The sequence below is a fragment of the Pseudomonas bananamidigenes genome (assembly GCF_001679645.1).
Classification (GTDB): domain Bacteria; phylum Pseudomonadota; class Gammaproteobacteria; order Pseudomonadales; family Pseudomonadaceae; genus Aquipseudomonas; species Aquipseudomonas bananamidigenes.
The window spans coordinates 57,672-153,933 of the sequence record NZ_LRUN01000002.1 but is presented as its reverse complement, the minus strand read 5'-3'; the positions used below and the strand labels follow the sequence as shown (position 1 = coordinate 153,933).

Genomic DNA, 96,262 nt, shown 5'->3' with positions numbered 1-96,262 from the left:
CTGCTCGCGAATGAACGATAACGCGGTTTTGAAAGTGACCCGCAAGCCACGACCTGACTCAAACCCCTGCATCAACAGGAAACGCGGACTAAAGCCTTCGCATGCGCACTCGTCATGCAAGGGCAAGCCGCCATTGAGTACAGGAGATTCAAACGTGAAAGGTTTCAAGGGGTATATCGGTATCGTCGGGTTGGCGCTGCTGTCGGCCAACACCTGGGCCGATCTGCCTCACAGCTCGATTCTGAGCCGCTACGGTGTCGACTCCGATGAGTTGCCCAAACCGGCACCTGCCGAGCACACCGAGCCGGTCGAAGAGAAAAGCCGCTTTCAACTCCAGCCGGAGCAGCCCTTCGTGACGATCCGTCTGGGTGACGGCAAACAGCCGGAAACCACCGGCAACCTCAGCATCGATCGCATGACCCAACAGGAGCGGGAGCGTTGCCAGCGACTGCAAGCCGAACTTGCCCGTCGAGGTGAGCATTACTTCAGTTGCGACAACAGCATCCCAGGCATGACTCTGCCGCAATAATCGCGCTGTTCAGGGAGCTGCCGCAGGGGCAGCTCCGCTGTCGCAGTCAATCTTCCTTGCGCACCGTCGCCACGTCATCGGCCTTGACCCGGATCTTCGTGCCGGAAATGTCCCGGAACTCATAGAAGCCGTCTTCGGATTTGGTTTTCGGCATGTCCTTGGTCAAGTACTGCGTGCCGTTCTGCAGGGTCACCACGGTGGGGGTGGAGCAACCGGCCAGCGCCAACAGCGCCACTGTCGTCACTGACAAACCCAATGTCCTGAAATTCATATCCGGTATTCCTCCGTTCAAATTCGACCGCTGTCGGTCTTCTAACGCGGTTGGTGCCGCATCGTCCGTAAAAGTTCGATGGACCTTCGAAAAAAACGGATCGACGATGCCACTGATCCTTTTCCGTTTGCACCCGTCGGGGCAGAACTGGTATCTGTACGCATAACCAGTATTCGCTTGCCATGGCCCTCGATCACCGTGACTTCCAGCCCCCTCGACGATCCGTTCTATTACCTCAACAACTTCCGGCAAGTGCTTGACTGGCTTGAGCTTCGCTATGTCGACGTGATGAGCGATACGGAGCATGCCTTCATTCGTGACTTCAAGTCACTGCCTCGCGGATCCCAGGGGTTGCTGGTGCGGATGGTGATGCGCAAGGGCGTGCATTTTCGTGCGGGCAAGCTCAACTATCCGGAAATCGGCGACATTGCGTCAGCCGCGCAACCGTTGCTGGATCATGGCTGGCTGGATGAACGGGCGCTGTTGTCGATGCCGGAGCTGTTCGATCTGCTGCTCAAGGCTGAAGTCGTGCAAGCCTTCGGCCCGGTGATTGAAGACCCGAAGGGCCGCAAGGTCGACTGGCTGCCGATGCTGCATGCGCAGTTTCCCGAGCCACGCAGCTGGCATGACTGGTGCCCGGCAATGGCTGATCGGCTGTTCAGCCTGACGCTGATGGACCTGTGCGACCGGTTTCGCCTGATGTTCTTCGGCAACCTGTATCAGGACTGGTCGGAATTCGTCCTCGCCGACCTCGGGATTTTCACCTACGAGAAAGTCGAATTCAGCGCCGACTCCAGAGGCCTGCGCAGCCGTGCCGACGTCGAGGCCTGCCTGTTCCTGCACGATTGCCAGCAGCGTTTCGAGGCGGGTGAGGCCATCGAGCCGATTGCCGGGCAGTTGATTGCCCTGCAGTTCGACAATCCATGGCTGCAGCGCAGGCTCGGCAAGTTGCTGTTCCAGATCGGCCAGCATTGCGAGCGCATCGCAGCGTTTGCGCTGGCCCTGAATCTCTATCGTGACTGCGCCTATCCCGGTGCGCGGTTGCGGATGATTCGTGTACTGGAGCGTTGCGGCGAATATGCCCTGGCGCTGGAACTGGGTACGCAGGCCGAACAGGCACCGCAAAGCGCCGCCGAACAGCAGGGCCTGCAACGGGTGCTGCCACGCCTGCGACGAAAACTGGGTGGCCCGCCGCTCAAGCGTTTGGCGCCAGGACCTGTCGAACGCCTTGACCTGCATCTGCCTCGGCTCGACCCGGCGTTGTCCGTCGAGTATCACGTACAGGCCCATCTGCATGAAGACGCCGGCCCCGTGCATTACGTGGAAAACAGCCTGATCAATTCGCTGTTCGGCCTGTTGTGCTGGCCGGCGATTTTCGCGCCGCTGCCGGGGGCGTTTTTCAACCCGTTCCAGCGCGGACCGGCTGATTTGCTTCATGAAGACTTTCACGGGCGGCGGGCCGAACTGTTCGCAGCCTGCCTGGCGGAGCTGGACGACGGGCGCTACGCCGACACCATTCGCAGCCGGTTTGCCGGCAAGTGGGGCATTCAGTCGCCGTTCGTGTTCTGGGGTGCACTGAATGAGGCACTGCTGGAGCAGGCACTGACCTGCCTGCCGGCCGAACACCTCAAACACTGGTTCAATCGCCTGTTGCTCGACATCAAGGCCAACCGCGCCGGCATGCCCGATCTGATCCAGTTCTGGCCGCAGCACAAGACCTACCGGATGATCGAAGTCAAAGGTCCCGGTGACCGCCTGCAGGACAACCAGTTGCGCTGGCTGGAGTTCTGCCACACGCACCGGATGCCGGTGGCGGTGTGTTACGTGCAATGGGCGGAGCAGGGCGCTTGAGCTACAGCATCGCAGTACGGGCACTGTGCGAATTCACCGCCAAGAGCGGCGACCTCGACTTGCGCTTCACCCCGTCACCCACCGCGCTGGAGGGTATCGCCGGTCATCGTACCGTCGCCTCGCGGCGCAATGACGCCTATCAGAGCGAAGTGGCGCTGGAGGGCGAGTTTCGCACCTTGAAGGTCAAGGGCAGGGCGGACGGCTACGACCCGGCGCAGAACTGCCTGGAGGAAGTCAAGACCTACCGCGGCGACCTGAGCAAGCAACCGGCCAATCACCGCGCTCTGCACTGGGCGCAGGCGAAGATCTACGGTTGGCTGATGTGTCGCAGGCTTGAACTGGAACAGATCAATCTGGCGCTGGTGTACTTCGACATCGTCAGCGAAAAGGAAACCTGTCTGGTCGAAGCCCACAGCGCCGACGCGCTGCGCGAGTTCTTCGAACAACAGTGCGGCTTGTTCCTGGCGTGGGCCGAACAGGAAATGGCCCACCGCGAGGCCCGCAATCACGCGGCTCGACAACTGCGCTTTCCCCATGATGATTTTCGCCCCGGCCAGCGTCATCTCGCCGAGTCGGTGTTCAAGGCTGTCAGCACCGGACGCTGCCTGATGGCCCAGGCACCCACCGGCATCGGCAAGACCCTTGGCACGCTGTTTCCGATGCTCAAGGCCCTGGCGCCGCAGCAACTGGACAAGGTGTATTTCCTGACCGCCAAGACACCGGGGCGCAAACTGGCGCTGGATTCGGCGCAAGTGTTGTTCGATCACAGCGCAACCCTGCCGCTGCGGGTGCTGGAAATGGTCGCCCGGGACAAGGCCTGCGAGCATCCCGACAAGGCCTGTCACGGCGAGTCCTGCCCGTTGGCACAGGGCTTCTATGATCGCCTGCCGGCGGCACGCGAGGCGGCCAGTCGATTACGACTGATGGATCAGGCGGCGCTGCGAGAAGTCGCCGCGCAACACTCGGTCTGCCCGTATTACCTGAGCCAGGAAATGGCCCGCTGGGCCGATGTGGTGGTCGCTGACTACAACTACTACTTCGATTTCAGCGCATTGCTGTTCGGCCTGGCCCAGCTCAATCAATGGAAGGTCGCCGTGCTGGTGGACGAGGCGCACAACCTGGTCGAACGCGGTCGGCAGATGTACAGCGCCACCCTCGATCAGGGGATCTTCAACAGCGTGCGCAAAACCGCGCCCGACGTCCTGAAAAAGCCCTTGCAACGGGTCAACCGCGAGTGGAAAGCCCTCAATGACGCGCAACTGGCGCCGTATCAGGCCTACGACAGGGCACCGGAAAAACTGCTGCAGGCCATTACATCGTGCAGTGCAAGCATCGGTGACTACCTCAATGATCACCCGCAAGGGCTCGACAGTGGCTTGCAGAACGCCTGGTTCGAGATGCTGCAATTCGGCCGGGTCGCGGAGTTGTTCGATGCGCATTACCTCTTCGATCTCGATAAGCGCGACCTCGACCGCAAGCGCCCGCTGTCGCAACTGTGCCTGCGCAACGTAGTGCCTGCCGCGCTGCTCGGCCCGCGCCTGACGGCGGCCCGCAGTTGCGTGCTGTTTTCTGCGACGCTCAGCCCGCGCCACTATTACGCCGACCTGCTCGGCACGCCGCCGGACACGGTGTGCATCGACGTCGAATCGCCCTTCAGTGCCGAACAGTTGCAGGTACGGATCGTCAGCCGGATCTCCACCCGCTTCACCCACCGCCAGGCGTCGCTGGAGCCGATCGTCGAACTGATCGCCCGTCAGTTCGGCGAGCGCCCGGGCAATTATCTGGCGTTCTTCAGCAGCTTCGATTACCTGCAACAGGTGGCGCAATTGCTGGCCGAACGGCATCCGCACATCACCCTTTGGCAGCAGTCGCGGGGCATGGCCGAGGGGCAGCGGCAGGCGTTTCTCGACCAGTTCACGGCGCACAGCCAGGGCGTCGGGTTCGCGGTGCTCGGCGGTGCGTTCGGTGAAGGCATCGATTTGCCCGGTGCCCGGCTGATCGGGGCCTTCATCGCCACGTTGGGCCTGGCGCAGTTGAACCCGGTCAACGAGCAGATGAAGCGGCGCATGGCGGCGATCTTCGGTGCCGGCTACGACTACACCTATCTGTTCCCCGGTGTGCAGAAAGTCGTACAGGCCGCCGGTCGGGTGATCCGTACGCAACAGGATCGTGGTGTGGTCATGCTGATCGACGACCGTTTTGCCGAAAGCCGCATCCAACAGCTGCTGCCGCGCTGGTGGGCGCTCGATCATGCAGATGCTGCTGTCCTATCCGACGGTTTGACGCATACTCCAGCTATTGAATAGCTGCTTTGAGCCAAGCCTGATGAGCGAGAACAAGAAGTCCGCTGCGATCGAAGACATGCGTTTTCGCCTGCTGCTCGATGCCGTCGTCGATTATGCGATCTACATGATCGACCCCGATGGCATCATCACCAGCTGGAACTCCGGGGCCAGACGCTTCAAGGGTTATGAAGAAACCGAAATTCTCGGCGAGCACTTTTCGCGGTTCTACACCGATGAAGACCGCGCCGCCGGCATGCCGCAACGCGCGCTGGACACGGCAATCCGCGAAGGCCGGTTCGAAGGTGAGGGCTGGCGGGTGCGCAAGGACGGCACGCACTTCTGGTGCCATGTGGTGATCGATCCGATTTTCAGACCGGACGGTCAATTGCTCGGGTTCGCCAAGATCACCCGTGACCTGACCGACCGCAAGATGGCCGAAGAAACGCTCAAACAAAGCGAACAGCAGTTTCGTTTGCTGGTTCAGGGCGTCAGCGACTATGCGATCTACATGCTCAGCCCTGAAGGGTGCGTGACCAACTGGAATCCCGGTGCGCAACGGATCAAGGGTTACGCACCGGAGGAAGTCATCGGCAAGCATTTTTCGATGTTCTACACCCCGGAGGACCGGGAGGCAGGCGAGCCGCAGCGCTCCCTGGAAACCGCGGTGCGCGAAGGCCGCTTCGAGAGCAAGAGCTGGCGTTTGCGCAAGGACGGAACGCGGTTTCTGGCCCATGTGGTGGTCGATGCGATCCGCGGCGAAACCGGCGCACTGCTCGGTTTTGCCAAGATCACCCGTGACGTGACCGAAGCCCACCAGGCGCAACAGGCGCTGGAGCAGACCCGTGAGGCATTGTTCCAGGCGCAGAAGCTGCAGGCCATCGGACAACTCAGCGGCGGTATCGCCCACGACTTCAATAATCTGCTGACGGTGATCCTCGGTAACCTGGAGATCGTGCGCAAACGGGTGGGCGACGATCCGAAAGTCAGCCGTCTGCTGGAAAACGCCACGCAGGGCGCCTTGCGCGGCGTGTCGCTGACGCAACGCATGCTGGCCTTTGCCCGGCGCCAAGAGCTCAAGACCGAAGCCGTGGACATTCCCACACTGTTGCAAGGCATCACCGGTCTGCTGCGCAGTTCACTGGGGCCGGGCATTCGTATCGAAACACGGTTCCCGGACGATCTTGAAGCAGTGCTGGCCGACACCAACCAACTGGAACTGGCGGTGCTCAACCTGGCCACCAATGCCCGAGATGCGATGCCCGAGGGGGGCGCCGTAATCATCGGCGCCGAGCCGCGCGTGGTGCTGGAGCAAAGTCAGTCGAGCCTGGCGGCGGGACGCTATGTGTGCCTGAGCGTGACCGATACCGGCGAAGGCATGGACAACGCGACCCTGGCTTCGGCAACCGATCCGTTTTTCACCACCAAGGGGCTGGGCAAGGGCACGGGGCTGGGGTTGTCGATGGTGCATGGCTTCATCGAGCAGTTGGGCGGCCGTTTCATCCTCAACAGCGTGAAGGGGCAGGGAACCTGTGCCGAGCTCTGGTTGCCGGTCGCTGCCGATGGCGTTGTTGCCAGACCTCTGAAGCCGGGCGCAGCCATGGCGTCGGTGCCAAGGCTCAGTGTGCTTGTGGTGGACGATGATGCGCTGGTGCTGACCAGTACCAGCCTGTTACTCGAAGACCTGGGGCATCGGGTCATCAGTGCAAGCTCCGGCGCCCAGGCACTGGAGCTGTTCGATCAGGGGGAAGTCATCGATCTGATGATCACAGACATGGCCATGCCCCTCATGAGCGGCGCACAGCTGGCGCATGCCGTAAGGCTGCTCAAACCGGACCTGCCGATCATCCTCGCCACCGGTTACGCCGAGCGCATCGAAGGTTTCGCAGCCGAGTTGCCACGGCTGCCCAAACCCTTCAACCAGCAGGGGCTGATGGAGATCATCGCTACGTCAATGAAGTGAATTCAATCCGCGCCAGCCAAAGAAAAGCCCGGCGTTCAAGCCAGGCTTTCGGGAAAGGTTCAGCACGTGGCTTGAAGCTCCCGGCGCGGGCCACCGCTGTTTTGCATCGATCCCTGGAGCGGCGGGAAGTCTTCGTTGAGTACGTTCAGATGGTCGATGGCGTCTTCGAAGCGCCGATCGGCTTTGCGGCGCACGACCCGATAGCGTTCGAATTGCTCGATATCCAGATTTTCGTTTTCCAGTAATTCATTGGCTGTGCGGTTGAGCGCCCGGGCTTCCTCGAACAGTTGCCTGTTGCGTTCCAGTGCCAGATTTCTGCATGCCTTGATCTGCGCGGGGGTTGAGTCGTCTTTCATGACCGTTGGCCTTGTTTTTCGGGATTCTCCGTGCCGGGCGCTATTGCCGCTGAGGAGTATCGAGCCTGTTGAACCTCGCTGATGTACGAGGAGTTAAGGTTGTGACTGCGGACAAAGGGCATGGGATCCATTTATTTACAGAAGGAATTTTGATATTTCCGTGCGGGCAAGTGCCCGCACTCATCATGTTTCCTGTTTCTTCAACTGCTCGTAGCGGGTGAGGACGGGCTGTGTGCTGATACCGTGCAGCAAAATGCTCAGGGCCACGACTGACAGCGTCAGGTCTGTGCACTGGCTTGCCAGACTGTCGCCCAGTCCGTGATTGAGGGCGTAAAACAGGTAGAACAGGCTACCGATGCCGCGAATGCCGAACCAGCCGATCAACATCCGCTGACGCCTCTTCAGCAGCGCTCCCCATGGCATCGATGCAACGCAGACCGGGCGGATGACAAAGAACAAAATGCCGCCCACCCACAATGCCCGCCCGTCCCAGTGTGCGGCCAGCACCACGCCGAGCAACGTGACCAGAAACACTTCCATCGCTCGCTCCACCAGACTGCCGAAAGCGAGCATGTCGCCCATCATGATCCCGGCGGCCACCTGACTGTCCTCGAGCTGTTCGGTATCGCCATGCACGGCGTGTTGCGGTTCGACATGCTGATGACCCACCACCGGCTGAACCAGGTGCTCGGCCGGCGGCTCACTGGCGCCGGTGGATTTCACTTCCTCCTGACGCAAGCCCAACCCCGCGGCAAACACCGACAGAAAACCATAGCCGCCCAAGGCGTCGGCCCCCACATAGGCCAGTGCAATCAGGGCCAGCGTCAAGTAGTCGTTGGGGCTCACGGTGCTGTCTTCATTGCGGATCTGCAGGGCGAGGGTGATTCGTCCGATTCCACGCCCCAGCCAGTACCCGGTGAGCAATCCGGCGGGAACGGCCCAGAGTACGTCACGCGTTATCCAGTGACTCCACTCGGCTGCCAGGCCATCGCCCTTGAGCCACAACAGCCCGAGGATCACAAAAGGAAAGGCAATGCCGTCATTGAGCCCGGCCTCACCCGACAGCCCGAAGCGCACACTGTCGATATCTCGTGCGTCATTGACCTGTACCAGCGAAGCCAGCACCGGGTCGGTGGGCGCCAGGATCGCCCCGATCAATAACGAGGGCCCCCAGCCCAGGTGCAATCCGTAATGCAGCAAGAGACTGACGCCGATGATCGTCAGCACCATCACCGGGCCTGCCAGACCGAAGGCGATCCGCCAGCGCTTGTCGCGCAGCGGCAGGCGCAGCTTCAACCCGCAGACGAACAGCGAAAACAGCACGGCGACTTCGGTCAGATGCTCCATCCAGGAGGACGCCTGCTCCAGCGGCAGCTTCAACAGATCGAGACCGCCCGGCCCGATACCGATGCCCAGCAACAGGCACACGGCCGATGTCGTGACCGGCAGCCAGCGCAGGTAGGACGAGGTCAGCGCAAGGACCAGCAGGACCGCGCCGAGCACGGTGACCCAGATAATGAAACTCATGGCACGCGGCTCGTGCTGACAAACATTGCAGTGACCGGACGCCAACGCATTACCAAGGACTTAGCCAACGGTCGTGCGTAGGTACTCGGGTGTGAGCACGTTGAACCACAACAGAATCATCGAGACCAGCAGGGTCACCAGCACCAGCAGCGCGACTCCCCACACACTGGCTGAATAGAGCAAGCCTTGCTCCTTGCGTTCGTGCATGAAGGTCGGCAGCCCGACGAACAGCAGAAACGTCGAGTACATCGCCGCCGCACCCAGTACCAGTACCGCCAGCCAGCGGCTGGGCCAGAGCCCGGCGATGCCCGCCAGAAAAAACGGGGTGACGGTGTACGCCGCAAAACCGATGCACTGGTTGAGCGTGGGGCGTGCATCGAAGGTCCGTGACATCCAGCGGATGAAGCTTCCGATGATCGCGACGCCCAGGACCGTGGTGACATAAAGCAGAATGCTCAATTGCAAGGCGCTGGCGGTGCTCAGCCTGACCGTCTCGCCTGCCGCCAGGCTCCAGCCGACCGACGTCGTGCCAATGAACAGACACACGGGGGGAATGAGGGCCAGCAAAAGCAAATGAGCCATGTAATGACGCGGGTGTACCTCTTCTTCGCGGCGGATGTCGGTCCACGCAAAGTTCGGCTGGGTGAAAAGCTTGACGATAGGTGCGGACATGACGACCTCCTGATCTTTCGTGGCACGAGAGCGGGCCTTAAAGGTATTGAGAGGCCGTCCTGTTCGACGGTTCACTTTTTCCGCCCACCGTTCAGAGCATCGGCTTGCCGCCGGTCACCCCGTAGCGCTGGCCGGTGATGTAGCTGGCTTCATCCGATGCCAACAGCACGTAGATCGGCGCGACTTCCACCGGTTGCCCGGGGCGACCGAGCGGGGTCTGTTCGCCAAAGTGTTGTACTTCTTCGTCCGGCATGGTCGAGACGATCAGCGGTGTCCAGATCGGCCCGGGCGCCACGCAATTCACGCGAATGCCACGGGGACCGAGCATTTGCGCCAGGCCACCGGTGAAATTGGCAATCGCACCTTTGGTCGTGGCATAGGCGAGCAGGGTGGGTTTTGGCATGTCCGAGTTGACTGAACTGGTGTTGATGATCGAGGCGCCACGCCCCATGTGTTTGAGCGCCGCCTGACACAGACGGAAAATCGCCGTGATGTTGACGTCGAAGGTCATCAGCCACTCGTCATCGGGAATCTCTTCGAAGGTTTCGTGGGTCATCTGGAACGCGGCGTTATTGACCAGCACATCGATACGGCCGAAGCGTTCGACGGTCTGATCCACCAGGGCCTGGCAATGGGCTTTTTGTGCAATATCGCCGGGTAGCAGCAGACACTGGCGACCGGCCTCTTCGACCCAGCGTGCGGTTTCCTTGGCATCTTCGTGTTCGTTGAGGTAGGCGACCGCCACGTCGGCGCCTTCGCGGGCGAAGGCAATGGCCACGGCACGACCGATGCCACTGTCGGCGCCGGTGATCAGGGCGATCTTGCCGGCGAGCCGGCCGGAGCCGGTGTAGTGTTGCTCACCGCAGTCGGGGTACGGTTCCATCTTGCGCTGGGAACCGGGTACGGCTTGCGCCTGTTGCGGGAAGGGTGGAACGGGATAGTCGGTCATCGTCAATCTCCGGGCTTATGGCAGGTGTGGCCGGTTGACTCGGCGTCTTTGCCATGAGTTCGATCGGATTGACGATGACCTCTACGAGATTCAGGCCCGGCGTTCGGCCAGACTGCGTTCCATCCGCGCAATGCCTTCTTCCAGCAATGAACGCGGGCAACCGAAATTCAGGCGCACGAACTGCTGGCTGTGGTCACCGAAGTCGATGCCCGGGCTGAGCCCGACCCGAGCCTGTTCGAGGAAGAACTGCTGCGGATTGTCCAGCCCCAGCGCCGAGCAATCGAGCCACGCCAGATAGGTGCCCTGCGGCACATTGATCGTCACACCCGGCAGACGGCTGCGAACGGCCTCGACCAGATAATCCCGGTTGGCCTGCAGGTACTGTTTCAACTCCTTCAGCCATGGCCCCGCTTCGCTGTAGGCCACGCGCGTAGCCTCCATACCCAGCGGGTTGACGCTGTCGACCATGCCGCAGCGGGCGTGGTTGACCCGTTCACGCAGTGCGCTGTCCTGAATGATCATGAACGAGGTCTTGAGGCCGGCAATGTTGTAGGCCTTGCTCGCCGACATCAGGGTGATGGTGCGGCGGGCGATATCCGGGCTCAGGGAGGCGGTCGGAATGTGCACGCGACCGTCGTGGCACAGCTCGGCGTGGATTTCGTCGGAGATGATCCAGGCGTCCTGCGCCATGCAGATGTCCGCCACCGCTTGCAGTTCTTCGCGGTCGAAGACCTTGCCGATCGGGTTGTGCGGGTTGCTCAGCAGCAGGGCGCCGCCACCGGTCAGGGATTCACGCAGTGCCTCCAGCGGCGTGGCGTAGGTGCCATCGGCTTGCGGTTGGAACTCCAGCTCGACCTTGTTCAGGCCCCAATGGCCCGGTGCATGGCGCAGCGGCGGGTAGTTCGGGGTCTGCACCACGACGTTCTGCTGCGGCTGCACCAGCGCCTTGAGCGCCATGTTGAAACCCGATTCGACGCCCGGCAGAAAGATCAGCTCCTGGGGTTTGACCCGCCAGGCGAACTTGTTCCAGAGGTCGGCGACGATGGCTTCGCGCAGATTGTCCCGGGCCACGCTATAGCCTACCAGCGGGTGCAGCAGACGCTGTTGCAGCGCCTCGATGACCACCGGCGGTGCCGCGAAATCCATGTCAGCGACCCACATCGGCAACACGTCGGCCGGATAACGGCTCCATTTGGTGCTGCCGGTGTCGTGGCGGTCGAATACCTGATCAAAATCGAAAGTCATGCGAGGTCTCTGAAGGCGGAGAGGAGTCGTGCCGGCGATGATAAACCCATGCCCTTGAAGGAGCACACAAAACCTGTGGGAGCGAGCTTGCTCGCGAATGCGTCTGGTCAGGCAGCATCAATGTTGAATGACGCACCGCTTTTCGCGAGCAAGCTCGCTCCCACAGGGAGGTGGTAATCCGACAAACGGCCGACGGTCGGTTTTCACACCGCCAGCCAGAGCGACGTCTACAGTGAAAAGGTCGGCACTTGTCTGCCGCCACCGTGATTGTCCAGAAAAAACCCGGCTCGAGTACCGGGTTCCACCTGATCAGGAGTGCACGATGGATCTCAGCCGTCGTCAGTTCTTCAAGGTCGCCGGTATCGGCCTTGCAGGCTCTAGCCTGGGCGCGTTGGGCATGGCCCCGACGCTGGCCTTCGCCGAGCAGGTGCGCCACTTCAAGCTTGCCCACACCCATGAAACCCGCAACACCTGCCCGTATTGCTCGGTCGGTTGCGGCTTGATCATGTACAGCCAGGGCGATGCCGCGAAGAACGTTGCGCAAAACATCATCCATATCGAAGGTGACGCCGACCACCCGGTCAACCGCGGCACCCTGTGCCCGAAAGGCGCCGGCCTGCTGGATTTCATTCACAGCCCGGGCCGCCTGCAATACCCGCAGGTGCGCAAGCCCGGCAGCAGCGAATGGACCCGGATCACCTGGGACGAAGCCCTCGACCGCGTCGCCGACCTGATGAAGGCCGACCGCGACGCCAATTTCGTCGAGAAGAACGCCCAGGGGCAAACGGTGAATCGCTGGCTGACCACGGGGTTTCTCGCGGCGTCCGCGGCGTCCAACGAAGCGGGTTACATCACCCACAAGGTGGTGCGCAGTCTCGGCATGCTGGGGTTCGATAACCAGGCGCGTGTCTGACACGGCCCGACGGTGGCAAGTCTTGCCCCGACGTACGGCCGTGGAGCCATGACCAACACCTGGACCGATATCGCCAACGCGAACCTGATCCTGGTGATGGGCGGCAACTCCGCTGAAGCGCATCCGTGCGGCTTCAAATGGGTGACCGAAGCCAAGGCGCACAATGCGGCCCGGCTGATTGTGGTCGACCCGAGATTCACCCGTACCGCGTCCGTGGCCGATTACTACGCGCCGATTCGCACCGGCAGCGACATCGCGTTCATGGGCGGTCTGATCAATTACCTGCTGACCGAGGACAAGATCCAGCACGAGTACGTGCGCAACTACACCGACGTGTCGTTCATCGTCAAAGCCGGGTTCGGCTTCGAGGACGGGCTGTTCACCGGTTATGACGCGGCCAAACGCAGCTACACCGACAAATCCAGCTGGGGTTACGAACTGGGCGATGACGGCTTTGCCAGGGTCGACCCGACCCTGCAGGACTCGCGCTGCGTCTACCAGCTGATGAAGCAGCATTACAGTCGCTACACCATCGACCTGGCGAGCCAGATCTGCGGCATGCCGGTCGAGGCGATGAAAAAAATCTGGGAGGAAATCGCCACTTGCTCGCAACCGGGCAAGACCATGACCATCCTTTACGCATTGGGCTGGACCCAGCACTCGATCGGCTCGCAGATCATCCGCAGCGCCGCGATGGTGCAACTGTTGCTGGGTAACGTCGGCATGCCCGGCGGCGGGGTCAACGCCTTGCGCGGGCACTCGAACATTCAGGGCCTGACCGACCTCGGGCTGCTGTCGAACTCGCTGCCGGGTTACCTGACCCTGCCGACCGACGCCGAACAGGACTACAACGCCTACATCAAGAAGCGCACACAGTTGCCGTTGCGCCCGGGCCAGTTGTCCTACTGGCAGAACTACAGCAAGTTCCACGTCAGCCTGATGAAAGCCTGGTACGGCGCCAATGCGACCGCCGACAACCAGTGGGCCTACGATTACCTGCCCAAACTCGACATCCCCAACTACGACATCCTCAAGGTGTTCGACCTGATGGGGCAGGGCAAGGTCAACGGTTACATGTGCCAGGGCTTCAACCCGATTGCCGCGCTGCCGGACAAGAACCGGGTGATGGCTGCTCTCGCCAAACTGAAATGGCTGGTGGTGATGGATCCGCTGGCCACCGAAACCTCGCAGTTCTGGGAAAACGTCGGGCCGTACAACGATGTGAAAAGCGCCGACATCCAGACCGAAGTCATTCGTCTGCCGACCACCTGCTTTGCCGAAGAGGACGGTTCGCTGGTCAACAGCAGCCGCTGGCTGCAATGGCACTGGAAGGGCGCCGACGGCCCGGGTGAGTCACGCACTGACGTGCGGATCATGACCGAGCTGTTCATGCGTCTGCGCCAGCGTTATCAGACCGAGGGCGGGGCCTATCCCGATCCGATCCTCAAACTTTCCTGGCCGTACAAGGTGCCGGAAGAACCGTCGCCGGAAGAAATCGCCAAGGAGGTCAACGGTTACGCCACCACCGACTTCACCGACGCCACGGGGGCTGCGATCAAGGGCAATTCGCAACTGGCGGGGTTCGCCCAGCTCAAGGACGACGGCAGTACCGCCTCCGGCTGCTGGATCTTCTGCGGCAGCTGGACCGAGGCCGGCAATCAGATGGCCCGCCGTGACAACGCCGACCCTTACAACATGCATCAGCATCAGGGCTGGGCGTGGGCCTGGCCGGCCAACCGGCGGATTCTCTACAACCGCGCCTCGGCGGACATGCAGGGCAATCCGTGGGATCCGAAAAAACGTCTGGTGTGGTGGAACGGCAAGGCCTGGGGCGGCACCGACGTGCCGGACTACAAGGCCGATGTACCGCCGGAAGCCGGGATGAACCCGTTCATCATGAACCCCGAAGGCGTGGCGCGGTTCTTTGCCGTCGACAAGATGAACGAAGGGCCATTCCCCGAGCACTACGAGCCGTTCGAAACGCCAATCGGCATCAACCCGCTGCACCCCGAAAACAAGAAAGCCACCAGCAACCCGGCGGCGCGGATTTTTGATTCGGTGTGGGACAGCCTCGGCGTGGCCAAGGACTATCCGTACGCCGCCACCAGCTATCGGCTGACCGAACACTTCCACTTCTGGAGCAAGCATTGCCGGTTGAACGCGATTGCCCAGCCGGAGCAGTTCGTGGAAATCGGCGAGGTGCTGGCGAAGGAGAAAGGCATCGTGGCCGGCGACCGGGTACGGGTCAGCTGTAAACGCGGGTTCATCGAAGCGGTGGCGGTGGTGACCAAAAGGATCCGGCCGTTGCAGGTCAACGGTCAGGTCGTGCATCAGATCGGCATCCCGCTGCACTGGGGTTTCACCGGCCTGACGCGTCACGGTTACCTGACCAACACCCTGGTGCCGTTCCTCGGCGATGGCAATACACAGACCCCGGAATCCAAGTCATTCCTGGTCAACGTGGAGAAGCTCTGATATGGCCAGCCAAGACATCATTGCCCGCTCGGCCACCACAACGCCGGCACCCTCGGTGCGCAATCAGGAGGCCGTCGCCAAGCTGATCGACACCACCAAATGCATCGGCTGCAAGGCCTGTCAGGTCGCGTGCTCGGAATGGAACGAACTGCGCGACGAGGTCGGCCACAACCACGGCACCTACGACAACCCGCAGGATCTGAGCGCCGAGACATGGACGCTGATGCGCTTTACCGAGCACGAAACCGACGCCGGCAACCTCGAATGGCTGATCCGCAAGGACGGCTGCATGCACTGCGCCGAGCCCGGTTGTCTGGCGGCGTGCCCGAGCCCGGGAGCGATCATCAAGCACGCCAACGGCATCGTCGACTTCGACCAGGATCACTGCATCGGTTGCGGCTATTGCATCACCGGGTGTCCGTTCAACATTCCGCGCATCTCGCAGAAAGACCACAAGGCCTACAAATGCACCCTGTGCTCGGACCGCGTGGCGGTAGGCCTGGAACCGGCTTGCGTGAAAACCTGCCCGACCGGGGCGATTGTCTTCGGCTCCAAGGAAGACATGAAGACCCACGCCGCCGAACGCATCGTTGATCTCAAGAGCCGTGGCTTCGACAACGCCGGTCTTTACGATCCCGAAGGCGTCGGCGGCACCCACGTCATGTACGTGCTGCATCACGCCGACACGCCGAAGATCTACGCCGGGCTGCCGGAGCATCCGGCCATCAGTCCGCTGGTGGGGCTGTGGAAAGGCATCAGCAAACCGCTGGGCCTGCTGGCCATGGGCGCGGCGGTGCTGGCCGGGTTCTTCCATTACGTGCGGATCGGCCCGAACCGCACCGAAGAGGATGACCATCCGGAACCACCCGACACCTCGGTGCATGTGGTCGATCCGGCGGTGCACACCTTCGATCCACGCAGGGAGGACCGGCCATGAGCAACAAGACGATCCTGCGCTACACCGCCAACCAGCGCACCAACCACTGGCTGGTGGCGATTCTGTTCTTCATGGCCGCGCTTTCGGGACTGGCGTTGTTCCATCCTTCGATGTTCTGGCTGACCCATCTGTTCGGCGGCGGGCCGTGGACGCGGATTCTGCACCCGTTCATGGGTGTGCTGATGTTCGTGCTGTTTCTTGGCCTGGTGTTTCGCTTCTGGCGTTCCAACTTCTTCATCGACAACGACTGGAAGTGGCTGCGGCGCATCGACCGGGTGCTGGTCAACGACGAAGAGACCGTGCCGCCGGTGGGCAAGTACAACGCCGGGCAAAAACTGCTGTTCTGGACTTTACTGCTGTGCATGCTCGGGCTGCTGTTCACGGGGCTGGTGATCTGGCGCGCGTACTTCAGTCATTACTTCGGCATCACCACCATCCGCTGGGCGATGTTGCTGCATGCCCTGGCCGGGTTTGTGCTGATCCTGAGCATCATCGTGCACATCTATGCCGGCCTCTGGATCAAGGGCTCGGTGGACGCGATGCTGCACGGCTGGGTCAGCCGCGCCTGGGCGAAAAAACACCATGCACTCTGGTATCGCGAGGTGGAATCCAGGGATCCGCCAGAGCGACCGGTCACCAAAAAGGGCTGACAGTTGCCGACCATTCTTGAACCCGGGGAAATCGAAGCAGCGGCCAGTTCGCCGCCGTTTCTGCACTTGCCGCCGCACAACCTTTTCGCGTTGCGCGCCGAACGTCTGGAACACCTGGCGATCGGTCACCCGCTGGCCGACTACCTGCGTCTGATCGCCGGACTGTGCCGCGTGCAGCAACAAGTCTTCGACGATCCCCCTTCAAACGCTCCGATTGATGAACAACGCCTCGAAGTCTGCCGGCAACACGGCATGCCGCCGTTCGCTGCCGATACCCTGATCCGCGAGGACGGCTGGCAGGCGTATCTGGACGCCTTGCTGCAACGCTACGGTGTACCGGAACAACCCGCCGTTGCCGATGCGGTGATGTCGTTGCGGGCTGCAAGTGCCGGCCAGTTAAGGGCCTGGGCGGTGGCGTTGGTGAGCGGCCAGTACTCGCTGGTGCCGGCGGCGCTGGTGCCGTTTCTGGGCGCGGCGCTGCAAACGGCCTGGAGTCATTGGCTGTTGAGCGCACCCAGCCTGCAACTGGTCCCCGGCAACAGCCTCGGCCAATGCCCGGCCTGTGGCTCGCCGGCCATGGCCGGGGTGATCCGTCATCGCGGCAGGCACAACGGCCTGCGTTATCTGGTGTGCTCGCTGTGCGCCTGCGAATGGCATGTGGTGCGAGTCAAGTGCGTGTATTGCGAACAAAGCAAAGGCCTTGAATACCTGAGTCTGGAGGATGACCGTCACGCCGCCAATCAGGCGCCGCTACGGGCCGAGGTCTGTCCGAGTTGCAACAGCTACCTGAAATTGCTGTACCTGGAAAACGATGCCGAGGCCGAAGCGTTGTCGGCGGACCTGAGCAGTCTGCTGCTGGACATGCGTCTGGCCCAGGACGGTTATCAGCGACTGGCACCGAATCTGATGCTGGCGCCCGGAGACGAATGACGCGAGCGTCTACACTCTGGCGCAACGGCTTTTTATCCGGAGCGCCTGATGCCTGCCAGTGTTGCCCAGCGGTTGCCTTCCATCGACAGTCTGTTGCGTCATGATGCCTTTCAACCCGTGGCCGAGCGGCACGGTCGCCAAGCGTTGCTCGCGATGCTGCGTCAGTTGCTCGACGATTTGCGCGAATCGGTCGTGGCGGGGCAACTTTCCGCTGTCGAGATCAGCCCTGAAGCGTTGGCCGGCAGGACTGCCGAGCGTCTGGCCCTGCAGCAGCGCAGCCAGGTGCGGCGGGTGTTCAACCTGACCGGCACCGTGCTGCACACCAATCTGGGGCGTGCCTTGTTGCCGGAAGAAGCCATCGACGCCGTGCAATTGGCGGCCCGTTATCCCTTGAACCTCGAATTCGACTTGGCCAGCGGCAGGCGCGGTGATCGCGATGACCTGATCGAAGGCCTGATCCGCGAGCTGACCGGCGCTGAAGCCGTCACCGTGGTCAACAACAATGCCGCGGCGGTGCTGCTGACCCTCAACAGCCTCGGCGCACGCAAGGAAGGCATCATTTCCCGGGGCGAACTGATCGAAATCGGCGGTGCGTTCCGCATTCCCGACATCATGGCCCGTGCCGGCGTGCGTCTGCATGAAGTCGGCACCACCAATCGCACCCATGCCCGGGATTACGAAGCGGCCATCGGCCCGCGCAGCGGTTTGATCATGCGTGTGCATGCGAGCAATTACAGCATCGAAGGTTTTACCGCACGGGTTCCGACGGGCGAATTGGCGGAGCTGGCCCATCGTCATGGCTTGCCGCTGCTCGAAGATCTCGGCAGCGGCAGCCTGCTGGACCTGACCCGCTGGGGATTGCCGGCGGAACCGACCGTGCGCCAGGCGCTGCTCGATGGCGCGGACATCGTCACCTTCAGTGGCGACAAACTGCTCGGCGGGCCGCAGGCCGGTCTGATTGTCGGGCGCAAGGCGTTGATCGCGAAGATCAAGAAAAACCCGCTCAAACGCGCCTTGCGGGTCGACAAGATGACCCTGGCGGCGCTGGAAGCGGTGCTGGGGCTGTATCGCGATCCGGATCGGTTGGCCGAGCGGCTGCCGACCCTGCATTTGCTGACACGCCCGCAGACCGAGATTCTGGCCCAGGCCGAACGCCTGCAACCGGTTCTGTCCGGTGTGCTCGGTGCAGGCTGGACAGTCTCTGCCGTGACGGCGCTGGGCATGATCGGCAGTGGCAGCCAACCGGTGGCGCGGTTGCCGAGCGCCGCATTGTGCGTGCGTCCACAGATTTCAAAACGCCTGCGCGGGCGCTCGCTGCTGAATCTGCAAACGGCCTTGCGCGAATTGCCGATCCCGGTGCTCGGGCGTCTGGACGATGACGCGCTGTGGCTGGATCTGCGGCAACTCGATGATGAGCCGGCGTGGCTCGCCCAACTCGGGCAGTTGCAGACATGATCGTCGGCACCGCCGGGCACATCGACCACGGCAAGACCTCGCTGCTGCAAGCCTTGACCGGGCAATCCGGTGACCGTCGCCCGCAGGAGCGCGAGCGGGGCATGACCATCGACCTCGGTTATCTCTACGCCGAACTGGCACCCGGCACAGGGCTGACCGGCTTCATCGATGTGCCGGGCCACGAAAAACTCACCCACAACATGCTGGCCGGCGCCCAAGGCATCGATCTGGTGCTGCTTGTGGTCGCGGCGGATGACGGCGTGATGCCGCAGACTCGCGAGCATCTGGCAATCGTCGAATTGCTGGGGATTCCTCGGGCGCTGGTGGCGATCACCAAGTGTGATCGTGTCGAGACGGGCAGGGTGGTGGATGTTCGCCGGCAAATCGAACAGCTGTTGGCACCCGGTCCGTTTGCCGCAGCGCCGATGCTGGCGGTTTCAAGTGTGACAGGCGAGGGCGTCGATGAACTGCGCCAGGCATTGTTGCAGGCGCAAAGTGAAGTGTTGAAACGGGGGCGCGAGGGGGGATTTCGTCTGGCCATCGACCGGGCATTCAGCGTTGCCGGCGCCGGGATCGTGGTGACGGGCACGGCGTTGTCGGGAGTGGTCGCCGTGGGCGACAGACTGATTCTCGGGCCTTCGGGCAAAGCCGTAAGGGTGAGAGGGCTGCACGCCCAGAATCAACCTGCGGAAATGGCATTTGCCGGTCAGCGTGTCGCCCTGAACATCAGCGGTGATCGCCTGGCACTCGGGCAAATCCACCGCGGGCAATGGCTGCTCGCCGAAACGCTGTTCGCACCGACTCAACGTCTGGACATCGATTTCCAGTTGCTGCCGGACGAGACGCGCACCTTCGAACACTTCCAGCCGGTGCATCTGCACCTCGGCACACAGGACGTGATCGCCCGTGTGGCGTTGCTCGAAGGACCTCGGCTGCTTCCGGGCGAGCGTATGTTCGCGCAACTGCTGACGGATGTTCCGGTACATGGCGTGAAGGGTGACCGGCTGATCCTGCGTGACCCGAGTGCCCAGCGCACGCTCGGTGGCGGTCAACTGCTCGATCCGTTCGCCCCGGCCCGGCAGCGGCGCAGCCCCGGGCGTCTGGCGCAGTTGCGAGCCTTGGCCATCAGCCCGGATCTGGAACAGGCGCTGCCAACGCTGCTGGAATACAGCGAAAGCGGCCTCGATCCGCTGCGGCTGGAGCGTCAGTTCAACCGACCGCGTGAAGGCTGGTCATTGCCCGATAACGTCCGCCTGATCGACACCCGCCAGGGGCAGCGGCTGTTCAATGCCCAGCGCTGGGGCATCCTGAAATTCACATTGCTGGAGCACCTGGCGCGCTTCCATGAGCTGGAGCCCGACCAGATGGGCCCGGACCGTGACAGATTGCGCCGCTTCAGCGGCCTGAACATCGAGCATTCGACCTTCATCAGTCTGCTGGAAGAACTGCGCAGCGCCGGCTCGCTCACTGCCAGCGGCCCGTGGCTGCACCTGCCGGATCATCAGGTGCGCCTGAATGCGGACGACGAAACCTTGTGGCAGGCGCTGCAGCCGCTGTTCGAACAGACCGGCTTCGACCCGCCCTGGGTGCGTGACCTGGCCAGAACCGTGGGGCAGGAGGATGCGACAGTGCGGTTGCTGTTACGCAAACTGGCGCGCCTGGGGCTGATGCATCAAGTGGTGCGTGATCTTTTTTACACCGACATCACCCTGCGGCAAATGGCAGCCCTGCTGCTGCGCCTCGGAGAAGAAAATCCACAGATTCAAGTCACGGCGTTCCGTGATGCGCTAGGCTTGGGACGCAAACGCAGTATCCAGATCCTCGAATACTTCGACCGCCTCGGCCTGACCCGGCGGGTTGGCGAAGGGCGACAGATCCGTTTCGACAACGCGCTGGCCAGTCCCGGCGCCGATTGAGTTCAAGGAAGGCAATCGCGCCCGGTGGCGCGGCCGGGCTTCAAACCCGGTTGGGGACGGCATCCGTTCCCGGGCAGGTTCGACTCCGGCTGCCTTCCGCCATTTCTTCCAGGCTGTTCAGTTGCATTTGCGAATAAAGCGGCACAAAGCCTCAATGCGCTCTGCCAGGTCAAGAACCGTGTAATCAGGGGCGTACTGGCTGGTGATCTTCGCCGCTACCTTGACCTTGTTGGCCACCAGTCGCTTGGGAGGGGTTACTTTGCTTGTTTTGCCCGGCACTTTTTTCGCGACTCTTCTGAGCGTTTTGTATTCCAGGGGATTGGCCCAGATGGATGGGGAAACGATCGAGTCGACGTGACGGTGGTGATTTCTGATCACAGCCTCAATATGAGCCGGCGCAATGTAGTTTTCGATTTCCCGGCCTTTGGTGACCCAGGCAACCCCGCCACTGGCCTCGATTTCTTTCATGACTCGCACTTTGCTTTGACGTAACACCCCTTGTGCACTGGATCTGTCGCTGTCGATCAGGATTGCCGAGTTTCTGTTGAGTGATTGCAGGTCAATAAAGTCATCTGCTCCATCCTCCTGCTCGTCCGCTGCAAGGTGGCTCAACAAGCGGCCACCATAGAACATGATCGAGTAATGCAGACCTTCAACCAGATCCGGCGTATGGCCTTTGATCCAGTGGTTCAGGTAAATGCGATCGGAAGGGCCTTCGACCCACAGGATGCAGTTGGCCTGCAAAATATCGGAAGCGAGATACCCGAGGCGATCGAGAATGTCACGCAAGTCAGGCTTGCTTTTGATATGACTGCCGCACGTCTGGAACAGTGTCAGTCTGTCCTTGGCTGCAACGTTGATCACGGTTGCCGAATGGGTGCTGAGCAGCAGTTGTTGATTGCGCTCCTCGGCAATGGCGATCAAGGAGTCGATGACAAACCTGAGCATTTTCGGGTGCAGATGGGTTTCCGGCTCCTCCAGCAGGCAGATGGAGTGCTCGGGGCACTCTCGCAGCCAGGCGGCCATCAAGGCGTAGGCTTTCCAGCCAGAAGGGAGCCAACTGGCCGGAAGTTGATTGGGCATGAGCGGATCGTCTTTGATCCAGACCGACAATCTGCCGTCCTCACCCAACTGGAATGTCCCGTCATCCAGTGGTTTATGCCCGAAGGGGCCTTGGCGTTCGATGTCGAGATTGCACAGGAATGGCTTGCTCCTGTTCAGCTCGGCGACTGCGGCCTCGGTAAAGGACTCTTCCAGCGTCATTCCGTTGCGGTAATGAATATTTTCATGCGTGATAAATCGCGGAAGGGGGGAGCACAGCGCGTGTTTGTGCAAGTCGCCGGAACGTTGCCGGAGAGGTTGAAAGGGTGACTCTACAACCTGCCTGCAGGCGACGTCCTCGATACCGTCAAGCGTGTCGTCGAACGTCGATGCGGAAAAGATGTAGGACCAGCGCTCACCGTTATCAAACTCGACACTGGCGCTGGGCAGGATCTGCCGGGGAGGGTTTTCACGAGGCAGCGAGGCCAGCACCTCCGGGTACCTCAGAGCCCTGACCATGTCGATGACAGTCGATTTTCCGGAACCGTTTTCGCCAATGAAGATATTGATCTGGCCCAGACTGACCGGTTCATTGCGCCACAGCACCCGCATGTAGTCCCAGAAGTCGCCGGAGCTCACCGCGTCATCGGGTGTGTTCAGCGTCCGGATGGCGGATAGCCAGATATTTTTGATTTTCATCGGGTTAGCGCGCGTCCATGACTCACTATGAAGGGGGCGCAGACTAAAAGAAGTAATGGCACATTGCTAGTCAACTTGCGGAGCCTGGAGCTCCCTAGAACCCCAACGGGTACTGAATCACCACATAGATGCGGTCAATGTCATCTCCTGCCTGGGCGCTGTTGGCCCGGTGCGAGACGTGGGACAGTTGCACGGAAAGATCCTTGGCCGCGCCGGACTGGACGATGTAGCGCAGGTCGATGTCGCGCTCCCAGTGCTTGCCGCCATCTCCTTGTTGGGGCTGGTACCGGCCGCTGTCCGGGTCGAACGGGTTGTAGGCGCCGCCCTTGGGCGCGTGGGTACCGTCGATGTGGCTGCCGGAGACGTAGCGGGTCATGAAGTTGAGCCCGGGAATGCCGAACGCACCGAGATCCAGATCATAGCGGGCCTGCCACGAGCGCTCATGGGCGCCGTTGAAGTCGGCGTATTTGATCGAGTTGGCCAGGTAGATCGAGTCGCCGCCGACGAAATCGAACGGCGTATCGCCGTTGATCCGTTGCCAGCCAAGCATCACTGCATGCGGGCCAAAGGCGTATTTGCCCGAAAGACTGAACGCGGTGTTATCGATTTCCCCGGCCAACGCCTGCCCGCTGTCGCGGGTATGGTAGACGTTGGCGTCGAGCAGCAGACCGGACTGTTTGAAATGCAGGTTGGCGTAGTACTGGTGCCAGGTGTCGCTCAAGTCGGACGCGTACAACGCACCGCCAACCGGGCGGTCACTGAACAGGTCAGCGCCGATGAAGCTGATTGCGCCGGCCTTGGTATTGGCGCCGTAGCCCTGAAAATCGCCTTGGCCGGAGGAGCTGTCCTGGTTCTTGAACGCGGTGAAGCGCCCGGCCACCAGATTCACGTTGTCGATTTCCCGGCTGTCGAGCAGAAAACCGGTGGCGTATTCCGGTTGCAGACGTTTGTCGGAGGTATCGAACACCGGTGTTTCGACGGTCATTTCGCCGAAGGCGAGGGTGGTGCGCGAGGCTTTCAGTTTCAAGGCGCCGCCGGCGCTGGAGTAATCGCTTTCGCTGCGACCGTCACTGTCCACCGGTAACAGGCCGGTGCCCGAATGTCCCCGGCCGCCGTCCAGTTTCAGCCCATAAAAGGCATGCACATCAAGGCCGAAACCGACCGTCCCTTCGGTGAAACCGGATGAGAAAGTGCCGATAAACCCCTGAGCCCACTCCTGTTTGTAATTCTTGCCGCTGGGCGAGGGCGAGCGGTAGTCGTTGCTCAGAAAGAAGTTGCGGCTGAGCACTTCGCCTTTGGCGTCATCCAGAAAACCACTGGCCAGTGCCGGGTTGGCGATTGCGCCCAGCAGCAAGGCCAGCGTGATACTCGATGGCGATAAATCTTTCATGTGTCAGTCCGGCTTCGATGGGATGTCGCCGGATTGTCGTGGGGATGATCTTCGATTGATTGAGCGGATGTGCTGCGTCAGTCAGTCACCGGCAATTGCACTTTCGCCACCAGCCCCGAACCCGCACGGTTGCTCAAGGTCAGTTCACCACCCTGTTCGCGCACGATCGCCCGGGCCGCCGAAAGGCCGAGCCCGACGCCACCGGTTTCACGGTTGCGCGAGGTTTCGAGGCGGAAGAACGGGTCGAACACCTGTTGCAGCGCCTCTTCAGGAATGCCCGGGCCTTCGTCGCAGATTTCGATGCAGATCGAATGGCTGTTGCGACTCAGCGAGATGTGCGGACGCTCGGCGTATTTCACGGCGTTTTCCAGCAGGTTGACGATCACCCGCTTGAGGCTCAGCGGACGCCCGTCATAGACCAGGTGGGCCGGGCCATCGAAGTCGATGATGACGTGCTGGTCGCGGTAGTCGTCGAGGATGGTCTGCAGCAACTCCGACAGATCGAACGCCGTGGTCTGCTCCAGGCGTGTGCCCTCGCGGAAGAACGCCAGAGCGGCGTTGATCATCGAGTGCATTTCTTCGATGTCGCGAATCAGTTTCTGCTGATGGTCCAGGTCTTCCATGAACTCGCTGCGCAGGCGCATGCGGGTCAACGGTGCGCGCAGGTCGTGGGAGATGGAAGCGAGCATATGGGTGCGTTCGCCGATGAAATGCTGGATCTGCGCCTGCATGGTGTTGAAGGCAATGATGGCCTGGCGGATTTCGTGGGGGCCTTCGATGTCGATGGGCGGCGCGTGCAGGTCGCCGCCAAACCGCCGGGCGGCGCTGGCAAAACGTTGCAACGGCTTGGCCAGTTGCCGGGTAGCGACCCAGGCCACCAGCAGGGTGGCGATCAGGCCCAGGGCGACGATCACTGCAATCCGGGCGTTCAGGGTCAGCCCCCAGCTGCGTTCCGGCGGCGTGAACGACAGCCAGCTGCCATCGGTCAGCGGGATGAGGGCGACATAGTGAGCCTGCGCACTGCCGGCCGGCCAGTCGTCCGGGTTGAACACTTCGAATGCCCGATGACTGCCCAGCAATTGTTCCAGCGCCGGAACCTCCGAGGTTTCGACCGCTGCACCGTCGCCGGGAAGGTTGAACAGGGCGCGTCGGGCATTCCACTCCACCTCGAGCGTCGGGCTGCTGGCCGCGCTGGCCAGTTGCGGACGCAACGAGGCGGGGGCTGCTTCGATCAGGCGGGTGGTTGCGGCAATCCGCTCCAGCAGGCCGGTACGCTCGATGGGCGGTTGGGCCCAGATGCCGGCCACCTGCACGAACAGGGCGTTGAGCAACAGCGAGGCGAGCATGGCCGCGACGATCGTCAGGGCGATCCGCCGGCTGAGGGTGTCGCGAGGCAGGATTCGACCGATCATGAGCGGCTGACCTTGGCCGTGAACATATAGCCGCCGTTGCGCACGGTGCGGATCAGGTCCGGGCGTTTGCTGTCCGGTTCGATCTTGCGTCGCAGGCGGCTGACCTGCACGTCGATGCTGCGATCGAAGGCTTCGTGGCCCTGGCCGTGGGTCAGGTCGATCAACTGTTCGCGGGTCAGGATGCGCTGGGGATGTTCGAGAAACACCAGCAGCAGGTCGAACTCGCCGCCGGACATCGGAATCATCACGCCCTCTGGCGAACGCAGCTCGCGGCAAGTGATGTCCAGGTGCCAACCGGCGAAGGACATGACCGGGCGTGCCGGTTCACGGTTGCGGCTGACGTTCTCGCCGGTACGGCGTTGCAGTGCGCGCACCCGGGCCAGCAATTCCTGGGGCGCGAAGGGCTTGGTCAGGTAGTCGTCGGCGCCCAGTTCCAGGCCGACGATCCGGTCACTCAGCTCGGCCATGGCCGTGAGCATGATGATCGGGATCCCCATCTGCGCACGGATTTTCTGGCACAGGCTCAAACCGCCTTCACCCGGCAGCATCAGGTCGAGAATGATCGTGTCCGGACGCGTCTGTTCGATGGCGGCCCACATGGCCTGGCCATCCGCTGCCACATCCACCTCGTAGGCGTGCTGCACGAAGAACTTCTTCAGCAGGGAGAGAATTTCCACGTCGTCGTCGACGATCAGCAATCTGCTCACGGTTGCAGGATCCCTGTACCCAAAAAAAGCGCATCTAAAACCATTTCGCGGCCGGGGTCATTTATTTCAATCCGGCAACATTCCTTCAGTACGGACATCAGCCGGACATCGTCGGGCAAAAAACCTCGGGCACTCTGCGCGCATTCCATCCAAGGGGGTTCATATGAAGGATATGAAAAGCGCTTACACCAACCCGGGACATGGCGCCGTGCGCCCGTTGATCCTGACGCAGCGCACCACGACCGGCATGCTCAACGCGCCGATTCTTTTCCAGGAAACCTGCCTGGGCATCGCTCAGGACCAAAGCCAACTCGTCATGCGCCGCTACTTCGAGCGTTTCAGCCCGGCCGACAGTCATTGGGTGGAATACATCCATTCGATTCCCACCAGCGAATTCATCCAATGGATCATGACTCACGGCCAGTTGCGCATCGAGTGTTCTGACAATACGCCCTTTGGTCAGATGCAGGCCGCGGGGGAAACGCATTGATGAGAAGCCGTCACGCGCTGCTGCTGGCTGCCCTGTTGAGCGTGTCGGCCTGCAGCAGCCAGAAAGTCGTGCCCGAGATGTATTCCGGGTTTCTCGACGATTACAGCCTGTTGAAAGAACAGCGCACGTCGTCGGGGCAAACGATTTTGAGTTGGGTAAGCCCGGCGCTGGCGAACGGTCGCTACACCCGGGTTTATCTGGCGCCGAGCCAGTTTTATCCGAAGATCGAGCCCACCGGACGCATTCCGCAGAGCACGTTGTCCGGCATGACTCGCTATTACGATGCGGCCCTCAGGCAGGAACTGGGCAAGACCCTGGCACTGGCCGCCGGGCCCGGCCCGAATACACTGGTCGTGCGGCCGGCCATCACCCGGGTGACCGCCAGTACCCAGGGCCTGCGGTATTACGAATGGCTGCCGGTCACCTTGGTCGCTGCCGGCGTGAGTACTGCTGCCGGCATTCGTGACCAGGACACTGAGATCGCCACGGAGGTATCGATCGAGGATGGCTCGACCGGCGAGGTGGTGGCGAAGGTCGTTCGCAAGGGCACGGGCGCGGCGCTGGACAACGACAGACAAGTGATGACCGTTGATCATCTCAAAGGCGTGCTCGACGGCTGGGCCAGCGATCTGAGTCAGACCTGTATCGCTTCGCGAAAGCTCAAGTGACACGGTTCTTGCGTGACGGCTGCCGTTCGGCGCGGACGTCTCTGGACGTCTGCAACAGACGGGCGAAGGCTTCCTTGTCGATGGGGCGGCTCATGTAATAACCCTGCACCTCGTTGCATTGGTCCTTGCCGAGAATGTCCAGTTGCTCCTCGGTTTCGACGCCCTCGGCCGTGACGGTCAGACCCATGGCCTTGCCCAGCCCGATGATTGCTTGCACCACCGCCCGGTCATTGGCGCCACTGCTGATGGAGGCGATAAAGCGTTTGTCGATCTTGATGCCGTCGAAGGGGTAGGCGCGCAAATAGCCGAGCGAGGAATAGCCGGTGCCGAAGTCATCCATGTTCAGCCTCACGCCCAGCTCCTTGAGGGCGTTCATGGTGGTCAGGGCACCGTCGGTATCGTTGAGCATGACGTTCTCGGTGATTTCCAGCTCCAGGCGACTGGCCGGAAATCGCGTACCGACCAGCACTTCGCGAACATCCTCGACCACATCGCTGATCGCGAACTGCGCCGGGGACAGATTGACCGACAACAGGATGTCGCCCGGCCAGGTCAGCGCCGTTTCGCAGGCCTCGCGCAGGACCCAACGGCCAAGCGGCACAATCAGATCGGTCTGTTCGGCCAACGGAATGAACACGTCCGGCCCGAGCAATCCCCGGGTCGGATGCTGCCAGCGCACCAGCGCTTCGACCGAAACGATCTCCTTGCCGTCGACCGTATAGCGCGGCTGGTAATGCAGCACCAGTTCCTGGTTGCTCAGCGCGCGACGCAGATCATCCTCCATCTGCCGCCGTGTCTGGATCTGATCGCTCATGTGCGCTTCGAAATAGCACCAGGTGTTCTTGCCATCGGACTTGGCCCGATACAGGGCGATGTCCGCGCAACGGATCAACTCGCTGGCCACGAAGCCATGGCGCCGGCTCAGGGCGATCCCGATGCTGGCACCGATGTGCAAGGGATGCTGCTCGAACATGATCGGTTGATGCAGGCTGCCGATCAGGCGTGTACAGAACTTGTCGATTTCCTGGCGGGTGTCCATGCCGTTGAGGACCACCACGAATTCGTCCCCGCCGAGCCGCGCGACGATGTCCTGATCGCGGGTGCATTCACGCAGGCGACTGGCGACCTCCTGCAACACGGCATCCCCGGCGGGGTGACCCAGCGAGTCGTTGATCGGCTTGAAGTTGTCCAGGTCGATCATCAACAGCGACAACGGGGCCGCGTGTTCCTTGAGCAACAAGGCGTCGTCCAGGTAGCGCGCCAGTTTGTTGCGGTTGGGCAGACCGGTCAGCGCGTCGTGCAGGGACAGATGCTGGATCTGCGCATGGGCCGCCACCTCATCGGTGATGTCGCTGGCGGTGCCTCGATAGCCGATGACACTGCCGTTTTCCAGGTACGGTCTGGCCGAAAGGCGACAATGGCGCAATTGCCCGGCGTGATCGCGATAGGTACAGCGCAAATCGCTGGCGTTGCCGCCCTCGTCGAGTTTTCTCAGCCACAGTGCCAGTGGCGTGGTATCACAGACCAGCAAATGACCGATGTCCTGGCCGATCCAGCGCGTCTGAGCGTGACCGGTCACTTCGCTGAAACGGTTCGAAAGGTACGTGATGGACAAATCCCGGTCGACTTCCCAGATCCAGTCGGAAGCCGCTTCGGCCACCGCCCGGAACCGTTCTTCACTGGCCTCCAGTGCCCGCTTCGAAGCGAGCATCGCGGCGACACTCTTGTCAACGTGCTGGGAAGAGCGCATGGCGTGGCGAAAGAACCAGGCCGTCAGCACCATCAGAACCAACAGGGCAGAACCCAGTGTCGGCAGCAACGACCACAGTAGATGCTGGCCCGGTCGGTCCAGATCGGCGATCAGGCTGTAGCCGGTGCTGTCCAGCGGGACGCGGGGCTGGGCCGGGTCAATGGTGTCGTCGGGGGCCAGGGTCAGGTTGTTGAGGCCGTAACCGCTGCCGATCTTGCGCAGTTTGGTGGGTGTGAGCTTGTCGACGAACACCAGCACCGAGGTCTTTCGCGGGTCACCGATGGGACGTTCGTCGTTGGGAATGATTGCGGCAGCGGTGATCAGCGCCGGCCAGTCCTCGAACAGTGAATAGGTGTTGACGGGTTTGGTCAGATCCGGCTGATTCTGCACCAGATCGATCAGTGTCTGCGCCGGCACCTGCAGAAACCCGGGCATCTGCGCGTCGAGCAACTGTCCGCGAACCACCGCGTATTTGGTTCGCTCGCGGTCCAGCACAAATACACCGTCGTAGCCATCGCTGGTGAACAGGGTCTTGCCCATGTTCTGCTCGGTGTACGCCCAGTTCGTGTCGACCTGGCCGCTTAAATGCTCGTAGGCCGTCGTCCAGTAGGCGTAGCTGGTGATGTAGTTTTTCGATGCCGTGATGCGGTTTTCCAGCGCACGGGCTGAATAGAAGTGGACGTCATTGAAATCATCTTCATCCAGGTGCGTGGCGATACTGAACAGTGCCGCCGTGGCGGCGGCGACACCGGCAATGAACAGGGCGCCGACCGCCAGGGCCAGACGTCGGGTGATTGCGCCTTGAAGGGTGGCGAGAGGCGTCGCATCGCTGGAAATGTCCATTTGCTCGTCCCTGATCCGGTGTCTACTCAATCTAGAACATCGGCGGGCACAAGACGTTCAGATCTTCTGCGCAACGCTTCGTCGCCACCCGTAAAAGGCGGTTTACAGCGCGGCTTTCACCTGCAGACCCACCACCAGCGCATTGTCGATGTCCTGCCCGGAAAACGCGCCAGGCTCGACGATGTACTGCAGGTTCGGACGCAAGGTCAGCCAAGGAGTGGCCTGGTAGCCGTAACCCAGTTCGATCAGTTGCTCGGCGCCATCGAGGCTGGAAAGCGGCGTGCCGTTGGCCAGCGCCGCGTCTTGCTGCACGTCGCGGCTGCGCGGGTTCTGCACGGCGCGACCGTAACCCAGGGCGACGGTGTCACGCGGGCGGCCTTCGAACGGTTTGTACAGGACCACCCCGGCGCCATACCACTTGGTGAACGGCGATGCCGCTTCGCTGGCTGCCGAATACTGACCGAAGGCGTGCAGGCTGCGGCCCTCGGACGTTGGCGAGCTCCACACGGCCTGATCGATCAGCAGGTAATGGCCGCCGCGACCGGAAACGTCCTCGTTGCTGCCGATGCGTTTCACATCCGAGCTGTCGTAGTAGTAACCGAGCTTGTATTCGCCGGGCAGGGTGCCTGCGTGTTTGTAGACCAGTTCGACCGGCACCACGGTGCCGGTGGTGTGTTTCGGACCCAGGTGCCAGGCACGGCTGGAGTTGCCGTTGCTTTCAGGATCGACGTTGAACGCGGCCACGCGCAATTGCCATTGCGGCGTCAGGTCGTATTTCACCCGTACACCCAAATGGGCGTTGGGGTAGTTGGTCCAGCCGCTGCCACCGGACATGTTCAGCGGGTGTCCGCAGAAACCGGCGTTCATGAAGTTGCACAGAATGCCGCTGTCGAGACCGCCGAGGTCGTTGCCCATGGCCATGTAGCCGAGTTTGACGTTCAGTGCCGGGGTGAAGAGCGTGCGCTCGTAACTCAGTTCGGTCAGGCGCGTGTAGAGGCCGCCGTAGTTTTCCTGGATCGGCAGACGGTTGCCGACCAGATCTTGCGAGGCGCTGTTGCCGCGCCGGTCGTTGATGGTCAGCTGGACCTTGCCGGCGTTGTCCGCGCCATAGATTTTGCTCAGGTCGAATTGCGCGCCGAGCTTGATGTTCTGCGAGTAACGGGCCGAACGGTGCAGGCCGCCGTCGGCGTTGTAGGCGGTTTCACCGGTGTAGTCGCCGGTGAATTTGACGCCGTCTTCGTCGAGCTGGTGGCGCAGGCCGCCCCAGTCGCCGGTCAGGGTGTTACGGGTGAACAGGTTTGAATCGGCGTCGGCGTAAGCGGGCAGGGCGGTGCTGCCGGCAAGGGCGAGCAGTACTCCGGTGCAGGAAAAGCGAACCACGAATGACATTGCTGAAATCCAGAACGATAGACATGAAACGGCGCGACACCCGAAGGTGCCGCGCGCAGTGAAATGAAAGAGGGCGCAGCGGTTTACGGCAGGGCGTAAGCCAAGACGTAGTCGCCCCGATCGGTCGACTGACGGGCACCACCGGCGGTGATGACCACGTACTGCTTGCCGGTTTTCGGCGACACATAGGTCATCGGGCCGCCCTGGCTGCCGACGGGCAGACGAGCTTTCCAGATTTCTTCACCGTTGCCGCTGTTGTAGGCGCGCAGGTAGAAGTCCTGGGTACCGGCGATGAAGATCAAGCCACCTTGAGTCGACAGCGTGCCGCCCAGGGTCGGCAGACCGATCTTGATCGGCAAGTGCATGCGGATGCCCAAAGGACCTGTGTCTTCAACGGTGCCGACCGGCACCTGCCAGGCGACTTTGCGGGTGTTCATGTCGATGGCGGTGAGGGTGCCGAACGGCGGCGCCTGGCACGGAATGCCGGCCACCGACAGGAAGCGGTTCTTGTTGACTGCGTACGGCGTGCCTTTCAGCGGAACGGCACCCATGCCGGTGTTCAGCGCTTCGCCACCGGAGGTTGCTTCACCTTTGTTCTGCGACGGAATCATCTGAATCCACAGGCCCAGACGCATGTCGTTGACGAAGATGAAACCGTGTACCGGATCAGTGGAAATGCTGCCCCAGTTCATGCCGCCCAGCGAACCCGGGAAGCTCAGGGACTTGTCGGTGCCCGGCGCGGTGTACAGACCGTCGTAGCGCATCGACTTGAAATCGATCCGGCACAGCAACTGGTCGTACGGCGTGGCGCCCCACATGTCCGATTCGGTCAGGTGCTGCGCACCGATCTGCGGCATGCCCACGGATTTCGGCTGGGTTGGCGAGTAGGGTTCGTTCGGAATGTTCGACGCCTTGACCGGTACTTCTTTGACTTCGGTCAGTGGCTTGCCGGTGGCGCGATCGAGCACGTAAATCTGCCCGGCCTTGGTGCCGATCACCAGTGCCGGAATGGTTTTACCGTCCTTGGTGAAGTCGATCAGGCTCGGCTGCATCGGCAGGTCGAAGTCCCAGAGATCGTTATGCACGGTCTGGTAGACCCACTTTTCTTCGCCGCTGTCGGCGTCCAGCGCAAGGATCGATGCGCCATAGGTGTGATCGAGCTTGCTGCGTTCTACGCCATAGATGTCGGTGGACGAACTGCCCATCGGCAGGAAGACCGTGTGGGTGGCCGGGTCGTAGGACATTGGCGCCCAACTGTTCGGCGTGCTGCGCACATAGGTTTTGCCGTCGGCCGGCGCCTTTTTATCCTGCGGGTTGCCCGGGTCGAAGGCCCAGCGCATTGCACCGGTCATCACGTCGAAACCACGGATCACGCCGCCCGGCATGTCGGTCTGCACGTTGTCGGCCACGCGACCGCCCACCACCACGGTGGTGCCGGCCATCAGCGGCGCGGAAGACAGTTGATAGTAGCTGTCCGGAACGTCACCCAGACCGGCCTTCAGATCGACCTGGCCGTTGTTGCCGAAGCCCTGGCAGAACTCGCCGGTGTCGGCATCGACCGCGATCAGGCGGGCGTCGATGGTGTTGGTCAGCAGACGGCGCGTGCAGTTGGCGGCCGGCGCGACTGGCGTCTCGGTTACCGGCGAGCCGGCCGGTCTGGCGACTGCAGCGCTGGCGTCGAAATAGGCCATGCCACGGCAACGCTGCCAGACTTTGGATTTGGCGTTGATCGCGTTTTTCCAGAGTTCCTTGCCGGTGTCGGCATCCAGCGCAATCAGGTTGTTGTGCGGGGTGCAGATGAACACCTTGTTGCCGATCTGCAGCGGGGTCAGCTGGTCTTCGGCGCCGTTGCCGTCACTTTCGGCGATGTCGCCGGTGTGGTAGGTCCAGGCGACTTTCAACTTGTCGACGTTACTGCGGTTGATCTGGTCCAGCGCGGCGAAGCGGCTGCCGCCTTCGGTATTGCCGTAATGCGCCCAGTCTTTCTGCGCCTTTTCCGGCTCGACCGGGGTGAGGCCCGGGCCGGTGCCGGTAGGGGGGACCGTCGGGTGCGCAACGAACATGTTGCCGGCTGCCACAGCCAGCCCGACTGCCAGCACAGCGGCAACCCCATAAGCGCCGCGCCCGGCAACGCCGCCGTTGGCGCGTTTGAGCATCGGATAGACCAGCGCAACGACCAGGCCCACCGCGCTGAACATGAACAGGCGCGAGAACACCGGCCAGAACTCAAAACCGGCATCGCACACGGCCCAGATCGCGGTGCCCAGCAGAAACGCCGCGAACAACCAGGCACCGGCAGGCTTGCGCCGAGCGATGAACAGACCGGAAACGGCCATGACCAGTCCACCGACCAGGAAGTACCAGGAGCCTCCCAGGCTGACCAATTTCACACCGCCAGCGGCCAGTGCCAGGCCGAGCAGGGCGATGATCACCCCGAGCCCGACCAGAATGAATGTTGATATGCCCGAGAGGCGTTGACTCTGCTTCACGTTGAATGTCCCGTTGAAATGAGGCGGGCATTATATCGTTAGGTAACTATCTGGTTAAATCACTAATTTTGATTGAAGAGGTGTTTACTGCCCGGTGGCAGAGTTAACAAGCACTTACTGACGATCAAGCGCCTTCATAAAGGTGGTGGTGTAGATGAAATTGTCTTTTTTGTCAGGTGAAGTGTTGTTTATGACAGGTAGTAATTTAGCAGTCAGCTGAAGGTCACAGCGCCTGTCTGTCGCGCAGGGATGACGCTCCCGTCTCGACCGTTGACCGCAATTGTTTTGAACACCCGGGATTGGCGGGCGCCTAATCCTTACCGACTCCGGAGGATTGCCCAATGGCACAAGCAACCAGCTACTTCATGATCGCCATGGCGGTGATCATTCTGTTGATCGACCTGTGGGCCATCATCAGTGTGTTTCGCAGCGACAAAACGGTGGGGATCAAAGCCGCTTGGGCCATCGGCCTGATCGTCTTTCCCGTGCTGGGACTGATCGTCTGGGGGATCGCCGGTCCGCGAGGGATCAAAGAGGGACCGACATCCCCTGAACACAGCAAAGGCTAATCACCGGGACGACTGTTTTGCCTAGAATTCTGACTTCCCAGGTGAGCGACACCGAACTGTCTGCAAGGGACGCAACGATGTTTGGTTCACCCAAACAGCGGCTGGACTTTTACCGGCGTGAAATCCAGTACGAAACCAGCATTCTCTCCAACCGGACCAATGCGTATTTGACTGCGCAATCCTTTCTGGTCATTGCGTTCGGCTCGTGCATGGCCAACGTCAACCCTGAATGGGGAAAACTGTTCACGCTGGTGGTGCCACCGTTGCTGGCGCTGCTGGGCATACTCACTTCGCTGAATGCCTGGCCGGGTATCCGCGCGGCGTACGACATCATCGACCATTGGTATTACAAGCAGAGCGAGCTGCTGCGCAGCGAGCCTGTGATGGGACTGGCCTATGACGAGTCGCCACTGTTCAGCGAGCGCGAGTCCAGCCACAAGGGTTATCGCAAGGCGCTGCTGTTTTCGGTGCGCACGCCCTGGATCTTCGCAGCATTCTGGGTGTTGCTGACAGGATGGTCCGTTTACATACAACTGGCCAATCCGGGGGGATGAGAACGTGAAACCCGTCATTCACACTTGCGCCCGCACCCCCGGCCCGCACCATGGAAACCCTTGATTGCGCTCTGATGGCCGCGCGGGCGCAGTTTGCGCTCACCATCAGTTTCCATATCGTCCTCGCAGCGCTGACCATTGGTCTGGCGAATTTCCTGATGGTGCTCGAGGCCCTGTGGTTACGCAGCGGCAAGGCGGTCTATCTGGATGTCTACCGCTACTGGCTGAAAATCTTCGCGCTCAATATGGCGGTGGGCACGGCGTCGGGGCTGATTCTGGAGTACCAGTTCGGGCTCAACTGGTCGCGCTTGTCGACGCAGGCGGGCGATATCCTTGGCCCCTTGATGTTCTACGAGGTGCTGGCGGCTTTTTTCCTCGAGGCCGGTTTTCTGGGAATCATGCTGTTCGGTTTGAAAAAAGTTGGCCCGCGTCTTCATTTCTTCGCCACCTGCGCCGTTGCGGCGGGCTCGCTGATCAGTGCGTTCTGGATTCTGTCAGCCAATTCGTGGATGCAGACCCCCGCCGGTTATTCGATAGCCGCCGATGGTCGGTTCATCGCCCGGGACTGGTGGGCGATCATCTTCAATCCGTCCTTTCCATACCGGTTCGCGCACATGACCCTGGCCACGCTGCTGGGTACGGCCACGCTGCTGGCCGGTGTCAGCGCCTGGCAGTTGCTGCATGCGCCCCAGAATCCAAGGGCCCGGCTGACCTATTCCATGGCGCTCTGGGCACTTGCAGTGCTGATCCCGGTGCAGATCGTGGTCGGTGATCTGCATGGCGAACACAGCCTCGAGTATCAGCCGCAAAAGGTCGCTGCCATCGAGGGCACATGGACGCGTCCACCCGAGGGCGCGGGCGAGCCCTTGCGTCTGTTCGCGATCCCTGACATGGACCAGCGGCGCAATCATTGGGAGGTGGCGATCCCACGCATCGCCTCCTTGTATTTGCGCCACGACTTGAGCAGCACGATCCCGGCGCTCGACGAATTTCCGGCGCAGGACATCCCGCCAGTGCCGGCCGTGTTTTTTGCCTTTCGGGCGATGGTCGGTCTGGGCCTGTTGATGCTGGGGCAGGGCGTCATCAGCCTGGTACTGCGTTGGCGCGGTCGCTTGTACGTGGCGCGCTGGATGCTTCGAGTCAGTGTGTGGATGGCGCCGGCGGGAATGCTGGCGATGCTCTGCGGCTGGGTGGTTACCGAAGTGGGGCGTCAGCCGTTCACCGTCTATGGTCTGTTGCGCACGGCCGACAGTCTTTCGTTCGTGTCTCGGGCGCAGGTCGTCAGCGCCACGTGGACCATTTTGCTGTTCTACCTGGCGATATTCGGGATCGGCCTGTGGGTGCTGCTGCGTCTGTTGCGTGAGCCGCCCCGCGAGCACGAAGAAGGGCCGCAACCTGCTCTCGCACGGGAAACCGGCAAATGATGAGGCTTGAAGCGCATGTTGGGTACTGACTGGCTGACACTTCTCTGCGCGGCAGCAGTCGGGTTCTCCGTGCTGAACTATGTGCTGCTGGACGGCACGGATCTGGGCACGGGCACCTTGATGGGCGTGACTCGCAGCCGTCAACACCGCCGGGCCATGGTCGTGAGCATCCTGCCGATCTGGGACGCCAACGAAACCTGGCTGGTGCTCGGCGGCGGTGGCTTGCTCGCCATGTTCCCCAAGGCTTACGCCATTCTGCTGCCGGCGCTGTACCTGCCGTTCATGCTGATGTTTCTGGCGTTGATTGTCCGGGCGATGGCGCTGGAGTTTCGCGATCATGCGCCCGATCACCGCATCAAGCGCGGGGTGGATGGTTTATTGATGCTCGGCTCGGTTGTGGCTGGCGGTTGTCAGGGGATCGTGCTGGGCACGCTGGTACAAGGTGTGCCCGAACAGAACGGCCAATACAGCGGTGGCGGTTGGGAATGGCTGGCCCCGTTCCCGTTGTTTTGCGGCGCGGTGCTGGTGATCGGCTACACATGGCTGGGCGCAGGGTGGCTGTATTGGAGATGCGAAGGTGAACTTCAGATCCGCGCGCGACGGCAGGCAAAGTGCTTGGCCATGCTGACCGTGGCCTTGCTGATCGTTCTGGTTGTCTGGACATCGACCCTTCACGCGCAGTATGCGCAACGCCTGGGAAATCCTCGGGTATGGCTACCGACAATGGCGACCCTGACGCTGTTGCTCGCCGGATTCCGGGCGGCCTTCGCAACCCGACGCGACTATCTGCCGCTGTTCGCTGCCCTGGGCATTTTCGTCCTGGCATTCGCCTTGATGCTCGTCGCCCTGTTTCCGCTGATCATCCCGCCGCAATTGACCTTGCAGGCTGCTGCGTCGAGCCCGGTCAGTCAGGTGTTCATGCTGACGGGGTTCGCGGTGCTGATCCCGCTGACGCTGTTTTACAACACCTATGGTTTTCGCGTGTTCAGCGGCAAGATTCACCCCGCCGAAGATTGACTCGTCCAATGCTCGGTCAACGCTCCAGAGCGGCCCTGAACAGGGTCGGTGGCAGGGAATGGCAGTGTTTCGATTTGCTGCAACTGAGCTTCGCTGGGCGACTCGCGGCGAATGTCCGCATGCTGGCCAGGCGGGTAGGCGCCAACCACCAGAAAATCGTCGCTGGCATTCAGGCTGCAATGTCCGGTGCCCGCCGGCAACAACAGGACATCGCCCGCGCTGACCATGAGTATCTGCCCGTCGGGGCCGCCGATCATCAAGCGTGCCTCGCCGCAGGCAATGCCAAGCACCTCATGGCCCTGGGTATGGTAATGGTGATAGTCAAAAACAGTGGAGCGCCACTGTGGCGGCCAGCCGTTGTCGGCAAAGGTTTTCTCGAATGCCGACGCTGGATCTTCACCCTGGATGGCAATGGCACCGGAATACACCAACACGGGCAGACGCGGATTGTTCGGCACCCAGCCATTGCGCGGTAGCAACAAGGCGTGCACCGAATCGGAATCATCTCGGGTCATGACTGCTCTCCCGAAAAAGGGCCTGATCGTCAATCAGGCCCTGTGGCTGGTCATGCCGCCATATGGCTGGCGACCCATTCCTTTTTACAGGCGCTTTTCATGGCTTCCATCTGTTCGCCAAGTTCATCGAGTCGGGCTTTGCCGAGCAGTTTCCTGGCTTGAGGAAACATCTCTTTCTCCTCTTCCTCGATGTGGTGTTCCAGCAGCTCCTTGACGACTTTCACCCGGCCTGCGAATTCCGGGGTGCCGGGATCGGTTTCCTTGAGGTCGGGCAGTACGAGTGAATCCACGGTGCGATGTTCTTCCTTGGCCTCGTAATACATCACATCCTGTTCCTTGCTGCCCGCTGCCTTGAAGGCCGGGTAGAGGATTTCCTCTTCCAGGCGGGTATGGATGGTGATTTCCATCTCGAGCTTTTCCAGAAGCTCTACCCGTTTTTTGGTGGCCCGTTCGGTGGAATCGCTCAATTGGCCCAGAATGCCTTTCACTTTTTCATGGTCAGCTTTCAGAAGATCGATGGCGTTCATTTTGGCTGTCTCCGATTAAAGGATTGCGGCTGAATCATTGTTATGTGCTCAGGCGTACTCGCATTTCGCATGCCATTTCCGTCCCGGATAAAAATGTCTTTCAAATCAGCGACATGAAGCTCGACCTGCCTGTAGGCCGGATTGCACTCTGCAAGATTCACCCTTCGCCAGCCTTGCAATCAGCCCATGCGTCACATGGGCTCGACATCCACACGAACTTCGCCGTCCGCCGGACTGTCCAGTCCTTTACATGCACTGGATGAAGGCGGAAACGACATGACGATGACCGTAGGAGATTTTCTGGTCGAGCGACTGAGCGAGTGGGGCGTGACGCGGATTTTTGGTTATCCGGGCGACGGCATCAACGGCGTTTTCGGTGCACTGAGCCGGGCCCAGGGCAAGATCGAATTCATTCAGGCGCGACACGAAGAGATGGCTGCGTTCATGGCCTCGGCGCATGCCAAGTTCACCGGTGAGTTGGGGGTGTGCATCGCCACTTCGGGCCCCGGTGCTTCGCACCTGATCACGGGGCTCTACGACGCGCGCATGGATCACGTACCCGTGCTGGCCATCGTGGGTCAACAGGCGCGCGCGGCACTCGGCGGACACTATCAGCAGGAGCTTGACCTGCTGTCGATGTTCAAGGATGTGGCCGGTGCCTTTGTGCAACAGGCGTCAGCTCCGGCACAGGTTCGCCACTTGATCGACAGGGCGGTACGCACGGCTGTCGGTGAGCGGCGCGTGACGGCGATCATCCTGCCCAACGACTTGCAGGACATCGAATATGAAGCTCCGGGACGGACCCATGGCACCGTGCATTCCGGGGTGGGTTATACCAAACCGAAAGTCGTGCCATATGACGCGGATCTGCAACGCGCCGCCGAGGTTCTTAACGCAGGCGAGAAAGTGGCGATTCTGGTGGGAGCCGGTGCGTTGCAGGCCACCGACCAGGTCATCGCTGTGGCGGAAAAACTCGGCGCCGGTGTCGCCAAGGCGCTTCTCGGCAAAGCGGTACTGCCGGACGAACTGCCCTGGGTCACGGGCAGCATCGGTTTGCTGGGCACCGAGCCGAGCTACAAGCTGATGACCGAATGCGACACCTTGCTGATGATCGGCTCGGGGTTTCCGTACTCTGAATTTCTGCCAAAGGAAGGTCAGGCACGCGGGGTGCAGATCGATCTGCAACCCGACATGCTGAGCCTGCGCTATCCCATGGAAGTCAATCTGGTGGGTGACGCCGGGGAAACCCTCGCCGAATTGTTGCCGTTGCTCGAGCACAAAACTTCACGCAAATGGCGCAAAAAGGTCGAAGGCTGGCGCGCTTCCTGGGAAAAGACCCTGGAAAAACGCGCCATGGTCAAGGCCGATCCCGTCAATCCTCAGCGGGTGGTGTTCGAACTGTCGCCACGCCTGCCGGAGCTTTCGATCATCACCAGCGATTCCGGCTCTTGCGCCAACTGGTACGCCCGCGATCTGAAAGTGCGACGCGGCATGAAGTGTTCTTTGTCCGGCGGCCTGGCTTCGATGGGCGCTGCCGTGCCTTATGCGATTGCGGCCAAATTCGCGTTCCCGGAACGTCCGGTGATCGCGCTGGTGGGCGATGGTGCGATGCAGATGAGCAATCTGGCGGAGTTGATCACGGTGGCCAAATATTGGCGGCAATGGGCGAGCCCCAAGTGGATCTGCGCGGTCTTCAACAATGAAGACCTCAATCAGGTGACCTGGGAACAACGGGTCATGGAGGGGGATCCGAAGTTCGAAGCGTCACAGAGCATTCCCGATGTTCCTTATCACCTGTTCGCCATTTCCATTGGCTTGAAAGGCATCTTCGTCGATCGCGAAGAGGACGTGGCCGCCGCGTGGGAGCAGGCGCTGGCTTCGGAGGTTCCCGTGCTGATCGAGTTCAAGACCGACCCCAACGTGCCGCCGCTGCCGCCGCACATCAAGCTCGAACAGGCGAAGAAGTTCGCCACGACCTTGCTCAAGGGCGATCCGGACGAGGCGGGTGTTCTGGTGCAGACCGCCAGGCAGGTGCTGGGCTCGGTCATGTCGCGCAAGAAGTGACTCATGGGCGCGCCGCATCTGTATATCGGTTGCGCGGGATGGGGCATCGGGCGTGATCTTGCCGCCGAATTTCCCGGGGATGGAACGCATCTGCAGCGTTACGCCCTCAGGCTCTCGGGTGTCGAGATCAACAGTTCGTTTTACCGACCGCATCGCCGAACGACCTACGAACGGTGGGCGCAAGCCGTGCCTCCGGATTTCCGGTTCAGCGTGAAAGTACCGAAAGTCATCACTCACGAACGGCGGCTGGCCGGATGCGAGACCGAGCTGGATACGTTCCTTGAACAGTGTTCAGGGCTCGGCCAGCGTCTGGGCTGTCTGCTGGTGCAACTGCCACCGTCGCTCGCTTATGACGAGGCCGTCGCCCGGGTTTTCTTCAACCACTTACGGGACCGGTTTTCCGGTTCCGTCGTACTGGAGCCACGTCACTCCAGCTGGGTGAATGCCCAGCCGCGTCTGACGACCTGGCAGATTGCCCAGGCGGCGGTCGATCCCTCGCGAATAGAGACCGATGGCGCACCTCGCGGGGCGCCGGGTACACAGTACTGGCGCTTGCACGGCTCGCCGAGGATTTACCACAGTCCTTACGGCTCTGATTACCTGAAAAAACTGGCCATGCAGCTGCGAACGGTCGAGGCCGAGCATGTCTGGTGCATCTTCGATAACACGGCCAGCGGCGCGGCTCTGGTCAATGCGCTGACGCTGTCTGATTGGCTTGAGACGTGAGTCGTTCAATCGTTCTGACCAAAGACGTCGCACGCCACCACTCGTCGCAGCGGTCTGGCAATTGTTTGAACATCCCTTTGGCCGTCTCTGACAGATAAGTCTGAGCAGGCGAAATTTCACTTTGTCTGCCAACGGGAGAAGACCATGAAAGCAATCGTCTATAACGGCCCGCGTGACGTCAGTGTGCAAAACGTCGCCGATCCGAAAATTGAAAAGCCGACCGATGTCCTGGTCAGAATCACGACGACCAACATCTGCGGTTCCGATCTGCACATGTACGAGGGGCGCACTTCGATGGAAACCGGCCGGGTTTTCGGACACGAGAATCTGGGGGAAGTCATCGAAGCGGGCGCAGCGGTGGAGCGGGTAAAGGTGGGAGATCGAGTTTGCCTTCCCTTCAACATCGGCTGCGGTTTCTGTGAAAACTGCGAGAGGGGCCTGACCGGTTTCTGCCTTACGGCCAATCCGGGCACGGCGGGTGCCGCTTATGGGTTTGCCGACATGGGGCCGTATCAAGGCGGCCAGGCAGAATTGCTGCGGGTGCCCTATGCGGACTTCAACTGTCTGGTTCTACCCGAGGACGCCCAGGAGCGGGAAGATGATTACGTGATGCTGTCCGACATCTTCCCCACCGGCTGGCACGCCACCGAGCTGGCCGGCCTGCTGCCGGGCGAAAGCATCGCCATTTATGGCGCCGGCCCGGTCGGCTTGATGGCCGCTCACTCCGCCATGATCAAAGGGGCATCGCAGGTCTTTGTCGTCGACGATCACCCTGACCGGCTGAAGCTCGCCGCCAGCATCGGTGCAACGCCGATCAATTCGGTCGAGAAGGAGGCCGTGGACCAGATTCTCAACCTGACCCATGGCAAAGGTACGGATCGTGGCTGCGAATGCGTGGGCTACCAATGTTGTGATCGACATGGCCATGAAGCCAATCACCTGACCATGAACAATCTGGTCGCCTCCACCAAGGCCACCGGCGGAATCGGCGTCGTCGGGGTCTTCGTACCGCAAGACCCGGGGGCCGAAAACGAACTCGCCAGGCAAGGCAAGATGGCCTTCGATTTCGGTGCTTTCTGGTTCAAGGGCCAGCAGATCAAGACCGGTCAGGCCAACGTCAAAGCCTACAATCGCCGATTGGCCGAGCTCATTCACCACGGTCGCGCCAATCCTGCGCAGATCATCTCTCATCGTCTGAAGCTCGAGGAGGGGCCGGACGCCTACAAACATTTTGATGAGCGTGACAACGGCTGGACCAAGGTCGTCCTGAAACCGGGCGCGTGAGTCTGCTTTGACAGAAAGGCAATTGCTGAAGGCTTGCTTCGTGCAGATGGACGTCAGCGAACGCCTTCAGCCGAGGAAGCTCCTTGCAGGAACATGTGCTCGATCATTCTGGCCGAGTTGGCGTTGGCAGCCCGCCCGCGCTGCTCGGCATCCACCAGACCGTAGACCAGAGCGATGAACAGTTCGGTCAGGATCGCGGCGGTGATGTCGATGCGAAACAACCCGCTCTGCTGGCCTTTCAGGAAGAAGCCGTCCAGCGCCTCCAGATAAAACAGCCAGCGTGTGCCGCCGCATTCCAGATCGAGGAAATCGGGGCGGTACTGCGCCATCAGAAACGCAAGCATTTCACGATGGGCCAAGTGTTCGCGGATCAACCGGCGCAGCGCGTCCAGTGGTTCTGTCCCCTCTAAAGCGGCGTTATCGATGATCAGTCTGAGCGTGCCCTCGGCATGCGCCTCCAGTTGCACGATCAGGTTTTCCCGCGTGCCGCAATGGCGGTGCAGGGTCGCCTTGCTCACGCCTGCCAGTTGCGCCAGCTCCTTCATCGTCGCTCGCGGTCGGTTGACCACCGCCAGCGTCAGCGATTTGAGCAGCTGTTCATCATGGGAAATCGAGTTCATCACGGGGCCTTGGCGACAGTCATACAAGATTCACAAAATACTCACATGAGACAATATTGACTCATTAGGATTTGAAACGTAGCATTCGCGCCAAATTCGATCAAGCCTTGGGTGAGTTATGGGCAATTTGCGTGCGGTAGGGATGGCGAGTTCGTTGGCACTCGCCATTGCGTTGGCCGGGTGTGGGCCGACTGAGGATCAGGCAGCGAGCAGCGCTGAAGTGGCGCGTCCGGTAGAAGTGCTGGCGGTGAAGACTGAAGCGTTGGCGCTCTCTTCGGAGCTGCCGGGCCGGGTCGAGCCGATGCGCGTCGCGGAAGTGCGTGCCCGGGTACCGGGCATCGTGATGCAAAAGCGTTTTGAAGAGGGCGCGGATGTGAAAGCCGGGGATCTGTTGTTCCAGATCGACCCGGCACCGCTCAAGGCAGCGTTGTCCCGGGCCGAGGGTGAACTGGCTCGCGCCCAGTCCGTTGCGCTTGAGGCGCAGGCCCGGGTCAAGCGCTATGAGCCGCTGGTGAAAATCGAGGCGGTCAGCCAGCAGGATTTCGACAGCGCCATGGCTGATCTGCGCAGCGCGCAGGCAGCCACCCGTTCGGCCCAGGCCGATCTGCAGACGGCACGGTTGAACCTCGGTTATGCCTCGGTGACGGCGCCGATTTCCGGTCGTGTCGGCCGTGCACTGGTCACCGAAGGTGCGCTGGTCGGGCAGGGGGATGCAACCTTGATGGCGCGCATTCAGCAGCTGGATCCGGTGTACGTCGACTTCACGCAGTCGGCTGCCGAGGCACTGCGTCTGCGTGAATCGCTCAAGGACGGAAAACTCTCCGCTGACGACAACACGGCGTTGTCGGTCCGGGTCGAGGGCACCGCGTACGAGCGTCAGGGGGCGCTGATGTTTACCGACGTGGCGGTGGATCGCGGCACCGGGCAGGTGTCGTTGCGCGGCAAATTCGCCAATACCGACGGCGTGCTGTTGCCGGGCATGTTTGTCCGTGTGCGCACGCCGCAAGGCACAGACAGCCAGGCGATTCTCGTGCCGCAGCGCTCGGTGCAGCGCGGCAGCGATGGCAGCGCCCAGGTGCTGGTGGTCGGCGCCGATGACCGGGTCGAGGCACGCACTGTCGTGACCGGTGCCATGCAGGATTCGCGCTGGCAGATCAGTGAGGGCCTGAAGGCCGGCGATCAGGTGATCGTCGGCGGTCTGGCCGGTTTGCAACCGGGGACCAAGGTCGTTGCGGGTCAATCCCCGGCCCTGGCTCAGTCGCCTGAGTCGAAACAGTAAGGGCGCCGTTGTCGCGAGGATTTTCCGATGTCCAAGTTTTTCATCAAGCGCCCGAACTTTGCCTGGGTGGTGGCGTTGTTCATCTCTCTGGCCGGTCTGCTGGCCATTCCGATGCTGCCGGTGGCGCAGTATCCCGACGTTGCGCCGCCCCAGATCAAGGTGACGGCGACCTATCCCGGTGCCTCGGCCAAGGTGCTGGTGGATTCGGTCACCAGCGTGATCGAAGAGTCGCTCAACGGTGCGAAGAACCTGCTGTATTTCGAGTCGACCAACAACTCCAACGGCATTGCCGAGATCGTGGTGACGTTCCAGCCCGGCACCGATCCGCAACTTGCCCAGGTCGATGTGCAAAACCGCCTGAAAAAGGCCGAGGCGCGCATGCCGCAAGCGGTGCTCACTCAGGGCCTTGAGGTGGAACAGACCAGCGCCGGTTTCCTGCTGATCTATGCGCTCAGCTACAAGGAAGGCAGTCAGCACAGTGATACGACCGCATTGGGCGACTACGCCGCGCGCAACATCAACAACGAACTGCGCCGGGTGCCGGGTGTCGGCAAACTGCAGTTCTTCTCGTCCGAAGCCGCCATGCGGGTCTGGATCGATCCGCAGAAACTGGTGGGCTACGGCCTGTCCATCGAGGACGTCAACAATGCTATCCGGGGGCAGAACGTGCAGGTGCCGGCGGGCAGCTTCGGCAGCACGCCGAGCAGCAGCCAGCAGGAACTGACCGCCACGCTGGCGGTAAAGGGCACGCTGGATAATCCGCAAGAATTCGGTCGCATCGTCCTGCGCGCGAACGAAGATGGCTCGACGGTCAAACTGGGCGACGTCGCCCGTGTGGAAGTTGGCCAGGAAAGCTACAACTTCAACTCGCGTCTGAATGGCAAACCGGCGGTGGCAGCAGCGATTCAGCTGTCCCCGGGTGCCAACGCGATCCAGACGGCCAGTGCGGTCAAGGCGCGCCTGGCGGAACTGTCGGCGTATTTCCCTGCGGACGTTGAATATTCCGTGCCTTACGACACGTCGCGTTTTGTCGATGTGGCCATCGAGAAGGTGATTCACACCCTGATCGAGGCAATGGTACTGGTGTTCCTGGTGATGTTCCTGTTCCTGCAGAACATCCGTTACACGCTGATTCCGTCGATTGTGGTGCCGGTGTGCCTGCTCGGCACGCTGGTGATGATGTACCTGCTGGGCTTCTCGGTGAACATGATGACCATGTTCGGCATGGTGCTCGCGATCGGCATTCTGGTGGACGATGCCATCGTGGTGGTGGAGAACGTCGAGCGGATCATGGCCGAAGAAGGGTTGTCGCCGGTCGACGCCACGGTCAAGGCCATGAGTCAGGTCTCGGGCGCGATCATCGGCATCACCCTGGTGCTGTCGGCAGTGTTCATGCCGCTGGCGTTCATGTCCGGTTCGGTGGGGGTGATTTACCAGCAGTTTTCGGTGTCGCTGGCGGTGTCGATCCTGTTCTCGGGCTTCCTCGCACTGACCTTCACGCCGGCCCTGTGCGCCACGCTGCTCAAGCCGATCCCTCAGGGTCATCATGAAAAACGTGGTTTCTTCGGTGCCTTCAACCGTGGGTTCGCCCGGCTCACCGAGCGTTATTCGATCCTGAACAACGGGCTGGTCGCCCGTGCCGGACGGATGATGCTGGTGTACGCGGGCATTATTGCGGTGCTCGGTTACTTCTACCTGCGCTTGCCGGAGTCCTTCGTGCCGGTGGAAGACCAGGGTTACATGATTGTCGACGTGCAATTGCCGCCGGGCGCGACCCGCACCCGTACCGAGGCCACTGGCGAACAGCTGGAGCGCTTCCTCGCTTCCCGTGACGCGGTGCAATCGACTTTCCTGGTTTCGGGCTTCAGTTTCTCGGGCATGGGCGACAACGCGGCGCTGGCCTTCCCGGTGTTCAAGGACTGGTCGCTGCGGGGTGAAGATCAATCGGCCATGGCGGAAGTCATGGCACTCAACGAGCAGTTTGCCGTGACCAACGACGGCGCCGTGATGGCCGTGCCGCCGCCTCCGATCGATGGCCTGGGCAACTCCGGCGGTTTTGCGCTGCGTCTGCAGGATCGTGCCGGCCTGGGCCGCGAAGCCTTGATCGCCGCCCGTGACCAATTGCTCGGACAGGCCAACGGCAACCCGAAAATCCTTTACGCGATGATGGAAGGTCTGGCCGAGTCGCCGCAATTGCGGGTGGTGATCGACCGTGACAAGGCGCGCACCCTGGGCGTGAGTTTCGAATCGATCAGCGGGGCATTGTCCGCCGCGTTCGGCTCGGAGGTGATCAACGACTTCACCAACGCCGGACGCCAGCAGCGCGTCGTGGTGCAGGCCGAGCAGGGCGACCGGATGACCCCGGAAAGTGTACTCAAACTGTACGTCCACAACAGCGCCGGCAATCTGGTTCCGTTGAGCGCCTTCGTCACCACCCATTGGGAAGAAGGGCCGGTGCAACTGGTGCGCTACAACGGTTATCCGTCGATTCGCATCGTCGGTGACGCCGGACCGGGTTACAGCACCGGTGAAGCCATGGCGGAAATGGAGCGTCTGGCCGCGCAACTGCCGGCCGGTTTCAGCTACGAATGGACGGGGCTTTCGTATCAGGAAAAGGTCTCCAGCGGTCAGGCAACGCAACTCTTCGCGTTGGCGATCCTGGTGGTGTTCCTGTTGCTGGTGGCGTTGTACGAAAGCTGGGCCATTCCGCTGACGGTGATGCTGATCGTGCCGATCGGCGCCATCGGTGCGGTGCTGGCGGTGATGGTCGTCGGCATGCCCAACGACGTGTACTTCAAGGTGGGGCTGATCACCATCATCGGCCTGGCGGCGAAGAACGCGATCCTCATCGTCGAGTTCGCCAAGGAACTGTGGGAGAAGGGCTACAGCCTGCGCGACGCCGCCATCGAGGCCGCACGCCTTCGCTTCCGGCCAATCGTGATGACCTCCATGGCGTTCATTCTCGGTGTCGTGCCGCTGGCCATTGCCACCGGTGCCGGCGCGGCGAGTCAGCGCGCCATCGGTACCGGCGTGATTGGCGGCATGCTCAGTGCGACACTGCTGGGTGTGCTGTTCGTACCGATCTGTTTTGTCTGGGTGCTGTCGCGGTTGCGCAGCAAACCGGCCCCCATTGAACAACCCGCTTTGGCTCAGGAGTGATTCATGCGTATTTCAGCTTTCTCTACGCTGGTGATCGCCCTGATGCTGGGCGGCTGTTCGCTGGCACCGACTTATGAGCGTCCCGTTGCACCGGTGGCGGATCACTGGGCGGGAGAGTCGACCAAGAAGGGCAGCCCGATCAATCAACTGGCGTGGCAGACGTTTATTGTCGATCCCGACCTGCGCCGACTGGTGACCATCGCGCTGGACAACAACCGCTCGTTGCGACAGACGCTGCTGGACATCGAACAGGCCCGGGCGCAATACCGCATTCAGCGGGCCGACCGGGTTCCGGGCTTGAATGCCAATGCCTCCGGCAATCGTCAGCGTTTGCCGGCGGACCTGGCCAGCGATGGCCGGGCAGGGGTTGCCAGCAACTATCAGGTGGGCGTTGCGTTGCCGGAATATGAGCTGGATCTGTTCGGTCGGGTGAAGAGCCTCACTGATTCTGCGTTGCAGGAATACCTGGCCACTGAAGAAGCCGCCCGTGCGGCGCAGATCGCCTTGATCGCCGAGGTCAGTCAGGCTTATCTGGTTCACGACGGCGCCCAGCGTCGTCTGGAACTGACCCGGCAAACGCTGAGCAGCCGCGAGTATTCGTTCGCTCTGATCAGCCAGCGCCGTTCGAACGGTACCGCCACTGCGCTGGACTATCAGGAAGCGTTGGGGCTGGTGGAGCAATCGCGGGCCGAGCAGGAGAGCAATCTGCGACAGAAACAGCAGGCCTTCAACGCGCTGGTGCTGTTGCTCGGCACCAGGGATGCGGCGAAGTCGATTCCCGAGAAATTATCGAGTGAGCCAATGCTGGTGCAGGACATCGCCCCGGACACCCCGTCCGCCCTGATCGAGCGCCGGCCCGACATTCTCGCCGCCGAGCATCGCTTGCAGGCGCGCAATGCCGACATCGGCGCGGCGCGAGCGGCGTTCTTCCCGCGCATCAGCCTGACTGGCAGTTTCGGTACGTCCAGTGCGCAAATGTCCGGTTTGTTCGACGGAGGCTCGCGTTCCTGGAGTTTTGTGCCGAACCTGTCGCTGCCGTTGTTCGATGCCGGGCGCAACCGTGCCGGCTTGAGTCTGGCCGAAGCCCGCAAGGACTCGGCGGTGGCGGCTTATGAAGGGGCGGTTCAGACGGCGTTTCGCGAAGTCGCCGATTCACTGGCCGCCACCGACACTTTGCGTCGGGAAGAGGCAGCCCGGCGCGCCCTGGCAAACACCAGCAGCGAGACCCTGAAACTGGCCAAGGCGCGCTATGAAGGTGGCATCGACAGTCATCTGCGCTACCTCGATGCCCAGCGCACCAGCTTCGTCAACGAGACGGCGTTTATCGAAGTCAGCACTCAGCGGCAGATTGCACTGATCGATCTGTTCCGCTCGCTGGGTGGCGGCTGGTCCTCCGACAAGTCCTGAAGCAGCTCCTTTGGGTTGGCGCGTCCAGCCATTGAGCCCCGTGTGCCGAGAGGTCACGGGGCCTTTTTTTGCCAAGTGCAGCGTTATTGAGGTCGGGCGGGATTGGCAGCGCCGTGCAGAAACATCTGTTCCACGACGTTGGCCGAGTTGGCACTGGCGGCACGCCCACGGCGTTCGGCATCGACCATGGCGAAGATCATGGTCAGGAACAGCTCGGTAAAGACCGCGGCGGTGATATCGATACGGAACGCACCCAGTTGCTGGCCGCGCAGGAAGAAGGCATCGAGGGCATCGAGGTAGAACTGCCAGCGTTTGCCTTCGTCGGTGTCGGTAAAGGTGTCCGGGCGGTACTGAAAGAGCAGGAACACCAGCATTTCACGGTGCGCCAGATGCTCGTTGACCAGACTGCGCAAGGCCTGCACGGGATCACCCTGCGACAGATCGGTGGACGTGGTGATCTGATTCAGCACGGTTTCACCGTGGCCTTCCATGATCTGCACCAGATTGTCACGAGTACCGCAAAAACGGTGGAGCGTCGCTTTGCTCACACCTGCGGCTTCCGCCAATTCCTTGAGCGTGGCCCGCGGGCGATCAACGATGGCCAGTGCCAGCGCCTTGATGAGTCGTTCGTCTTGGGGTGTCAGGGACATCAGTGAGTCTCGAAGCGAATTTCAATGCGGGGGATTGTGCAGGAAAAGCCCTGTTCGAGACCAGTTGAAATTCCCCCGGCACCCCGGCCAGCCGCCGTCGTCACCGTATAGAGTCAGAACCACCGCTGATTGGATACAGCCAACACGCGAGAGGTCTGTAATAATGGCGACCATTGCGGCGCGTAGGCATGTCGAGTGCTCGTGTCGGTATCCGGCATCTGGTATTGGAGGATTCCATGCGTGACATTATTGATGGCTTTCTGCGCTTTCAGCGCGAGGTGTATCCGCAGCGGGTCGAGCTGTTCAAGCAGCTCGCGACAGAACAAAACCCCAAGGCATTGTTCGTCACCTGCTCGGACAGCCGTGTAGTACCTGAACTTCTCACACAGCGCGAACCGGGCGAGCTGTTCGTGATTCGCAACGCCGGCAACATCGTGCCGTCGTACGGACCTGAACCGGGTGGCGTCTCGGCCACCGTGGAATATGCAGTCGCCGTGCTTGGCGTGAAGGACATCGTGATCTGCGGTCACTCGGATTGCGGAGCGATGGGCGCGATTTCACGCTGCACCTGTCTGGATCACCTTCCGGCGGTCGCCAACTGGCTGCGTCACGCAGACGCCGCGAAAGCGATCAACGCGGCCCATGAGTTCGAAACCCCTGGCGCCAAGCTCGACGGTCTCGTGCGGGAAAACGTGATTGCACAACTGGCGAACCTGCGGACACACCCGTCGGTGGCCCTCGCGCTCGAACAAGGTCGTCTGAATCTGCATGGCTGGGTGTATGACATCGAGGCGGGTTGCATCGACGCGCTGGATGGCGCAACCCGGCGCTTCGTCAAGCTTTCCGATTCACCGGCTACCGTTGCCGTCGCTGCACGCAACACGGATCAGATGTAACGACGCCTTTATTGGCCCGACCCGGCCCGGTGCTCAGCGCAGCCCGGGGCCGGGTCAGGCTTTCAATTTCCTTTCTTCCCAGCAGTCCCAAGCCCGAAGGGCCTTACGGGCAAGCCTGCCGCCCAGAAACGTCAGCGTGTCGCTGCTCAACGAAATCGACCGGCGATTGACGATCCAGAAGTCGGTCAGTTCGGATTTATTGCCGTTGAGCAGGTCAGCAATGGTGCGGCCATTGAGATGGGTCAAGGCCACGCCATGACCAAAGCATCCGCCGGAATAGATAACGCGTTCGTCATTGATGAAGCTGATCTCGGGCACCATGTCGACATTCACGGAAACGGGGCCGCCCCAGCGATAGTCGATACGGGTGTTCCTCAGTTGTGGGTAAATCCACTTCAAATGCGCTTCGCAATGGTCCCAGCTTGCCGGCGAGGGTACTTCACGCATGGCCTCCGTACGATAAACGATCGCATCACCGCCACCCATGATGATGCGGCCATCGGCGGTCGGCCTGAAGTAATGAAGCATCTGACGGTTGTCGCCAAACGACTGCCTGTTTTTCCAGCCAATGCTGTCCCATTGCGCCTCAGTCAATGGCTCGGTAACGACCTGATAGGTCCAGAGCGGATACTGACGGGTCTGCAAGCGTCGGGTGTCGGGTATCTGCCGTGAGTAGGCATTCGTGGCCACGACGATCTTGTCAGCCGCGATTTTATGGCTCGGTGTTTCGATGAGGATGACCGAAGCGGTTCGTTCGATATGGGTCACCGGCGTGGTTTCGTAGATTTCAACCCCGGCGGATTCCGCCAGTTTCTTCAGCGCTCGCACCTGTTTGCAAGGGTCGAGTTGCCCGGTATCCGTTTCGTAGATTCCACCGGCGAACTGATCGGAGTGGAAGTCCTGCTGGACCTGGGACCTGTCACGCCAGGTCATGTCGTCATCAATACCCAGTTCCTGGAACAATTGATAGGTTTTCTTCATGCGATCCAGTTGCTTGTCAGAGTAACTGATGCGGACCAGGCCGTTGTGTTGGTAGTCTGACTGGAACTGATGCTCTTCTATGAGATTTCGGGTGTAGGCCACGGCCTTCTTCAGGTACTGATGGGCCTCGAACATTTTCTGCCGCCCCCAGCGCAGAAGCACCATCTCCGGCTCCAGGCCGAACATTTTCGTACTGAAACCGGCATTGCGACCGCTGGCACCAAAACCGACGATAGCGGCTTCCAGCACCACCACCCGGGCGTTGGGGTTGTCCTGCTTGAACTGCCAGGCAGTATTCAGACCGGTGAACCCGGCCCCGATGATCACCACATCCGCCTTGAAGCTTTCAGTCAAAGGCGGGTTGGGGGAATAGGCGCCATAGTTGCGTTGCCAGAACGATTTGTTTTCCAGTTGCGTGCGTGGGTCGACTGTCATGTTCTTGTTCTCGTCGTCGGGAGAGGGGGTGAAGGCCATACAGCTATCGGGTGACCGCTTGAGTCAGCGTCCCAGCATCAGGCGCATCAACCGATCGAAAAGTTTTCCATAGGGCGGATAGAGTAACGGGAAGGCCGGGCGGATGAATTGCTTGAAGATCGGGCGCAGTTTGGAGAACTCCACGAAGCCTTCATAGCCGTGGTAATGCCCCATACCGCTGGCGCCTACGCCGCCGAACGGCAGGTCGTGCTGGGCGACATGCAGACCGCAATCGTTGATGGCCACGCCCCCCGACTGAGTCAAGGCAATGACCTTTTCCTGAACCGCTCGCTGATGAGTGAACAAGTAAAGTGCCAGCGGATGGTCACGATCCTGGATGTAGTTCAGCACTTCATCGAGGGTTCGATAGGTTTTTACCGGCAAGATCGGACCGAAGATCTCCTCTTGCATCAGGTGCATATCCTCGTGGGTGTTCACCACCAGCACCGGGCAGATTTTTCGCGTCTGCGCGTCATGGGTGCGCCCGGGAAGCACCGGGATGATTCTTGCCCCTTTGTTCCGCGCGTCTTCCAGATAGTTTTGCAAACGTTCGTAGGAGGCGCAGTCAATGATCGATGTGTAGTCGCTTGCTTCGATGGCGCTGTAGCGCTTGGCTCCGACTGCACGACATTCGCTGACAAAGGCTTCGAGCTGCGACTCGTGAACGAAGGCATAGTCGGGTGCTACGCAGGTCTGGCCGGCGTTGACCGTTTTCATTTGCAGGATTCGCGCAGCCGCTGTCTTAAGGTCGAAGTCTTCGGCCACGATGACGGGGGATTTGCCACCCAGCTCGAGCGTGACCGGTGTCAGATTGGCCGAGGCCGCCTTCATGACCTGCCGCCCGGTGTCCGCCGAGCCGGTGAAAATCAAGTGGTCGAACGGAAGGCTCGAGAACACCGACCCGCTGACATCAGGCACGATGGCCAGCGTCTCTTCGACAAAGTTCTCCGCGACAAGCCGATGCAGCAATTTGCATAAATGCCGAGAATTCGCGGCCATTTTCACCATGCAACGATTGCCAGCTGCCAGTGCGCTGGTCACCGGTCCCATCACCAGAAACAACGGGTAATTCCACGGCGCGACCACTCCGACCACGCCTTTGGGCTGTGGAATCACGGTGTTGCGCGCCCCCAGAAACCAGATCGAACCGTGCCGGGACTGCGGTTTCATCCAGCTCCCCAAGCGCTTGTGGCAGTCACGAATGCCGTCAACCGACAGGAACAACTCAAGGAGTTTGGTTTCCTGGTGGGCCCGATTGCCGAAATCCTGGCTGATCGCTTCGCAAATGGCGTGCTGGTTATCCAGCAACAGTCGTTCCAGTCGTTTAAGGTTGGCTTTTCGTGTCTGCAGGCTCGGAACAGGGTTGGTCCGGTGCGCGGCCGTTTGTAGGGTAAATATACGTGTGGCCTCTGCTTCGCTGCGGTCGATGGAGAGCGCCGGGGCTGCCAGGTTCATACTGAAATCTCCGGTGGACAGTCGGATTGGCGTCTGACGGATGCCGCCGGGTACGCAGCGGCCCGATCGTCAGGCCCAAAGGAAGGATTTCAGGTTAGCGAGCGGGTCGGTCGACGAATTGTCCGTGGGCGCCAGTCTTGTCGGCACAACGCGCCAAGCGTCAGCCCGGGCAGCGGTGCCGAGCCGGTCGATCAACGAAGAGGCGGATGGGCAACACGGTATCGTTGGGGGGATTGGCCGGTCCAGCGGCGAAAGGCGCGAGTGAACGAGCTGGATTCGGAATAGCCGACCAGCAACGAAATCTCCGTCACCGAATAATCCGAGCCCTGCATGTAGGCCAGGGCCAGTTCCCGTCGTACATCTTCGATCAGCGACGAAAATTCGATGCCTTGATCCTTGAGCCGGCGCTGTAAGGTGCGCCGGCTAACGCCCATTTGCTCGCTGATCTCCACCAGCGACAGGTTGCCGCTGCTCATGCCCGAGGCAATCATGCGGGTGATCTGCGGCAGGATATCGTCGGAAATCACCCGTTCCTTTCGTTGCCGCTCAAGATATGGCTCGAGGGCCTCATGCAAGCGTTCGTTGGCATGGGAAACCGGCAGGCGCAGGGTATCGAGCGACAAGTGAAGCCGGTTGCTGGGCTGATTGAAATGGATCGGGCACCGGAAGATTCGCTTGTGTGCAGAAATATCTGCTGGTTTTGCGTGTTCGAAGTCGACACGAAGCGGCTTGATCATGCAGTCCGTCAGCAGATTGATCTGGTGGAAAATCGACGCAATCGTGAATTCCGAATCCTGACGTCGATAGAGGATGGTCGGGGCGATGATCTGATATTCGACATAGGCCGATCTGGATTCGCACTCGAAGTTAATGACTGACTCCTGAGCGAAAACAATGATGAACTGTTCCAGCATGCGCAGCGCTTTTTCGACGCTCGGCGCGCAGTGCAGGGCATGGCCGAGTGCACCGAAATCATTGGCTTCGGTCTGATTGCCCAGATCAAGGCCGATATCAGGGTTCACCGTGCCGGCTGCCTCCCAGAGGGCGACGTACTGCTCGCCGGGTATTTCGATGTCGGCCCGTTCAAGGACCCGGGTGTCCATGCCTACGGCGCTCAGGTGTGGTGCAAAGACATCGCGGAATCGACGAAAGAAGTTTTCAGACATGACGGTACGGACGGATTTCATTGTGCGCTGCGGCCTTTGATTGCTTGGCTAGCCTGTTCTTGTTGCCCGACGGGCCTTTTCATCATCAGCCTTTCGCGGGCACGAGGGCAAGCTGCACCCGCCTGAGCGTTTCACTCGATTGGCGTCAGATGTCAAAGGCCCTGTCATCTGCTGGCAAGCCGTCTCCCGGTGCCTTGGTTAGTTTTTGCATCGAGGTGTACCAGAACCTTGTTTGGGCTGGATGTTTGTCAGCCCCTTTTTCAACCGTTCCGGTCATCCCTGCAACAAAAACACATAACAAGATCCCTCCAGGAGACGTACATGAGAAACCTCCCGCGTTCGTTGTTGGGTGGCGCGCTGTTGGCGCTCTGCGGTTTCAGTCAGGTGCACGCCGTTGCGGCGGCTGACTTCAGCAAACCGGGTGGGGAACTGACACCCATCGGCGCAGAAAAGGCCGGCAACGCCGATGGCAGCATTCCCGCGTGGAACGGCGGCCTTGCGAAGGCGCCAGCCGGCTGGACACCGGGCCATGGTGATCCCTACGCCGGCGACAAGCCCCTTTACTCTATCGATGCAAACAACCTGGCCCAGTACCTGAAACTTCTTCCCGAAGGTCAGGCCGCACTGATCAAGGCCTATCCCGGCTACCACCTGAACGTTTACCCGAGTCATCGCAGTTGTGCGATCCCGGATGAAGTGGCTGCGCGCACGAAGTCACTGGCCGGCCAGGCGCGGATCGGCAGCGATGGCTGGCGCCTGGAGCAGGCCGCCGGCGCCGCCGTGCCTTTCCCGATTCCGGAAAACGGCATTCAGGCGATGTGGAACTACAAGTTGCGCTACATGGCCAAGGGGCGTCGTGCGCAGATTTCGTTCCTGCTGCGGGAGAAGGGTGGCTCCCTGACCGAAGTCAAACAATGGGCGAGCGAGTTCTACCCCTATAACGATGCGGCGGTAAAGGCGCCGGCTGACACCGATGGCATCGAAGCCAAGCTGCTTTACGACGTGTTGTCGCCATCCTCGCGTGCCGGCGAGATGTACCTGGTGCACTCGTTTCTCGACAAGGTCCAGAGTTCGTGGATCTATTTTCCCGGTCAGCGTCGGGTACGTCTGGCGCCATCGTTCGCTTACGACAATCCCATCGCCGGTTCCGACAATCTGTACTTTGTCGATCAGATCAACATGTTCACCGGCGCGCTGGATCGCTACGACTTCAAGTTGATCGGCAAGCAAGAAATGGTCGTGCCATACAACTCTTACAAGCTTGTCGACAAGTCCAACACCTACGAAAAATTGATCGGCCAGGACTACCTGAATCGCGACGTGCAACGTTATGAGAAGCATCGGGTATGGGTAGTCGAGGCTACGGTCAAGGCTGACAAGCGCCATTCGTTCGCCAAGCGGATGTTCTATTTCGACGAGGACAGCTGGAGCCTGTTGCATGTCGACATGTATGACGCCAAGGGCAATCTCTGGCGGGTACAGGAGGGTAGTCTGTGGGCAGATCCCGAGATTCAGGCGTGTACAGGGTTCGAATACGTCAGCTACGACCTGATCGCGCGGCGCTATATCGCTGACGGATTCACTCAGGAAGGGGAATCCATCGATCTGACGGCCGGTCTGCAAGGACGCGTGAGCGACAAGATGTTCAACGCCAATGAGCTGCGTCGTCGCGGCGAACGCTGATCCCTTCCAGAGAGCTGTTCCATGAACAAGAACAATAAGTCATGCGGTGCAATCGCACCGCAGGGAGCCCCGTTCCCGCGAAACGCCTGCGTGCTGGCGGTTGCCCTGGCGATCAACCTGGCGTGGATACCATCGAGTCATGCCCTGATGTTCGGCAACGAGGCGGGGATTTCCGGCAGCTTCGATTCCACGCTGTCCGTTGGCTTCGCAAGCCGCCTGCAGTCACCCGATTGCCACATCCTCGGCAACGACAGTGGCGGCTGCAACACCGGCACCGGCAATGAACTGGCGCGCTACTACAACGCGGGTCGGGGCAACGGCTACGCCAATGCCGACATCAACTACAGCAACGGCGACGACGGCAATCTCAACTACGACAAGCACGATGTCTATTCCGAAGTCATCAAGGGCACTCATGAATTGAGCCTGCGCTTTGGCGATGGCTGGAGTGCGCTGGGCCGGATCGCCTGGGCCAGGGACTTCAAGATGGACAACGTGCGCACCACCGGACTGGACGATCAGGCCAGGCGCGATGCCACCGAGCGTTTCGACCTGCTTGATCTGTGGGTGGCCAAACGTTTCGATCTGGGCGACATGCCGGCCAAGGTCAAGGTCGGTAATCAAGTGATCAGCTGGGGATCGGAAATCTTCGTGCCCGGTGGCATCAACCAGATCAACGCCCTAAGCCTGCCCAAGTACCACACCCCCGGTACCCAGTTGAAAGAGGTGTTCGTTCCGGCACCGATGGCTTCATTCAATATTGGCCTGACCGACACCGTCAGTGTTGAGGCTTACTACCAGTTCAAATGGAATGCCTATGCCCTCGATCCGGTGGGTACTTACTTCTCGTCGGCGGATGTCGTGGGTGAGGGCCGTCGTCCGATCTATTACCCGACAAACTACGTAGAAGGACTGACGGGCAGCGGCGCCTGTGCCGGTCTGCCGAAAGGTCATTGTGGTGCGCCGAACATCAGCGGCCTGAGCGATGCCGAGCTGATCGCTGCAGGCCTCGCCGTTCCCTACGGCGGCGAGCGCGAAGCAAGGAATGGCGGCCAGTACGGTATTGCACTGCGCTGGACGGCGGAAAGCATTGCGACCGACTTCGGTATGTTCTATCAGCGTTATCACGACAAGCTGCCTTTCGTCGGGTACTCCGCCGTCAATAACCCGGACAATCTGGTGGTGGACAATTACTTCATCAACTACGGCGAAGACAAAAACCTGTTCGGATTGTCGGCAAGCACCATGGCCGGCCCGGTCGCGGTCGCCGGCGAGATTTCCTACCGGCCAGAGGACAGCGTGGCGATTGACCCGACCGTGCCGTTCGGACGCGGCCTCACGGGGACCTACAACCCCTACAGCGTGTTCGATACCGGCGTGAACAAAGGCTTTGTCGAAGAAAAGAAATGGCAGGTCGACGTGAATGCCGTTTACACCTTCTCCGCCAATGATCCGCTCGGATTCATCCCGAGCGCGCTGGGCGCCTCGGATGGTTTCATACTCGCCGAAGCCGTGGCCACGCGTTATCCGGGGCTGGACACCTCCGGCAAGGTGCCTTATCTGCTGCCGGACTACTCGATCCCGGACAAGACCTCCTGGGGCTACGTCACCGAGGTCGGCATCAACTATCCCAACCTGTTCGACACCGGTATCACCGTCACTCCGCAACTGGATTTCAGCCACGACGTGAAGGGCACGTCGCCCAACGCCATGCCGTTCGTGGAGGGGCGCAAATCGCTCAGCGCCGCGCTGCTGTTCAACTACCGCGACCGCTGGAAGGGTGGACTGCAATGGGTGCAGTTCTGGGGCGGTGGCGACAACAACCTGATGGCTGACCGCGATTTCCTCAGCGGCAACGTTTCCTACTCCTTCTGATCCCGCAGCGCGATCCGGGCGACGAAAGGTTGCCCGCGATGGCGGCTGTATCGAGGCATTCCATGTTGGCTTTCCTGATGTCGGCGCTCGAGCGCTTTTTCTTCCGTCATCGCCTGGCAACGCTTGGCCTGCTGGCGGTCATCACAATGATCATGGGCAACTTCGCCTCGCGACTGGAGATGTCGGCCGGTTTCGACAAGCAACTGCCGCAGCAACACGAGTTCATCAAGACCTTTAACCAGTACCGCGACGTGCTGTTCGGCGCCAACCGGGTGATCGTGGTGCTGCATGCCAGGCACGGTGATATCTGGAACAGACAGGCGATGACTCGCCTGTACGACCTTACCCAGACGCTTTTTTTCATGCCCGGCATCGACCGGCGCAGCGTCACCTCGCTGTGGACACCCAACACCCGTGCCGTGCAGATCACGGAAGAGGGCATGAAGGCCGAAGACGTGATCGGTGGCGATGTCACCGTGAGCACGCTGGACGACCAGGCGATTGCCGGCATTCGCGAGCGCACCATCGTTGGCGGTTTCGTCGGCAGTCTGGTGGCCAACGACTACAGCGGCGCCATGGTGGTGGCCGAACTGGCCGACCCGGATCCGCAGACCGGCCAGCGTCTTAATTACCTGCAATTCAGTCAGCGTCTGGAAGACGAAGTCCGTGCGAAATACGCCGATGCCGATCTCGATGTGCAGATCATCGGCTTCGCCAGACAAATGGGCGATATCGGTGCCGGTGCCAAGAGCGTGGTGGCCTTTTTCGCCCTGGCCTTCGTGCTCACGGCACTGGCTGTCTATGGATATACCCGCTCGTGGGCGCTGACACTGTTGCCGTTGCTGTGCTCACTGGTGTCGGTGGTCTGGCAGTTCGGCACCCTCACGCTGCTGGGCTTCGGGCTCGATCCGCTGGCGATACTCGTGCCGTTCCTGGTGTTTGCGGTAGGGGTGTCCCACGGCGTGCAACAGGTCAATTTCATCGCCAGGGAGGTCTGTGCCGGGGCCGACGGGATGACCGCCGCCCGGCGCAGCTTCGTTGCGCTGTTCATACCCGGCACATTGGCCCTGATCACGGCATTCGTCGGTTTTGCCACGCTGGTACTGGTTCCGATCCCGATGATTCGCGAGTTGGCGATCACGGCGTCGGTCGGTGTGGCGTACAAGATCATCACCAACCTGATCATGTTGCCGTTGATGGCAAGCTATTTCCGTTTCGATCAGGGCTGGGTCGCACGGGTCGAACGGCTGCGTGCCAGGCGCGACAATGCGATGGTCAGCCTCGGACGCATTGCCGAACCGCGCAATGCCGTAATTACAACATTGTTGTGTCTGTCGCTGATGGCCGTTGCGGTATGGCAAAGCCAGGGTCGACACATTGGTCATGTACTGCCCGGAGCACCGGAGTTGCGCGAGGATTCGCGCTACAACCGGGATGTGGAAAGTGTGGTCAGCCATTTTTCCCTGGGACTCGACCAGTTCACCGTGGTGGTGGAAACGCCAGCGGGCGGCTGCTTTCGGCAAGACGTCATGACCCATGTGGATCGTCTGACCTGGGCACTGGGCAACGTACCGGGCGTGCTATCGGCGCAATCGCTGCCAGCCCTGGCGAAGCTGGCGGCCTCCGGGGTCAATGAGGGCAACCCGAAATGGGCCGCTCTGCCTCGGGATGAGTTGTCGCTGGGTGAGGCTGTCCGTCAGGTCCCGGAAGCACTGCATCTCTACAACGCCGACTGCACACTGCTGCCGGTCAACCTGTACCTGGCCGATCACAAGGCCAGCACCCTCAAACGGGTGGTCAACGTCGTCGAGCGCTATCGTGCCGAACACGGCATGCCCGGCGTGACCATACGCCTGGCCAGCGGCAATGCCGGCGTTCAGGCAGCGACCAATGACGTGGTCGAAGCCTGCGAACTGCCGATGATGTTGTATGTGTACCTGACCATCGCGCTGCTGGTGCTGCTGGTCTATCGCGACTGGCGCGCAATGATCGCCTGCTGTGCACCGCTGACGCTGGCGACCTTTCTCGGCTACGGGTTCATGAAAGCGCTCGACATCGGCCTGACCGTCGCCACCTTGCCGGTGATGGTACTCGCCGTCGGCATCGGCGTGGATTACGCGTTCTATATCTACAACCGCTTGCAGATGCATCTGGCCCGTGGTCAGGACATCGTCAATGCCTTCCAGTTGGCCCTGCGAGAAGTAGGCGTGGCAACGGTGTTCACCGCATTGACCCTGTCAGTCGGTGTCGCCACCTGGTCGTTCTCGGCGCTGAAGTTTCAGGCTGACATGGGACTGCTACTGACTTTCATGTTCATGGCCAACATGTTGATGGCCACTACCCTCCTGCCCGCATTGGCCGTGGTACTGGAAATCCTGATTCCGCGTCGGGGGCCGGTTCGTGCGCCTCTGATCGCGCACTGACGAGGAGCCCCTCGATGATTGTAATGCAATGGTTTCGTTGGTTGGCCGTGGCCTGGGTTCTGGTTTTCGCCGGCAGGCTTTGGGCAACTGAAATCGATTCACCGGCTATTTTGCTGAACAACGCGCAATCGGCCCCGTTGGTGGCGGTCGCCCGGACCGGACAGCGCTGGGTGGCGGTCGGCGACCACGGCGTGATCGTTCATTCCGGTGATGGCCGGGTCTGGACCCAATCCAAAAGCGTCCCGGTCGACGGTTTGCTGACTGCGCTGAGCTTCGCCGATGACCGGCAGGGCTGGGCGGTCGGCCACAATGGTGTGGTTTTGCACAGCGATGACGGCGGTCAGACCTGGGTCCTGCAAAAGCGCCTGGACGACCAACCGACTCTGCTTTCGGTGTGGTTTGAAAATGCCCGCCACGGCATGGTCGTTGGTGCTTATGGCTACGCTGCGCAGACCCTGGACGGGGGCGCGACATGGCAAGCGATGCAGGTGGGTGAAGAGGGCGAGGATCATCATCTCAACGCCTTGTTTGCGGGCCGTGACGGCACATTGGTCATTGCCGCGGAATCCGGCAAGGCCTATCGCTCCAGCGATCACGGTGCGACCTGGCAGTCGCTGGATACCGGTGTCAGTGGTTCGCTGTGGGGTGGAACCGGCTTGCGCGACGGGCGCCTCTTGCTGGTCGGCATGAGCGGGCGGGTGCTGATGGGGGACAGTTCCGGCAGACACTGGCAAAGGCTGGACAGCGGCAGCCACGAGGCGATCACCGCCGTCACCCAACTCAATGACGGTCGCGTTGCCTGGGTCGGCAACGGCGGACTGGTCGGGCGTTCCGACACGGCTGTCGAACATTTCTCTGTCGAGCAGCGCGAGGACCGTCTGAACCTCTCGGCGCTGGCGGCGAACACCAGCGGCGATCTGCTGCTGTTCGGTCCGACAGGCGTGATCGTTCCCGACGCGGTCCCGGGAGCTGAAAAATGACACCGGATGCCAACCGCACTGTCACCCCGGGTCAAGTCGCCGCAGATACCCTGCGCATAGACTGGAATCCAGGTCGACTGGGTCGTTCGAAGCCACGGAACTGTGTTTTTATGCTCAAGCGTTCACTGCAACTTTTACTGTGTGGTTTGACCTTTTCCTGTGCCGTATCGCCGGTATTCGCCGGGTTCGTGCCCGAGCAGGCCGGAGTCGAAGTGTTGGGCGATCACCGCGACCGGAACTGGTTTTGGATCTGGGGTAGCAATGCACCGAACATGGTCGACGGGCGTGCGTATCTGTTCGATGACAACGGTCGCAGTCTCGGCTTGTTGAGCACCGGCATGTGGTCCAACGGACTGGTGTTGTCGCACCGACGCGACGAGATTTACGCCAGTGAGATCTACTTCAGCCGTGGCGTGCGTGGCAAGCGCACGGACGTGGTCACGGTCTACGACGCCAGGACTCTGAGCCCGAAGCACGAGATCGAAATCCCCTCCAGGCGCATGTCGGCGCTGATCTCCAGCGGCCTTAGCGTACTGTCGGACGATGAGCGTTTTTTGCTGGTGGTCAACTTCACACCGGCGCAATCGGTCTCTATCGTTGATCTGGAAAACCGGCGGTTTGTCAGCGAAGTGGCAACACCGGGATGTGCTTCCGTGTACCCGGCCGGACCACGGGATTTCTACGCGATTTGCGGCAATGGCGGATTCTTCCATTTACGTCTGGATGATCAGGGGCAGGTGGTGCTGCAAGAACGCACCGTCCCCGCGTTCGACCCGCTGCAGGATCTGCTGCTGACCACCGGTTCGCGTGTTGGCGACACCTGGTATTTCGTCTCGCAGAAAAATAACGCCTACGCGCTGAAGATGACCACCGAGGGCGTGGTGCCGGTGCATCACTGGCCATTGGTCAGTGATGCCGAGCGTGCCGATGGCTGGGGCATCGCCGGCAACCATGGCACTGCCTTGCACGAGCGCAGCGGCCGGTTGTTCGTGTTGATGCACAAGGACAAACCGGAGAATTACCAGAAGCCCGGCACCGAAGTCTGGGTCTTTGACCTCAAGACCCGACAGCGTATGAAGCGCATTGAACTGAACGAGCAAAGCACCGCTATCGGTGTCAGCCAAGGTGAGCAACCTCGGCTCTACAGCCTCGACTGGGTAGTACCGATGCCAAAACTTTTCACCCTGTGGATCTACCTCACCCAAGGCGATGCAGGACTGATGCCTCTGCTGCGTCAGGGGATCAACCTCTACGACGCCGACAATGGCCAGCATCTGCGCAGTGTCGGCGATATTCCTCTGGGCTTCATGAATGTGGTGATGCCATGGTGAGCGATGATCCGCTCGTGCATCTGGCCAGCGCTGGTTTGCTCGCACTTCTGTTGGGTTCGAGCGGCATGCAAAAGCTGCGCAATCGCTCGGCCTTCGATCAAGTGGTGCAGCGCTACGGGCTCGGACAGGGATCTCGCAGGGTGCTGGTTATTTTATTGCCTGTCGTGGAAATTCTCTGCGCAGCTGGACTGCTTCTAAGTCAGGAGATTCCTTGGCTGGCTGCACCCGCCGTTGTGTTGCTGGGACTGTATGCAGGCGTCTTGGCCGTCAGCGTTCGACGCGGCGTGGCGATCGAAGATTGCGGTTGCCACTTCGGGGGCAAACCTCAGCCACCCAGTGTCGCTTTGGTCTGGCGCAACCTGCTGCTTACGGGGCTGGCGCTGAATCTTGTACTGCCCGCCACTGGCCGCCCGTTGGCGTGGTTCGACGCACTGACCCTGTTTTTTCTGCTCATCAGCGCGACCGCCCTGTATGGGGTGGCCCATTTGCTGATGGCCAACCACGCTGCCTTGAGGAAACTGTGATGACCACGACGCATGCGCTGATGATTTCCAATGTCCTGTCCTGGTTGATGACACTCGCGCTGTTACTGGCCGTCTGGGCGCTGGCCCGGCAGATCGGTGTGCTGCACGAACGCATCAAACCGGTGGGGGCGTTGTCCCTGGGCAAATCGATCAAGGCTGGCGAAGTCGCTCCGCCGTTCACCCTGACCAGCCTCACCGGTGGCACGGTGAGCATCGGCGGGAGCAGCGCCTATGGGCAATCGACATTGCTGTTCTTTCTCTCGGAAACCTGCCCGGTGTGCAAGACGCTGCTGCCGGTGCTCAAGTCCTTGCGTCAGCACGAGAGGGCGCGCTTGCGCGTAGTGCTTGCCAGTGACGGCGACCTGACCGTCCATCAAGCCTTCATCGATGCGCAACGCCTGCATGAGTTTCCCTATGTGCTGTCGCAGGAAGTCGGTCTGGCCTATCAGATCAGCAAGTTGCCGTACGGCGTGTTGATCGATGCCAACGGCACCGTGGTCACTCATGGCCTGATCAACTCCCGTGAGCATCTGGAAAGCCTGCTGGAAGCCCAGGACACGGGATATGCCTCGATTCAGGCGTACCGGGCAACGTTGCAAGTGTCCGATGAGCCTCTTTACAAACAGGTGCACTGAGCATGGCGATCAAATGGTTCGATGAAGCGGCAGAGATATTCTCCCGCCGGATCGCCCGCAATACGTCGCGGCGAGGATTTCTGGGTGGTCTGGGGACCATGATGATCGGGGTTGGCGCCACGACGTTGCTGCCGGTTTTTCGCAGCGGCGCCTTTGCCCAGACCAGCCCGGGACTGGTGGAAAGCGGCGATCCGAACAGCTGCGACTACTGGCGTTATTGCGCTATCGACGGTTTTCTCTGTGGTTGCTGTGGCGGCACGGTAAACAGTTGCCCCCCGGGCACCGTGCGCTCGGACATCACCTGGATCGGCACCTGCCGCAACCCGTCTGACGGTAAGGACTACGTGATCTCTTACAACGATTGCTGCGGCAAAAGTAACTGTGGCCGCTGCGTGTGCCAGCGCGATCAGGGCGATACGCCGCTTTACCGTCCGCAAAGCTCGAACGATCTGAACTGGTGTTCCGGCAGCCTTGCCGACATGCCGTATCACTGCTCGCTGTCGGTGGTCATCGGGGTGAAAGAGTAGGGATGGCCAGTCGCGTACTTGCCGCTTTCACACTGGTGTGCGGGATGTCGTTCGCAGCGTCCGGGAGCTGGGCAACCGAGCCCCGGCAGTTCGATTACATGGTCAATTGCCAGGGTTGTCATCTGCCGGACGGCAGCGGTAATCCGCAACGGCAGGTTCCGGCATTTCCCGGCCAGCTCGGCAAATTCCTGAGTGTGCCCGGTGGCCGGGCGTATCTGGTGCAGGTGCCGGGCTCGGCGCTGTCCGGGCTGTCGGATGAGGCGCTCGCTGGTGTTCTCAACTGGATGCTGACGACGTTCAGCCCGGCTGAGTTGCCCCATGATTTCGAGCCCTACACGGCCCTTGAAGTACAGCGCTGGCGACCTTCCGTACCCACCGACATCCAGCATGTTCGCGAAGACTTGCTGCGGCGAATCGCCCGGCAATAACAACAATGGAGAACGGCTAACGATGAAAGTCAGGATTACGCTCGGCGTGCTGCTGTTCGCCTTGATACTTGATGCTCACGCTGAAGTGCCTGCCCAGGCTGGCACCTGCGTGGCGTGCCACGGCGCCGATGGGCAGGGCAATCCGGCATTGGGCGCGCCCCGTCTGGCCGGCCAACAGGCTGTGTATCTCGAGACGCAACTGCAGAACTTCAAGAGCGGACGGCGCGGCTACGATGTCCGAGATACACACGGCACTCAGATGCGTGCAATCGCCAGCCCTCTGAGCGACAGCGATATGCAGTCACTGGCCGGGTATTTCTCGAGTCAGACATTGACCGGCAAGCGCAAGGCTGCGCCATCCGACGAGCCCCATGGGCAAGCGCTTTACCAGGCAACGTGCTCCGCGTGCCACGGGCCGAAAGGCGAAGGTTTCGCCCACTTGAAAACGCCGAATCTCGGCATCCTCGATAGCGCCTACATCGAGCGCCAGCTCGAGCATTTCGCTCAAGGCCTTCGTGGCGGGGAAAACCATGCCGACGAACTGGGCATCTGGATGCGCGGCATCGCCCTGCAAATTGCGAATGAAGGTGATCGCAAGTCGGTTGCCACCTACCTCGGCAGCCAGACAAGCGCTGCCCCCTGATCATTATCTGAAGCTGGAACGGTTTTCATGAATGTATTGATTGTGCATACGCACCCGGAGCCGGGTTCCTTTACCACGGCAATGAAAGATCTCGCGGTGCAGGTCATGGCCGGGCAGGGCGACGAGGTCATCGTTTCCGACCTGTATGCCCAGAACTTCAATCCCGTTGCCAGTGCAGAAGACTTCAACCAGCGGGCCAATCCCGAGTACCTCGTCTATGCACTGGAGCAGCGGCACAACAGCAAACAAGGCAGCCTCGCGGCGGACATTCAGGCCGAGCTGGACAAGGTCCAGTGGGCCGATCTGATCATTTTCAGCTTCCCGATCTACTGGTTCGGCATGCCGGCCATTCTCAAAGGCTGGATCGACCGGGTGTTCATCTCCGGCTATTGCTACGGCGGACGGCGCATCTACGACCTGGGTGGATTGCGAGGCAAGTCGGCGATGCTCGCGATCTCCCTGGGCGGGCAACGGCATATGTTCGGCGCCGGGGCCATTCATGGCGAAATCGAGACACTGCTGCGCCCGATTCACCAAGGCATGCTCGGTTATGTCGGACTCGAGGTCTTGCCGCCGTTCATTGCCTGGCATGTGCCCTACATCAGCGACGAAGAACGGCGCGAATACCTCATGCAATACCGTCAGCACCTGCTCGACCTGGAGCAGCACACACCGTTGTCGATGCCTGTAATGGGTGACTACGACGAGACTCTTCGACCCAAGCGAACGTGAGCCAATATCGATGCTCTCCAAACAATTCATCAGCGGATTCCGCCACGAACTCGCCAACCGGGCCTTTGCCCTGATGGCCGTACGGCGCATGACAGAACGCCTGCATGGCGATGAGCGCCGCGTTTTCTGGAAAACCTACTGGGATCTGGAACGGTTCAACGGCCCACGCTATTGCGCAGCGGCCCGACAGTGGGGACTGGAATTCAAACCGGGACCGTTCCCGAAAATAAAAGCCTGGCTCATATCTTCCGTGCCGAGGCCATGGTTGGGGTTGCTGTTGAAGATCGTCCATCGGGAAACCGTCAAATACCTGCAGTGGCTCAAGGCGTTGCGGGACATCGGTCCGACGGAATCACGGGTATTCCTTAATTACATGATCGAACAGGAAGAGCTGCAGATCGAGTTGATGCAGTTGGCCTTGGCGAACCGTTATACGGAAATCGTGCGGCGCGCGGATCGGTTCTTTCTCAAGTACAGCGGTGTCATTTTAAGCAGAGGTGAGTAAATGGCGATGTTCCCCAAACGTATGGCCGATGAGCTTTATCACGACCTGATGTCCTCAGAACAGGTGAAAGAAATCCGCAGGGAGGTCCGCACATTCGCCGATGAATTCGTGGCGCCCAGAGCCTATGAAATCGCTCACCGAGACGAAAGCATCGAGAACTTTCCCCGCGACGTATTCGATGCCATGGCGCGCCATGGCATATTCGCCATTCCCTTTGCGCAACGGGAAGGTGGTCGTGGCCTTGAACATCGAGTGCTAGCCACCGCGACGGTCTGCGAGGAATTGGCCTACCACAGCAACTCGATTGCCGCCGTGTTCGACGTACACTGCATTCTGGCCGGGCGGACGCTGGAGAAGGGTAGTGATGCCATTCGCGAGCGCTACCTGGGGCCGGTGATCCGAGGAGAAAAAATCGGTGCATTCGCCACGACCGAACCACTGGCAAGTACCGATCTTTCGCCCAGAGCTGTTGCGACGATTGCGCGTCGAGAGGGTGACCGTTACATACTCAACGGGCAAAAGCGCTTTATTACCAACTCCCCGGTGGCCGACTTTATCGTTGTGCTTTGTCGCAGTGACGAGGATGGCATGGTCGAGCTGGTGGTCGAGACCGATCAGCCAGGTGTGCGGATCGGCAAACCCGATCTGAAAATGGGCAATCGCGGACAGCTGACCGCCGATGTGCATTTCGATCGGGTCGAAGTTCCGATCGAGCGTCGCATCGGTGAGGTCAATCAAGGGCTGCGTGTTGCGCTGGCCACTCTGACGTTCGGCCGCATCGGCATTGCAGCCACCGGCGTCGGCATGGCTCAGGCCGCGTTCGATCATTCCACGGACCATTTGTGCAACCGCGAAGCCTTCGGCAAGAAACTTGGCGCCTTCCAGCATTGGCAGTTCCGGATGGCCGAGCGTGCCACCCAGATCGAAAATGCGCGCAATCTCTACATCAAAGCCGCATTGCGCATGGATCTGGGCGCCGAGTTCCCCGAGCCAGAAGCGGCGATGGCGAAGTTCTATGCCACCGAGGCTGCCGGCGACATGGCGCGTGATGGCGTGCAGATCTTTGGGGGATACGGCTTCTTGCGCGAACTGTCCGAAGACGGCAGTCATTACAAGGTCGAGGAAATCTACCGGGACAACAAGATCAGCGAGATTTACGAAGGGACGAACGAAATTCAGAGGATGGTGATTGCCCGGCAGATCTTTGGCAAAGGGTTGGTGGGTTGATACGCGATGGTTGCATGCGCATTGGCCGGACAATGAACGTACCAAACGCGCGGTGCTAGAAAGAACAGCAAGCATCGCGCGACCCGGTTGACTTGTATCTGCTGTGGCTCCGTAAGTCAGTCATAAGCATATGAATTTATAATTCATCGCATGCTCACGAATTACTGATAGCTTTATCAGCGAAAGACGTCATTGTTCCTGCTGGCCAACAGAGCGGGTCATGTTTCAACGGATGAAAGTTGCACGCGGACTTCAAGGACGATAGACCTCTCAGCATTCGCTACATGGCCACTGGGAAATCGCTATGCCTGTTTGAAGTCCATTCAATTGGATTGATAAACGGTACCTGACATGACGGCTACGCTGAATGACTCGACTTTGCGACTTGCACCTGCCACACCACACTCCCTGGATATATTCGAACTTAAAGAATCCAACGTTCGTTCTTATTGCCGGGACTTCACTGCCACCTTTCACACTGCCGAAGGATCGACACTGACCAGCGAACAGGGTCAGGTGTTCATTGATTTCTTCAGTGGGGCGGGGGCTCTGAATTACGGGCATAACAATCCCGTCCTGAAAGCCGCGCTGCTCGACTACATCGACAGCAATGGCATCACCCATGGCCTGGATTTCAAGACCACTGCGAAGAAAAGCTTTCTGACGGCGTTCGATGAGCAGATCCTGGCGCCGCGCAACCTTAAATACAAAGTCCAGTTCCCGGGTCCTACCGGCACTAATGCGGTAGAGGCCGCGATCAAACTGGCCCGCAAGTACACCGGCCGCCAGAACATCGTGGCATTCACCAATGCGTTTCACGGCATGTCCCTGGGCAGCCTCGCCTTGACCAGCAACCCGCGCAAGCGGGCCGGGGCCGGGGTTCCCTTGAACAATGTGACGTTCATGCCGTATGACCGGTATTTCGGCGATGACCTGGACACTTCGTTGTACCTGGCCAACATGTTGCGCAGCGGTAGCGGTGTCGATAAACCCGCCGCCATTGTCCTCGAGACCGTGCAGGGCGAGGGCGGTGTAAACAGTGCTTCGGCCGCGTGGGTGCAGGCGGTGCAGCGTATCGCTCGTGAGCATGACATTCTGTTGATCATCGACGATATCCAGGCCGGTTGCGGCCGCACAGGGGACTTCTTCAGCTTCGAGGCTCTGGGCGTCACCCCGGATATCGTGACCTTGTCCAAATCCATCAGCGGCTACGGCTTGCCCTTGTCCCTTGTTTTACTGGCTCCCCATCTGGATGTGTGGGAACCGGGGGAACACAACGGCACGTTTCGTGGCAACAATCTGGCGTTTGTCACGGGCAAAGCGGTTATCGACCACTATTGGAGCGATGCGAGTTTTACCCGGGTGCTTCGCACCAAGGCCGATCTGCTGGAGCAAGGGTTGCTGGCGTTGTCCGAACGCTTTGCCGCAAGGGCGCCTAATCGCCTGAAGGGGCGTGGATTTTTCAGAGGCATTGAGTTTCAGGACAAGGACCTGGCGCAAAAGGTTGCGGCACAGGCCTACGCGGGCGGGCTGATCATTGAAACATCGGGCATCGACAACCAGGTCCTGAAGTTCCTGCCGGCACTGACCATACCTCCCGCGCAGATCACACAAGGCTTGCACATACTCGAGCAGGCTTTTGCCGAGGTGACCGCGCCATGAGTGATCAAGTCATTACCCGCCATGCGTCACTCGATGATGCCGAAGCCATCGCACAATTGCTGGACAAATACCGCCAGTTCTATGGTGAAAGCTCCGACCTGGCACGCTCGCTGGAGTTTATTAAACAGCGATTCTTTTTGGGCGAATCCGTCATTGTGGTTGCCGAGTTCAATCATGAAATCATTGGATTCACGCAGTTATATCCCAGCTTCTCAAGTGTCACACTTGAGCGTCTCTGGATACTCAATGACTTATATGTCGAAGCCTCCAAACGCAAGAAGGGGGCAGGGCTGGCGTTATTGAATGCGGCAAAGACATTTGCGCAGTCAACAAACGCCAAACAATTGTTTATCGAAGGCGCAGACGACAATCCACGCGCACGAGATCTTTACACTCGATTTGGATTTATCGAGAACACGGCATATCACTATTACCATCTTCCGTTAAAGCCATTCCAGGGATAGGAGCTTTACCATGTCAAACACTGTTTTCGATATTGTGGGTATCGGTTTTGGCCCTTCCAATCTGGCATTGGCCATTGCGCTTGAAGAGTCGGCATCGGCGCTGACCTATCGTTTCCTCGACGCCAAGCAGAAGCCGGACTGGCAGGACGAGATGCTGCTCAGCGGATCGGACATCCAGAACAATCCGTTGCGGGATCTGGTGACGCCGCGCAATCCACGCAGCCGCTACGGTTTCGTCAACTACCTGAAAGAAACCGGTCGCCTGTTCGACTACCTCAACCTGCCGTTGACGTATCCGCTGCGACGGGAATACGCCGAGTACATCAAATGGGTTGCCGGGCACTTTCTCGGCGATCTGGAGTCGTCGGCGTTTGTGCAGCAGGTCGAACCGCTGCTGTTCAAGGGCGAGCAGGTGTGGAAGGTCACCTATAACGATCAGCGTGTGATCTACGGGCGCAGCCTGGTGCTGGGCACCGGGCGCACGGCGAATATCCCGGCGCTATTCGAAGGCCTGACCGGCCCCCGCGTGTTCCACCTCAATCACTACCTGGAGAACATCAACAAGCTGCCTGCGAGCGTGCAACGTATCGGCGTGTTGGGCTCCAGTCAGAGTGCGGTGGAGATCGTTCTCGACCTGACGGCCCGATTCCCCGACAAGGAAATCTATTCGCTGCACCGCAGCTTCAGCTTTCGGCTCAAGGACACCAGCCCGTTCAGTGACAAGGTGTATTTCCCGGAATTCATCGACTACTACTTCGGCCTTCCGCCTGAAGCCAAATCGCGGCTGGACAAGCAGTTGCGCGGCACCAACTACAGTTCCGCCGACGAAGATGTCATCAACGCCCTGTACGTGCGCATCCATGAGGAGAAACTGCAGGGCAAAGAGCGCATCAGGATCCTCAATAACATCGCCATCGAACAGGCGCACATTGATGCGTCGGGTCAGGTGCAACTGGCACTCAAGGAGGTCAATCAGCTGACGCATTCGAGCCTGACGCTGGATGCGTTGGTCCTCGCCACGGGTTTCAAGGACATCGCAGACAAGGAAAACGGCGAGTTGTACCCACCGTTGCTCGCGCCACATCACCGCCGGTTCCGCACGGATGCCCAAGGCGCCCTGGTGGTCAATCGCGATTACAGCCTGACCGCTCTGGATGACTTGCCGGCAGTGTTTCTCAACGGGTTGTGTGAAAGCTCCCACGGGCTGGGAGATGCGGGCTCGTTCAGCCTGATTTCCCTGCGGGTGGAGCACATTCTTTCGGCCCTGGAGAAAAACCTGGAGCAGGTCGAAACCCCGGTGCAAGCATTGGCTTGATGCCACCTGGCAGCAGCCCATCCGGGCTGCTGCTTCAAACAAGGAGGTTTTATGTTCACAGCAGCGTTGATTTACATCCTGGCGGTCATAAGCCCGGGCCCGAACTTCATCATTGTCAGTCGATTCTCCTCACTGGGCTCGATTTCCACCGGGCTTGGGGCGACGCTGGGCATCTGCACCGTCGGCGTCTTCTTCTCGACCATTTCCCTGCTGGGGCTGGCGGCCTTGCTGCATGAGTATCCGGCGTTTTCCAAGGTCGCCACCTTGTGTGGTTCGACCTACCTGCTCTACATCGCCTACAGCATCATCAAAAGCGTGCTGGCCAAAAATACCGGCACCCCTGAAAGCAGCGCCGTTGGCGTCACGAGCTTCGGCAAGGCATATCGGGTGGGTGTCATCACCAACATCAGCAACATGAAGACCATCGCGTTCATGATCAGCATCTACGCCGGTTTTCTCTCGTCACCGCGCACCGACATCGAAAAGGTTCTGGTGGTCGCGTTGTGTTCAACCCTCGAAGTCATCTGGTATTCGACGGTGTCGTTGCTTTTCGGCCAGGGGCCGATCAAGGCGCTGTTTCTCAAATACACCCGGCAGATCGATATAGGGCTGGCGGTGTTTCTGGTGGCGTTCTCTCTCAACAACGCCATTCCAGTCTTGATTGCCAGCAGGTGAGGGCGCGTCATGGAATGGAACGATGTGCTCAAGGAAGTGAGCGTGCGCTTCAAATCTCGCAGCTGGTTGCTGATCGACCTGCCTCGCGAGGGGTTGCCACTGAATCGGCTGATGCGGAACCTGGCAAGCGATTACGCCCGGTTCACCCTGATACTCGACTGTGGCCTTGAAGAGGTCTTTTCCATAGTCGATGCCTTGGGGGCGGGTATCAGCTATGCCGCCTCGTTGCAGACGGTCAGGCGCGAGGCTGAAGCTGAGGTGGCGGGAGTAACGGGGGCTGTGGCGTTTCACGACTTCAAGTGGGCGTGTTGATGGGCTCATTTTCGCCATGCTCTGCTACGAAGTGGCTTTCAGCTCATTCAGGCGCTGAAGCTCAAGTTGCCGTGCCGCACTGGCTTCAAGATTGGCACGCTCCTGATCCAGATACCGATGGATGCTCTGGAGGCTGGCGATCTTCTGTTGGATTTCGGCCATTTTCTTTTCAATCAGCTTGGCGCCCTCGGCGCAGTCAATCCGTTGGTTGCGCTGCGCATCGAGAATCTCGCCGATTTCCCCCAGGGAGAAGCCCATGCTTTGCGCACGCTGGATAAAGTCCAGATCCTGCAGGGTTTGCGCGTTGTAGACGCGATAGTTGTTCGCTCGACGCTCCGCTGTGATCAGGCCGATTTGCTCGTAATAACGCAGCGTATGGCGGCTGGCACCGCTGCGGGTCTCGAGTTCGCCGATTTTCATGAAAACACCACTTGACTGTAGAGTTGGGTCGATAGTTTACGCTTGATTCCTCACCGGAAAACAGGAGCAGAGGAATGAGCGTGGAGTGCTTTGTCACAGGGGGAACCGGATTTATCGGCCAGCATCTGGTGGCGCTTTTGAGTGCAAAAGGTCACACCGTTCGAGTGCTGATGCGTCGCCCCGAGCGACTCGCGACGCTGCGCGAGCAAGTGGATGCGTTGGGAGGCAACTCTACCCGGGTATTCGCCTTGGCGGGCGACCTGCAGAGTGACGGGTTGGGGTTGAGCCCGGCAGACCGGGCCGTGTTGAAACACGCCGGCGTCCTGTTCCACCTCGGCGCCCAATTCGCCTGGGGGCTGTCAATGGAGCAGGCTCGGGCGGTCAATGTCGAAGGCGCGAAACGTGTGGCCTTGCTGGCTGCGGAGCAAAACAGCCGGTTAGTGATGATCGGCGGCTTCATGCTGAAAAATCATGAGCATCTGCGGCGCATCGGCATCGATCCTCTGCATTCGCAGTCGACCGATTGGCCAGCGGTCTATCGGCGCGTCGGTGGTTACGAGGGCAGCAAGCTGGAGGCGCACTTTGCGACCCTGGCGCTGATGGCTGCCAAGGGCGGCGAAATGACCGTGGTGCACCCGGCGACGGTGTGTGGCCACAGCCGCACCGGGCACATCCTGGAGGGCCAGCCGCTGGTGGCGCTGATACGCAACCTTGTGCAAGGCAAACTGACTGCGGTGCCCGGTACCGCCAGGCACTGGCTGCCGCTGGTTACGGTGGATCACCTGGTTGATCTGACGGCCGCGTGTGCGTTCGATCCCGCCATGGCCGGGCAGGAGCTGCTGGCGCTCGATGACCAGACGCCCGACCTGCGCGAACTGCTTGCACAGGTTGCGGTAACGGTCGGAGTGAAATCGCCCAGGCATTTCATTTCGTTGCAATGGCTCAAGTGGCTTCTGAAGATTGCTCCCGTCGCGCGTTTTCTGAATACACAACCCGAGGCGTGGACTTCATCCAGACCACACGCTTTGATACTTCAACGCTCGAGCGATTTGCCAACCGGCATGGCATTGCCAGGCCGACATACGCGAGTCGTTGCAGCACACCGCAAGGTTCGTCCATTCATATTGCCTGTAGAAGGGCCTTCAGAATCCATAGCTGCCGCTCCAGTGCAGGTGATTAATATCTGGCGAAAATCAGGACCAGATTGAGGGCGGCGGTAATCAAGCGTTCTTGCGGCGGCATCAAACCTTCACACGGTGATCAGCGGGCCGCTCAAGTACTGCTCATCCGTCACCGGTTCCATCCAGTCAGTGTTCTTGCCATCAAGGGTTTCGGTAATTGCAAGGTGGGACATGGCGGTATCCGCTGCCGCGCCATGCCAGTGCCGCTTACCGCATGCACAGGAAACCACGTCGCCCGGGCGGATCTCGGTACGTGGACCGTCTTCGCATTGCGTCCAACCCACGCCGGTCAGCACCACCACTGTCTGGCCCAGAGGATGCGAATGCCAGACAGTGCGCGCAGAAGGCTCGAAAGTGACAAGGGCACCGGTTGCCCGACCTGGCGCTGCGGCTTGAAACATGTAGTCGATGCGCACGGAGCCGGTAAACCAGTTTTCGGGGCCTTTGATGGAAGGCTTACTGCCATTGCGGATGATCGTTTGATTTGAATCGGTCATAAATTTTCTCTCGTTCGTAGAACGCTTGAAATCAATAGGGGCCGGCTAACTGCCGCCGCATTAATGTAGAAGCTTCAGCACCACTGAACTAGATGGCAAAATGCGCATACACTAATGCACAGGTGAATAAATGGCCGCCCCTGACCTTAACCATCTCGTTGCGCTGTTGACCGTGGCGCGAGAACGAAGCTTCACCAAAGCCGCTGCAAAGTTGGGAACTTCCCAATCCTCGCTCAGCAGAACGGTGACTGCTCTGGAAACTCAGCTCGGTACTCTGCTGCTTATGCGCACGACGAGGAGTGTGTCTCCTACGGAGGCGGGCCAGCGGCTCTTGGACTCAGTGGCACCGAAGCTGGAAGAAATCGAAGCCGAGCTGATGGCGGTCGCCGAGCTGCGGGCCAAAGCCGTGGGAACGGTACGCATATCCGCTACTGACTATGCAGCCAACCAATATGTATGGCCGAAACTGCAATCCCTTCTAACGGAACACCCCGAGCTTCAGATTGAGCTCATCAATGACTACGGCCTGCTAAATATCGTGGCCGAACGCTTTGACATAGGCGTACGTCTGGGAGATCTGGTGGAGAAAGACATGATCGCCACGCGTATTGCACCAGACGAGACGTTGGCCATTGTCGGCGCACCGTCCTACCTGCAAGCCAGGCCTGCGCCAAACTCGCCGTTAGACTTGATTGCGCACAACTGCATCAACTTGCGGCTACCCACCCGAGGTACGCTTATGCCGTGGGAGTTGTGCAAAGGACAGGAAAGACTTGAGGTGAAGGTGGGCGGCCAACTAGTGTTCAACAACTCTTACCAGATGCTGGATGCAGCATTGCGGGGTTTCGGTTTGGCTTACCTGCCATTGGCCCTGGTTGAACCACATGTACAGGCAGGTCGACTGGCTTTGGTACTTGAAGATTGGTTCCCGACCGTTACTGGACACCACGCTTATTACGCACATAGACGCCAATCTTCGATGGCGGTTCGCCTCGTTATCGCGGCTTTGCGCGCCAGTTGACGCCAGTTCGGTTTTACAGCCTTTCGAAACCGGAAGCGGAATTAAATTTGAGCGTCTGCTTCTGGCCGAAAGCAGCCGCTCATGATCGTCCGCTTTTGGCTTTGGATTCAACCGGCCAATTGCAGTCCTTCACTGTCAGCTACTTACTTCTCAGCTGCCTTACGCTGAGGGCGGCTCCCCATCCGTCTTTTCCTGGACAACCGGTTTTGCTGTATTCGAAGCGTTTCGTTGTGCGTGAAAGGCCTTGATCTCCGAAAGGCGGATGTCAGCGGGCAGGACGTGGCGATGCTTGTTGTGACCCACGCGCTGGGCGTGATAGATCCCGGTATGGCCCGAGACCAGATAACTGGTGATACAGGCAATCGCTGCGAGCGGGGCTATCTCGGGGCCGAACAGCTCCATGGTCATAACAATAGTCGCCAGCGGGGTGTTGGCGGCGCCGGCAAAGACTGCGACGAAACCGATGCCGGCGAGCATCGAGAAAGGCAGGTGCAGCAGAGGCGCAAGGGCATTGCCCAGAGTCGCGCCGATGTAGAACAGCGGAGTGACCTCGCCGCCTTTGAAACCTGTGCCGAGTGAGGTCACTGTAAACGCAAGTTTACCAATCCAGTCCCAGGGCGCTATCGGAGCTGCAAAGGACTGAACGATGCTCGGGATACCCAGGCCGATGTACTGATAAGCGTCCAGTGCCCACACAGCCGTAGCCACCACAATCCCGCCGAGCACAGGACGTAAGGGCGAGTAGGGAATCAGCTTTTTTACCCACGCCCCAAGGTTATGGGTGGCGGTGGCGAACAGCAGCCCCGCAAGCCCGAATACGACCCCTGCGATGACCACTGCGATCACAGTCCGTAACTGCACGGGCGCAATCTGGCCGATGACGTAGTGAGTGTGCACAACACCCCAAAGCAGGCCGACCTGATCCGCGACGATGGCCGCGACCATACACGGAAACAACGCGTCGTAGCGCATGCGGCCGATAGCGAGCACTTCAAGGCCGAATAATGCTCCGGCCAGCGGCGTGCCGAAGACCGAAGCGAAGCCGGCACTGATGCCTGCCATGAGCATGATTCGGCGATCTCCGCGGCGTAAGCGCAACAGGTGGGTTATCTGATCAGCCAGCGCGCCGCCCATTTGCACGGCAGTACCTTCGCGTCCGACCGATGCGCCAAACAGATGCGATATCAGCGTACCTGCAAGCACCAGCGGCACCATGCGCAACGGCACGGTTTTCCTGGGGTCGTGAATCTCGTCGATCAGCAGGTTATTGCCCGCGTCCACCGGTTTGCCGATCAGGTGGTAGACCAGGCCCACAGCAAAGCCAGCTATAGGCAGAAGCCAGATGGCCCAGCGGTGGGTTTCGCGCCATTGGGTCGCGTGATCCAGGGAGAACAGAAACAGTGCGGATGCCGATCCCGCCAGAAGCGCTACGGCACAGGCCAGCACCAGCCATTTCCCGATGTAGGGAAGCAGGTCGAGTTGTTCAGGTTTTCTGAGTTTTGACATGGGGTCAGCCACAAAAAGGAAAATGAGTCTGACCAAAAGGAGATTTCGCGCGCGAACGCCTACAGCCCTGAATTGATCAGTGTCTGTAGGCATCATCAGCTACTACGGGCGCAGCGGTTGGTAATTGGAGGAATGCCATCTCCAGAGCCCGATCATAAAGATCTTGCCCAGAGATGTAAAACTTCGTTACTACGAAGAGTGGTAGCGATTGTGTTCATCTCTACGCCGGCCACTCGACGTTTTGCACCGCCAAGGTTCGTTCCACAAACGCAAGAATCGCTTCGTTTGCGCGAAGGCGCAGCCGTGAATCAGGTTCAGCGTTATGATTTGTCCCTATGTATGGCGGCTATCGCGTAAGGAACCACCGATGACTCACCTTCAACCTGACGATCTGATCGAGGCGGACCTGACAGGCCTGGCATCCTTGATTGCGCGACAGGCCACCCATGCCGGGGATTTCACCACCCGGTTACCGGCGTTGAGCCTGCACCGTCGAACGTCCCCGACAGATCCCATGCCGTGCATCTACGGCCTGGGTCTAGGCGTGGTGGCCCAGGGCGGCAAACAGGTATTGCAGCAGGAAGCCGTGCTGCATTTCCGTGCGGGGCAGGGGATGTTGACCAGCATCGACCAGCCGGTGGTGTCCCATGTTGCCCAGGCGTCGGTGGCGAAGCCTTTTCTGGGGATGATGCTGACGCTGGATGTCAGCCAGATCATGCGCATCGCCTCCGAACTGCAACTGCCGCCTCCGCCGAAGGCCGGCACCCACCAGGCCATCGTCATTGCCGAGCTGGATCCCGGACTGGTCCGGGCCCTCGAGCGTCTGCTGGGCCTGCTGGAGGAACCGGAACTCTTCGATCATCTGGCCCCTCTTGTCCAGCAGGAGATCATCGTCCGGCTGTTGATGGGGCAACATGGCATGGCTTTGCGGCACCTGATTGCCACGGGTTCGCCCATGCAGCAGATCGCCAGGGTGGTCGCATGGCTGAAGCAGAACCTGGCTGAGCCCATGCGCATCGACCATCTGGCCGAGCGGGTGCACATGAGTCCTTCCACTTTTCGGCAGCACTTTCGCACGCTCACGGGGGTGAGCCCGCTGCAGTTCCACAAGCAATTGCGGTTGCAGGAGGCCAGGCAGCTGATGATCAACCAGCATCTGGACGCGGGGCAGGCAGCGGGGAGGGTGGGGTACGAAAGCGCCTCGCAGTTCAGTCGCGAGTACAGCCGGGCCTTCGGCGCGCCGCCGCAACGGGATATCCGGCGTATGCGCCAGCCAGGCTGACCTGTCTGCGTAACAGGCAATCGAGCAAGGCACAGATTTCCCTGCCGGCAGCAGGTCTGTGGCCTTGCACGCCCTTAAAAAACAAGGTTCTCGCGAGTTTTCGAAAGAACGTGATGAATCCGCATTCTCCTTGAAACGTGCAAGCAAGGAATCGGAATAGGCAAAAACACCCGCAGCCCCCTTCCTATACTGGACTCCAACGAAGGGCAGGCAATCTGCACGACTCAGTCGAAGCGAAAACACCTCGCCCTCCGCAACCCGGCAATCGCGCCAACTGGCGCTGCGCGCTGCTCTATCGGAGGCAACACCATGCAAAACGTCCAGTTCAAGAACCGCAACATCGAGATGGCTGGCCACCTCTACTTGCCCGCTGCATTCGTTGAAGGCCAACAATACCCGGCGATTATTACTGTCCATCCAGGTGGCGGCGTGAAAGAGCAGACGGCCGGCACCTACGCCCGGCTGTTGGCCGAGCAGGGTTTCGTCACCCTGGCATTCGATGCGTCCTATCAAGGTGCCAGTGGCGGCGAGCCGCACTTTCTCGATGAACCCATGAATCGCGTGGCCGACGTGTACAGCGCAGTCGACTACCTGACCACCCTCGGCTTTGTCGATGCTCAGCGCATCGGCGTGCTGGGCATCTGCGCCGGTGGCGGCTTCGCGGCCAAGGCGGCGTCGGTCGACCGCCGGATCAAGGCCCTGGCCACCGCCAGTGCGGTCAACGTAGGGACGGCCACTCGTAAAGGTTGGGAAGGCAAGGGTTCCATCAACGATTTGCTGCCGGTCGTTGATGCCCTGGCTGGGCAGCGCACGGCGGAGGCGGCAGGTGCTGATCCCGTTTATGCCCCTGACGTACCGCAACTGGGTGATACCAGTGCGCCCCGTGATCTCCAGGAGGCGGCCGACTACTACCTCACGCCTCGTGCCCAGCACCCGAACGCACAGAACAAGATGCTGATGAATGGCCTCGGCGCCTGGGTCGCGTTTGATGCGTTCGACCTGATCGACCAATTGCTGACCCAGCCGGCGCTGATCATCGCCGGCAGCGAGGCCGGCTCGCTGTGGCACAGCCAGGAGCTGCATGCCAAGGCGCTGGGACAAAAGGAACTGGTGGTGCTCGACGGTCTGGCTCACATGGATCTGTACGACGGTCCCGGAGTCAACACGGCCATGGAACACCTGGCGCCATTCTTTCGCACCAGCCTCTGAGTATGCCGGGCGGCGCGGGTCCAGCGCCGCCTCCTAAACTACTGGCTTGGCTCCGCCGCCTTGTCCTTCTGAATCTGCAACGATGCCTTGCTTTTGTCGCCATCTTTATTCGGGGCATCGTTCGAACCTTCGAAACAGCCCTGCAAGATCAACACGGAACAAAGTCCCAGACAGGCGCAAAGTGTTTTCATGATCCTCTCCTTTCAACTGAAAATACCTCTTCCAGTTCCGAAGGCTCGAACGGCGGCAGAGTTCACTCTGCTTTGCGCATTCCGGATCGGCGGAGAGCACTAGCGCAGCAGATGCACTGCCAGGCCCACGAGCGCACAGCCCAGCAACACCTGGATAACTCCTCGCTTGAAGCGAAACAAAGCTACGGCGGCGGATATCGCGATCAGCGCTGAAGGCCAGTCGAGACTGGCGCTGAAGCCTTTTGGCCAAAGGACGTGGTAACCAAAGAAGCAGGCCAGGTTGAGGATCACGCCAACCACGGCGGCGGTAATGGCCGTCAGTGGCGCAGTGAACTTGAGTTCATTGTGGGTGGACTCCACTAATGGGCCGCCTGCGAGGATGAACAGGAAAGAGGGGAGGAACGTGAACCATGTCACCACGGTGGCGGCCACAGCCCCGGCCAAAAATACCTGATCGGCCCCGAACACTTGTGAAACGTAGGCCCCGATAAACCCCACGAAGGCCACCACCATGATCAGCGGTCCGGGCGTGGTTTCCCCCAGCGCCAGGCCGTCGATCATCTGCGTGGGTGTCAGCCAGCCATAGTGACCGACCGCGCCCTGATACACATACGGGAGAACCGCATAGGCTCCACCAAAGGTCAGCAACGCCGCCTTGGTAAAAAACCAGCCCATTTGGGTGAGGGTGCCTTCCCAGCCGAAAACGGCGGTCAACACGCCCATCGGCAGTACCCACAACCCGGCGCCGATGAGTGCCAGCACGGTCAGTTTCAGCCAGCTGAACCGGGCGTGTTCCGGGGGAGGGGTGTCGTCGTCGATCAGAGCCGGGCCAAAGGATTTCTTGTCGGCGCGATGGCCTCCGGCCCTGAACTTCTCGGGTGCCAGGCGCCCGCCGGCATAACCGATCAATGCCGCCCCCAGCACAATCAAGGGGAACGGAACATTGAACGCGAAGATTGCAGTGAATGACGCCGCCGCTATCGCCCAAAGCCAGTTGTTTTTCAGCGCCCGAGATCCGATTCGGTGGGCCGCTTGTACCACGATAGCCGTCACGGCAGGCTTGATCCCATAGAAGAGCCCGGCCACCACGGGCACTTCGCCGAACGCGATATACATCCAGGACAGGGCGATCAGAATGAACAAGGAGGGCAGCACGAACAGAGCTCCCGCGATCACTCCGCCCCAGGTTCGATGCATCAGCCAGCCGATGTAAGTTGCCAACTGCTGGGCTTCAGGCCCGGGCAGCAGCATGCAGTAGTTGAGCGCATGCAGGAAACGGCGTTCGGAGATCCAGCGCCGCCGCTCTACCAACTCCTGGTGCATGATCGAAATTTGCCCTGCCGGCCCACCGAAGCTGATGAAGCCGAGCTTCAGCCAAAACCAGAACGCTTCACCAACACTGACGGTTTGCGGCCTCGGCAATTGGTTTTCTATCGTGGGGGACATCACTTTATTCATTGGATTGGTCATCGTTCACAAACACCGTCAGGATCGATGAAGGGCAGGATAAAAGCGGTAATCCACAAGAGCAATATGAGCGCAGTGGGCAAAATGAGCTTTAATTGAGCAGAGAATTGATTGCTCAAAAAAGGTGCCAACATGACGCAAACTCCATCAATTGTGACGCTATTTCAGGTTAACTACACTAAATGAGCCTTTAGTTGAGCTATGCAAAAAAGATGAGAAATCAATGGAGAAGGCCATGCCGAACGCAAATGACGTAATTGTCGCTCTTGAGCTGGAAGCTCATGTTGAAGGTGGCTATTTCCGCAGGACTTATCAGGCCGATCATCGAGACATGCTCGAAACCCGGACTGGCCCACGTCATTTGATGACGTCCATTTACTACCTGTTGACCGAAGATTCGCCGATCGGCCAGTTTCATTTCAACCAATCAGACATCCTGCATTTTTTCCATCTGGGCGACGCTATCGAGTACAGCCTGATTCATGCTGACGGCTCATTGCAAACATTGGTGATGGGCAGCGACGTTCTGGCCGGACAGCATCTGCAACTGCACGTACCAGGCGGAATCTGGAAAGCCTCCAGACTGCTGAATGGCGAGTACGGGTTCGGATTGATCAGCGAAGCGGTTTCGCCAGGATTTGATTTTGCGGATATGGAAATGGGGAATCGACAGAAGCTCGTGGCGCAATATCCGCAGCATCGAGCGTTGATTGAAATGCTGACACGTGATGAGGATTAAGAACGGTACATTTGAGACAGGAGATCATCGGCATCAAAGACATGGCGCCTGGGACGATGCCGGAGATTGAGATCCTGTGTGCAACCGGATCGATCTTGAAATACATTGTTACGTGTAATGTATATTATGTTAAATAATGTGTCTAAGATAAACGCCACCAACTGGCCCCAACGCCTCTTCAGCTTTATCGACCGGGACGCCTCCATCAGCGTCCCGGCCTGAGCCAATCACTTCTGATATTTCGTCAGCGCTTCAACGATGTTCGACGGTGCTTCCGCATATTTGGAAAACTCCATTGAATAGCTCGCACGTCCCTGAGACATCGAACGTACGTCGGTCGCGTAACCGAACATCTCGCCAAGCGGTACTTCAGCGCGGACGATACGGCCAGAGACAGATTCATCCATACCTTGTACCAGACCGCGACGACGGTTCAGGTCGCCCATCACGTCACCCAGGTATTCCTCCGGTGTGACCACTTCAACTTTCATGATCGGCTCAAGCACAACACCGCCGCCTTTCTGGGCCAGTTGCTTGGTTGCCATGGAAGCTGCCACTTTGAACGCCATCTCGTTGGAATCCACGTCATGGTAGGAACCGTCAAACACGGCAGCCTTCAGGCCGATCAGCGGATAGCCGGCAACGACGCCGTTTTTCATCTGCTCTTCGATACCTTTCTGGATCGCCGGAATGTATTCCTTCGGAACCACACCCCCCACAATTTCATTGGTGAAGACCAGGCCTTCGGTGATGTTGCCTTTTTCGTCCATGTCCGGCTCCGAGAAACGGATCCAGCAGTGCCCGAACTGACCACGACCGCCCGACTGACGAACGAACTTGCCTTCGATCTCGACGTTGGATTTGGTGATCTTCTCGCGGTATGAAACCTGTGGTTTGCCGATGTTGGCCTCGACGTTGAATTCGCGGCGCATGCGGTCAACGATGATGTCCAGGTGCAGCTCACCCATACCCGAAATGATGGTCTGCCCGGTTTCTTCATCGGTCTTGACCCTGAACGACGGGTCTTCCTGGGCCAACTTGCCCAGCGCGATCCCCATCTTTTCCTGGTCCTGCTTGGTTTTCGGCTCAACGGAGAGCGAAATCACGGGTTCCGGGAAATCCATACGCTCAAGGATGATCGGCTTGTCGGCGTCGCACAGGGTTTCGCCCGTGGTGACGTCCTTCATGCCGATCAGCGCAGCGATGTCGCCCGCCCGTACTTCCTTGATCTCTTCACGCTGGTTGGCGTGCATCTGCACCATACGACCCACGCGTTCTTTCTTGCCCTTGACCGAGTTGATGACCGAGTCACCCGAGGTCAGGAAGCCCGAATAAACGCGAACGAAGGTCAGAGTCCCCACAAACGGGTCTGTGGCAATTTTGAATGCCAGCGCCGAGAACGGCTCGTCATCGTCAGCGTGACGCTCGTCGTAGTCAGCCTCTACCAGTTCGTCCTTCGGCTTCTCGATGAGATCGGGGTGAATCCCCTTGATAGATGGGATCTCGGTCGGCGAAGGCAGGTAGTCGATAACGGCGTCGAGAACCAGAGGAACGCCTTTGTTCTTGAACGACGAACCGCAGACCGCCGGAACGATCTCGCCAGCCAGCGTACGGGCGCGCAAACCCGCCTTGATCTCTTCGGCGGACAGCTCACCTTCTTCCAGGTACTTGTTCATCAGCTCTTCATTGGCTTCGGCTGCCGCTTCCACCATCTTGTTGCGCCACTCGTTGGCCAGCTCTACCAGATCTGCAGGAATCTCTTCCTCGCGATAGGTCGTGCCCTTGTCGTCTTCGTTCCAGTAGATCGCCTTCATCTTGATCAGGTCGACCTGCCCCTGGAAGTCATCCTCTGCGCCAATGGCCAGCTGGATCGGAACCGGAGTGTGGCCCAGACGGTTCTTGATCTGCGCGACCACACGCAGGAAATTCGCGCCGGCACGGTCCATCTTGTTCACGTAAACCACACGGGGAACGTGGTACTTGTTGGCTTGACGCCATACGGTTTCGGACTGTGGCTCGACACCGGCAGTGCCGCAGAACACCACGACAGCGCCGTCGAGTACGCGCAGGGAACGTTCTACTTCAATGGTGAAGTCAACATGGCCCGGGGTATCGATAACGTTTACGCGATGTTTGTCGTACTGGCCACGGGAACCCTTCCAGAACGTGGTGACCGCCGCAGAAGTGATGGTGATCCCCCTCTCCTGCTCCTGCACCATCCAGTCAGTGGTCGCGGCGCCGTCGTGCACCTCGCCCATCTTGTGGCTCAGGCCCGTGTAAAACAGGATCCGCTCGGTCGTGGTGGTTTTGCCGGCATCGACGTGAGCGACGATACCGAGGTTGCGATAAAGGCTGATGGGTGTTGTACGAGCCATGGTGCGCTCCTTGAAGGGTGATAAAGCAATTTTTCACGACCGGAAGAATGAGTGTAGATCCATCGAGAGGTAGACGAGGAAGGCAGTTTTCAGCAGCGCTCAACACACTGCTGCCGAGCGCCGTGTTGGCGGAAACTCGTGAAACGTACAACTGTCATAACACCTGTTTACGCTGCGCCACACGGCGGCGCATGATCCTCGAAATGCCGTCATCACTCAGGAATTGAACATGGGCAAAGTCGTCGTCGCGTTGTTGTTCGTAATCGGTGCTCTGGGCTATGCCCTGGTTGAAGGACCGCAGGCTGCTCAACCACCGTTGTTCATGGCCGTTCTGGCAAGCATTGCGGCACTCGTTGCACTGGTACATATATCCAGCTCCCGCTCTACCGATTGAGTCCGAAGACCAGGCCTTCCGGGTCCATCGCAGCGCAGACGGGGCTTCGATTCGGGGCCCAACGCAATCTTGTTGTGGAACCAAGATTGATCAGAAGTGGTGGTTCAACTGCAGCCCAAGGCCATTGACCGTGTTCTGATAGGTGGCGCTATAACCCGGACGCAGACCACCCTGCGTCATGTCCTGTGAAACCTTCACCGGATCTTCATGAATATAGCCGTACCCCAGATCCAGAGAGGTCTGGTCAGTCATCTGCCAGTTCAGACCTACCGTGAAAATCTTGCGATCTCCCGAAGGTGCACGGGTGGAGGTGTACTGATTGGGCATCGGCGTCGGTTCATAGGCGATCCCGCCACGAACCTTCCATTGCTTGTTCAGGCGATAGGACAGGCCTGTCGAGAACGACCAGGTGTCACGCCACTTCAGGGTTTCGAGGATCGTATCGAAAGGGCCATAGGCCTGTGGCACGCCGGAATTCAGCACCCTCAATTCCTGCACGCGGCTCCAGCGACTCCACAACGCCCCAGCGGAGATATCCAGTCGATCATTGATGCGCCAGGTCGCCGAGGCATCGACCGTTTCCGGGGTCGTGAAATCGAGGCTCGCGTCGTACTTACCGTTGAGTCCCGGCAACCCCAGCACCGGGATCGGTGACAGCAACCCATTGGCGCCCGAGACTTTGGTCTTTCCACTCAGGTTGTAGTCGACCCTGGAGTGATAGGTGAGACCCAGGGTCAAGTCTTCGAAGGGGTCGAACAGGATACCCAGATTGAATCCCAAGGCCGTGTCATCGCCGGTGACCTTGACCGTCCCGTCGCCCTGCCCGCCCACCGCGCTGTTGGCAATTTTGCTTTCGAGCAACCCGTCGATACGGTTGATCGTCGGCCCAAAACCCACAGAAACCCGATCATTGATCCGGTAACTGACCGTCGGCTGCAAGGTCACGACCTTCACCTGAGTCCGCGAACTGCGATAGCGTCCCTGAAAGCCGCTCTCATAATCCGTGCTTCCACCAAAGGGGGCGTAAACCCCGAAGCCCACGTGCCAGTCATCGTTGAGTTGCAGCGTGTAGAAGCCCGATGGCACGACGATCGGATCAGGCACCATATCGCCGCGCGAAGTGCCCGACACCGTGGTATCGACCTTGCTTATGCGCGAACTGACATCAATGAAACTGAGACCGCCACTGACGTGTTCACCCGCCAGACGGGCCATGCCTGCCGGGTTGCCGTAGAGGATGGAGGCGTCCTGAACATCAGAAGCTCGACCAGAATAGGCCTTGCCTGCCGAGCTTATGCTCTGTTCGTTGATTTGCAGGCCGTTGGCCAGGAGTTGACTGGAGGTGAGGCAAAGCCCCAGCACGCAAAGCTGATTTCTTATTGTCATGATCTGGCTCTTGTTATTTTTTTGGCGGGTGCAAGCACCCGAGGCACGCGGATGGATCGTTGGAATCAATGATGTAAAACGTCACCGGACATCCATGGCGACCGGCGGGTTCAGCGTTTGCGCATCCGCTCGGCCAGCGCACCGATCGGTCGGGTCATGCTGCGTCGCAAGCGTTGAGAGAAGGATTCGCCCTCATAGATCGGCGCCGGGGTAACCACTTCATTGGGCTGGCGGTACTGCGGAAAAAGACTGAGTGCGTGGGCCCGGTTGATGCCGTGCATGATCGCTGGCGACCACATCTCCAGGCTTTCCAGCGTCCGGCACTGCAGCGCCGTGGCGGGTGCCGGGGCGAAGGGATAGTCACTGCCGAAAAGAATGTGTGACGGTTCCACCAGTTCCTTGAGGGCCGCCATGGAATAAGGTGATGGCGACAGTGCCGTGTCGTAGTAAAAACGACGGATGTAGGTCATGACCCCTTGCGGCGCGTGTTGCTGATACTCCGGCAACATGTTGGCCAGCGACACACGCCAGGCCACGAACGGCAGGAAACCGCCGGAGTGGGACAAAATCCAGCGAATGCCGGGATACCGTTCCATGGTGCCGCTGAGAATCAGATTGACCGCCGCTCGGGTGGTATCGCAAAGAAACTCGATGAGAAATCCCGGGGTTTGCAGACCGATGCTTTCGCTGGTCCGGTGCATGTTGGGATGGATGAACACCACAGTTTTTCGGCGGTCGAGTTCGGCCATCAGTTCATCGAAACGTGGGTCACCCAAAAACACCCCATCGGTGCTGCCCAGCAAAACAATGCCCTCGGCCTTGAGTACGTCCAGCGCGTGAATGGCTTCACGGCAGGCGGCCTCGGTGAACGGCATCGGCAGCACCGCAAAGTTGCCGAAGCGGCTCGGATAGCGTGTACGCATCTGCGCGGCGAACTCGTTGCAGCGTCGCGCCAGTTCACTGGCCTGTTGGACCCCGTCACCGAAGTAGACGCCGGGTGCAGACAGCGAGGTGATCGCCCGCTCGATGCCGTTCGCATCCATCACCTCAATGGATTTTTCCGGGGTCCAGTCTGGCAGCGGCGCTCCCGCAACGGAGTGCAGCCCTCTGGCATTCATCGCATCGACGAATGCAGGTGGAATGATGTGATGGTGGACATCGATACGGCCTTGCTTGATTGACATGCTGACTCTCTTGTTTGGGCTTCGACCGAGCGCCTGCGGCCACTGGGTAAAGAACCGTGCTCGGTGGTTGTACAGCTCTCGAGATCAATATTGAACATTTGTGTTCAATTATGTCAACGATCGGCAAACGCTGATTTGCTTTATTTTGAACGCGCTTGTTCAATGTCCGGAATCTCTCCGTTGGAGCTCATTGCTTTGAAACTCAGTCCCGTGCAGAAGCGCATCCATGAAGCTGCGATCCGGCTGTTTGTCGAAAAACGTGTCGAAGAGGTCAATGTCAGCGAACTGGCCCAGATCGCCGGTGTGGCGCGCGGCACAATCTACAACAACCTCAACTCGGTGGAGACGCTGTTCGAAGATGTCGCCAGCCAGCTCAGTGCCGAAATGAACGACAGAGCGGCGCGCAGTACAGATCCCCATGCGTCCCCCGCCGTCCGCCTGGCCACCGGTATCCGCCTGTATATCCGCCGCGCCCATGAAGAGCCGCACTGGGGGGCCTTCATCGTGCGCTACGGAGCCAGTAACGAGACGCTGCAACAGATGTGGAGCGGTCCGCCCATGCACGATGTGCTCAGCGGCCTGAGCAGTGAGCAATACAGTTTTCGACAGGAGCAACTGCCTTCGGTGATGGCGATGATCGGTGGCGGCGTGCTGGGGGCTACGATGCTGGTACTTCAGGGACACAAGACCTGGCGCGACGCGGGTTCCGATATGGCCGAATTCGTTCTCCGGGCACTCGGGGTGCCAGCCGCTGAAGCGCGCGGCATTGCTACACAGGATCTGCCCCCTCTCGCAGCCTGATGTCCTCCGCTGATTTTTCTTGAGCCAGATCCCTTCGGGAATCTGGCTTTTTTGTTGCCCGCAAAAAGACAATTGAACACTGTTGTTCAATTCTAATCTTGAGTGTTAGAGTCTGTCGCGAGCACTGACCCACCGCCCGGGTCGAAGTGCCTTACGCCAGGAACTGACAATGAACAATAAAGAACCTCTTCCTGCCCTGACCTCGCGAACGGTACAAGTGGGTCGTCGGCAGATTTTCATCAGCGAAACGGGCGTCGGCCATCCCCTGCTGATGCTTCACGGTGGCGGAGCGGGAGCCTCGGGGCTCTCCAACTACTCGCGCAATATCGAATCGCTTGCCGGGCAGTTTCGGGTCATTGTGGTCGACATGCCCGGTTACGGCCGATCCACCAAGGGTGTGGATCGCAAGGATCCCTTCGGCGATCTGGCGGGTGCGATGCTCGGCCTGCTCGACACTCTGAACATCAGCAGCGCCCATGTGGTGGGCAACTCGTTGGGTGGTGCCTGTGCCTTGCGCATGGCGCTGGATGCACCCGGCCGGGTGTCGGCTCTGGTGCTGATGGGCCCCGGTGGCGTCAATACCACTCGCAGCCTGCCGACACCCGGTCTCAAGCTGTTGCTCGACTACTACAACGGTGAAGGCCCGACGTTGGCCAAGATCACGCGTTTTATCCGCGACTACCTGGTGTATGACGGCAGCCAGGTCAGTGATGAAATGATCCGCGAACGTTTCGAGGCGAGTATCGACCCGCAGGTCATTGCGGCCCCTCCCCTGCGCCGGCCAACCGGTATTCCCCGCTTCTCGCGCTGGGACTTCACCCGCGATTCACGCCTCAAGCATTGCCAGGTTCCGACCCTGGTGCTCTGGGGCGCGCAAGACAAGGTCAACCGTCCCAGCGGTGGCGAGGCGCTTCGCAGTCGCATGCCCGATTGCAACCTCTACCTGTTCAGCCGGACCGGTCATTGGGTGCAGTGGGAACGTGCGGACGAATTCAACTCCGTGACCCTGGCGTTCCTCGCCAGTCGCACAGCGCGCTGAGTTGTCGTCATGAACAATCAAGCAACGATCAGTCGAACAACGCCGGACATCTTCGGCGCCAGCAGCATGGGCTATGCGTTGATCGAGTCTCGCCACCTGGCGCGTTGGCGTGAGCTGCTCCAGCACGGCATCGGTCTGCACTTGGCCAGTTCGGACGAACAAAACCTGGCTTTCCGTATGGATCAGCACCAGCGGCGGATCATTATCCAGCGCGGTCCGCAGGAAGATTTTCTTGCCGTCGGCTGGCAACTGCGCGACCAGGCCACCCTCGATGAAGTGCTCAAGCGCCTGCAACGCCTCGGTATCGAAGCGCAACCCAGCCAGCCGGAAGAAGCCGCACAACGCGGCGTGAAAAGGTTCTGGCGGGTACTCGGCCCCAAACGCATGGCCGTCGAGCTGTTCTGGGAGCCGCTGCTGACTGACAAGCCACTGAACATGCTCAGCGCAGGTTTCATCACCGGGTCTGCCGGTATGGGCCACTTGGCAATCACCACGCGCAAACCGCAGCAGATGCAACGTTTCTGGCAGGAAATTCTGGATGCTAGAGCCAGCGACCACATCGTCGAGCGGATTGCCGGAGTGACGCTCGACATTGATTTCTTCCGGGTCAACGAACGTCACCATTCGATTGCCATCGCCCGTTTGCGTGGCCTGCCGATGGATCCGATTCGTACCCGTGTGCAACACATGAACATGCTGACCACCTCGGTCGGCGAACTGACCAACGCCTATTTACGCTGCCGGACCCTCGGTTTCGAAATGGCCCACGAAATCGGTGAGCACCCCAACGACCGTGAGCAGTCGTTCTACGTGATGAGTCCCAGCGGTTTCGAGCTGGAACTGGGGTGCAACGCCAGGGTGGTTGATGAGTCGCAATGGCGCCCAGCCTCCTATCAAGGCATCAGCCTCTGGGGGCATCGCCCGGAGAAAAGCGGTGCCTGGCACACGTTGACCACCAACCTGGGCAACTTCGCCCGCGGCACACGCTCGTTGTTCAAGCCCGAATATTCACCGCTGCAAGAGAGATGTCGTCATGAATAACAAAAACGAATCCGCAACGAGCGTCGACGTGATTATTTCCGGACTCGGTCCGACGGGCGCTACGCTCGCGCATCTGCTCGGCAAGCGTGGTCTGTCGGTGCTTGTGCTGGAACGCGAGCCCATGTTTTATGGCAACGCGCGGGCGGTCTATACGGACGACGAATGCATGCGGGTCATGCAGGCGGCCGGCGTTGCCGCCGAGCTTTCAGCCAACATGCAAGTCGATACACCTGCGCAGTGGGTACTCGCCAATGGCAAGATCCTCGGTCAGTACTGGCGCCTCGATCGGCCCTTTGGCTGGCCGATCATCAACTTCCTTTACCAGCCCTGGCTGGAAACCACGCTGAGCGATCTGCTCGAGCGCTATCCCGATGTGCGGGTTGCCCGTGGTCGTGAACTCACGCAGTTCACACAGGATGAACAGGGCGTGACCGTGACCCATCAGGCCACCAGCACCTTCCGCTTCAGTGATGCGACGGATGCCCGTCAGGCCCGCGAAGTCGATCCCGACCCGCAAACCATTCGCGGGCGCTATCTGGTGGGAGCCGACGGCGGCCGCAGTACGGTCCGTGAGGCCTTGGGCATCGGCATGAGCGGCAAGAACTTTCCCGAACCGTGGCTGGTGGTCGACCTGGAGATGAAGCAAGGCGAGGATGCCTTGCGTCATCTGCCCTACTTCAGCTTCATCTGCGACCCGGATTGCCCGACGGTCTGCTGCCCTCAGCCCGGGCGCTTCCATCGCTTCGAATTCATGTTGATGCCCGGCCAGACTCGCAAGCAAATGGAAGATCCGGTAATGGTGCGCAACCTGATCAGCCGCTACGTCGATCCAGACAAGTTCGAGGTCAAACGCAAGCTGGTCTACACCTTCAACGCCCTGGTGGCGAAAGATTGGCGCAAGGGTCGAGTAATGATTGCCGGCGATGCTGCCCACATGACGCCGCAGTTCATGGGCCAGGGCATGAGCTCCGGCGTGCGTGACGCCTACAACCTGGCCTGGAAAATCGACGCCGTGATCAAGGGGCAAGCCGGTGAACGGCTGCTCGACACCTATGGCAGCGAACGCTTCCACCATGCCAAGGCGATGATTGATATTTCGGTGCAGATGAAAGACTTCGTCTCGATGTCCAGTCCGGTTTCCAGCCTGATGCGCAACCTGCTGGTCAAGACCGTCCTGGCCACACCATTTCTCGGCCGCTATGTTCGCGAAGGCCGTTTCAAACCGGCCCCCACCTATGCTCCTGACAGCTATCTGGGCATGCCACGCCGCCACCGGCGCTCGCCTGAAGGCCGGATGATTCCGCAACCCGAAGTCCGCACCTTCAAGGGCCAGCGTGTATTGCTCGATGATCTGCTGGGCGACGGTTTTGCCTTGATAGGACTTGAGGTCGATCCACGCGCCCACCTGAGTCAGGCCTCCCGGAAACTGCTGGATATCCAGAACACGCGTTTCGCCACCCTCTTCCCGTTCGGCACCCGTCCACAGGGCGCCAATACCGATCGTTCCAATACCCAAGAGTTGGTCGAACTGGAAGATGTGCAGGGCGAGATGGTCGCCTGGTTCAAACGCTCGGGGTTCTCCAGCGGAGCCGTCGCCGTGGTGCGCCCGGACAAATTCACCTTCGCCATGGTCGAGGCCGCGGATCTGGATCAGGCCATCAACGAACTCAAGTTCCAGCTGCAATGGAGCCCCGGTGCTGAAGTGGTCGCAGACGAGCCCCGACTGCTGAGGAAAATCGCATGAGCCAGTTTCCTTTGCAGCCTCTGCAAGACGCCGCCGCAGCCCTGGCCAGAGCACGGGAGCAACGCGAACCCTGTGCACGGATCTCGTCCACTTTCGGTATCGATTCGTTGACCGGCGCCTATGCCGTACAGGAGATCAACACCCAACGGGCCCTGGCCCAGGGACGGCGCTTGGTCGGCCGTAAAATCGGACTGACCTCGGCTGCCGTGCAACAGCAACTGGGCGTCGATCAACCGGATTTCGGCATGCTGTTCGCCGATATGGAAATCGCCGATGGCGGTGAAATTCAGATCAGTCAGTTGATCCAGCCCAAGGCCGAAGGCGAGATTGCGTTCGTGCTGGGCCGCGATCTTGCGTATGAAGATACGACCCTCGCGGAACTGCTGCGGGCGGTGGAGTACGTGGTCCCCGCGCTGGAAATCGTCGACTCGGCCATCGAGAACTGGAACATATCGCTGATGGACACGGTGGCGGACAACGCTTCATCAGGGCTGTATGTGTTGGGTAAACAGCCGACTCCACTCGCCTCGCTGGACCTTCGGCTGGAAGGCATGCTGCTGGAAAAAAATGCCGCCACGGCTTCGATCGGAGTCGGTGCCGCATGCCTCGGCAATCCGGTGGACGCCTGCCTGTGGCTGGCTCGCACCATGGCCCGGATGGGCCGGCCCTTGCAGGCCGGCGACGTGCTGCTCTCCGGCGCTCTGGGGCCGATGACGCCTGTCGTGGCCGGAGACAGTCTGCATCTGCATCTCACCCGACTCGGCCAGATCAGTTGCCGCTTCATCTGACCTGCCCGTCCTTCTGCGCCGGGCTGTCGTGGCCTGGCCATTCTGAGAGATTGCTCCCATGAGTCAAACCAAACTCAAGGTCGCCATCATCGGTTCCGGCAACATCGGCACCGACCTGATGATCAAGATTCTGCGCAAAGCCAGGCATCTGGAAATGGCGGTGATGGTCGGGATCGACCCTGTATCCGACGGTCTCGCCCGTGCCGAACGCATGGGTGTTGCGACCACCTGCGAGGGGGTTGAAGGCCTGACCCGCATGGACGCGTTCAAGGACATCGATTTCGTCTTCGATGCCACCTCGGCCAGCGCCCATATCGAGAACGAAAAAATCCTGCGCTCGATCAAGCCCGATATTCGCCTGATCGATCTCACACCGGCGGCGATCGGCCCTTACTGCATTCCAGTGGTCAACCTGGAGCAAAACCTGGATCGGCTCAACGTCAACATGGTCACCTGCGGGGGCCAGGCGACGATTCCAGTGGTCGCCGCCGTATCCCGTGTTGCCCGGGTTCACTACGCCGAAATTGTCGCCTCGATCGCCAGCAAGTCTGCCGGTCCCGGCACCCGCGCCAACATCGACGAGTTCACGGAAACCACCTCCAGGGCTATCGAAATGGTAGGTGGGGCGTCCAAAGGCAAGGCGATCATCATCATGAACCCCGCCGAACCGCCGCTGATGATGCGTGACACGGTGTTTGTGCTGTCCGAAACCGCCGATCAGGCGCAGATCGAGGCTTCCGTCGAGGAGATGGTGGCGGCAGTTCAGGCCTATGTGCCGGGCTATCGCCTGAAACAGAAGGTTCAGTTTGACGTCGTTCCCGAGTCGGCACCGTTGAATATTCCGGGGCTGGGACGCTTCAGTGGCCTCAAGACCTCCGTATTTCTCGAAGTCGAAGGGGCCGCCCATTACCTGCCAGCCTACGCCGGCAATCTCGATATCATGACCTCCGCCGCCTTGGCCGCCGCCGAGCGCATGGCGCAGTCGATGCTCAACGCCTGAGGGGCCCGACATGACCTTCAATCCCGGCAAGAAAATCTACATCTCCGACGTGACTCTGCGCGACGGCAGCCACGCCATCCGACATCAGTACTCGCTGCAGAATGTGCAGGACATTGCGCGCGCCCTGGACAAGGCAAAGGTTGATTCGATCGAGATCGCCCACGGCGACGGCCTGCAGGGTTCGAGTTTCAACTATGGTTTCGCCGCCCATACCGATCTGGAGTGGATCGAAGCGGCGGCCGATGTCATCGAGCACGCCAGAATCACCACTCTGTTGCTGCCAGGTATCGGCACGGTGCACGACCTCAAGGCCGCCTATGACGCCGGCGCACGAGTGGTACGCATCGCCACGCACTGTACCGAAGCCGATGTCTCGAAGCAGCACATCGAATACGCTCGCGAGCTGGGCATGGATACCGTCGGTTTCCTGATGATGAGCCATATGATCGCTCCTGAGCACCTCGCGGCCCAGGCTCAGTTGATGGAGAGCTATGGCGCGACCTGCGTGTACATGGCCGACTCCGGTGGCGCGATGAACATGCAGGACGTTCGCGATCGCTTCCGGGCTTTCAAAGCCGTTCTGAAACCGGAAACCGAAACCGGCATGCACGCCCACCACAACCTGTCGCTTGGCGTCGCCAACTCGATAACCGCCATCGAGGAAGGCTGCGACCGGATCGATGCAAGTCTGGCCGGAATGGGCGCGGGTGCCGGCAACGCACCGCTGGAAGTTTTTATTGCCGCCGCCGAACGTCTTGGCTGGAACCACGGCACGGACCTCTACACGCTGCTCGACGCTGCCGATGATATCGTTCGCCCTCTGCAGGATCGGCCGGTACGGGTCGATCGTGAAACCCTGGCACTGGGTTATGCCGGCGTCTACTCCAGCTTCTTGCGCCATGCCGAGATTGCCGCCGCCAAATACGGCCTGAAGACTCTGGATATCCTGGTGGAACTGGGCAAACGTCGAATGGTTGGCGGTCAGGAAGACATGATCGTCGATGTCGCACTGGACCTGCTCAAGCATTAAACCGTGTAGCACTCCCGGCTGACCGCCCATACAGCGGTCAGCCGGTTTCAGACTGGCTTGCGCCCTGTTCATTGTTGTTCATTGCAGTTTATTGCCAAATCAGACGCTCTTAACTAACCGAGCAATTCAGTCAACTATAAAACTCATATAACCAGCAGCAATAGCATAAATAACCAAAAATAATGTCACATGGCCACCATTTATTAGTTAGCTAATTAAGATCATGGGTGAATCTTCTCATTCCAAATGAAAGACGCTGCTCATCACGCCAGACTAAACGACCTTATCTGATTGATACCAAATAACAAATTGGCCACGCCTGAGCGGCACTCCTTCGCCATCCCACATCACTTCAATACCGCATAAACAACTCCCCACCCCCAATCGACTTGCAAAACCACAACAACCGTCTAGGTTCATCAATATCTTCGCAAGTGCTATCGACCTGACAATAAAAAACAGCCTTTACGGCGGGAGCATTCATTCTTCTGAGATAAATCAGACTCTGCTTTAGTTGCTGAACGGAACTCAGTCATAACCATTCAAGAGGGATGCTTGATGAAGCACAGCCGTTGGTTTCGTGCGCTCTCGAACAATGCGTCGGCCGGGCATTTCTGGCTCTCGCTGCTTTGCTTTGCAGCTCTGGTGATTGCCAGCTTCCTGCTGTTCGAACAGCAGATCCAAAACTTCCTCACGCATCTCGACCTGTACCTGCCCTCTTCTCCCACCCAGAAGCTCAACGTCGCGTTGTTGCTGATTGCCCTGCTGGCACTGGACGTGGTGTTGCCCGTGCCGTCGAGTGTGGTCGCGCTGTTGGCGGTGGCGATGCTGGGCAGTGTCGGCGGTTACCTGGTGATTTTCATTGGCCTGTGCCTCGGGGCCGGCTTGGGTTATGCGCTGGGGGCCGGTTATTTCCGGATGCTGTCCAGCCGACTTGGCCTGCATCAGCGTCAGACCGGGCAACTGGCGTATCGACTGGGCACGCTGTCGTTGATCTGCCTGCGTGGCGTGCCGGTACTGGCGGAAACCTCGGTGGTGGCCGCCGGCATGCAGCGCTATCCGCTGCGCGCTTTTCTGCTGGTGACGACCCTGGCCAACGCCGGACTGGCGCTGGCCTACAGCGCCATCGGCACGTTCCTGGTCGAAGAGAACGCGTTGCTGGTGACCATCCTTGCCAGCATGGTGTTGCCGGGTCTGTTCATCGCCGGATACAGCCTGTTCAAGGCCCTGCGCAAACAGGGAACGGCGCCAACGCTGCACGGACGTTTCGAAGTCAGTTACGACTACCCGGTGGTGTTCACCGATCATCTGTTCGATCCGCACAATTCCTGCCTGCACCAACAGCTCACTGCCGGGCAAAGCGCTCAGGTGAAGGTGATGATCTTCGCCGATGAACAGTTGCTCAAAAGCACGCCGACGCTGCTGGAGCAAATCGACATCTACTTTGCTGCACATGCAAC

Annotated in this window: 81 protein-coding genes, 1 tRNA gene, 1 pseudogene and 1 riboswitch (1 of these 84 running past the window's edge); of the genes and pseudogenes, 56 read left to right on the top strand and 27 right to left on the bottom strand. The window is 60.1% G+C overall.

What is annotated here, in order from left to right:
• Nucleotides 1-154 precede the first annotated feature (154 nt).
• A complete protein-coding gene (locus tag BBF94_RS02065) occupies nucleotides 155-529 on the top strand; it encodes a hypothetical protein (RefSeq protein ID WP_065257392.1) in 375 nt (124 codons plus the stop codon).
• Between the two features lie 46 nt (nucleotides 530-575).
• On the opposite strand, the gene BBF94_RS02060 is transcribed toward BBF94_RS02065, so the two are convergent.
• A complete protein-coding gene (locus BBF94_RS02060) occupies nucleotides 576-800 on the bottom strand; it encodes a YgdI/YgdR family lipoprotein (RefSeq protein WP_065257391.1) in 225 nt (74 codons plus the stop codon).
• 198 nt (nucleotides 801-998) lie between these two features.
• Here BBF94_RS02060 and BBF94_RS02055 point away from each other — a divergent pair, with 198 nt between their 5' ends.
• The 3 genes from BBF94_RS02055 to BBF94_RS02045 are packed head-to-tail and all read left to right on the top strand — an operon-like array spanning nucleotide 999 to nucleotide 6,896.
• On the top strand, nucleotides 999-2,651 hold the full coding sequence (locus tag BBF94_RS02055) for a VRR-NUC domain-containing protein (protein ID WP_065257390.1): 1,653 nt from the start codon (nucleotides 999-1,001) through the stop codon (nucleotides 2,649-2,651).
• A complete protein-coding gene (locus BBF94_RS02050) occupies nucleotides 2,648-4,957 on the top strand; it encodes an ATP-dependent DNA helicase (protein ID WP_065257389.1) in 2,310 nt (769 codons plus the stop codon). Before BBF94_RS02055 ends, BBF94_RS02050 begins: the two co-directional genes overlap by 4 nt.
• 19 nt (nucleotides 4,958-4,976) lie before the next feature.
• Complete coding sequence (locus BBF94_RS02045) at nucleotides 4,977-6,896, top strand: hybrid sensor histidine kinase/response regulator (protein WP_065257388.1); 1,920 nt, start codon at nucleotides 4,977-4,979, stop codon at nucleotides 6,894-6,896.
• Nucleotides 6,897-6,955: 59 nt separating this feature from the next.
• On the opposite strand, the gene BBF94_RS02040 is transcribed toward BBF94_RS02045, so the two are convergent.
• The 5 genes from BBF94_RS02040 to BBF94_RS02020 all read right to left on the bottom strand — a co-directional run bounded on the left by BBF94_RS02040 (nucleotide 6,956) and on the right by BBF94_RS02020 (nucleotide 11,645).
• Nucleotides 6,956-7,252 (bottom strand): hypothetical protein, encoded by a 297-nt coding sequence (locus BBF94_RS02040; RefSeq protein ID WP_065257387.1) that lies wholly within the window; start codon nucleotides 7,250-7,252, stop codon nucleotides 6,956-6,958.
• 183 nt (nucleotides 7,253-7,435) lie between these two features.
• Nucleotides 7,436-8,779 (bottom strand): cation:proton antiporter, encoded by a 1,344-nt coding sequence (locus BBF94_RS02035; RefSeq protein ID WP_065257386.1) that lies wholly within the window; start codon nucleotides 8,777-8,779, stop codon nucleotides 7,436-7,438.
• Between the two features lie 60 nt (nucleotides 8,780-8,839).
• The gene (locus tag BBF94_RS02030) at nucleotides 8,840-9,451 is read right to left on the bottom strand and encodes a Yip1 family protein (protein ID WP_065257385.1); all 612 of its coding nucleotides are present in this window, start codon (nucleotides 9,449-9,451) and stop codon (nucleotides 8,840-8,842) included.
• A 91-nt stretch (nucleotides 9,452-9,542) separates the two neighbouring features.
• A complete protein-coding gene (locus BBF94_RS02025) occupies nucleotides 9,543-10,400 on the bottom strand; it encodes an SDR family oxidoreductase (protein ID WP_065257384.1) in 858 nt (285 codons plus the stop codon).
• Nucleotides 10,401-10,490: 90 nt separating this feature from the next.
• Nucleotides 10,491-11,645: a MalY/PatB family protein gene (locus BBF94_RS02020; RefSeq protein ID WP_065257383.1), complete on the bottom strand. Its 1,155-nt coding sequence runs from the start codon at nucleotides 11,643-11,645 to the stop codon at nucleotides 10,491-10,493.
• Between the two features lie 322 nt (nucleotides 11,646-11,967).
• Here BBF94_RS02020 and fdnG point away from each other — a divergent pair, with 322 nt between their 5' ends.
• From fdnG to BBF94_RS01980, 7 genes are all read left to right on the top strand, one after another.
• A complete protein-coding gene (fdnG, locus tag BBF94_RS02010) occupies nucleotides 11,968-15,033 on the top strand; it encodes a formate dehydrogenase-N subunit alpha (protein WP_141676541.1) in 3,066 nt (1,021 codons plus the stop codon).
• Between the two features lies 1 nt (nucleotide 15,034).
• Nucleotides 15,035-15,970 (top strand): formate dehydrogenase subunit beta, encoded by a 936-nt coding sequence (fdxH, locus tag BBF94_RS02005; RefSeq protein ID WP_065257380.1) that lies wholly within the window; start codon nucleotides 15,035-15,037, stop codon nucleotides 15,968-15,970.
• The gene (locus BBF94_RS02000) at nucleotides 15,967-16,620 is read left to right on the top strand and encodes a formate dehydrogenase subunit gamma (RefSeq protein WP_065257379.1); all 654 of its coding nucleotides are present in this window, start codon (nucleotides 15,967-15,969) and stop codon (nucleotides 16,618-16,620) included. The genes fdxH and BBF94_RS02000 overlap by 4 nt, the downstream gene beginning before the upstream one ends.
• A gap of 3 nt (nucleotides 16,621-16,623) precedes the next feature.
• Entirely contained in the window at nucleotides 16,624-17,550 is a 927-nt protein-coding gene (gene fdhE / locus BBF94_RS01995) for a formate dehydrogenase accessory protein FdhE (protein ID WP_065257378.1), read from the top strand.
• A gap of 48 nt (nucleotides 17,551-17,598) precedes the next feature.
• Nucleotides 17,599-19,005: an L-seryl-tRNA(Sec) selenium transferase gene (gene selA, locus BBF94_RS01990; protein WP_065257377.1), complete on the top strand. Its 1,407-nt coding sequence runs from the start codon at nucleotides 17,599-17,601 to the stop codon at nucleotides 19,003-19,005.
• Nucleotides 19,002-20,921 carry a selenocysteine-specific translation elongation factor gene (gene selB / locus BBF94_RS01985; protein ID WP_065257376.1) on the top strand — a complete coding sequence of 640 codons (1,920 nt, stop codon included), beginning with the start codon at nucleotides 19,002-19,004 and terminating at the stop codon, nucleotides 20,919-20,921. Before selA ends, selB begins: the two co-directional genes overlap by 4 nt.
• 6 nt (nucleotides 20,922-20,927) lie before the next feature.
• Nucleotides 20,928-21,023 (top strand) — tRNA-Sec (locus BBF94_RS01980).
• Between the two features lie 15 nt (nucleotides 21,024-21,038).
• Here the strand turns inward: BBF94_RS01980 and BBF94_RS01975 are convergent.
• The 4 genes from BBF94_RS01975 to BBF94_RS01960 form a co-directional block, all read right to left on the bottom strand.
• Nucleotides 21,039-22,661, bottom strand: a complete 1,623-nt coding sequence (locus BBF94_RS01975) for an ATP-dependent nuclease (RefSeq protein WP_065257375.1) — start codon at nucleotides 22,659-22,661, stop codon at nucleotides 21,039-21,041.
• Nucleotides 22,662-22,755: 94 nt separating this feature from the next.
• Complete coding sequence (locus tag BBF94_RS01970) at nucleotides 22,756-24,051, bottom strand: OprD family porin (protein WP_065257374.1); 1,296 nt, start codon at nucleotides 24,049-24,051, stop codon at nucleotides 22,756-22,758.
• 77 nt (nucleotides 24,052-24,128) lie between these two features.
• Nucleotides 24,129-25,463, bottom strand: coding sequence for an ATP-binding protein (locus BBF94_RS01965; RefSeq protein WP_065257373.1), 1,335 nt, complete (start codon nucleotides 25,461-25,463; stop codon nucleotides 24,129-24,131).
• A complete protein-coding gene (locus BBF94_RS01960) occupies nucleotides 25,460-26,170 on the bottom strand; it encodes a response regulator (protein WP_065257372.1) in 711 nt (236 codons plus the stop codon). Before BBF94_RS01960 ends, BBF94_RS01965 begins: the two co-directional genes overlap by 4 nt.
• Before the next feature lie 163 nt (nucleotides 26,171-26,333).
• On the opposite strand from BBF94_RS01960, the gene BBF94_RS01955 reads away from it, so the two are divergent.
• Both BBF94_RS01955 and BBF94_RS01950 read left to right on the top strand, forming a co-directional pair.
• Complete coding sequence (locus BBF94_RS01955; protein ID WP_065257371.1) at nucleotides 26,334-26,660, top strand: hypothetical protein; 327 nt, start codon at nucleotides 26,334-26,336, stop codon at nucleotides 26,658-26,660.
• Nucleotides 26,660-27,328, top strand: a complete 669-nt coding sequence (locus BBF94_RS01950; RefSeq protein WP_065257370.1) for a DUF3313 domain-containing protein — start codon at nucleotides 26,660-26,662, stop codon at nucleotides 27,326-27,328. Before BBF94_RS01955 ends, BBF94_RS01950 begins: the two co-directional genes overlap by 1 nt.
• Here BBF94_RS01950 and BBF94_RS01945 read toward each other — a convergent pair.
• The 3 genes from BBF94_RS01945 to BBF94_RS01935 form a co-directional block, all read right to left on the bottom strand.
• Nucleotides 27,321-29,921 carry a bifunctional diguanylate cyclase/phosphodiesterase gene (locus BBF94_RS01945; protein ID WP_065257369.1) on the bottom strand — a complete coding sequence of 867 codons (2,601 nt, stop codon included), beginning with the start codon at nucleotides 29,919-29,921 and terminating at the stop codon, nucleotides 27,321-27,323. The two genes, BBF94_RS01950 and BBF94_RS01945, sit on opposite strands and share 8 nt — an antisense overlap.
• A 102-nt stretch (nucleotides 29,922-30,023) precedes the next feature.
• Nucleotides 30,024-31,310, bottom strand: coding sequence for a carbohydrate porin (locus BBF94_RS01940; RefSeq protein ID WP_065257368.1), 1,287 nt, complete (start codon nucleotides 31,308-31,310; stop codon nucleotides 30,024-30,026).
• 83 nt (nucleotides 31,311-31,393) lie between these two features.
• Nucleotides 31,394-33,799, bottom strand: a complete 2,406-nt coding sequence (locus BBF94_RS01935; RefSeq protein ID WP_065257367.1) for a glucose/quinate/shikimate family membrane-bound PQQ-dependent dehydrogenase — start codon at nucleotides 33,797-33,799, stop codon at nucleotides 31,394-31,396.
• Between the two features lie 341 nt (nucleotides 33,800-34,140).
• Here BBF94_RS01935 and BBF94_RS01930 point away from each other — a divergent pair, with 341 nt between their 5' ends.
• From BBF94_RS01930 to cydB, 4 genes are read left to right on the top strand one after another with little or no spacing between them, the layout of a single operon-like run.
• Nucleotides 34,141-34,368, top strand: coding sequence for a PLD nuclease N-terminal domain-containing protein (locus tag BBF94_RS01930; RefSeq protein WP_065257366.1), 228 nt, complete (start codon nucleotides 34,141-34,143; stop codon nucleotides 34,366-34,368).
• Between the two features lie 17 nt (nucleotides 34,369-34,385).
• Nucleotides 34,386-34,922, top strand: a complete 537-nt coding sequence (locus tag BBF94_RS01925; RefSeq protein ID WP_065257365.1) for a hypothetical protein — start codon at nucleotides 34,386-34,388, stop codon at nucleotides 34,920-34,922.
• A 50-nt stretch (nucleotides 34,923-34,972) separates the two neighbouring features.
• Nucleotides 34,973-36,346: a cytochrome ubiquinol oxidase subunit I gene (locus tag BBF94_RS01920; protein WP_065257364.1), complete on the top strand. Its 1,374-nt coding sequence runs from the start codon at nucleotides 34,973-34,975 to the stop codon at nucleotides 36,344-36,346.
• Between the two features lie 15 nt (nucleotides 36,347-36,361).
• Nucleotides 36,362-37,363, top strand: coding sequence for a cytochrome d ubiquinol oxidase subunit II (gene cydB / locus BBF94_RS01915; protein ID WP_065257399.1), 1,002 nt, complete (start codon nucleotides 36,362-36,364; stop codon nucleotides 37,361-37,363).
• Here cydB and BBF94_RS01910 read toward each other — a convergent pair.
• Nucleotides 37,345-37,878 (bottom strand): cupin, encoded by a 534-nt coding sequence (locus BBF94_RS01910; protein ID WP_065257363.1) that lies wholly within the window; start codon nucleotides 37,876-37,878, stop codon nucleotides 37,345-37,347. The genes cydB and BBF94_RS01910 overlap by 19 nt on opposite strands.
• Before the next feature lie 50 nt (nucleotides 37,879-37,928).
• The gene (locus tag BBF94_RS01905; protein ID WP_065257362.1) at nucleotides 37,929-38,405 is read right to left on the bottom strand and encodes a hemerythrin domain-containing protein; all 477 of its coding nucleotides are present in this window, start codon (nucleotides 38,403-38,405) and stop codon (nucleotides 37,929-37,931) included.
• A 276-nt stretch (nucleotides 38,406-38,681) separates the two neighbouring features.
• Here BBF94_RS01905 and BBF94_RS01900 point away from each other — a divergent pair, with 276 nt between their 5' ends.
• The 3 genes from BBF94_RS01900 (at nucleotide 38,682) to BBF94_RS01890 (ending at nucleotide 42,479) form a co-directional block, all read left to right on the top strand.
• Nucleotides 38,682-40,469 (top strand): thiamine pyrophosphate-requiring protein, encoded by a 1,788-nt coding sequence (locus tag BBF94_RS01900; RefSeq protein WP_065257361.1) that lies wholly within the window; start codon nucleotides 38,682-38,684, stop codon nucleotides 40,467-40,469.
• A gap of 3 nt (nucleotides 40,470-40,472) precedes the next feature.
• Complete coding sequence (locus BBF94_RS01895) at nucleotides 40,473-41,195, top strand: DUF72 domain-containing protein (RefSeq protein ID WP_065257360.1); 723 nt, start codon at nucleotides 40,473-40,475, stop codon at nucleotides 41,193-41,195.
• A gap of 144 nt (nucleotides 41,196-41,339) precedes the next feature.
• Nucleotides 41,340-42,479 (top strand): glutathione-independent formaldehyde dehydrogenase, encoded by a 1,140-nt coding sequence (locus BBF94_RS01890; RefSeq protein ID WP_065257359.1) that lies wholly within the window; start codon nucleotides 41,340-41,342, stop codon nucleotides 42,477-42,479.
• 53 nt (nucleotides 42,480-42,532) lie between these two features.
• Here BBF94_RS01890 and BBF94_RS01885 read toward each other — a convergent pair whose 3' ends face one another.
• Nucleotides 42,533-43,099 (bottom strand): TetR/AcrR family transcriptional regulator, encoded by a 567-nt coding sequence (locus tag BBF94_RS01885; RefSeq protein ID WP_065257358.1) that lies wholly within the window; start codon nucleotides 43,097-43,099, stop codon nucleotides 42,533-42,535.
• Between the two features lie 118 nt (nucleotides 43,100-43,217).
• Between BBF94_RS01885 and BBF94_RS01880 the strand changes: the two genes are divergently transcribed.
• The 3 genes from BBF94_RS01880 to BBF94_RS01870 are packed head-to-tail and all read left to right on the top strand — an operon-like array spanning nucleotide 43,218 to nucleotide 48,944.
• The gene (locus tag BBF94_RS01880) at nucleotides 43,218-44,378 is read left to right on the top strand and encodes a MexC family multidrug efflux RND transporter periplasmic adaptor subunit (protein WP_065257357.1); all 1,161 of its coding nucleotides are present in this window, start codon (nucleotides 43,218-43,220) and stop codon (nucleotides 44,376-44,378) included.
• A gap of 27 nt (nucleotides 44,379-44,405) precedes the next feature.
• A complete protein-coding gene (locus BBF94_RS01875; protein ID WP_065257356.1) occupies nucleotides 44,406-47,537 on the top strand; it encodes an efflux RND transporter permease subunit in 3,132 nt (1,043 codons plus the stop codon).
• 3 nt (nucleotides 47,538-47,540) lie between these two features.
• Nucleotides 47,541-48,944 carry an efflux transporter outer membrane subunit gene (locus BBF94_RS01870; RefSeq protein ID WP_065257355.1) on the top strand — a complete coding sequence of 468 codons (1,404 nt, stop codon included), beginning with the start codon at nucleotides 47,541-47,543 and terminating at the stop codon, nucleotides 48,942-48,944.
• 83 nt (nucleotides 48,945-49,027) lie between these two features.
• Here BBF94_RS01870 and BBF94_RS01865 read toward each other — a convergent pair whose 3' ends face one another.
• Nucleotides 49,028-49,594, bottom strand: coding sequence for a TetR/AcrR family transcriptional regulator (locus tag BBF94_RS01865; protein WP_065257354.1), 567 nt, complete (start codon nucleotides 49,592-49,594; stop codon nucleotides 49,028-49,030).
• 236 nt (nucleotides 49,595-49,830) lie between these two features.
• Between BBF94_RS01865 and BBF94_RS01860 the strand changes: the two genes are divergently transcribed.
• A complete protein-coding gene (locus tag BBF94_RS01860; protein WP_065257353.1) occupies nucleotides 49,831-50,490 on the top strand; it encodes a carbonic anhydrase in 660 nt (219 codons plus the stop codon).
• A 54-nt stretch (nucleotides 50,491-50,544) separates the two neighbouring features.
• On the opposite strand, the gene BBF94_RS01855 is transcribed toward BBF94_RS01860, so the two are convergent.
• The 3 genes from BBF94_RS01855 to qhpR all read right to left on the bottom strand — a co-directional run bounded on the left by BBF94_RS01855 (nucleotide 50,545) and on the right by qhpR (nucleotide 54,587).
• Nucleotides 50,545-51,945 carry an NAD(P)/FAD-dependent oxidoreductase gene (locus BBF94_RS01855; protein WP_225875029.1) on the bottom strand — a complete coding sequence of 467 codons (1,401 nt, stop codon included), beginning with the start codon at nucleotides 51,943-51,945 and terminating at the stop codon, nucleotides 50,545-50,547.
• A 24-nt stretch (nucleotides 51,946-51,969) separates the two neighbouring features.
• A complete protein-coding gene (locus tag BBF94_RS01850) occupies nucleotides 51,970-53,400 on the bottom strand; it encodes a coniferyl aldehyde dehydrogenase (RefSeq protein ID WP_065257352.1) in 1,431 nt (476 codons plus the stop codon).
• 191 nt (nucleotides 53,401-53,591) lie between these two features.
• On the bottom strand, nucleotides 53,592-54,587 hold the full coding sequence (qhpR, locus tag BBF94_RS01845; RefSeq protein ID WP_065257351.1) for an AraC-like transcriptional regulator QhpR: 996 nt from the start codon (nucleotides 54,585-54,587) through the stop codon (nucleotides 53,592-53,594).
• A 300-nt stretch (nucleotides 54,588-54,887) separates the two neighbouring features.
• Here qhpR and BBF94_RS01840 point away from each other — a divergent pair, with 300 nt between their 5' ends.
• The 18 genes from BBF94_RS01840 to BBF94_RS01755 all read left to right on the top strand — a co-directional run bounded on the left by BBF94_RS01840 (nucleotide 54,888) and on the right by BBF94_RS01755 (nucleotide 72,507).
• Nucleotides 54,888-56,249, top strand: a complete 1,362-nt coding sequence (locus tag BBF94_RS01840) for a DUF1329 domain-containing protein (RefSeq protein WP_065257350.1) — start codon at nucleotides 54,888-54,890, stop codon at nucleotides 56,247-56,249.
• 21 nt (nucleotides 56,250-56,270) lie between these two features.
• The gene (locus tag BBF94_RS01835) at nucleotides 56,271-58,124 is read left to right on the top strand and encodes a DUF1302 domain-containing protein (RefSeq protein WP_065257349.1); all 1,854 of its coding nucleotides are present in this window, start codon (nucleotides 56,271-56,273) and stop codon (nucleotides 58,122-58,124) included.
• A gap of 62 nt (nucleotides 58,125-58,186) precedes the next feature.
• The gene (locus tag BBF94_RS01830; RefSeq protein WP_065257348.1) at nucleotides 58,187-60,547 is read left to right on the top strand and encodes an efflux RND transporter permease subunit; all 2,361 of its coding nucleotides are present in this window, start codon (nucleotides 58,187-58,189) and stop codon (nucleotides 60,545-60,547) included.
• Between the two features lie 14 nt (nucleotides 60,548-60,561).
• Nucleotides 60,562-61,527 carry a WD40/YVTN/BNR-like repeat-containing protein gene (locus tag BBF94_RS01825; RefSeq protein ID WP_065257347.1) on the top strand — a complete coding sequence of 322 codons (966 nt, stop codon included), beginning with the start codon at nucleotides 60,562-60,564 and terminating at the stop codon, nucleotides 61,525-61,527.
• Between the two features lie 110 nt (nucleotides 61,528-61,637).
• Entirely contained in the window at nucleotides 61,638-62,858 is a 1,221-nt protein-coding gene (locus BBF94_RS01820) for an amine dehydrogenase large subunit (RefSeq protein ID WP_082302349.1), read from the top strand.
• Nucleotides 62,852-63,382, top strand: a complete 531-nt coding sequence (locus tag BBF94_RS01815; RefSeq protein ID WP_065257346.1) for a MauE/DoxX family redox-associated membrane protein — start codon at nucleotides 62,852-62,854, stop codon at nucleotides 63,380-63,382. The genes BBF94_RS01820 and BBF94_RS01815 overlap by 7 nt, the downstream gene beginning before the upstream one ends.
• Complete coding sequence (gene mauD / locus BBF94_RS01810) at nucleotides 63,382-64,017, top strand: methylamine dehydrogenase accessory protein MauD (protein ID WP_218060129.1); 636 nt, start codon at nucleotides 63,382-63,384, stop codon at nucleotides 64,015-64,017. Before BBF94_RS01815 ends, mauD begins: the two co-directional genes overlap by 1 nt.
• Nucleotides 64,018-64,025: 8 nt before the next feature.
• Complete coding sequence (locus tag BBF94_RS01805) at nucleotides 64,026-64,544, top strand: methylamine dehydrogenase light chain (RefSeq protein ID WP_404820915.1); 519 nt, start codon at nucleotides 64,026-64,028, stop codon at nucleotides 64,542-64,544.
• A gap of 2 nt (nucleotides 64,545-64,546) precedes the next feature.
• Entirely contained in the window at nucleotides 64,547-64,972 is a 426-nt protein-coding gene (locus tag BBF94_RS01800; protein ID WP_065257343.1) for a c-type cytochrome, read from the top strand.
• 22 nt (nucleotides 64,973-64,994) lie between these two features.
• Complete coding sequence (locus BBF94_RS01795; RefSeq protein ID WP_065257342.1) at nucleotides 64,995-65,615, top strand: c-type cytochrome; 621 nt, start codon at nucleotides 64,995-64,997, stop codon at nucleotides 65,613-65,615.
• 27 nt (nucleotides 65,616-65,642) lie between these two features.
• Nucleotides 65,643-66,347, top strand: coding sequence for an NAD(P)H-dependent oxidoreductase (locus tag BBF94_RS01790; protein ID WP_065257341.1), 705 nt, complete (start codon nucleotides 65,643-65,645; stop codon nucleotides 66,345-66,347).
• Nucleotides 66,348-66,357: 10 nt separating this feature from the next.
• The gene (locus BBF94_RS01785) at nucleotides 66,358-66,852 is read left to right on the top strand and encodes a hypothetical protein (protein WP_065257340.1); all 495 of its coding nucleotides are present in this window, start codon (nucleotides 66,358-66,360) and stop codon (nucleotides 66,850-66,852) included.
• Complete coding sequence (locus BBF94_RS01780; protein WP_065257339.1) at nucleotides 66,853-68,079, top strand: acyl-CoA dehydrogenase family protein; 1,227 nt, start codon at nucleotides 66,853-66,855, stop codon at nucleotides 68,077-68,079.
• Between the two features lie 408 nt (nucleotides 68,080-68,487).
• Nucleotides 68,488-69,741: a diaminobutyrate--2-oxoglutarate transaminase gene (gene ectB / locus BBF94_RS01775; protein WP_218060130.1), complete on the top strand. Its 1,254-nt coding sequence runs from the start codon at nucleotides 68,488-68,490 to the stop codon at nucleotides 69,739-69,741.
• Entirely contained in the window at nucleotides 69,738-70,205 is a 468-nt protein-coding gene (locus BBF94_RS01770) for a GNAT family N-acetyltransferase (RefSeq protein WP_065257337.1), read from the top strand. Before ectB ends, BBF94_RS01770 begins: the two co-directional genes overlap by 4 nt.
• A 10-nt stretch (nucleotides 70,206-70,215) precedes the next feature.
• The gene (locus BBF94_RS01765; protein ID WP_065257336.1) at nucleotides 70,216-71,520 is read left to right on the top strand and encodes a SidA/IucD/PvdA family monooxygenase; all 1,305 of its coding nucleotides are present in this window, start codon (nucleotides 70,216-70,218) and stop codon (nucleotides 71,518-71,520) included.
• A gap of 51 nt (nucleotides 71,521-71,571) precedes the next feature.
• Nucleotides 71,572-72,195, top strand: coding sequence for a LysE family translocator (locus BBF94_RS01760; protein WP_065257335.1), 624 nt, complete (start codon nucleotides 71,572-71,574; stop codon nucleotides 72,193-72,195).
• Nucleotides 72,196-72,204: 9 nt separating this feature from the next.
• Nucleotides 72,205-72,507 carry a hypothetical protein gene (locus tag BBF94_RS01755; RefSeq protein WP_065257334.1) on the top strand — a complete coding sequence of 101 codons (303 nt, stop codon included), beginning with the start codon at nucleotides 72,205-72,207 and terminating at the stop codon, nucleotides 72,505-72,507.
• Between the two features lie 24 nt (nucleotides 72,508-72,531).
• Here BBF94_RS01755 and BBF94_RS01750 read toward each other — a convergent pair whose 3' ends face one another.
• Nucleotides 72,532-72,927 (bottom strand): MerR family transcriptional regulator, encoded by a 396-nt coding sequence (locus BBF94_RS01750; protein WP_065257333.1) that lies wholly within the window; start codon nucleotides 72,925-72,927, stop codon nucleotides 72,532-72,534.
• Between the two features lie 74 nt (nucleotides 72,928-73,001).
• Here BBF94_RS01750 and BBF94_RS01745 point away from each other — a divergent pair.
• Nucleotides 73,002-74,061, top strand: a pseudogene (locus BBF94_RS01745) (SDR family oxidoreductase).
• 115 nt (nucleotides 74,062-74,176) lie between these two features.
• Here BBF94_RS01745 and BBF94_RS01740 read toward each other — a convergent pair.
• Nucleotides 74,177-74,605, bottom strand: coding sequence for a (R)-mandelonitrile lyase (locus tag BBF94_RS01740; protein ID WP_065257332.1), 429 nt, complete (start codon nucleotides 74,603-74,605; stop codon nucleotides 74,177-74,179).
• Between the two features lie 130 nt (nucleotides 74,606-74,735).
• On the opposite strand from BBF94_RS01740, the gene BBF94_RS01735 reads away from it, so the two are divergent.
• Nucleotides 74,736-75,626, top strand: a complete 891-nt coding sequence (locus BBF94_RS01735) for a LysR family transcriptional regulator (RefSeq protein ID WP_065257331.1) — start codon at nucleotides 74,736-74,738, stop codon at nucleotides 75,624-75,626.
• A 159-nt stretch (nucleotides 75,627-75,785) separates the two neighbouring features.
• On the opposite strand, the gene BBF94_RS01730 is transcribed toward BBF94_RS01735, so the two are convergent.
• Entirely contained in the window at nucleotides 75,786-77,132 is a 1,347-nt protein-coding gene (locus BBF94_RS01730; RefSeq protein WP_065257396.1) for a voltage-gated chloride channel family protein, read from the bottom strand.
• 79 nt (nucleotides 77,133-77,211) lie between these two features.
• Nucleotides 77,212-77,284: riboswitch (Fluoride riboswitch) on the bottom strand.
• A 215-nt stretch (nucleotides 77,285-77,499) separates the two neighbouring features.
• On the opposite strand from BBF94_RS01730, the gene BBF94_RS01725 reads away from it, so the two are divergent.
• Both BBF94_RS01725 and BBF94_RS01720 read left to right on the top strand, forming a co-directional pair.
• Complete coding sequence (locus BBF94_RS01725) at nucleotides 77,500-78,414, top strand: AraC family transcriptional regulator (protein ID WP_065257330.1); 915 nt, start codon at nucleotides 77,500-77,502, stop codon at nucleotides 78,412-78,414.
• Between the two features lie 309 nt (nucleotides 78,415-78,723).
• Entirely contained in the window at nucleotides 78,724-79,623 is a 900-nt protein-coding gene (locus BBF94_RS01720) for an alpha/beta hydrolase (protein WP_065257329.1), read from the top strand.
• A gap of 290 nt (nucleotides 79,624-79,913) precedes the next feature.
• Here the strand turns inward: BBF94_RS01720 and chrA are convergent, their stop codons facing one another.
• Nucleotides 79,914-81,272, bottom strand: a complete 1,359-nt coding sequence (chrA, locus tag BBF94_RS01715; RefSeq protein WP_065257328.1) for a chromate efflux transporter — start codon at nucleotides 81,270-81,272, stop codon at nucleotides 79,914-79,916.
• A gap of 244 nt (nucleotides 81,273-81,516) precedes the next feature.
• On the opposite strand from chrA, the gene BBF94_RS01710 reads away from it, so the two are divergent.
• Nucleotides 81,517-82,020, top strand: coding sequence for a cupin domain-containing protein (locus BBF94_RS01710; RefSeq protein ID WP_225875028.1), 504 nt, complete (start codon nucleotides 81,517-81,519; stop codon nucleotides 82,018-82,020).
• A 227-nt stretch (nucleotides 82,021-82,247) separates the two neighbouring features.
• Here the strand turns inward: BBF94_RS01710 and fusA are convergent, their stop codons facing one another.
• The gene (gene fusA, locus BBF94_RS01705) at nucleotides 82,248-84,395 is read right to left on the bottom strand and encodes an elongation factor G (RefSeq protein ID WP_065257326.1); all 2,148 of its coding nucleotides are present in this window, start codon (nucleotides 84,393-84,395) and stop codon (nucleotides 82,248-82,250) included.
• Nucleotides 84,396-84,624: 229 nt separating this feature from the next.
• Between fusA and BBF94_RS27865 the strand changes: the two genes are divergently transcribed.
• Nucleotides 84,625-84,789 carry a hypothetical protein gene (locus BBF94_RS27865; RefSeq protein ID WP_176704400.1) on the top strand — a complete coding sequence of 55 codons (165 nt, stop codon included), beginning with the start codon at nucleotides 84,625-84,627 and terminating at the stop codon, nucleotides 84,787-84,789.
• 90 nt (nucleotides 84,790-84,879) lie between these two features.
• On the opposite strand, the gene BBF94_RS01695 is transcribed toward BBF94_RS27865, so the two are convergent.
• Complete coding sequence (locus BBF94_RS01695) at nucleotides 84,880-86,175, bottom strand: OmpP1/FadL family transporter (protein ID WP_065257324.1); 1,296 nt, start codon at nucleotides 86,173-86,175, stop codon at nucleotides 84,880-84,882.
• Nucleotides 86,176-86,285: 110 nt separating this feature from the next.
• Nucleotides 86,286-87,359, bottom strand: a complete 1,074-nt coding sequence (locus BBF94_RS01690; protein WP_065257323.1) for an amidohydrolase family protein — start codon at nucleotides 87,357-87,359, stop codon at nucleotides 86,286-86,288.
• 195 nt (nucleotides 87,360-87,554) lie between these two features.
• On the opposite strand from BBF94_RS01690, the gene BBF94_RS01685 reads away from it, so the two are divergent.
• The 8 genes from BBF94_RS01685 to BBF94_RS01650 all read left to right on the top strand — a co-directional run.
• A complete protein-coding gene (locus BBF94_RS01685) occupies nucleotides 87,555-88,160 on the top strand; it encodes a TetR/AcrR family transcriptional regulator (protein WP_082302351.1) in 606 nt (201 codons plus the stop codon).
• Nucleotides 88,161-88,329: 169 nt separating this feature from the next.
• On the top strand, nucleotides 88,330-89,199 hold the full coding sequence (locus tag BBF94_RS01680) for an alpha/beta fold hydrolase (protein ID WP_065257321.1): 870 nt from the start codon (nucleotides 88,330-88,332) through the stop codon (nucleotides 89,197-89,199).
• A gap of 9 nt (nucleotides 89,200-89,208) precedes the next feature.
• Nucleotides 89,209-90,240, top strand: a complete 1,032-nt coding sequence (locus BBF94_RS01675) for a VOC family protein (RefSeq protein ID WP_065257320.1) — start codon at nucleotides 89,209-89,211, stop codon at nucleotides 90,238-90,240.
• Nucleotides 90,233-91,984 (top strand): bifunctional 3-(3-hydroxy-phenyl)propionate/3-hydroxycinnamic acid hydroxylase MhpA, encoded by a 1,752-nt coding sequence (gene mhpA / locus BBF94_RS01670; protein ID WP_065257319.1) that lies wholly within the window; start codon nucleotides 90,233-90,235, stop codon nucleotides 91,982-91,984. The genes BBF94_RS01675 and mhpA overlap by 8 nt, the downstream gene beginning before the upstream one ends.
• The gene (locus BBF94_RS01665) at nucleotides 91,981-92,772 is read left to right on the top strand and encodes a 2-keto-4-pentenoate hydratase (RefSeq protein WP_065257318.1); all 792 of its coding nucleotides are present in this window, start codon (nucleotides 91,981-91,983) and stop codon (nucleotides 92,770-92,772) included. The genes mhpA and BBF94_RS01665 overlap by 4 nt, the downstream gene beginning before the upstream one ends.
• A gap of 58 nt (nucleotides 92,773-92,830) precedes the next feature.
• Nucleotides 92,831-93,772, top strand: coding sequence for an acetaldehyde dehydrogenase (acetylating) (locus tag BBF94_RS01660; protein WP_065257317.1), 942 nt, complete (start codon nucleotides 92,831-92,833; stop codon nucleotides 93,770-93,772).
• Nucleotides 93,773-93,782: 10 nt separating this feature from the next.
• Complete coding sequence (gene dmpG, locus BBF94_RS01655; protein WP_065257316.1) at nucleotides 93,783-94,802, top strand: 4-hydroxy-2-oxovalerate aldolase; 1,020 nt, start codon at nucleotides 93,783-93,785, stop codon at nucleotides 94,800-94,802.
• A gap of 558 nt (nucleotides 94,803-95,360) precedes the next feature.
• A protein-coding gene (locus BBF94_RS01650; RefSeq protein ID WP_065257315.1) for a 3-dehydroquinate synthase crosses the window boundary here: on the top strand, nucleotides 95,361-96,262 show its start. 973 nt of this gene lie beyond the right edge of the window; only the first 902 of its 1,875 coding nucleotides appear in the window; the start codon lies at nucleotides 95,361-95,363; its stop codon lies beyond the right edge, outside the window.

Coding starts and splice junctions, on each gene's coding strand:
- BBF94_RS01795 (WP_065257342.1), top strand. CDS start 64,995: ATGAAAGTCAGGATTACGCTCGGCGTGCTGCTGTTCGCCTTGATACTT.
- BBF94_RS01945 (WP_065257369.1), bottom strand. CDS start 29,921: ATGGACATTTCCAGCGATGCGACGCCTCTCGCCACCCTTCAAGGCGCA.
- cydB (WP_065257399.1), top strand. CDS start 36,362: ATGTTGGGTACTGACTGGCTGACACTTCTCTGCGCGGCAGCAGTCGGG.
- BBF94_RS01660 (WP_065257317.1), top strand. CDS start 92,831: ATGAGTCAAACCAAACTCAAGGTCGCCATCATCGGTTCCGGCAACATC.
- BBF94_RS01950 (WP_065257370.1), top strand. CDS start 26,660: ATGAGAAGCCGTCACGCGCTGCTGCTGGCTGCCCTGTTGAGCGTGTCG.
- BBF94_RS01900 (WP_065257361.1), top strand. CDS start 38,682: ATGACGATGACCGTAGGAGATTTTCTGGTCGAGCGACTGAGCGAGTGG.
- selA (WP_065257377.1), top strand. CDS start 17,599: ATGCCTGCCAGTGTTGCCCAGCGGTTGCCTTCCATCGACAGTCTGTTG.
- BBF94_RS01975 (WP_065257375.1), bottom strand. CDS start 22,661: ATGAAAATCAAAAATATCTGGCTATCCGCCATCCGGACGCTGAACACA.
- BBF94_RS02045 (WP_065257388.1), top strand. CDS start 4,977: ATGAGCGAGAACAAGAAGTCCGCTGCGATCGAAGACATGCGTTTTCGC.
- BBF94_RS01895 (WP_065257360.1), top strand. CDS start 40,473: ATGGGCGCGCCGCATCTGTATATCGGTTGCGCGGGATGGGGCATCGGG.
- BBF94_RS01930 (WP_065257366.1), top strand. CDS start 34,141: ATGGCACAAGCAACCAGCTACTTCATGATCGCCATGGCGGTGATCATT.
- BBF94_RS01940 (WP_065257368.1), bottom strand. CDS start 31,310: ATGTCATTCGTGGTTCGCTTTTCCTGCACCGGAGTACTGCTCGCCCTT.
- BBF94_RS01825 (WP_065257347.1), top strand. CDS start 60,562: ATGATTGTAATGCAATGGTTTCGTTGGTTGGCCGTGGCCTGGGTTCTG.
- BBF94_RS01740 (WP_065257332.1), bottom strand. CDS start 74,605: ATGACCGATTCAAATCAAACGATCATCCGCAATGGCAGTAAGCCTTCC.
- BBF94_RS02060 (WP_065257391.1), bottom strand. CDS start 800: ATGAATTTCAGGACATTGGGTTTGTCAGTGACGACAGTGGCGCTGTTG.
- BBF94_RS01835 (WP_065257349.1), top strand. CDS start 56,271: ATGAACAAGAACAATAAGTCATGCGGTGCAATCGCACCGCAGGGAGCC.
- BBF94_RS01875 (WP_065257356.1), top strand. CDS start 44,406: ATGTCCAAGTTTTTCATCAAGCGCCCGAACTTTGCCTGGGTGGTGGCG.
- BBF94_RS01735 (WP_065257331.1), top strand. CDS start 74,736: ATGGCCGCCCCTGACCTTAACCATCTCGTTGCGCTGTTGACCGTGGCG.
- BBF94_RS01815 (WP_065257346.1), top strand. CDS start 62,852: ATGGTGAGCGATGATCCGCTCGTGCATCTGGCCAGCGCTGGTTTGCTC.
- qhpR (WP_065257351.1), bottom strand. CDS start 54,587: ATGAAATCCGTCCGTACCGTCATGTCTGAAAACTTCTTTCGTCGATTC.
- mauD (WP_218060129.1), top strand. CDS start 63,382: ATGACCACGACGCATGCGCTGATGATTTCCAATGTCCTGTCCTGGTTG.
- BBF94_RS01665 (WP_065257318.1), top strand. CDS start 91,981: ATGAGCCAGTTTCCTTTGCAGCCTCTGCAAGACGCCGCCGCAGCCCTG.
- BBF94_RS01885 (WP_065257358.1), bottom strand. CDS start 43,099: ATGAACTCGATTTCCCATGATGAACAGCTGCTCAAATCGCTGACGCTG.
- BBF94_RS02035 (WP_065257386.1), bottom strand. CDS start 8,779: ATGAGTTTCATTATCTGGGTCACCGTGCTCGGCGCGGTCCTGCTGGTC.
- BBF94_RS01800 (WP_065257343.1), top strand. CDS start 64,547: ATGGCCAGTCGCGTACTTGCCGCTTTCACACTGGTGTGCGGGATGTCG.
- BBF94_RS01830 (WP_065257348.1), top strand. CDS start 58,187: ATGTTGGCTTTCCTGATGTCGGCGCTCGAGCGCTTTTTCTTCCGTCAT.
- BBF94_RS01850 (WP_065257352.1), bottom strand. CDS start 53,400: ATGAACCTGGCAGCCCCGGCGCTCTCCATCGACCGCAGCGAAGCAGAG.
- BBF94_RS01750 (WP_065257333.1), bottom strand. CDS start 72,927: ATGAAAATCGGCGAACTCGAGACCCGCAGCGGTGCCAGCCGCCATACG.
- mhpA (WP_065257319.1), top strand. CDS start 90,233: ATGAATAACAAAAACGAATCCGCAACGAGCGTCGACGTGATTATTTCC.
- BBF94_RS01840 (WP_065257350.1), top strand. CDS start 54,888: ATGAGAAACCTCCCGCGTTCGTTGTTGGGTGGCGCGCTGTTGGCGCTC.
- BBF94_RS01970 (WP_065257374.1), bottom strand. CDS start 24,051: ATGAAAGATTTATCGCCATCGAGTATCACGCTGGCCTTGCTGCTGGGC.
- BBF94_RS01865 (WP_065257354.1), bottom strand. CDS start 49,594: ATGTCCCTGACACCCCAAGACGAACGACTCATCAAGGCGCTGGCACTG.
- BBF94_RS01765 (WP_065257336.1), top strand. CDS start 70,216: ATGTCAAACACTGTTTTCGATATTGTGGGTATCGGTTTTGGCCCTTCC.
- BBF94_RS02025 (WP_065257384.1), bottom strand. CDS start 10,400: ATGACCGACTATCCCGTTCCACCCTTCCCGCAACAGGCGCAAGCCGTA.
- selB (WP_065257376.1), top strand. CDS start 19,002: ATGATCGTCGGCACCGCCGGGCACATCGACCACGGCAAGACCTCGCTG.
- BBF94_RS01880 (WP_065257357.1), top strand. CDS start 43,218: ATGGGCAATTTGCGTGCGGTAGGGATGGCGAGTTCGTTGGCACTCGCC.
- BBF94_RS01710 (WP_225875028.1), top strand. CDS start 81,517: ATGCCGAACGCAAATGACGTAATTGTCGCTCTTGAGCTGGAAGCTCAT.
- BBF94_RS02040 (WP_065257387.1), bottom strand. CDS start 7,252: ATGAAAGACGACTCAACCCCCGCGCAGATCAAGGCATGCAGAAATCTG.
- BBF94_RS02030 (WP_065257385.1), bottom strand. CDS start 9,451: ATGTCCGCACCTATCGTCAAGCTTTTCACCCAGCCGAACTTTGCGTGG.
- BBF94_RS01855 (WP_225875029.1), bottom strand. CDS start 51,945: ATGGCCTTCACCCCCTCTCCCGACGACGAGAACAAGAACATGACAGTC.
- BBF94_RS02020 (WP_065257383.1), bottom strand. CDS start 11,645: ATGACTTTCGATTTTGATCAGGTATTCGACCGCCACGACACCGGCAGC.
- BBF94_RS01780 (WP_065257339.1), top strand. CDS start 66,853: ATGGCGATGTTCCCCAAACGTATGGCCGATGAGCTTTATCACGACCTG.
- BBF94_RS01690 (WP_065257323.1), bottom strand. CDS start 87,359: ATGTCAATCAAGCAAGGCCGTATCGATGTCCACCATCACATCATTCCA.
- BBF94_RS01730 (WP_065257396.1), bottom strand. CDS start 77,132: ATGTCAAAACTCAGAAAACCTGAACAACTCGACCTGCTTCCCTACATC.
- BBF94_RS01755 (WP_065257334.1), top strand. CDS start 72,205: ATGGAATGGAACGATGTGCTCAAGGAAGTGAGCGTGCGCTTCAAATCT.
- BBF94_RS01955 (WP_065257371.1), top strand. CDS start 26,334: ATGAAGGATATGAAAAGCGCTTACACCAACCCGGGACATGGCGCCGTG.
- chrA (WP_065257328.1), bottom strand. CDS start 81,272: ATGAATAAAGTGATGTCCCCCACGATAGAAAACCAATTGCCGAGGCCG.
- BBF94_RS01920 (WP_065257364.1), top strand. CDS start 34,973: ATGGAAACCCTTGATTGCGCTCTGATGGCCGCGCGGGCGCAGTTTGCG.
- fdxH (WP_065257380.1), top strand. CDS start 15,035: ATGGCCAGCCAAGACATCATTGCCCGCTCGGCCACCACAACGCCGGCA.
- BBF94_RS01965 (WP_065257373.1), bottom strand. CDS start 25,463: ATGATCGGTCGAATCCTGCCTCGCGACACCCTCAGCCGGCGGATCGCC.
- BBF94_RS02000 (WP_065257379.1), top strand. CDS start 15,967: ATGAGCAACAAGACGATCCTGCGCTACACCGCCAACCAGCGCACCAAC.
- BBF94_RS01770 (WP_065257337.1), top strand. CDS start 69,738: ATGAGTGATCAAGTCATTACCCGCCATGCGTCACTCGATGATGCCGAA.
- BBF94_RS01890 (WP_065257359.1), top strand. CDS start 41,340: ATGAAAGCAATCGTCTATAACGGCCCGCGTGACGTCAGTGTGCAAAAC.
- BBF94_RS01695 (WP_065257324.1), bottom strand. CDS start 86,175: ATGACAATAAGAAATCAGCTTTGCGTGCTGGGGCTTTGCCTCACCTCC.
- fusA (WP_065257326.1), bottom strand. CDS start 84,395: ATGGCTCGTACAACACCCATCAGCCTTTATCGCAACCTCGGTATCGTC.
- BBF94_RS01870 (WP_065257355.1), top strand. CDS start 47,541: ATGCGTATTTCAGCTTTCTCTACGCTGGTGATCGCCCTGATGCTGGGC.
- dmpG (WP_065257316.1), top strand. CDS start 93,783: ATGACCTTCAATCCCGGCAAGAAAATCTACATCTCCGACGTGACTCTG.
- BBF94_RS01785 (WP_065257340.1), top strand. CDS start 66,358: ATGCTCTCCAAACAATTCATCAGCGGATTCCGCCACGAACTCGCCAAC.
- BBF94_RS01910 (WP_065257363.1), bottom strand. CDS start 37,878: ATGACCCGAGATGATTCCGATTCGGTGCACGCCTTGTTGCTACCGCGC.
- BBF94_RS01720 (WP_065257329.1), top strand. CDS start 78,724: ATGCAAAACGTCCAGTTCAAGAACCGCAACATCGAGATGGCTGGCCAC.
- BBF94_RS01790 (WP_065257341.1), top strand. CDS start 65,643: ATGAATGTATTGATTGTGCATACGCACCCGGAGCCGGGTTCCTTTACC.
- BBF94_RS01675 (WP_065257320.1), top strand. CDS start 89,209: ATGAACAATCAAGCAACGATCAGTCGAACAACGCCGGACATCTTCGGC.
- BBF94_RS01680 (WP_065257321.1), top strand. CDS start 88,330: ATGAACAATAAAGAACCTCTTCCTGCCCTGACCTCGCGAACGGTACAA.
- BBF94_RS01860 (WP_065257353.1), top strand. CDS start 49,831: ATGCGTGACATTATTGATGGCTTTCTGCGCTTTCAGCGCGAGGTGTAT.
- BBF94_RS27865 (WP_176704400.1), top strand. CDS start 84,625: ATGGGCAAAGTCGTCGTCGCGTTGTTGTTCGTAATCGGTGCTCTGGGC.
- BBF94_RS01760 (WP_065257335.1), top strand. CDS start 71,572: ATGTTCACAGCAGCGTTGATTTACATCCTGGCGGTCATAAGCCCGGGC.
- BBF94_RS01725 (WP_065257330.1), top strand. CDS start 77,500: ATGACTCACCTTCAACCTGACGATCTGATCGAGGCGGACCTGACAGGC.
- BBF94_RS01905 (WP_065257362.1), bottom strand. CDS start 38,405: ATGAACGCCATCGATCTTCTGAAAGCTGACCATGAAAAAGTGAAAGGC.
- BBF94_RS01820 (WP_082302349.1), top strand. CDS start 61,638: ATGCTCAAGCGTTCACTGCAACTTTTACTGTGTGGTTTGACCTTTTCC.